We start from the raw sequence: 112246 nt of genomic DNA on the forward strand, positions 1-112246 counted from the left end.
CCGACTTCTTCTCGCGCGGCGGCCGGCGCCCCGAGCCGGCCGCCGCGCCCCCGGAGCCCGCCTGGCGCACGGCGCTGGAGGAGCGGGCGCACTGAGGTTTCGCCGGTCGTCGCGGAGGTACCCGATGCTGCTCGGACGAACCGCAGGACCGCAGTGAGAAGGAGTGCGCCGTGACCGACCACCGCCTCGAGGGACCGGGCGAGAACGGTGCCGCCCCCGTCCCGCGGGACATGCCCGACCAGCAGGCCGGCACCGGCGACGACCCGTGGGAGGCCGCCGCGCCCACGCGCGAGCAGCGCGAGCAGGGCCAGCGTTCCGAGGACGACGAGGACGCCCGGAACGGCGACACCGAGGACACCGACGACGCCCGCGACGGCACGGCGGAACCGGCTGCCCGGCCCGCCACCGATGTTCCGGACACGGACGAGGCGGGGACCGGCCGGCAGGGCGAACCGCAATCGGGTGCCGTACACCCCGAACACCCGGCGCCCGACGAGTCCTCGGGCTGACCGGGTAGTACGGCACCGGAGGCGACGCGAAACGAGGACGGGGGGCGGGCCTGCGCCCGCCCCCCGTCCTCGCGCTCGGCCGACTCAGCCGACCTTGCGCCCCCGCATGGGCTCCGTGGCCGCCCCCGCGCCCTGCCGGAAGCCCAGGAGGAACTCCTCCAGCACCTCCGTGGCCGTGTGCTCCGGGCGCCAGCCCAGCTCCGCCCGCGCCCGCGTGCAGTCCATGAGCGGCAGCCGCAGCACCGCGTCGAACAGGTGCGGAGAGGCGGGCAGCAGGTGCAGCCCCCACGCGGCGGCGATGGCCGAGCGGGCCGCGGTGCGGGGCAGCCGCACCGGACGCGCACCGAACATCTCGCCGAGCAGCCCGGCGTCGACCGTCGGCTCGGCCGCGAGGTTGAAGGGGCCCCTGGCGTCGTCGGAACGTACCGCCAGCCGGTACGCGTCGGCCGCGTCGTCCGTGTGCAACGCCTGCACCCGCAGGCCGGGGATGTCCGGCAGGAAGGGCAGGAGCTCCGGACGCGCCAGCGGCCCCGGCAGGAACTTGCCGCCGAAGATACGGCGCTGCTCGCTCGCCGACTCCCGCTTGAAGAGGAAGGCCGGCCGCATGCGTACCGTCCGGATCCCCGGGTGGTCGCGCTCGAAGGTGTCCAGGGCGCGCTCCAGATAGGCCTTCTCCCGGCAGTAGGCGGCGTCCGGCCAGCCGTGCGTCGGCCAGGACTCGTCGACCGCGTGGTCCTTCGGCCCCGGCGAGTAGGCACCGACCGACGAGGCGTGCACCAGTGCCGGCACCCCGGCCGCGGCCACCGCCTCGAAGACCCGGATGGAGCCGAGCACGTTCGTGCGCCAGGTCGTCGCCGGGTCGTGCGTCGGCTGGAACGCCCAGGCCAGATGCACCACCGCGTCGGCGCCGGCGAAGTGTCCGGTCAGGTCGGCCCGCTCCGAGGCCAGGTCGACCGCGGCCCACTCCGTCTTCGGGGGCGACCAGTCGGGAATCCGCCGGGCCAGCCCCAGCACGGACGCCACCTCCGGATCCTCCGACAGGAGCCGCACCACGCTGGTGCCCACGTTGCCGGTGGCACCCGTGACCACGATCCTGCTGCCCGTTGCGCTGCTCACCTTGCGCTCCTCTCGGCCGCTCGCCCGTAGGAAGCTCACCGGGTACCCGCCCGGTCGCCGAGGCACGCAGGAAGAAGCCCCGATCGCGACGGGGGAATCACGATCGGGGCGGTACGAGGTGGATACGGACGGCGGTCGCCTCTCGGCGAAAGGCTCCACAGGGCTTCAGCCGAACGATCGTCCCTGTGGGCAATAGGTGGGGCCCGGGGACACTGTCCCGTCCGTACCCACGCCCTCTTCAACGGGGGAGCGGCTGCCGGTGTTCCACCGTCTGTCTCGTTTTGCGGTGATGTGTGTCACTGCTGTCGGGGCTTGGGCACGATGTCGGCCCACAGGTTCTCGGCCTGCAGCAGCAGCGTGCCCAGGACCGCGGTCCGGGCGGCCTCCTGTCCGGCGTGCTCCCGCAGTCCTTCCTGCAGCCGCCGGTGCAGTTCCTCCATCGTCGCCTCGGTCGCCTCCTCCGGGCCGGACTCGGCGCTCTCGCCCAGACGAAGGCCGGCCTCGGCGTGACAGGAGTCGCCGATCAGCTTCAGCAACCGCGCGTACAGGTCCAGCACCGCGCCCTGGGGCGGGGCGGGCGTCCGGTGCTCGTCGGCCGCCACCGCCAGCGTCCGGGTCAGTGCCGTGATGTTCCCCGTGACGCGGCTCCACCGCTGGTCTTCCTCCTCGGGCGGGACGGGGGCGGGTGCTCGACGCAGGGCACGCAGCGGGCCGTAGGTGAGGCGCAGGCTCTCCTGGCTCCACGACCGGGCCGACTCCAGGGCTTTCAGCCTGCGCTGCAGCCGCGCTGCGCCGCTCGACCAGCCGGTCGTCGTCTGCGCGTCCCATTCGGCCTGCCGCAGATCGTCGGCCACGGAGTGCAGGACGTCCCCCGCCTCCCGGGCCAGCGCCGCGAGGTTCTCGCGCACGTCCCGCAGGTGGATCGGCGGAAGTACGAAGGCGTTGACCGCGACGCCGATGGCCGCGCCGAGCGCGGCCTGTCCCACCCGGTGCCCGACCGCGGAGGCCGAGACCGCGGTGCCGGAGGCCAGCACGAACACCGCGGTGGTCGCCGTGTAGATGCCCTGCCCGCCGAAGCGGTACCAGTTCCCGATCAGCATCAGCACCGGCAGGGACACCATCAGCGCCCCGGTGTTGTCGTCCGTGAGCGCCTGCGCCGCCGAGGCCACCAGGGCGCCCACACAGATCGCCGCGAACAGCTGCGCCGCCTGCCGGATCGAGCTGTACACGGTGGCCTGTACGAGGACGAGGGCGACCCACGGCGCCATCAGCGCCATCGGATCGTCCAGCCAGACGCCCGCCACGGCCCAGGCGATCAGCGCCGCGCCCGCGGCCTTCAGCGACTGCACCACCAGATCGCGTTCCCGTCCGGGCCCCTGCCAGGCGGCCCGGACGGACCGTCCGACGGCACACGTGCCCTGCCACATCGCGGTCACGGGCCGTCGTCCCCGGAGCGTCTCCCGGAGGGCACTCGTCAAAGCGGTCATACGGTGCCGGGTATCCGTGCGGCGGGCCGACACGCCGTGAGGTGAGCCACGAGACGGCGGCTCACGCGAACGGGCTCCGCTGCAGGGAGGCCAGCAGGTCGGCCGGGTCGGCGTAGACCGCGTCCGCGCCCGCCTCCACCAGGTCGGCGCGGGGCAGACCGCCGCACAGCACCGCCACGCAGCGCACCCCGGCCCGGCTGCCCGCGCGCATGTCCCAGACGGTGTCGCCGACGAAGACCGCCCGCTCGGCCGGCATCCCGGCCAGCTCCAGGGCGTGCTCCACCGGCTCGGCCGACGGCTTGCCCGCGTCGACGTCGTCGGCGCTCGCGGTGGCGGCGATCGCGTCGTCCGCGTCGATCGCCCGCCGCAGCGCGCCCAGCTCCGGGCCGCCCGCCGAGGTGGCGAGGACGACCTTCCAGCCGTCGCCGGCCAGGCGGCGCAGCAGCTCGCCGGCGTCCGGCAGCGCCGGCAGGCGGTCGAAGTACTGTCCGTACAGCGCCTTGTGGGCGGCGCTCAGCCGGGCGTCCTGGTCCGTGTCCCGGTCCTCGCCCAGCAGGTGCCCGATGAGGTCGGTGGAGGCGAGGCCCACCGCACGGTGGATGGCGTGCATCGGCACTCGGTGGCCCGCCTGCCGGAACGCCTCCCACCAGGTCGCCACATGCAGGTGATTGGTGTCGACGAGGGTTCCGTCGACGTCGAACACGGCGGCCCGTTCCATGCACTGTTCCCTTCGTGATCCGTCGTGGTGTGGCCCGGCGGGTACCACGTCAGCGGCCCGCCACTCCGGGCGGTGTCCGGCCCTCCCGCGTCCAGGCCAGCAGTTCGTCCAGGGACCACGTGGTGACGACCCGCTCCGCGGGCACCCCGCACTCCTCCGCCCGCGCGCACCCGTGGATCTGCCAGTCCAGCTGGCCGGGCGCGTGCGCGTCGGTGTCGACGGAGAACAGCACTCCCGCCTCCACCGCCCGGCGCAGCAGCCGACGCGGCGGATCGAGCCGCTCCGGCCGGCTGTTGATCTCCACGGCCGTGCCGGACTCCGCGCAGGCGGCGAACACCTCGTCCGCGTCGAACTCCGACTCCGGCCGTCCCCGCCCGGTCAGCAGCCGCCCGGTGCAGTGGCCCAGGATGTCCGCGTGCGGATCACGTACCGCGGTGACCATGCGGCGGGTCATCGCGCGGGAGTCCATCCGCAACTTGGAGTGCACGGACACCACGACGACGTCGAGCCGCTCCAGCAGTTCCGGTGCCTGGTCCAGCGAACCGTCGTCGAGAATGTCGCACTCGATGCCGGTCAGCAGCCGGAACGGCGCCCAGGTCTCGTTGAGCCCGGCCACCACGTCCAGCTGCTCGCGCAGCCGCTCGGGGGACAGGCCGCGCGCCACCGTCAGCCGCGGCGAGTGGTCGGTCAGCGCCGCCCAGTCGTGTCCGAGTGCCGCGGCGGCCCGGCCCATCTCCTCGATCGGGCTGCCGCCGTCGGACCAGTCGGAGTGCAGATGGCAGTCGCCGCGCAGCCGCTCCCGCAGCCGTTCACCGCCCCGGGCGAGCGGGGCCCGGGCCTCGTCCTCCAGCTTCTCCAGGTAGCCGGGCACCTGACCGGACAGTGCCTCGCGCGCGACCTGGGCCGTCTTGGGACCGACGCCCTTCAGGGACTCCAGCGACCCGGCGCGCTCGCGCAGCTCGCCGGCGGGCAGCTCACCGAGTACCCGGGCCGCGGTGCGGAAGGCGCGGACACGGTACGTCGGCGCCTGGGACCGCTCCAGAAGGAACGCGATCCGCTCCAGCGCCTCGACGGGCTCCATCGCCACCTCCTCCTGCGGCCTGCTCCGGCACGTCCAGGGTTCCCCAGCGCCCCCGTGCCCGCACCACGGGGCGACCGGGCGGGCCCGCCGCCCGGCCCCGCCGCAGGCTCCTCCGCCCGGCCGCCACCGCGGGTTCCGGCCTACCCTCGAGGCATGACCGAAATCGAGAGCCCGCACATCGGCAGTCCGCGGATCCTCGTGCTCCAGGTGCAGCCGGGCACGCCGCCGTTCCGGATCGTGGAGATCGACGGCCAGGTGGTCGGTGAGGCCAAGGCGGTCACCGATGTACTGCTGGCCGCCGCGGCCTTCGGCATCACGGTCCACGACCTGGACGACCCGGACGTGGTCCGCTGGGTGGGCGGGGACAAGTTCACCTGGACGCCTCGTTAGGGCCTGCCGGGCGCCTCAGCCGACCGTCCACTTCTGGTTGGCGCCGCCCGTGCAGGTCCAGATCTGCAGGCGGGTGCCGTTGGCCGAGCTGTTGCCGGTGGCGTCGAGGCACTTGTCGGCCTGCGGGTTGACGATGTCGCGCGCCGCGGTGACGACCCACCGCTGGGCGGCGCTGCCGTTGCAGTCCCACAGCTGGACGACCGTGCCGTCCCCCGTGCCGCCCCCGTCGACGTCCAGGCACTTGCCGAGCGCCCGGATCGTGCCGTCGGAGCCCACCGTCCACCGCTGGGCCGCGGTGCCGTTGCAGTCGTAGAGCTGTACCGGGGTGCCGTTGGCCGAGTTCGCCGCGGCGACGTCCACGCACTTGCCGCCGAGGCCGCTGATCGCGCCGCCGGTGGACGAGTCGCTCGTCGTCACCGAGACGTGGTCCACCACCAGCGACTGCGGGAAGACGGTGGAGCCGTCCGGGTCGCCGGGCCAGTAGCCGCCGACCGCCAGGTTGAGGATCAGGAAGTACGGCCTGTTGAACACCCACTGCTTCCCGCCCAGGTCGGCCGGGGTGCGCCGCTGGTAGACGTTGCCGTCCACCGACCAGGTGATCGAGTCGGGCGCCCAGTCGACGGCGAAGGTGTGGAAGCCGTCCGCGAAGGCCTGGCCGCCCGGCAGGGTGTATCCGGCGCCGATGCCGCCCGCGCCGGAGTAGCCGGGGCCGTGGATGGTGCCGTGCACGGTGGAGGGCTCGAAGCCGACGTTCTCCATGATGTCGATCTCCCCGGAGTCCGGCCAGTCGACCGGGGTGCCGAGCATCCAGAACGCGGGCCACATGCCCTGCCCGCGCGGCACCTTCATCCGCGCCTCGACGTGCCCGTACTGCGCGGTGAACTTCCCGGAGGTGTTGAGCCGGGCGGAGGTGTACTGGCAGGTGCCGTACCAGCACTGGTGGTTGGCCGGGTTCTCCTTGCGGGCCGTGATGACCAGGTTGCCCTGGCCGTCCAGGGCCGCGTTCTTGTTGCCGGAGGTGTAGTACTGCCGTTCGTGGTTGTTGACGTTGTCGCCGGTCTCGATCTGCCACTTCGAGGAGTCGACGGCCGCACCGGCCGGTCCGTCGAAGGTGTCGGAGAACGTCACGGCGGCGGCCGAGGCGTCGGCGGCCCCGACGGTTCCGGATTCCGCCTGGGCGGGGCCGGTCACCAGGGAAGCGGCCAGTCCGGCGGACACGGCGGCGGCGAGGAGACATCTGCGGAGCAGGCGTGGACGGACCACGGCTCTCCCTTCCGTACGGCGTCCCGGGACGGGGCGCCGACCGAGGTGGGGGGTAAGGGTGTCGCCTCTTGATTCAAGTAGTGAATTAAGAGGTGGTCAATACCTTGGTACGGACCACCTGCCGTTCTCTCAGGTACGGCGCCGGCGCGCGTGCACCGCACGGCTCATCCGGCGGCCGAGGAGCAGGTAACCGATCAGCGCTCCCGAGGTGTTGAGGATGACGTCGTCGATGTCGAAGGCGCGCCCCGTGACCAGGGCACCCTGCGCGAATTCCACCAGCAGCATCACGACGGCCGTCAGCAGCAGCACCCGCAGCGGCCCGCGCGTGCGCGGGGCGACGACCGGGACCAGTACGCCGAACGGGACGCCCAGCAGGATGTTGCCGCCGACCTGCTTGACGGCGTCCCGCAGCGCGGGCTGGTCCAGATAGGCCTTCAGCGAGCGGCCGGGATGCATGTTGGTGTGCGTCAGCGCCTCCGACGCGGGGGAGGGGTGCAGGGTCAGCCGCGCCAGCACCACCGCGAACGCCACCATGAAGGCGAACGCGCAGACCATCGCCAGAACGCGCAACGGAAGGGCCAGCGGGCGCCGTTCGCGCCGGTCGGCGTCCTCGTCCTTGGTGGCGCGGGAGTGAAGTAGGGAGCGCGGCCCTGATGAGGCGGCACGAGTCATTCGGTCCTCCAGTCGTCAACGTCCCCGCGTGGTGCGGCGGTCACCCGCCGAACCGTCGAGGATGCCGGGCGAAACCGGAACCGGCCGGTCCCGCCCCCCTTGGCGGGCCGCTCAGGGCCCGTAGGACACCCGCACCTCCTCGAAGCCGAGGGAGTGCAGCAGTCCCCGGAGCATCGCCGTGGTGTTGCTCTCGGCGCGCGCCTTCAGCTCACTGTCCTTCGCCGCGTCGCCGATGTGCCGGGCCGCGAGCTTCTGCACTGCCTGCTCGCCGTTCGGGTTGTCCGAGAACAGGTCGCCGAGGCGGTCGAGGAGCCCCCGCTGCTTGGACACGGCGTAGGAGCGCTCGGGGTCGAGGGCCGGCTCGCCGAGCGCCGCCTGCGGCAGCCGGAGAGTGGCCGACGTGCGGTCGCCGTTGACCTCGACGTCGTCCTCGTCCACCTTGCCGAGGTCGACGAAGGCGTCGACGGTGCCCGCCCCGACGTACAGGGTGCGGGTGCCGCGGATCGCGTCGGGCAGGAGCTTGGCGTCCTTCTCCAGGTCCACGACGACCTGGAAGTTGCCGGAGGCGGCCTCGTAACGGCTGATGTCCTGGACGGACTCCAGGAGCGCGGGGCCCGAGCGGTCCTGGGTCTCGGTGCCGAAGAGATCCTTCAGCCCCGGTACGACGCTCAGCCGGAGCCCCGCGAACAGCACGACGAGGACCAGCACGACCGCGCACAGCACCTTCGCCCAGCCGGGCATGCGCCGGGGGGGCTTCCTGATGGGAGACGTCATGGCGACGGCCCTCCTTCCTACTGTCCTGATGCCCTCCATCTCCCCTGCCAGGCAGAGCAGTTGGCGGACGGTTCAGTGCGCGGGCCTGAGCGGACGGTCCTCCGAGGGCCGGGACGACCACACCGCCTCCCCGTGCGTGAGACCCGGCAGCCGCAGCTCGGCCTCCCGCACCCGCCGGGCCGGCAGCTCGCCGGTGATCAGCCAGGCGGGGTCGCCGCCCGTCGTACCGGTGAAGTCCGCGCCCAGCGAGGCGAGCCGGGCCGTCACCGGCGCCAGCGCGTCCGGCGGAACCTCCGCCTCGAAGGCGTGGTACGGCTCGTACAGCAGCGTCCCCGCCTGCCGCAGGGCACGGCGCAGCACGATCGGTGTCAGCCCGCGGAAATCCGCCGCGGTGCTGACCGGCGAGTTGAATCCGGAGCGGGTCAGTGTGACCCGGTAGTCCGTGACGCGGCGCCGGTCAGACCGGTCAGCAGCGTGGCGTGGACCGTCTCCTCGACGGCCTGGTGGAATGCGCGCGGGAGCGCGCCGAGATCCGTCTCGTAGCCGAACACCGCGCCCGAGCCGCGCGGCCCCGGCTCGACGCGCAGCCCGATCGTCGCCCAGTACCGGGTGCGGTCGAGCCACGGCATCTCTTCCGCGGCCTCGCCGGTGCCCGCCGGGCGCTCACTGGGTGATGTCGAGGAGTCGGCGCATGCGGGGGACCCTGACCTGATGAGGGGCGAACACGGACGGCGTCATCATGGCGCCGCCCCCCCCGGGCCCGGCGCAACCGGATATCCGTAAGCTGAGGTCCCCCGGCCGGTCAGGATCATGCTAGGAGCGGTCCGTGCGAGACATCGCCGTGTTCAGCGGTAGTGCCCATCCCGAGCTGGCCGAGGAGGTCTGCGCACACCTGGGCGTCCCCCTGAGCCCCACCCGGGTCAGCCGGTTCGCCAACGACTGTCTGGAGGTGCAACTCCAGGCCAACTGCCGCGAGCGGGACGTCTTCCTGGTCCAGCCGCTGGTCAAGCCGGTCCAGGAACATCTTGTCGAACTGCTGCTGATGTGTGACGCGGCCCGCGGGGCGTCGGCCGGCCGCATCACCGTGGTCATGCCCCACTACTCCTACGCCCGCTCCGACAAGAAGGACGCGCCCCGCATCTCGCTGGGCGGGCGTCTGGCGGCGGACCTGCTGGTGGCGGCGGGCGCGAGCCGGGTCCTGGCCATGACCCTGCACTCGCCGCAGGTGCACGGGTTCTTCTCGGTGCCGGTCGACCACCTGCACGCGCTGCGCGAACTGGCCGCGCACTTCCGGCAGTACGACCTTTCCCGCACCACGGTCGTCTCACCTGACCTGGGCAACGCCAAGGAGGCGGCGGCGTTCGCCCGGATGCTCGACGCCCGGGTCGCGGCCGGTGCCAAGCAGCGGTACGCCGACGACCGGGTCAGTATCAGCGCCGTGATCGGGGACGTCGCCGGCCGGGACGTCATCGTGCTCGACGACGAGATCGCCAAGGGCAGCACCGTGCTGGAGCTTCTCGACCGGCTGCGGGAGGCGGGGCCGCGCACGATCCGGATCGCCTGCACGCACGGGCTGTTCGCGGCCGGTGCGCTGGGGCGGCTCAGCGAGCAGCCGGACGTGCTGGAGATCGTGTGCACCAACACCGTGCCGGTGCCGGCCGACGACCACACGGAGAAACTGCGGATCCTCTCCATCGCGCCCGCGCTCGCCGAGGCCGTGCGCCGCATCCACAACGGCGAGTCGGTCAGCGCCCTGTTCGACGCCCCGCCGGCCGGCTGACGCCGAGCACCTCCTCCAGGGTCGCCCGCGGCGGCATCAGTCGCGCCAGGCCGGTGATCCGCAGCATGCGCAGGGTCAGCGGGTGGGCGCACACCAGGTGCACCTGCCCGCCCCGGTCGAGCACCTGGCTACGGGCCCGGTACAGCAGCCGCAGTCCGGAGCAGTCGAAAAACTCGATCCCGCTGAGGTCGAGCACGACGAGGGCGTCGGGGCGTTCCGTCTCGCGGTCCAGACGCGGGGCGATCTCCTCGGCCGACGCGATGTCGATCTCGCCCCGGAACTCCAGCACCGTGTGCCCCCGGTCGCGGCGCACACGCAGATGCCGGGTGGGCGACGGGGACTGCTGCCGCACGACGACCTTGCCTCCAGCCTGTTCCGGGGGCTCGAACTACCCACGTTCTACTGCCTGCTCCGCTCAAGAAGTTACCCCGATCGAGCGAGTTTGAGCATGTTCGATTGACATATGTCATCGAAATCTCACACCCGGTCGGTCAGTCGACCACGAGGACCAGCTTGCCCGTGGTGCGGCCGGTCTCGCCGAGCGCGTGTGCCTCCGCCGCCTCCGCCAGCGGGAACGTCCGCGCGATCGTGGCCCGCAGCTCCCCCGACTCGACCAGGCGGGCGATCTCCCGCATGTCGGCCCGGTCGGCGTCCACGAGCATCCGCACCGCACGCACGCCCAGCCGCTCCGCCTCCTCGTAGAACTCGTCCGACCCGACCGGCAGGATGGAGACCACCACCCCGCCCGGGCGCAGTACGCGCAGCGACCGCAGGGACGTGTCTCCGCCGATCGTGTCCAGGACGACGTCGACGTCCTTCACGGCCTCGGCGAAGTCGGTCTCCCGGTAGTCCACCGTCTCGTCCGTCCCGAGGGAGCGCAGGAAATCGTGCTTGCCCGCGCTGGCGGTGCCGATCACGTGGGCGCCGAGGGCCTTGGCGATCTGCACCGCCACGTGGCCGACGCCGCCGGCCGCCGCGTGGATCAGCACCCGCTGTCCCGGCTGTACGTCCGCCCGTTCCACCAGCGCCTGCCACGCCGTCAGCGAGACCAGGGGGAGCGCGCCCGCCTGGACGTGGTCGATCCCGGCCGGCTTGTGCGTGAAGGCGCGCGCGGGCGCGGTGACGTACTCCGCGTGGGAGCCGTGGCCGAACGGGTAGGACAGCATCCCGAAGACCTCGTCGCCGGGCCGGAAGGCGGCGACGCCGATTCCCACCGCCTCCACGACGCCCGAGACGTCCCAGCCCAGCACGAAGGGCGGTTCACCGAGGAAGCCGCCGTTCGCCCGGTGCTTCCAGTCGGTGGGGTTCACTCCGGCGGCACGCACCCGTACCAGTACCTCGTTCGGGCGTGGCTCGGGGCGCTCGGACCGTACTTCCCTCAGGACCTCGGGACCGCCGAGGACGTCCTGGCTGATGGCTCGCATGGTGTTCACGTCGCTCATGGTCGCCCAGCTTGCCTCGCTCCGCCACGTCGGGGAAACAGTGCGTTCATCCGCGGAGCGTGACGGAATCCTCACTTCCGCAGGACCGTGGGATGGATCTTTGCGCTTCCCGACCGGCAAGCTCCCTGACGGCTCTGCGAGTTGACGCGATCGCGACGGGTCGACTCACGGTCACCCGCCCGCAGCGCCGAACAGCGCAAGCACGACACCCTGCACTGCCTGGAACACGACGGGGACGCCTGGGTGGCCACGGCCGACGGCGCGTCCGGCGTGCCGTACCCGGTGCCGCCGTCCTTCCTCTGGAACGGCTCCCACCTGCTGTTCTCCACCCCCGCCGCCAGTCCCACCGGCCGGAACCCGGCGGCGAGCGGGCGGGCGCGCGTCGGCATCGGGCCGACCCGTGACGTGGTGCTGGTCGAGGGCGTCGTCGAGACCGTGGAGCCGTCGAACTGCCCGAACAAGACGCCGAGTTGTTCGCCGTCAAGACCGGCTTCGACCCGCGCGCGCTCGCCACGCCGTACCTGTACTTCCGTATCCACCCGCAGCGGATCCAGGCATGGCGCGAGGCCAACGAGATCGAGGGGCGCGAACTGATGCGCGACGGCCAATGGCTGCCGGCCGACTGAATCGGCCGGGCCGGGATATCCGCAAGGTACGGGGCGCGGGGCACGAACGCCCCACGCCCGTAATCCTTCGGAGGAGACATGGCACTGGTCAACGCGGGCGTCGTGGTGCTCGACTGCGCCGAGCCCGAGAAGCTCGCCGAGTTCTACAAGGGGCTGCTGGGAGCCGAGGAGACCGACGCGACCGCCAACCGGATCGAGATCAGGTCGGCCGACGGCTTCCGTATGGCGTTCCGGCGGGACGTCAACGCCACCCCGCCGAGCTGGCCCCGCCCCGAGAACTCCCTCCAGGCCCATCTGGACTTCTGGGTGGACGACCTGGACGAGGCGGAACGCGGTGTCGTCGCACTCGGTGGGCGTCCGGTGGAGGCGAAGGACGCACTCGGGGTGCACGAGGAGCGCGGCTACTCGGACCCGGCGGGTCACTCCTTCACCCTGCGCCGCACCGCGCAGACGGCACCCAAGCAGGGCTAGCGACCGCCTGCCGGGTGCCGTCGGTGACGGGGGAGGGGGGCGGGGCCCCGTACGGTCAGTCGCGTCCGCCCTTCCCGCCGGCCGGCCAGACACCGGTCGAGCGTTCGATGGCCTTGGCCCCCGTCCGGTCCACGGCGCTGCGCACCGCGGCGAAGATGGCGCCCTGGATCGCGGCGGCGAGCAGGATCTCCCCCCAGGCGCGGTCCGGGTCCAGCGCGTCGGGCGCGTCGTCCTCGTGCCGGATCACCTTCCACGTCTTCTGGAACGCCAGCCCGGCCAGCGTGCCGCCCACCCAGCCCAGCGCGAAGCCGACGGGCTTGTAGGCGAGGGGGAGCTTCTGCTTCTTCTTCTTGGCCACGTGGATCTCCTTGTGCTCGGTGAGTTGATGGTGGCGGGATCGGTCGTACGGTCAGGGCCTGCCCCGCACCGGAACCGTCTCGTCGGCCGGGACCGGCCCCGGCGGTGTGCCGTCGCCGAACGGCCGGCCGCCCAGTTGCTGCCGGTGATGGGGCGTGAGCCAGCCGGACAGGTCCGGGCCCAGGGGCACGACAGCGGTCGGGTTGATGCCGGTGTGCACCTGGTAGTAGTGGCGTTTGATGTGGTCGAAGTCGACGGTGTCGCCGAAGCCGGGCGTCTGGAACAGATCACGGACGTACCCCCACAGCACCGGGTTCTCCGTCAGCTTCCAGCGGTTGCACTTGAAGTGGCCGTGGTAGACGGCGTCGAAGCGGACCAGGGTCGTGAAGAGCCGGATGTCCGCCTCGGTGATCGTGTCGCCGACCAGATAGCGTTGCCGCTCCAGCCGGGGCGTCAGCTGCTCCAGGCGCCGGAACACGCCCGCGCACGCGGCCTCGTACTCCTCCTGGCCCGTCGCGAAGCCCGCCCGGTACACACCGTTGTTGACGTCCTCGTAGACGCCCGCCATCACCTCGTCGATCTCGTCGCGCAGGGCGACGGGGTACAGGTCGGGCGCGCCCGGCCGGTGCAGGGACGTCCACTCGGTCGCGAGGTCCAGGGTGATCTGCTGGTAGTCGTTGGTTACCAGCTTCCCGCTGGGTACGTCCACGACCGCCGGCACGCTCACCCCGCCCGGGTAGCCCGTCTCGCGCCGGTCGTAGGCCTCGCTGAGGTAGCGGATGCCGAGGACCGGGTCGCGGTCGTCCGGGTCCAGGGTGAACCGCCAGCTGCGGTCGTCCTGGATGGGGTCGGTGATCGCGAGGGACAGGGCATCCTCCAGACCGAGCAGCCGCCGCGAGACAAGGGCGCGGCTCGCCCACGGACAGGCACGGCTCACCACCAGCCGGTACCGGCCGGACGCCACCGGCCACCCGTCCCGGCCGTCCGCGGTGATCCGGTCCGCGAAGTGGCTCTTGGACCGCTTGAACGCCTTCCTGCCGTAGCCGCTGTTGCCGGGCGTCCCGTCGTCACCGCTCATGGGTCTGCCTTCCAGTCGTTCGTGTGCCCTGGTGGACGCGTTCCCCGTTTTCGGCCGTCGGCACTGATGGGCCACCCGCAAGGGGGTGTGAGCCGTGTCGGACGGGGGCATTCGGCCCCTCGTGTATGGGACAGCCTCGGAAGAGAAGCAGGACCGGAAGACCGACAACGACGCCGACCGCGGCCCCGACCGTGCGGCCGACGAGAAGGCCGACCGCAGGACGCGCGTCACCGTGCTGGTGGCCCTGGCGGCCAACCTGGTGATCGCCGTCGCCAAGGCGGTGGGCGGCTTCATCGCGGGATCGCCCGCGCTGCTGTCGGAGGCGGCGCACTCGGTGGCGGACAGCATGAACGAGGTCTTCCTCCTCGCCGCCCTGCGCCGCAGCCGCCGCCCCGCCGACCGGCGCCACCCCTTCGGCTACGGCAAGGAACGATTCTTCTGGTCGCTCCTGGCGGCCGTCGGCATCTTCGTCATGGGCGGCTGCTTCTCCTTCTTCCAGGGCATCGAGGCCCTGCGCACGGGCGGCCAGGAGGAGCTGAGCGGCTACGTGGCCGGACTGATCGTGCTCGGTGTCGCCCTGCTCGCCGAGGGCGGCTCCCTGCTGCGTGCCCTGCACCAGGTGCGGGGTCAGGGCGGAATCGCCACCGGGCTGCGTGACCCGGCCCTGCGCACGGTCGTCGCCGAGGACGGCACCGCGGTGCTCGGCGTGACCCTGGCCATGACCGGCATGGTCCTGCACATGGCGACCGGGCAAGTGGTGTGGGAGGCCTGCGCCTCGCTCGCGATCGGCGCGCTGCTCGTGTTCGTGGCCTACCGGCTGGGTCGCGAGGCCCGCGACCAGCTGATCGGTGAGGCCGCCGACCCGGAGGCCAGCGGCCGGATCCGGTCGCTGCTGCGGGCGCAGCCGGAGATCGACAGTGTCGAGGCGCTGTTCACCATGAAGACGGGCCTCGACTCCACCCTGGTGGCCGCTCGCATCGACCTGGTCCCGGGCCTCGACAGCGAGCGGGTGGAGGAGGTCGCCGTACGCATCAAGAGGTCGATCGCGCGCACCGTCCCCGAGGCGAGGCAGATCTTCCTCGACGTCACCGACCGGCCCGCGCAGGAGGCAGCCGAAAGCCCCGCCGCGACGGGGGAACGCGGCGGGGCCTGAACGACGTGTTCCCGGCCGGCGTCGGTCCATGCACCCGGATCCGGGAAACTTCCTTGCGCCGGGTTCAGCTCCCGTCGGCCGCTTCCAGGACGAAGACCGGAATCTCCCGGTCCGTCTTCTTCTGGTAGTCGGCGTACGGCGGATACGCCGCGACGGCACGCTCCCACCACTCGGCCTTCTCCGCGCCGGAGACCTCACGGGCCGTCATGTCCCGCTTCACCGGGCCGTCCTGGAGTTCCACATGGGGATCGGCCTTCACGTTGTGGTACCAGACCGGGTGCTTGGGCGCTCCGCCCAGGGAGGCGACCACGGCGTAACGGCCCTCGTGCTCGACGCGCATCAGCGGGGTCTTGCGGAGTTTGCCGCTCCGCGCGCCCTGCGTGGTCAGCACGATGACGGGCATTCCCGTATCCATCAGGGTCGTGCCCTTCGTGCCGCCCGAGCTCTCGTAGAGCTCCACCTGTTCGCGCACCCACTGCGTCGGGCTGGGTTCGTACTCGCCCTCAAGAGGCATGGCTTCCGTCCCATCATCGTGTCGTACGGCCGGCCGGCACCGTGGTGCACCACCGACCCGTGCAGGATCCATCCGTACCCCGTCCTGCCCGCCGATCTCCAACAGCCGCGCGAATACGCGCCCGGATCGGGCGGATCCCGCCAGTCTGCTCCCGCCACCGATCTGGCCGAACTTGACGTCGCCGTATAGGTGCCTGGGGCATCTAATGAAGATCGGCACGACGCACTCTTCGTCTGCGAGGTCTTTCATGACGGACACGCACACACCGCCGGACACGCACACAGCGCCGGACACGCACACAGCGCCGGACACGGCCACGCCGGGCGGGGGCGCGAGGGAACCCGTCGCCTTCCCGCGGGACCGGACCTGTCCCTCCCGCCCTCCCGCCGCCTACGACCCGCTGCGCGCCACCCGCCCGCTGGCCCGGGTCACCCTCTTCGACGGCCGTCCGGCCTGGCTGGTGACCGGACACGCCGCCGCCCGCAGGCTGCTGGCCGACCAGCGGCTGTCCACCGACCGCACCCGCGACGGCTTCCCCGCCACCTCGGCGCGCCTCGCCGCCGTACGCGACCGCAGGACCGCTCTGCTCGGTGTCGACGACCCGGAACACCGCACCCAGCGCAGGATGGTCCTCCCCGAGTTCACCCTCAAGCGCGCCACCGCCCTGCGCCCGCGGATCCAGCGGATCGTGGACGAACGGCTCGACGCGATGACCGCGCAGGGCCCGCCCGCCGAACTGGTGACGGACTTCGCGCTGCCCGTCCCCTCGATGGTGATCTGCGCGCTGCTCGGCGTCCCCTACGCCGACCACGACTTCTTCGAGGAGCAGTCCCGTCGGCTGCTGCGCGGGCCCCGGCCCGCAGACACCCAGGACGCCCGAGACCGACTGGGGGTGTATCTGGGCGAGTTGATCGACCGCAAGAGCAGGACGCCCGGCGAGGGGCTGCTGGACGACCTGGTGCGGCATCAGCTGAGCGAGGGCGCCGTCGACCGCGAGCAGTTGGTCGCGCTGGCGGTCATCCTGTTGGTCGCGGGCCACGAGACGACCGCCAACATGATCTCGCTCGGCACCTACACCCTGCTGGGCAACCCCCGCCGCCTGGCCGAGCTGCGCGAGGACCCTGCCCTGCTGCCCGGCGCGGTCGAGGAACTGATGCGCGTCCTGTCCATCGCGGACGGGCTCCTGCGGCTGGCCACCGAGGACATCGAGGTGGACGGGCAGACCATCCGGGCCGGCGACGGAGTCGTCTTCTCGACCTCCGTCATCAACCGCGACGAGACCGTCTACCCCGACCCGGACGCCCTCGACTGGCACCGCCCGGCCCGCCACCACGTCGCCTTCGGGTTCGGCATCCACCAGTGCCTCGGCCAGAACCTGGCCCGCGCGGAGCTGGAGATCGCCCTGCACACGCTCTTCGAGAGGCTTCCCTCGCTGCGCCTGGCCGCCCCCGCGGAGGAGATCCCCTTCAAACCCGGGGACACGATCCAGGGGATGCTGGAACTCCCCGTGGCCTGGTAGGAGGCTCCCGGTATGCACATCGGCATCGACAAGGACACCTGCATCGGCGCGGGCCAGTGCGCGCTGACCGCACCCGACGTGTTCACCCAGGACGACGACGGCCACAGCACGGTCCTGCCGGGCCGGGAGGACGGCGGCGGCAGCGCACTGGTACGCGAGGCGGCCCGGGCCTGCCCCGTCGGAGCCGTCACCGTGTCGCAGACGGTGGACTGACACCGCCGGCGTCCGCCGCCGGGGTGTCCGCCCTCGCGGCTCCCAGCAGTACCCGCGCCGCCTCACGTGCCGCCCGGGCCGGTTCCGTGCCGCCCGTGACGCCCGCCGTCACCATGGCGCCCTCGGCCAGCAGGAACAGCTGCCCGCCCATCGCGGCGGGCAGTCCCGCGCCGGCCGCCAGGCCGTCGAGGAACTCCCGGAAAGCTCCCTTGTGCGCCCGCACCCGGTCCGCCACCGGGGCAGAGGTGGCACCCAGCTCGCCGTACGCGTTGATCCACGCGCAGCCGCGGAAGTCCGGTTCGGCGAACCACTGTCCGAGCCAGTCGAAGACGGCCAGGATCCGGGCGCCGGGTTGCTCGTACCGGTCGACGTGTTCCGCAAGCCGTTCCCGCCAGCGCACGTCGCGCCGCTCCAGGTAGGCCACCACGAGCTGCTCCTTGGCCGGGAACAGCTGGTACAGGCGTTTGAGCGAGACACCGGAGTCGCCGCGGACGTCGTCCATGCCGACGGCCTGGACGCCCCGCCCGTAGAAGAGCCGCTCCGCCGCGTCCAGGGCCCGTTCCCGGGCGACCTCGCTGTCCATGGAGACCTCTTCCCCGACGTGTGCCTCGATCGTCCCTTGACCAGAGAACGAGCGTTCTCATACGGTAGCAGCCAGCGCACAGAGAACGATCGTTCTCCCTTCTCCGCACGGAGGTTCGGCCATGACCACCGACCGCCCGCCCCTGCCGCCCTTCACCCGGGAAACCGCCGCCCGCAAGGTACGGGCCGCCGAGGACGCATGGAACACCCGCGGCCCGCACAGGGTCGCGCTCGCCTACTCCGATGACTCGGTCTGGCGCAACCGCGACACTTTTCTCACCGGACGTGCCGCCATCGTCGATTTCCTGACCGCCAAGTGGGCGCGCGAACTCGGGTACGCGCTGCGCAAGGACCTCTGGGCCTTCGACGGCAACCGCATCGCCGTCCGCTTCCGGTACGAGTCCCGCGACGCCGACGGCCAGTGGTGGCGCTCCCACGGCAACGAACTCTGGGAGTTCGACGAGCACGGCCTGATGACCCGGCGGGAGGCGAGCATCAATGACGTGGCCATCACGGAGTCGGACCGCCGCATCCACGGCCCGCGGCCCGTTCAGTAGGGTTTCCGGGTGAGCGAACAGGCCCGGAACGCCGAGGAATCCGAGAAGCAGGCGAAGCCCTTTCTCTATGTCGTCGTCTGCGCCGCGGGCGTGGCCTTTGGCGTCAGCAAGCTGATCACCGCCGCGCAGGAGCGCGACTGGGAGGTCGGCGTCTTCGCGACCCCGGTCGCCATGGACGGCTTCTTCGACACCGCCGCCGTCGAGGCGCAGACCGGCCGCCCCATCCGCTCGGCCTGGCGCCGCCCCGGCGATCCGCGGCCCTTCCCGGCGCCGGACGCCGTCGTGGTAGCGCCGGCCACCTTCAACACGGTCAACAAATGGGCCGCCGGCCTGGCCGACACCCTCGCCGTCGCCACCCTGTGCGAGGCCTGCGGCCTGGGCGTCCCCGTCGCCGTCCTGCCGTGCGTGGCCGACGCGCTGGCCTCCCACCCCGCGTACCGGGAGAGCCTGACCCGGCTGCGCGGGATGGGCGTACGCTTCGGCGACCCGTACGCCGGTGCGACGGGTCAGGACGGCGGTCGACCGGAGTTCGCCTGGGAGCGGGCGCTCGACCTGCTCGAACAGCGCTGACCCGCCCCGGCTTCGAGCCCGCGCGAAGACGTACGCTCGCCCCTGGTACTGATGATCCCGAAGACAGGAGCAGCAACGATGCAGTACGTGAAGCTCGGTTCGACGGGCCTGGACGTGTCGCGGATCTGCCTGGGCTGCATGACCTACGGCGATCCCGGCCGCGGCACGCACGAGTGGACCCTCGACGAGGAGGCCTCGCGTCCGCTGATCCGGCAGGCTCTGGAAGCCGGCATCACCTTCTTCGACACGGCCAACGTCTACTCCGACGGCACCAGCGAGGAGATCGTCGGCAAGGCGCTGCGCGACTTCGCCCGCCGCGACGACATCGTGCTCGCGACAAAGGTGAACGGCCGGATGCGGCCCGGGCCCAACGGCGCCGGACTGTCCCGCAAGGCGGTCATGACCGAGATCGACCACAGCCTGAAGCGCCTGGGCACCGACTACGTCGACCTCTACCAGATCCACCGCTTCGACCCGCACACGCCGGTCGAGGAGACGATGGAGGCCCTGCACGACCTGGTGAAGGCGGGCAAGGTCCGCTACATCGGCGCCAGTTCGATGTACGCCTGGCAGTTCTCCAAGGCCCAGTACACCGCCGAGCGCCACGGCTGGACGAAGTTCGTGTCCATGCAGAACCACTACAACCTCGTCTACCGCGAGGAGGAGCGCGAGATGCTGCCCCTCTGCGCGGACCAGGGCGTCGGCGTGCTGCCCTGGAGCCCGCTCGCCCGCGGCCGGCTCACCCGGGACTGGGACACCGCCACCGGGCGCAGCACCACCGACGACTTCGGCAGCACGCTCTACCAGGAGGGCGACCGTGCCGTGGTCGAGGCGGTCACACGCATCGCCGGTGACCGCGGCGTGCCGCGCGCCCAGGTGGCTCTCGCGTGGCTGCTGCACCAGGACACGGTGACCGCGCCGATCATCGGCGCGTCGAAGCCGGGGCACCTTGAGGACGCCGTGGCGGCGGTCGAACTGACGCTCAGTGAGAAGGAGATCGAGGAGCTGGAGCGGCCCTACGCGCCGCACCCGATCGCCGGTCACTGATACCCGGCCCGACGTGTCAGGGGCCCGCCCCGGGCTCCAGGGCGGTGACGGACACCGACGACTCGTCCCCGCCCACCGGGACCTCGCCGGCCTTCCACTCGACCTTGATCGGGTCCCGCTCGTCCGGCGGGGTGACGAGCAGCGCCGCCGGGGTGGCGGTGCGGGCGCCGCTGATCTGCGGGCTGGAGAACGACAGCCCGGCCCACGCGCTCTTCCCCGCGGTCAGCGTGACCGTCCGGGGGGAAGAGGGCGCGCGCTCGGGGTCCGGGCCCAGCTGCTTGCCGGACGCGTCGACGAAGGCGGCGCCGGGATACCCGTACAGGGCGCAGGTGCGGTCGGAGGTGTTGGTCAGCACGATCGGGAAGTTCCGCTGTCCGGCGCCGGGGTCGACGCGGCCGACGGCGGCGCGCAGCTCGGAGGTGTGGCAGCGGCCGTCGGTGCGGGCGGAGGCGGAGGCCGATCCGGCGGTGTCGCTGGGCGCGGTGGTGACCGCGGGTGTGGTGGACGCACCGGTGTCCGGACCGGTGGTGCGCGGGGCCTCGGTGGGTTGTGGGGCGCTCGACGTGCTGCTCTCGCTGCCGCAGGCGCTCACCAGGGCGAGGAGCGCGACCGCGCTCGCCAGCAGGGCGGTGCGCTGTACGGGCTGGGACATGTTCGCCATCGCTTCTCCACACTCCCGTCGGTCTCGCGCACGGACCGCCGTCTGCGCGGCGGCACCGTACGCCCTGTGCCTTCGAGTGTCCCGCCGCGCGGGCCGGGAAACGACGGGCGCACTCGGAGACGTGGTGCGCTCATCCGGCGCAGTCCTCCGGCGCAGTCCTCCGGCGCAGTCCTACGGCGCAGTCCTACGGCGCGGTCCTCCGGCGTACTCCTACGGCGCGGTCCTCCGGCTCACGTCTCCGGCTCACGTCTCCGGCTCACGTCTCCGGCGGTGCGGGCGGGGGGCCCGGCGGTCCTGCCCAAGGGCCCGCCCGCGGGGGTCGGCTCACGCCTCCGGCTCACGCCTCGTCGAGCAGCCCCAGCTCCGCCCAGATCGTCTTGCCCTCGGTCGTGTGCCGGCTGCCCCAGCGCTGGGTCAGCTGGGCCACCAGCAGCAGCCCCCGGCCGCCCTCGTCCCAGGTCTTGGCCCGGCGCAGATGCGGCGCCGTGTGGCTGGTGTCGGAGACCTCGCAGATCAGCGTGGCCGTGTCGTGGATCAGCCGTAGCCGGATGGGCGGGGAGCCGTACCGGATGGCGTTGGTGACCAACTCGCTCACGACCAGTTCGGCGGTGAAGGACGCCTCCAGCAGGGCCCAGGCGGACAACTGCTCGACGACCTGCTTGCGGACGGGGGCGACCAGCGACGGGTCGGCCGGGATGTCCCACGTCGCGACCTGACCGGCCGGCAGCCCCCGGGTGCGGGCCAGCAGCAGCGCCACGTCGTCGGCGGCGCTGCCCGAGGGGAGCAGGGCGTTCAGCACCCGGTCGCAGGTCGCGTCCAGCGATTCGGCGGGGGCCGCCAGTGCCTCGCGCAGCAGCGCCTGACCGGCGTCGGCGTCCCGTTCCCGGCTCTCGACCAGCCCGTCGGTGTAGAACGACAGCACGCTGCCCTCGCGCAGCTCCAGCTCGGCGGACTCGAACGGCAGCCCGCCCACGCCCAGCGGGGGGCCCGAGGGCAGCTCGACCTGTTGGGGCGGGCCGTCCGGCGGGACGAGGACGGGCGGCGGATGCCCGGCCCGGGCCAGGGAGCAGTGCCGTGACACCGGGTCGTACACCGCGTACAGGCAGGTGGCGCCGACCTCGCCCGCGCTGTCGTCGCCGGACTCCTCGGACAGCCGGACGACCAGGTCGTCGAGGTGGGTGAGCAACTCGTCGGGCGTCAGGTCGATGTCGGCGAGGGTGCGGACGGCGGTGCGCAGCCGGCCCATGGTGGCCGAGGCCTGGATGCCGTGGCCGACGACGTCCCCGACGACCATGGCGACCCGCATCCCGGACAGCGGGATGACGTCGAACCAGTCGCCGCCGACCCCCGAACGGGCCGCCGGGAGGTAGCGGGAGGCCGCATCCACCGCGGCGGTGGGCGGCAGCCACCGCGGGAGCAGACTGCGCTGCAGGGTCAGTGTGGCCTCGCGCTCGCGTGAGTAGCGGCGGGCGTTGTCGATGCAGACGGCGGCGCGGGCGGAAACCTCCTCGGCCAGCAGCACGTCGTCGTGGGTGAACGGGTGGGGCTGCCGGAACCGGGTGAAGACCGCGACGCCGAGGGTGGTGCCGCGGGCCTGGAGCGGCACGGACATCGTGGAGTGGATGCCGTACTCCCTGACCCGCCGCAGGCGGACGGGGTCCCATGCCAGCCACCGTTCGAGGTCGCCGAAGGCATCCGCGGCGACGATCGCCTGCCCCGAGAGCAGAGATTCGGCCTGGGGCGAGCCGGCCGGGTAGGCGTCCAGCTGACCCGGTTCGGCCACCGCCTCCGGGCCGCCCGGGGCGATCGACCGGTGGGCCGTCCTGCGCAGGCCGACCGGCGGCTCGAGCACGGCGGCGGGCTCACCGCCGTGCTCGAGCGGGTCCAGCAGGTCGACGCTCACGAAGTCGGCGAGCGCGGGCACGCACACGTCCGCCAGCTCCTGCGCCGTACGGGTCACGTCGAGCGTGCTGCCGATGCGCACGCTGGCCTCGTTGACCAGCTGCAGCCGCTCCCGGGCGAGGTGCTGCTCCGTGAGGTCGTGGACGCTCACGCACACGCCGAGGACCTGGCCGCCGGCGTCGGTGAGCGGCCCGATACGGGCGTTCCACGCGTGGGCGCGGCTCTCGCCGACGGCCCTGAGATGGGCCTGCATGTCGTACCGGTGGCCGGAGGCCAGTACCCGCCGCATGTGACGTTCGAGTTCCGCGTTCTGCGGCCGGCCGCTCATGTCGGTGGCCCGCAGACCCCGGAGGCGGTCGGGCGGGAGTCCGACGAGCTGCGCCATGGCGTCGTTGACGCCGCGCAGCAGGAGCCGGTCGTCGAAGATCATCATGGCGCAGGGGGCCTGGGTGAGAGCTGCTCTGACCAGCGGGTCGTCCGCCGGGTCGGGGCCGCGCTCCAAGGGGGCGACGGCGAGCCACGTGCGAGGTGCGCCGTCCTGCGACGGTCTGCGGTGGGCGAGCACCCACACGGACACGGTGTGCCCGTCGCGGTGCCGCAGCGCCAGGGTGCCGTTCCAGTGCTCGTCACCGGGCCCGGGGGGCGCGTCGTCGCCGCCGTCGGCCAGCAGGCCGGCGGCGGGGCGCCCCACGACCTCGGCGGCGGGATGGCCCAGCAGCAGGCTGGCGCCCTCGTTCCACTCCAGCAGGGTGCCGGAGTCGTCGACGACTGCTCGGGCCGTGGCGGCATCGTCGAACGGGTTGACCGGACTCATCGTCGCCACTCCATTGCGCACACCTCAGTGAACAGCGCGTCACCTGAGTCCCAGCTTAGTGCGTCCGGGCCCCGCGCGGACCCGAACCACCGGGCCCGCGATCGCCCCGGGGACGCGGAGGCCGCCGAGCGGCCGGGCCGCCCGGGGCAGAAAGAGCTTTCCGTGGTCTTGACGGCCGCGTGTGGCACGACGTCAGAATCTGTTTGTTGGCGATCAGTTGTGAGTACTTCTGGGTCCTGATGAGCTTGATGAGGGAGATCCGCCATGACGGTCACGCGCAGATCGGTTCTGATCGCCTCCGCCGCCGCCCCGGCGGCCGGTGCGGTGCTGGGCGCCCCGTCGGCGCACGCCGCGGACGCCACGGAGAGCGGCGCGGGCCGCGGCACCATCCCCCTGCTCGACGGCTGGCGCTTCCTGCTGGTCGACCCCGACGGTTCCGCCGACGACTCCACCGGCGCCGCGGACCCGGCGTACGACGACTCGGCGTGGCGCGAGGTCGCCGTCCCGCACGACTGGAGCATCGAGCAGACGCCCACCACCGAGCACGGCACCACCAGCGGCACCGGCTTCCTGCCGGGCGGCCTCGGCTGGTACCGCCTCGCGTTCACCCTGCCGCCCGCCCTCGCCGGGAAACGGATATCGGTCGAGTTCGACGGCGTCTACATGGACTCGCGCGTCCACTGCAACGGCCGGGAGGCCGGCCGCCACCCCTACGGCTACACCGGCTTCGCTCTCGATCTCACCGACCTGGTGCACACCGACGGCCGTACCGAGAACGTCCTCGCGGTCCAGGTGCGCAACCAGTTGCCGAGCAGTCGCTGGTACTCCGGCAGCGGCATCTACCGCGAGGTCCGCCTCGTCGTCACCGAACCGGTGCACGTACGGCGCTGGGGCACGTACGTCACCACACCGCAGGTCAGCGAGGAGCGCGCCGTCGTCCGAGTGGAGACGTCCGTCGTGAACGCGTCGGGCACCGCACGCGAGGTCGAGATCCGGTCGGCGGTCAAGGACGCGGACGGACGCACCGTCGCCCGCGCCACCTCCACGGCCCGCGTCGCCGAAGAGGCGGACGAAACCCACGAACTCACCGTCACCCGCCCCCGGATGTGGGACTTCGCGACCCCGCACCGCTACACCCTGCACACCGAACTGCGCGTCGGCGGCCGGACCGTCGACACCTGCCGCACCCCGTTCGGCGTCCGCACCTTCCATGTCGACCCCGAGGAGGGCTTCCACCTCAACGGCCGGTACGCCAAGATCAAGGGCGTCGACCTGCACCACGACCTCGGCGCTCTCGGCGCCGCCGTGAGCATCGACGCGATCCGCCGCCAGATGACCATCATGAAGTCGATGGGCGTCAACGCCTTCCGCACCTCGCACAACCCGCCCGCGCCCGAGACGATCGCGGTCTGCGAGGAGATGGGCATCGTGATGCTGGTGGAGGCCTTCGACTGCTGGCGCACCGGAAAGAACCGCTACGACTACGGCCGGTTCTTCGACGAGTGGTGCGAGAAGGACGCCACCGAGATGGTGCTGGCGGCCCGCAACTCGCCCGCCGTGGTGATGTGGTCCATCGGCAACGAGGTCCCCGACTCCACCTCCACCGCCGGACTCGCCATGGCCGACCGGGTCATCGACGCCATCCGGGCCGCCGACGACACCCGCCCGCTGGTCATCGGCTCCGACAAGTACCGCCGGATGCCCGTCAAGGGCTCCGCGGCCGACCTGATGCTGACCAAGCTGGACGGGCTCGGCCTCAACTACAACACCGCCAAGTCGGTGGACGACCTGCACGCGGCCTACCCGCACCTCTTCCTCTTCGAGTCCGAGTCGTCGTCCGAGACCTCCACGCGCGGCACCTACCAGGAGCCGGAGCACCTCAACACCGGCGAGAACCAGACGCCCGGGAAGCGGGCCACCTCGTCCTACGACAACAACCTCGCCTCCTGGACCATGAGCGGCGAGTACGGCCACAAGAAGGACCGGGACCGGAAGTGGTTCGCCGGCCAGTTCCTGTGGTCCGGCATCGACTACATCGGGGAGCCGACGCCGTACGACGTCTTCCCGGTGAAGGCCTCCTTCTTCGGCGCGGTCGACACCGCCGGCTTCCCGAAGGACATGTACCACCTGTTCCGGAGCCAGTGGACGGACGAGCCGATGGTCCACCTGCTGCCGACGACCTGGAACCACCGCGAGGGCGACACGGTCGAGGTCTGGGCGTACGCCAACGTCGACACCGTCGAACTGTTCCTGAACGGCAGGTCTCTCGGCACCCGCACGTTCGACACGAAGAAGACCGTCGACGGCCGGACGTACCTGGAGACCACCGAGGCCACCGGCGACGACAAGACCTTCACCGAGGGCCCCTACCCCGGCAGTTACACCAGCCCGAACGGCAGCGCGGGCAAGCTCCACCTGACCTGGAAGGTGCCCTTCGAAGCGGGCGAACTGAAGGCCGTCGCCCGGCGGGCCGGCAGGGCGGTCGCCACCGACGTCCTGCGCACCGCGGGGGCGCCGCACGCCGTACGCCTCACCCCCGACCGCGACAGTGTCGCCGCGGACGGCCGCTCCCTGGTCTTCGTGACGGCCGAGGTGGTCGACCGGCGCGGTGTGGTGGTGCCCGGCGCCGAACACCTGCTCTCCTTCGACGTCGCGGGCGGCTCCCTCGCCGGACTCGACAACGGCCGCCAGGAGAGCGCCGAGCGCTACCAGGCCAGTACCCGCACCGCCTTCCACGGCAAGGCCCTCGCCATCGTGCGGTCCGGTACCCGGCCGGGCACGGTACGGGTGACGGCCCGCGCGGACGGGCTGCGTACGGACACGGCGACCGTGCGCGCCCGCCGCGCCGAGTCCCGCGCCACCACACCGGCCGCGGAGTTCCGGCCCGAGCACCCGGCGCCCCCGGACCTCCCGCACGCGGACGCGAGTTACTCCGGCCGCCCCGACACGCTCCCCGCCGCCATGCTCGACGGCGACCCGGCGACCGGCTGGTCCAACGGCTTCCACAAGGCGGCCACCGCGCTGCTGCCCGCATTCGAAGGAGCCCGCGCCGAGGACTGGGTCTCGGTCGACCACGGCCGCGGGCGCACCTACGACCGGATCGAGGTCTCCTTCACCGTGGACGCCACCCACAGCCTGCCCGCCACGGTCGAGGCCGCCGTCTGGGACGGCCGTGCCTGGCGCGCGGCCGAGGGGGCACGGACCGACTGGGCCGCCGCGTCCGACGCGCCCACGCTCATCACCTTCGAGCCGGTGCGCGGCTCCCGGGTCCGCCTCACACTGACCAGCCGCCACCCCGGTGAGCCGAAGGGCGCGATCCGCATCAGCCGCCTGGAGGCGCCCGTCGCCTGAGCCGTCGCTCGGGTCCGGACGGGAACCAGTCCCGTCCGGACCGTTGACGGGGTGTCATGTCTGCCACAAGCATGGCCCCGACCGCTTTTGGGAGCGCTCCCATTCCGGCGCCTCCCTCGACGTGAGCGCCATCCGCACCTCCCCCGAGGAGCCCAGACGTGAGAAAACGCAGAACCGCGCTCGTCTCCCTGACCGCGCTGCTGGCGGCGGCCGTCACCGCGCTGCCCGCCGCCCCGGCCGGAGCCGAGGAGACCGAGCAGGTCAGGAACGGCACCTTCGACAACGGCACCGAATCCTGGTGGACGAGCAGCAACGTCACCGCGGGCGTGTCCGACGGCCGGCTGTGCGCCGACGCCCCCGGCGGCACCGCCAACCGCTGGGACGCGGCCGTCGGCCAGAACGACATCACCCTGGCCGCGGGGGAGTCGTACAGGTTCTCCTTCACCGCGACCGGCACGCCCGCCGACCACGTGGTCCGGGCGATCGTGGGCCTGTCGGTGTCCCCGTACGACACCTACCACGAGGTCAGCCCGCAGCTGAGCGTCTCCGGCAACACCTACTCGTACACCTTCACCTCACCCGTCGACACCACCCAGGGCCAGGTCGGCTTCCAGCTCGGCGGCACCCCCGACCCCTGGCGATTCTGCGTCGACGACGTGTCACTGCTGGGCGGTGTGGCGCCCGAGCCGCACGTGCCCGACACGGGGCCGCGGGTCCGGGTCAACCAGGTCGGCTACCTGCCGTCCGGCCCGAAGAACGCCACGCTGGTCACCGACGCGACCTCGCGCCTGCCCTGGCGGCTGAGGGACGACGGCGGCCGGGTCGTCGCCCACGGCTGGAGCAAGCCGCGCGGCGTCGACGCCTCCTCCGGGCAGAACGTCCACTCGATCGACTTCGGCCGCCACAAGAAGCGCGGCGAGGGCTACACGCTGGTCGCCGACGGGGAGACGAGCCGCCCCTTCGACATCGGCACCGCCGCCTACGAGCGACTGCGCACCGACTCCGCGAAGTACTACTACACCCAGCGCAGCGGCACCCCGATCAGCGGCGACCTGCGCCCCGGCTACGCCCGCCCGGCCGGACACGTGGGCGTGGCACCCAACCAGGGCGACACCGAGGTCCCCTGCCAGCCCGGCGTCTGCGACTACACCCTCGACGTCTCCGGCGGCTGGTACGACGCCGGCGACCACGGCAAGTACGTCGTCAATGGCGGCATCTCCACCTGGGAGCTGCTCAGCACCTACGAGCGCTCGCTGCACGCCCGCACCGGGGAGCCGTCGAAGCTCGGCGACGGCACGCTCGACATCCCGGAGAGCGGGAACAAGGTGCCGGACATCCTCGACGAGGTCCGCTGGGAAATGGACTTCCTGCTGAAGATGCAGGTGCCGGACGGGCAGCCGCTGGCCGGCATGGCCCACCACAAGATCCACGACGAGGCGTGGACCGGACTGCCGCTACTGCCCAGCGACGACCCGCAGAAGCGCGAGCTGCACCCGCCGACCACCGCGGCCACCCTCAACCTGGCGGCGACGGCGGCCCAGGCGGCCCGCCTCTACCGCCCCTACGACCGGGAGTTCGCCGCGAAGGCGCTCGACGCGGCCCGCACGGCATGGGCGGCGGCGCTGGCCCACCCGGACGTGCTCGCCGACGAGAGCGACGGCATCGGCGGTGGGGCCTACCCGGACGGCCAGGTCGAGGACGAGTTCTACTGGGCCGCCGCCGAGCTGTACCTGACGACGGGGGAGCGGGACTTCAAGGAGTACGTGCTCAACTCCCCGGTCCACACCGCCGACATCTTCGGCCCGCTCGGCTTCGACTGGGCCCGCACCGCGGCGGCGGCCCGGCTGGACCTGGCGACCGTGCCCAACCGGCTCCCCGGCCGGGACAAGGTACGCCGCTCCGTCGTCCAGGGCGCCGACCAGTACCTGGCCACGCTCAAGGCGCATCCGTACGGCATGCCCTACGCCCCCGAGGGCAACGTCTACGACTGGGGCTCCAGCCACCAGATCCTCAACAACGCGGTCGTCCTCGCCACCGCCTACGACATCACCGGCGGCTCGAAGTACCGTGACGGCGCCCTCCAGAGCATGGATTACATCCTGGGCCGCAACGCGCTGAACATGTCGTACGTCACCGGCTACGGCGAGGTCAACGCCCACAACCAGCACAGCCGCTGGTACGCCAAGCAGCTCGACCCGGCGCTGCCGGCCCCGCCCGACGGCACCCTGTCCGGCGGGCCGAACTCGAACATCCAGGACCCCTACGCACAGAGCAAACTCCAGGGCTGTGTCGCCCAGTTCTGCTTCATCGACGACATCCAGTCCTGGTCGACCAACGAGCACACCATCAACTGGAACGCCGCACTGGCCCGCATGGCCTCCTTCGTGGCGGACCAGAGCTGACCGCACCACCGCTCCGCCCGCCTCCCGCGGTACCGTCGTGACACCGTTCTGACCTGCGCGTATTTACGGGTCAGTACCCGCGCGGTACCGTGGGAGGCATGCCAGCTCTGAACGTGGAGTTCAGCGACCGCGAGCTCGAGGACCTTCGGCAGATCGCCAAGGAACGCGGTACGTCGATGAAGGCGCTCGTGCGGGAGGCCGCCGCCGCCGACATAGCCCGGCACCGGGCGCTGCAGGAGGGCGCGGAGGCGTTCCGCCAATTCTTCTCTGCCCACGCCGACGAGTTCGCGGCCGCCTTTCCCGACGACGAGCCACCGTCCGTCACGGGCGAGGGGCGGGCCGCCTGACCCATGGCGCCGGTCCTGCACATCGACGTGCCCTGGCTGCTCCAGCGCCATGAGGAAGTGCTGCCGGAGCAGCCCACCGTCAACGACTTCTCCGCGTTGGTCGCCGCCGTCGCCCGGCACCGCGTCGACCCGCCCCGCCTCGGGGTGGACCCCGACCCGGCCTGGCGGGCAGCCGCCCTGCTGCACACGCTCGTCGTGCTCAAGCCCCTGCCCTCGGCCAACGCCCGCTTCGCCTGCGCGACCGCCGTCGCCTACATGTTCGCCAGCGGCGTCGGCATCGACCCGCCCTACGGCGCCCTGGTCGACCTCACGCGTGACCTGATGTCCGGCGGGGCCGACGTCTACGGCGCGGCCGACCGGCTGCGTTCCTGGCAGATCTGAATCCCGGCCGGCCGGCGCGGCCCCTTCTCGCGGCCACCGACCGAGGGCGGGAGGAACGGGGTCGGCGGCCCGCTCGCGCAGGAGAGCCGCCGACCCGCGCGGGGCCTTCCGAGAAGGGCCGCGGCCAGTCCACTACGCCGGGGCGCGCGCCGGGAGCGTGCGCGGCGCACCGGCGCGTGCACGTGTTTCACACGGGGCGCGTGAAGAAAGCCGAAAGCAGGTGCCGGCCACGTGAGTTGCCGCGGAATCTGACCTTCTTTCAAAGGCGGACGCATGTTGCCCGGTCGCCTTGTTGACCATGAGTGGTTTGTGCGAGAGTGAAGCACTCGTGCGGGGGGGTAAAGGCCGGGTCTCGCACGCGTCTTGATGAACCAGGTCCGTTTTCGCCGTGGCGAATTCACGCTCCCCACACCGCGCCCAAAAGGTATACACCAATCTGGGGTTGCTTTTCGGCGATCAGAACTTCTGAGTCACCTGCGCGTGGGAAGGAAACATCTCAGTGCCCACCCCCCACCCCCCTCGACCCGCGTACCCGCCCTCCGGCGGGGACCCCGGGGAGTCCGACGAGTCGCTGGCCGCGCGGCTCAGGGACGGCCCGGAGAGCGAGGCGTCCCGGACCGCCGCGCTACTGATGGCCCGCCACTGGCAGCCCGCCCACGACTACGCGACCATCTGCCTCGCCACCTCCGCCCAGGTGACCGCCATGGTCACCGCCGCCGCCTGGCACCGGGTCCTGGACCGGCTCGCCGGGGGCGAGCCCGCCACGGCCCTGCGGCCGCGACTGCTGGTGGCCGTCCGGGACACGGTCCGGCAGTGGTCCGCCGACGACGGGATATCCGTCGTTCTCCCGCAGTTGCTCAAACCCGCGGGCGGACGTGGTATGCGGGCCGCGAAGTCCCTGACTCCGGAAAACCGAACGCTTGCCGCACGCGCATTCGCTTCCCTTCCGGGACCGGCCCGTTGTTTGCTGTGGCACACGGAGGTCGAGGGTGAGCCCATAAGCGTCCCGGCCGGTCTGCTCGGCATGGATACCGACACCGCGTCGGCCACACTCGAACAAGCGCGTGAGAAATTCCGCGAGGGTTGTCTGCACGCGCATCGGCAACTCGCGCCGACCCAGGACTGCCGCTTCCACAGCCGTCTCCTCGATGTCCCGATCCGCCGGGGCGGCGCCCTGCTGCCGGACGTCCGGAAGCACCTGGCGGACTGCCGCCACTGCCGGCACGCGGCCGAACAACTCAGCCACTTCGAGCGCGAGTTGGGCACGCTGATCGCCGAAGCCGTGCTCGGCTGGGGTGCCCGGCGCTATCTCGACTCCCGTCCGGGACGCGCGACGCTGGGCGCGCTCGCCAAGGGCGCCGCACGGCACCGCGGCGGACGCCCCGGGCTGCTGGCCCGGATCCCCGTGCCCGTGCGCGGAGTGCCGGGCCGGTCGCGTTCCGGCCGGTCGATGCTCAGGCAGCTCGGCGCCGCCTCGGCCGGAGTGCTGGCGATCGTGCTCGTGGTCAGTGTGTGGTCGTACGACGGCGGTGGCGCCGATCCGGCCGCCTCCACCAGCGCCGTCGGCGAGGACGGAAACACGTCCGGGACCAGTCGCCCGAAACCGCCCGGCGCGGCCGGGCTGCCCACGGCGGCGGACCGGACGCGGCTGCGCAGCGTCGCCGCGGACCTGTGCCTCGACGTCCGGGGCGAGCCGAAGGCCGGCGCGGGTGCCCGGCTGGCGACATGCTCCGAGGCGTGGACCCAGCAGTGGGCCTACGAGGACGACGGGCTGCTGCGCAGCGTCGCCGACCCGGGGCTGTGTCTGGACTCGCAGGCGGACGCCGGAGTCGTCATTCTCGGTACCTGCGCCGACGAGGGCACCGAGCGGGGCGACGACGTGCGCTACGACCTGACCGGGCGGGGGGAGCTGGTGCCGCGCCGGCAGAAGCAGCTGGCCCTCGCCGCCACCACGGGTGCCCCGGACGCCGACATCGTCGTCGAGATCCACGACGGCTCCGACGGACAGCGCTGGCGGACCGACCCGGTACCGACGGCGGAGGGTTCCCTGTCGATCGCCGGTACCGGCGCCCCGGACGCCCGTCGCGTGGAGCTGCCGGGCGGCTGAGGCGGGCCGGACGGCGTCGGGTGCGCCGGACGGCGCTCCTGAGGGGTGCGGGGCCGTTTCCGCGCTGGTGGCGGCGAGCCCCGCGCCGCCACCACGGCCGCCGGGCGGGGCGGGGCGAGGCGGTCGCGGGGGCGTCTCCCCGGCGCCGGCGGGTCAGGACGTCTCCCCGGCGGGTCAGGCGGGATCCTCGACGAGGTCGGCGGGGCCGGGCGTGGTGGGAGAGGCGTGCCCGGAAAGGGCCAGGGTGAGGTCGAGTTCGGCGAGCAGGCAGCGGATCACGTGCTCGACGCCCGCCTGTCCGTCGAGGCCGAGACCGTAGACGTAGGGGCGGCCGAGAAGTACCGCTCGGGCGCCGAGCGCCAGCGCCTTGAAGACGTCGTCACCTGTGCGGACACCGCTGTCGAACAGCACGGTGAGCCGGTCGCCGGCCGCCTCCACCACGCGCGGCAGGGCATCGGCCGCCGCGACGGAGCCCGCCACCTGACGGCCGCCGTGGTTGGAAACCACCACGCCGTCCATCCCGGCGTCGGCGGCGAGCCGGGCGTCGTCCGGGTGCAGGACGCCCTTGAGAACGATCGGGCCGTCCCAGTTCTCCCGCAGGAACGCCAGATCCGGCCAGGACTTGGCGGGATCGGAGAACATGCCGACGAAGTGCATCACGGCCGCGTTCGGGTCCTCGTGCACCGGCTTCGCCAATCCCGCGCGGAACGCCGGGTCGGAGAAGTAGTTGGCGGTGCCCACCCCGTGCAGGAACGGCAGGTACGCCTGGTCGAGATCGCGCGGGCGCCAGGACAGCAGCGGCGTGTCCAGCGTGACGAACAGCGAGCTGTATCCCGCCGCCTTCGCCCGGTCCAGGAAACTGCGGGCCACCTCGCGGTCCTTCGGCCAGTACAGCTGGAACCAGCGCTCGGCGTCGCCCATCGCCTCGGCGACCTGCTCCATGGGCGTGCTCGACGCCGAGGACAGGATGTACGGCACGCCCTGCGCGGCGGCGGCCCGGGCGGCGGCCGGCTCCGCCTCCGGATGCATGATCGACAGGACACCGACCGGTGCCAGCGCCAGCGGAGCGGGCAGGGAGCGGCCCAGCACCTCGACCGAGAGATCCCGTTCGTGCACGTCCCGCAGCATGCGCGGGACGATCCGGCGCCGGTCGAGGGCCGCCCGGTTGGCGCGCGCGGTGCTGCCGTCACCCGCGCCGCCCGCGACGTATCCGACGGGGCCGGGACCGAGGCGTCGCTCGGTGAGCTCCTCCAGCCGGGTCAGGTCCGTGGGCAGCCGCGGCACGGCACCCGTCATCCCGTTGAGATAGATCTCGTACTGGAAGTCCGCCCAGTGCTTCGCCATCCCCAGGTACCGCCTCTCGTCGTCGAGCTCGCGCCGTCAGCACCATACCGGCGAGTATGCCGAGGTCGGCCGTCAGGGGGAACAGCCCTGTTTCAGGGATGTTTCAGGCCTATTGGCGAAGGTGTGGATCACGCCATTCGGCCAGTTCAGGTCTCAATAACCGATCAAGACCCGCCTCGTTCCGGACTTGGAACGTTCGAATCTCGTGACTTCACGCCACTGATTCAATACGCAAGGTTACCGAATCCCATGGGGTCGAGATGATTTTCGGCGACGGACTCGGCAGACTCGCGCTCGCCGTTCCGGCACCGACCGAGCTGGGCCGGCGACACCCTCATATCGAGCGGAAGGATGCACACAATGCGGAACACCGCGCGCTGGGCAGCGACTCTGGGCCTGACGGCCACCGCCGTCTGCGGGCCCCTCGCCGGGGCCTCCATCGCCTCCCCGGCCATCGCCCCCGCGTCGCTCTACGCCCCCTCGGCCCTCGTGCTGACCGTGGGGCACGGAGAGAGCGCTGCCACCGCCGCACCGGTACGCGCGGTCACCCTGACCTGCGCCCCGGAGGCTTCCGGAACCCATCCCGCCGTCGAAGCGGCCTGCGCGGAACTGCGCGGCGCGGGCGGCGACTTCGACGCCCTGGCCGCGGACGACGGCGTGCTGTGCACCCGGGAGTACGCCCCCGTGGTCGTCACCGTCGACGGGGTCTGGCGGGGCCGGCACGTCTCCTACGAGCGCACCTTCGCCAACGAGTGCGTGAAGAACGCGGGCAGCGCGAGCGTCTTCACGTTCTGAGGACCGGGACCGCCCGGTCCGTGCGGCGTGACCGGCGGCTCGCTACTGGGGAGTGCGAGCGCCGCCGTACGGAACCAGCGGTCCCGCACCGGGAGCGGCGGACGGAGTGGGGCCGTCCGCCGCTCTCCAGCAGGACGAGAACCGTCAGCCCGCAGCCGCCGGCCCGTCCCCCGTCCCGGACGACCTGGCGCGGTGGCTGGTGTCGCACCAGGGGAAGCGCCGGCTACGGCGACAGGTGCACAGCGCGACCCGGAAGCGGTCGGACGAGACCGTCGTCCCGTCCTCCAGCTCCACCTCCACCGGACCTTCCACCAGCAGCGGCCCCCGGCGCTGGACCTTGATCCGGCGCGCGGCGCCGGACGGGCGAGGGGTGTCAGACGGGCGAGGGGTGTCAGACGGGGAGTTCGGCACGGACGACCACCAGTTCTTCCTCGTTGTCGGACAGGGACAGCAGCCCGCGCTGCCGCAGCCAGCGTGCCCGGCCGCGCACCACGGGCCCGAACGCGATCCGCTGCCGCCGGGTCACCGCGGCCTTCAGTCCCGCCTCACGCAGCAGCCCGACGGTCCGCCCGGGGTCACTGAGCGCCGACTGCACCAGCAGCAGCACACCACCCGGACGCAGGAGGGCGGGCACCTCCCGGCAGATCCGGTCCAGGACCAGCCGCCCGTCGTGGCCCGCGTCCCAGGCCCGCGCCGCACCTCGCGGCGGACGGCCGTCGCCCGGCGCCGGTACGTAGGGCGGATTGGCCAGCACGAGGTCGAACGGCTCACCGCGTACGGGCGTGAAGAGGTTCCCGTGCCGGACGCGGATCCGCAGGCCGGCACGGGCGGCGTTCACCCGGGCCGCCCACACCGCGCGCCACGACACGTCCACCGCGGTCACCCGCGCGCCCCGCCGTGCCGCCGCCAGGGCCAGGGCGCCCGTGCCGGTCCCCACGTCGAGTACGGCCGCGCCGGGTGGGAGCGACTCGTCGGACAGCGCCCCGGCCAGCAGGGCGGTGTCCTCCTGAGGGGCATAGACGCCCGGTAGCACCATGAAATTCACGGAACCCACGTACCCCGGCCGTCACGAAATATGGGAGATACCGGAAGGTTCGCGGCGTGGGTCGGGCAGCGCTGTACGCAGGGACGACCGGCCGGCCCGCCAGTCGGCGAGCAGCCGGGCGCCGAACCGGTCCTCGACGTACCCGGTGGCGTCGATACCGAAGGCGACGTCCGCCGCGAGGTGCGGCTCCTGCTCCAGCAGGCCGCCGATCACCTCGTGCCGCACGATCTGCTCGTGCACCGCGTCGGCCTCGACGTGCTCGTCGTAGAAGTGCTCGGCGGCGGGCCCGGCGCCGGTGCGGCGCATCGCCTCGGCGAGCCGCCGGGAACCGGGCGACGAGGTGATCTCGACCGCCGCGAAATGGCCCACCAGGGCGCCGCGCAGGGCACGGTGCAGGCCGAACAGGGACATCATGTTCACCGTGGCCAGGCACTCGGCGGAGGCCGCGTCGAGATGACGCCCGTACGTGGTGTCCAGGCCCAGGTCCCGCATCAGGCCGGCGAACAGACGGGCGTGCACCCGGTCGGGCCGGCCACCGCCGTACTCGTCGAACTCCACCGCCGCCATCGCCGCCTTCGCGCGCCCCCACAGCCGGGGCAGCACCCAGGCGTGCGGGTCGGCCTCCTTCAGGTGGTACAGGGAGCGCTGGGCCGCATACTCGCGCAGGTGCCACAACTCGCCCTCGTCCCGCAGGAAGTGGCTGACGCCTTGCCCGTCGACCGGTTCGACGAGCAGCGCCCCGACCGCTTCCTCCACGCTGTCGTGGACCTCGGTGTCGGCGCGCAGCGCGGACAGGAAGCGGTGCTCCAGCGCGGCCCGGGTGCGCAGCAGGTCCGGGTCCCACTCGAGGCCGGGCGAGACACCGGCGAAACCCCGGTAATGCAACTCGTAGCACTGGTACAGGGCGAGCTGGAGGTCGTCGCCGTACGCCTGCGCGGCGGCGACGACCTGCGGGCCGGGCAGCGGGCCCGTCCCGAGCAGGTACGCGCCAACGGCCGCGGAGAGCGGGCCCCGGGCCGTCGGCAACTGTGGTCCTTCGCGGTCGTACTCCATGGAGTCGCGAGTACCCGGACACCGCCGTCGCACCCCGACCGCGCTCAGTGACGCGTCACTCGCCCTCGGAGTCCTTCTGGGCCCCGGCGTTGGGCGAGGTGGCGTCGCCCGCCTCGCCCCGGCGCGGGCCCTCGTCGGACTCCGCGTCGCGGGGCCTGGCCTCCTCGATCTCGCGCAGGACCTCCTCGATGGCCGTCTCGGGCTGCTTGTGGTCGCGGTCGTCGTTCTGGGACACGAAGGTCTCCTCTTCGTCGCACTGTTCGTTCGTTTCCGGCCTGTCCTGGCCTGCTACCGGCTCGTTCCCGGCCGGGGGGCGGGACCGGTCGCGTGGTCAGCCGGGCGTGCTCGCCACGCGCAGGGGCGCCGGGGTCGGCAGGTGGGCCTCTTCGTTGCGGCGGATGACCTCCGCCCACCAGGACGGGCCGTCCTCGATGTGGCGCAGCAGGACACCCTCGCGGATCGCCCAGGGACAGAGCGTGACCGTTTCCAGCCCGGTCAGCTTCATCGCCGTGTGCCCGACCACCGCCCCGGCCAGGCTCTGCGCCGCCCGCGGTGCGGAGATGCCGGGCAGCCGGGCCCGCTCGACGGCGGTCAGCGCGGCCAGCCGGCCGATCGCCTCTCCCAGGTCCGAGCAGCGCATCTGCCGCTCCACGAAGGGGCCGTGCCGGCCGGGCAGGGCCCCGCACAGCCGTCCGAGCTGCTGGAAGGTCCGTGAGGTGGCCACCGCGGTACGCGGCCCCTCCCAGCGGATCCGCGCCGCGACGTCCCGCAGCTGATGGCGGACCTTGCGGCGCAGCGTCCGGACCTGCTCCGGCTCCGGCGCGTCCTCGCCGCCGTCGAGGAACTCGTGGGTCAGCCGTGCCGCCCCCAGTGGCAGCGAGGCCACGAAGTCGGGCAGCCGGCCGCGGCCGAAGGCGACCTCCAGCGAGCCGCCTCCTATGTCGAGCAGGGCGAGCGGTCCCGCCCGCCAGCCCATCCAGCGCCGGGCCCCCAGGAACGTCAGCTCCGCCTCCACCTCGCCCGGCAGGGTGCACAGGGCGATGCCCGTACGGGCCCGGACAGTGCGCAGCACCTCGCGGCGGTTGGGCGCGGCGCGTACCACGGCGGTCGCGAAGGCCAGCGGGTCGGCCGCTCCCCAGCGGGCCGCCGTCCGGCTCGCGTCGGTGACCGCCTCCGCGAGCCGCTCCACGGCCTCCTCGGGGACCGGGCCGCCCGGCTTGACCTGCTCGGACAGCCGCAGCCGCCACTTCGCGGTGTGGACCGGCAGCGGTACCCCGCCCTCCGCGTCCGCCACCATGAGCCGGACCGTGTTCGATCCCACATCCACCACGCTGATACGCATGAAGGCGCAGGTACCCATTCTGGCGCCGGTCAGACGGCCACCGGGGCGGTACGGCCGGAAACCGGACGCTCCGGAGCGCGGGCCGCCCACCGGGCCGGGCGCCGCCCAGCCGTACGGCCGGCCCGGTGGGCGGCCCGTCAGGCCAGCTGCCGCCGTACCAGCTCGTGCAACCGGCCGCCGGTGTCCGCGAGCAGCTCGGCGGGCGGGCCCTGCTGGGCGACCTTGCCGTCCTCCATCACGATCACGCGGTCGGCGTCCAGCACCGTGGACAGACGGTGGGCGATGACGATCCGGGTGGCGTTGAGGGCCTTGGTGGACTCGATCACCGTGCGCTGCGTCTCGTTGTCCAGGGCACTGGTCGCCTCGTCGAAGAAGAGGACGCGCGGCCGGCGGATCAGCGCCTGCGCGATCATCAGCCGCTGCCGCTGGCCCCCGGAGACCGCCCCGCTGCCCGAGACGATCGTGTGCAGGCCCATCGGCATCCGCCTGATGTCCTCCGCGAGCCCCGCCATCTCGGCCGCCGCCATCACCTCCTCCGGCGTGTACGGCTCGGTGCCGCAGATGACGTCCAGGATCGAGCCGGTGAACGGCTGCGCGTGCTGGAGCACCACCCCGCACTGCCGGCGCACCGCCGACTGGTCGAGCGCGGCGAGATCCTGGCCGTCGTACAGGACGCTGCCCGACAGCGGCCGGTCGAAGCCGATGAGCAGCCTCAGCAGGGTCGACTTGCCGCAGCCGCTGGGGCCGACGACCGCCACGAACTCACCCGGCCGGATACCGAAGGACACGTCGTCCAGGACCAGCGGCCCGTCGTCGGTGTACCGGAAGGACAGCCGCCGCGCCTCGACCGCCCCGGACAGCGGCCCCGGCCGGGTGCTCCCCGTACGCACCTCGGGCGTGGCGTCCAGCACCGGCCTGATCTCCTCGAACAGCGGCAGCGCGGCCACCGCCGACACGAACGCACCGGTCAGCTGCGTGACCGAGGTCAGCAGCATCGTCACCGCAGCGTTGAAGGTGAGGAACTCGGCCGCCGACATCGAACCGCGCGCCGGACCCGCCAGCAGCATGAACATCAGCAGCGTGCACAACGGCAGGTACACCGCGCCGAGCACCGCGTTCAGGTTCTTGATCCGCCCCGCCTGCTGCTGCAGCTCACGACTGCGCGCGAACTGCTCCGCCCACGCCGCGTACGCGTAGTTCTCGGCCGCCGCGACGCGCAGTTTGGGCAGCCCGCGCAGGGTCTGGAACGCCTGGTTGTTCAGTTTGTTGGTGAGCTTGACCAGCCGCCGCTGCCAGCGCACCTGCCACAGCCCGAGCCCCAGGAACACGGCGGCCACGACCACCAGCATGCCGATCGCCGCGAGCGCCATCGGCACGCTGTACCAGAGCAGCAGCCCCAGGTTCATCGCCCCGACGGTCACCGACTGGGCCACCGTCGGACCGACGCCCGCCAGCAGTCTGCGGATCGCGCTGATGCCCATGGCCGCGCTGGCCAGCTCACCGGTGGAGCGCTCGGTGAAGAACTTCGTCGGCAGCCGCAGCAGCCGGTCCCACACCGCGGGCTGGAGGGTCGCCTCCACACGTCCTTCCAGCCGCAGGATGGTGAGGTTCTGCATCAGCATGAAGGCCGCCGCGACGACGCTGCTCAGCATCACCGCGAGGCAGACCTGCACGATCAACCCGGTCTGCGCCTTCGGCACGAACTCACCGAGCACCTTGCCGGTCGCGATCGGCACCAGCGCGCCGAGCCCCACCGTCACCAGTCCGGCGAGCAGCAGACCGGTCAGATCGCCGCGCGTGCCCCGCATGCAGAACCGCAGCAGCCGCAACGGGCTGAGCCGGTGCTCGGGCAGCGGCCGGTAGAACATCACCGCTCGCGGCTCGAACTCCTCGGCGTTCGCCTTCTCGACCGGCGTCTCGCGGCCGGTCGCGGGGTGGACGGCCGCATAGCCGCCGCGCCGCCACAGCAGCGCCACCGGCGCTCCCGACAGGGCGCGGTGACCGATCAGCGGACCGACGTCGTCCCGCCACCAGCGCCCGTCCAGCCGCACGGTCCGGGTGCGCACGCGCGAGGCGACGGCGACCCGCTCCACCGGGTCGAGCCGGTCGCTCTCCGTGCCGTTCTGCGCGGGCTCGGCGAGCGGGATGCCGGCGGCACGGGCGACCAGCTTGCACGCCGCGTACGTGGCGTCGGCGTCGGCGGCCGTGGCGCGCGGCCCCGACCGTTTGCCGATGGAGGCCAGCAGGGTCCGGTCGGCCTGGGCGCGCACCGCCTCACCGGCCTTGATACCGGCCGCCGTACGGTCCTCGTGGGTGCGCTCCAGCTGCTCGATCCAGCGGTCCAGCGTGGTCAGCAGGCGGTACTGCTGATCGACCAGGCTCTGCCACAGCGCCGGGTCCATCAGCAGGTCGGCGGCCGCCTCGTCGCCGTACAGCGCCCCGTACTGCACGCTGCCGGGCGGCACCTGCATCCAGAACACGTCGTCGTCGGTGGGCGCCGCGGCCCGCTCCGTGGCCATCGGCGCCTGGAAGAGAACGGTCAGGCCGCGGCCCACACCCAGGGCGAGGGCGTACTCCAGCGGGCTCGTCGTCGGCGGTACGTACTGGGGGTTGCCGTACTCGTCGTACGACCAGGTCTGGGTGCTCGCCGGCTGGTACAGCTCGCGCAGTCCGATGCGGTGCACCACGCAGTCCCGCAGCGGACGCGCGACCAGCGTGTGCTGGGGCCCGGCGACCGGCCCGAGCAGCACCGACCCCGCCTCCAGGCGGCCCAGGTGGTGCCAGTGGCCCTGTTCCCCGGCGTCCACCGCGAACAGGTCGACCGCGCCGGACGCCACCAGCCACAGCACCTGCGGACCCTCCAGGTCCAGGCGGTTGAACCCGGCGCAGTCGACGCGGGTGCCCAGCGAGCCGAGCGCCCCGAGGACGAGGTCGCCCTGTCCCTCTTGCACGGCTCTCATCTCACCGCTCCCTGACCAGCGCCGCGTACGCGCCACCGTGCGCGACCAGTTCCTCGTGCCGTCCGCGCTCCACGACGGTGCCGTGCTGGAGTACGACGATCTCGTCGCTGTCCCGCACGGTGCTGAGCCGGTGCGCGATCACCACGCAGGCACAGCCGCGCCGGCGCAGGTTGTCCATGACCACCAGCTCGGTCTCCGCGTCCAGGGCGCTGGTCACCTCGTCGAGGACGAGGATGCTGGGCCGGCGAACCAGGGCCCGCGCGATCTCCAGGCGCTGGCGCTGCCCGCCGGAGAAGTTGCGGCCGTCCTGCTCGACACTGCTGCGGATGCCGCCCGGGCGGCGCATCACCACGTCGTACAGCGCGGCGTCCCGCAGGGCGTCCACCACCGCGTCGTCCGGAACCGACGGGTCCCACAGCGCCACGTTGTCGCGCACGGAACCCTCGAAGAGGAACACGTCCTGGTCGACGAAGGAGACGGAGGACGCCAGCGCCCCGCGCGGGATGTCCTCCAGCCGCTGCCCGTCGATGCGGATCACGCCGTCCCACGGGGCGTACAGCCCCGAGATCAGCCGGGACACGGTGGACTTGCCGCTGCCCGAGCCGCCGACCAGGGCCACCTGCTGCCCCGGTCCGACGGTCAGGTCGAAGCCGGTGAGCAGGGGCTTGTCGAGCGGGTTGTAGCCGAAGGACACGTTCTGCAACTCCACGTGGCCGTGCAGCCGGCGGGTGGAGTCGACACCGCCGGGGCGGTCGTGGAGCGGGTCGGCGCGGAAGTTCTCCACGTCCTTCAGCCGGGCCACGTCGGCGGCGAAGTCCTGAATGCGGCCCGCGACGCCGTTCAGGCGGGTCAGCGGGGCCGTGAAACGGACCACCAGCGCCTGGAAGGCGACCAGCAGGCCGACCGAGATGTGACCCTCGACCGCCCGCATGCCGCCGATCCACAGGATCAGCCCGCTGTTGAGCGTCGCGAGGGTCGGCGCGACCACGCCCAGCCAGGCGCTCGGCACCCCGAGTCGTTGCTGCTCCTCCAGGGTGGTGGCGTGCTGTCCCGCCCACTTGCGGAAGTAGCCGTCCTCGCCACCGGTCGCCTTCATCGTCTCGATCAGCTGGAGGCCGGTGTACGCGGTGTTGGTCAGCCGTGCCGTGTCCGCCCTGAGCTTCGCCGTACGGGTCGCGCGCAGCCGGATGACGATACGCATCGCGAGGATGTTGAGCAGCGCGACACCGATGCCGACGAAGGTCAGCTGGGGGTCGTACGTGTACAGCAGTACGGCGTACAGGACCACGACTATGGCGTCGACGCCCGCCGCGGCGAGGTCGCGGGCCAGCGTCTCGGCGACGGCGTCGTTGGACTGGAGGCGTTGTACGAGGTCGGCCGGGCTGCGCTGGGAGAAGAAGGTCACCGGCAGCCGCAGCAGGTGGCGCAGGAAGCGGGCGCTGGAGAGGGTGGAGGAGATGATGCGGCCGTGCAGCAGGTTCGCCTGCTGGAGCCAGGTCAGCACGATCGTGAGGAGCACGCAGGCGCCCATCGACGCGAACAGCACGCCCAGCAGCGAGGTCTGCCCTCCGATCAGGAACATGTCGATATAGGTGCGGCTGAGCGCGGGCACCGCCGCGCCGACCGCCACCAGCAGCAGGCTCGCCAGCACGGCGGCGGGCAGCGTACCCGCGGTACCGCGCAACCGGGCCGGCATAGCGCCCAGCACGCCCGGTTTGCGGCCGCCCCGGGTGAAGTCGTCGCCGGGCTCCATGGTCAGCACGACCCCGGTGAAGGACCCGTCGAAGTCCTCCAGGGACACGAAGCGGCGGCCCTTGCCGGGGTCGTTGATGAACACCCCGCGGCGGCCGAAGCGGCGCCCCACGCCGTCGTAGACGACGTAGTGGTTGAACTCCCAGAACAGGATCGCCGGTGCGGTCACCTCGGCGAGGGCGGCCAGGTCCATCTGCATGCCCTTGGCGGTGAAGCCGTAGCCGCGCGCCGCCTTCAGCAGGTTGCCGGCGCGCGAGCCGTCCCGGGAGACGCCGCAGGCGATGCGCAGCTCCTCCAGCGGAACGTGCCGGCCGTAGTGGCCGAGCACCATGGCGAGCGAGGCGGCGCCGCACTCCACGGCCTCCATCTGGAGGACGGTGGGAGTACGGACGGTCTTCGCCCGGCTCCTGGGCACCCTGCGCTTTTGCGGGGCGGCGCGGCGTCTGCCCCGGGTCTCCTGTGCGGTGCTCACGGCAGCAGCCAATCGACGGGACGCTGATCGGCCAGCCGGATGGAACCCGTGGCCATGGTCATGGAGGTCAGGCCGAACGGCGGTCCGTCCGCGGACGACCACTCGTAGCCGCTCTTCGTGGACTTCGAGGTGTCCAGCCGGACCGTCACGGCCACCGGCCTGCCCTCCTTGGTGAACTGCTCGCCGAGCTGGCTGTCGCCGAGGAACGCGGAGATCGTCTGCGCCGACTGCACCGAGCGGTCGACCGACTTCACCTCCCCGTGCAGTACGCCGTACTGCTGCGTCGGCACCGACTGGACGGTCAGGTCGACGGACGCGTGCGCGGGAATGGCGGCGGCCTTCTCGGCGGGGACGTAGACGGTGGCGTAGAGCGGGTCGCCCGCGTGGGCGACCTTCTCCACGGAGGCGACGTTCGCGCCGGTCTGGATGATCTGCCCGACGGTGGCGGCGAGCGCGCTGACCCGGCCGGCGTCGACCGTGCGGACCACGGTCTCCCCCTCGCCCGTACGCACTTTCAGCACGGGGGAGTCGGCGGCGAGCCGCTCGCCCTGGCGTGCGAGGACGGCGGTGACCTGGCCGGAGACCGGGCTCTGGAGGAGGTAACTGCCCTGTCCGTGCGTGAGGATGGCCGGCGCGCCGACCGTGGAGGTCACCGAGCCGCTCACCGCCCACACCGACGCGGCGGCCATCGCGACCACGGTCACGGAGAGCACCAGCCAGCCCTGCGGGCGGGCGAAACGCACCGGAAAGTCGAGTTCCTCCGGTGACTGGAGTTTTGCGAGGGCCTGTTGGCGGAACTGCACGTCGGACGTATCCCAGAGTTTCCGGAGAAGCCGCGGAGAAGAAGCCGCAGAGAAGGAGCGGCGCAGGAGAAGCCGCGGAAGAACGGCCGAAAAGTCCCGGAGCCTGGAGGGCTCCGGGACTCAGCGACACATGGGCGCGATCAGAGACCGGCGACCAGGCCCGTGACCGGGGCCGTGTTCAGGCCGGTGACACCCTCGACGGTGCCGACGGCGGTGTTGAGCAGGCCGGAGACCGGGGCGATGCCGTCCACCAGGCCGGTGACGGTGCCGACGGCGTTGACGTTCAGGCCGCCGGAGACGTTGTCGAGGTCGGCGTCCGAGATCTCGACGGTCTCAACCTGGGGGGTGGAGTTCATGATGGAACTTCCCTTCGTATAGCTATTTCACAAGGGGGGAGCGGCCCCCTCTGGGGACAGATGACGGCCGCGACCGCGGGCGCCGGGCGCCCCGTTCCGGAGCCCTCCGCGGCCCCCGCGGTGCGATGGATCAAAGCACGCGGCCGGTCCGCGCTTCCAATCAATCACCCCGCCCCACCAGGGCACTTGCAACGCCCGGGCGTCCAACCGTGCAGGTGCGCGCACGCCTTCGCGGCGACTTCTTCACATGCGCCGCGGCATCGTCCCGTGCGACCCCTTGCCCGTACGGAGGCGAATCCGGCACACCCGTCCCAAAGACGTGCGGAGTGCTTCGGATCTGTGCAGATATCCCAACGAGGATGACCGGGTTGAGCATTCGATGTGCAGATTCGCTGAAGCATGGATTCCGCTCCGTGATCGGAACAGAACGTCGCCGCACGAACGCGGAGTGTGCCGATCCGGCGGGATTGAACGGCCTGTCCGGCCCGTGCGTACCAACAGCCATCCAGGCGCCCCCCAACAGCCGCCCAACCGGCGGCACGGACCCCGTCCCAGGAGGTCGAGAAGGTTGAGTCACAAGCGAATGCCGAAGCGCAGGGCCGCGATGGCGGCAGGCGGTGTGGTGGCGCTCGGCGCGGCCGCCATCCTGCTGCCGAACGCCAACGCCTCGCAGGACGGCGGGTCCTCGGACGACGCCGCGGCGGCGCCGAGGACCCTGAAGGCGGGGGACGCGTCGGATCTCGCCTCGCAGCTCGCCGGCCTGCTCGGCGACGCCTTCGCCGGGTCGTACTACGACGCCGGCGAGCAGCAACTCGTCGTCAACGTCGTACCCGGCGACAACAACCAGGTCATCGTGCAGGCGAAGAAGGCGGGCGCGGACGTCCGCGAGGTCGACAACAGCATGGGCGAGCTGCGGACCGGCGCGCAGACGCTGAAGTCCGAGGCGACCATCCCCGGCACCTCGTGGGCGATCGACCCCCGCACCAACAAGATCCTGGTGACCGCCGACACCACCGTCACCGGCGCCGACTGGGACCGGCTGGAGTCCACGGTCGAGAGCCTCGGCTCCGGCATGGCGTCCATCAAGAAGTCCCAGGGCACCTTCAAGACCTTCGTGTCCGGCGGTGACGCCCTCTTCGGCGGCGGCGCGCGCTGCTCCCTCGGCTTCAACGTCACCGCGGGCGACGGCTCACCCGCCTTCCTGACGGCCGGTCACTGCGGCGTCGCGGACGACCAGTGGTCCGACGCGCAGGACGGGCAGCCGATCGCCACCGTCGACCAGGCGGTCTTCCCCGGCGAGGGCGACTTCGCGCTCGTCACGTACGACGACCCCGCCACCGAGGCGCCGAGCGAGGTCAACCTCGGGGACCAGACCGTCCAGATCAGCCAGGCCTCGGAGGCGACGGTCGGGCAGCAGGTGTTCCGCATGGGCAGTACGACCGGACTGGCCGACGGCCAGGTCCTCGGCCTGGACGCCACCGTCAACTACCCGGAGGGCACCGTCACCGGCCTCATACAGACCGACGTCTGCGCCGAACCGGGCGACAGCGGCGGCTCCCTCTTCACCCAGGACGGCCTCGCGATCGGACTGACCTCCGGCGGCAGCGGCGACTGCGCGGTGGGCGGCGAGACCTTCTTCCAGCCGGTCACCACGGCCCTGGAGGCCGTCGGCGCCACCCTCGGCGGCGAAGCGGCGGGCGGCGCGGGCGAGGAGGCCGGCGGCGCGGGTGACCAGGCGGGCGGCGAGGACGCCGGCGCCGGTGACCAGGCAGGCGGGGAAGAGGCCGGCGGCGACGCCGTCGGCGGCGGCGATGAGGCGGGCGGCGCCGGTGTCGGGGATGCCGGTGATGGTGCCGGTATTGGCGATGCAGGTGACGGTTCCGGTGTCGGGGACGCCGGTGACGGCACGGGCACCGGCAGCGGGGACGGCTCCGGCCTGACCGGCTGATTCGAAGGTCCCGCGCCTTCGTCACAGGCTCGGGAACCACCGACCGGCTCCCCGGGAGCCGGCCGGCGGTGAGCGGCGGTCCGGCCCTCCGGCGGGAGGACCGGACCGCCGCGCTGTCAGCGCCGCGCGCCCGCGCCCGCGCCGTACGCGTCGGGGTGCCGGGTCCGTACCGCGGGTCCGAGCCGGGGCCGTTCGCGTCGGGGTGTCGGGTCCGTACCGCGGGTCCGAGCTCGGGCCGTGTGCGGCGGCCCCGACCCTTCGCGGCGTGCCCCGCGCCGCCCTCCGCGACCGTGCTCGTACGGGTGCCCAGGCGCGACCCGCGACCGTGCTCGTACGGGTGCCCAGGTCCGACCCGCGCCCGTGCCGGTGCCCAGTACCTGACCCGCGCCCGTACCGGTGTCCTGCGCCCGCGCCGGCCCACGAGCCGCCCCGTGCTCGCCCCGCCTCACCTCCGGCCCCCGCCCCGCCGGCCAGGCGCGTCGCCCGCCGGCCAGGCGCCCAATGTCACTCGCGTGCCCGCAGCAGCATCAGCGCGATGTCGTCGGGGCGTTCCTCCGCGCCCGCCTCGTGCCGCACCAGATGGTCGGCGAGTTCGTCCAGCGGCAGGTCCCCGGCCTCGGACAGCCGGTGGGCCAGGTCGGCGAGGGCGTCCTCGAAGTCGACGTCGGGGGACTCCACCAGACCGTCGGTGTAGAGGGCGAGCAGGGAGCCGGGGGCGAGGGCGACCTCCGTGCGGGGGTATTCGGCCGAGGGGTCGATGCCCAGCAGGGGGCCCCCGGGGACTTCCAGCACCCCGACCTGCCCGTCCGGACGGCGCAGCAGCGGCGGTGGGTGACCCGCGCGGGCCAGTACCGCCCGCCCGCGCCCCGGGTCGAGCCGCAGGTACAGAGCGCTGACGAACAGCTCGGTCCCGAGGTCGATCAGCAGCCGGTTGGTGCTGCGCACCACCTCCTCGGGCGCCTGGCCGACGGCCGTGTACGCGCGGACCGCGGTGCGGACCTGTCCCATGAGCCCGGCCGCGGTCACGTTGTGACCCTGGACGTCCCCGATCACCGCCGCCGCCGTGTCCCGGGCCGGCACCAGGTCGTAGAAGTCGCCGCCGATGTCCATGCCCCGGGTGGCCGGCAGATAGCGGGCGGCGGCCTCGATACCGGGCAGCGCGGGCAGCGAGTGCGGCAGCAGCGCCTCCTGCAGCCCGTGAGCCAGCCGGTGTTTCGCGTCGTAGAGCAGGGCCCGGTCCAGGGCCTGCGCCACCAGCCCGGCCAGGCTGGTCAGGATCGCCCGCTCCTCCGTCGTGAAGGAGTGCGGCCGCTCGTAGGCGAGCACACAGGTGCCCACCGGCCGTCCCGAGGCGATCAGCGGCAGGAAGGCCCAGGCCGCGAAGCCGTCGTGCGTACCGCGTCGTGCCGGGTACAGACGCTCCAACTGCTCCCAGGACTCGAAGAACGCGGGCACCCCCGTCCGGAGGACCTGCGCGCCCGGGATCCGCTCGGTGAGCGGCGTACCGTCGAAGCGTTCCGCGGTACGCCGGTCCCGATAGCCGCGGTGCCCCAGAACGTGCAGCCGGCCGGCCCGCGAGCCGAGGACGACCAGGCCCTGGCTGCCCACGGTCGGGGCGATCTCGTCCGCGATCAGCTGCACGACGTCCTGCACACCCACCGCGTCGGACAGCGCGCCGGTCAGACTGACCACCTGGGAGATGGTCACCAGCCGCGACGGGGTGCCCTCGTCCGGCACCGGCTCGGCGGGACCCGGCCGCGACACGCCCCGGGCCCGGCTGATGCGGACGCTGAGCCCGGTCCGGGTCGGATACAGCCGGAACGACAGCCAGTCGCCGGGCGGACGCAGCGCGACGAAGGACGTGGCGTGCTGGCTGAACAGCGCGGCCCGGTACCGGTCCTCGTACACCGGGTCGTTGAGCCACGGCACCGACGTCCACAGCTGGGTGCCCAGCAGACCGGTGACCGGTACGTCCAGGAGCTCGGCCGCCGCCGGGTTGGCGAAGCCGACCCGTCCGTGCAGGTCGAGGGAGCACAGCCCGTACGGCAGGCGCCCCACCATCCGCACGGCCTCCAGCGAGCCGAGCGTGCCCGGCGCGCCCCCGACCACCGGGGCGGCCAGCAGATCGGGCTCGGGGTGCACGGGGACACTCGCCGCGGCAGCCCGCTCCAGCCGCACCGCCAGGCGCTCGCTGGCCGCCGTCAGCTGGTCACGCTCCCGGTCCGACAGCGCCGGGGAACGCGTACCGGGCCAGGTCAGGAAGACCGCGCCGTACACCGTGGACTCGGTCGCGACCGGCAGCGCGACCAGCGCGAACGGATAGGGCAGGACGACCGCGACCCGGGGATACCGCCGCGCCATCTCCTGCTCGTCGCCGACCCAGATCAGCCGCCGCCCACGCACCGCGTCGGCCACCGGGACCCGCGCGTGCAGCGTCACCCGTTCCCAGGGTGCCGCGAACGCCCTCGGCAGCCCCGCCATCACCGCCATCTCCAGCACCGGAGGATCGGCACCGAGCAGGTACACCGCCCCGGAGTGCGCGTGGACGTCCTCCATCATGGCGGCCAGCGCCAGGGACAGCACCGGGTGACCGCCGGATGCCCCCGCGTCCACGGGCACCGGTGACGTCGGCCGGTCGTCGGACACGCCGACCACCTCCTCGCACGGCGGCGCCCGTGGGCCCCCGGGTTCAAATCTCCTCCCCGAGGGCCCGCCGCGCACGGCGAGCGCCATATCGGCACGTTCGGCACTTTCGGCATGTTCGGTGCGCGCGGCGCGCGCCGCGCGGTGTCTCGTGCCCGCGCCGGGGCCAGTCCCGCATCGCGCCCGCGAGCCCTTCCACGCGTCTGCTCGCCGGTTCCCCGTCCGCAGGGGCTGCGCAGATGTCCCATAAGCGCTGTAATGGCGGCGTGGTCAGTGAGGGCGCTGCGGAACGCGGATCGAGAACGCTGCGTGCCGAGGGTGCCCTGAAGGCGATCGCGTCCGGCCCGGACCCGGGCGAGCGGCTGCGCCGCGTCCTCGAACAGGCGCTGGTCTTCGCGGGCGCCTCCTTCGCCGCCCTCTACACGCCCGGCGAGAACCGGGAGCTGCTCTGCCTGGTCGAGTCGGTCGGTGTGCCGCGGATCCTGTACGGCGTGCGCGACAGCTACCCCGCGTCCGGCGGCTCCCCGGTCGCCGACGCCCACCGCGGCGGCAGGCCGGTCTGGCTCGGACCCGAGGAGTTCGCCGGATCGGCCGAGTCGCGGCGCGTGCCGTCGAGCGGCTTCTCCCTCGCCACCCTGCCCGTGCACGGGGACGGCGGCGGGTGCCTCCTCGCCCTGACCGAACGCCCGCAGGGCTTCGACGGCGACGACCGGGCCTGCCTCGAACTGATCGCCGACGCCGTGACCTGCCCCGCCCCGGCCGCGGTCGCCGAGGCAGGGGAACTGCAGCCGGGCGCCTTCACCCTGGCCATGGACAGCGGCCGGGTCGAGATCGGCGACGACGTCCTGTGCCTGTTCGGACTCGCCCCGGGCGAGTTCGACGGCAAGGTCGAGACGCTGCTCGGCCTGACCGTGCCCGAGGACCTGCCCTCGCTGATGTCGGTGACGGAGGCCGACCACATGACCATCGGCGACCGCGAGCTGGAGTTCCGGGTGTTCCAGCCCACCGGCCCGCCCAAGTGGCTCCGGCTGAGCGGACGGCTGCTGCCCGGCGGGGAGGGGCAACCGGCCCGTCTCGTCGGTACCGTCGCCGACGCCTCCACCCTGCGCCCCGACGTGACCGACGTGGCCCGAGTCCAGCGGCTGGCCGCCGCGCTCGCCACCGCCGGCACCGTCCGGGACGTCAGCCAGGCCGTGGTCGCCGCGCTGCGCAGGCCGCTGCGCGCCGACCGGATCGCGCTGGCCGAGCTGGAGAACGACCGGCTCGTCGTCACCGTCCTCGACCCGCCCGAGCCCGAGTCCTGGCCCGGGCTGTGGCGGCTGGAATGGCGCACCGAGTGGCCCGACGCGCCCGTACGGGCCATGCCCACCCTCGCCGCCGCGCTCCGTGAGGGCCGGGCCCGGATCTGGCCCGCCGGCACCGGCGACCTGGAACCCGCCCTCGCCGACGTCGGCCCCGGCGGCCTCGCCGTCCTGCCGCTGCCCGCCGGCGGTCGCATGGCGGGCGCCTGTCTGATCGGCTGGGACACCCCGCACGACTTCGGCCCCGACGAACGCGCCCTGCTCACCGCCTCCGCGGGCCTCGCCGGGCAGGCCCTGATGCGCGCCCACGCCTTCGACGCGGAGCACGAACTCGTCGGCATGCTCCAGCGTCAGCTGCTCCCGCGCCGCCTGCCCAGACTGCCCGGCGCGGTCGCTGTCGCCCGCTACCTGCCCAGCACCGCCGGACTGGAACTGGGCGGCGACTGGTACGACGTGATCCCGCTGCCCGACCACCACGTCGCCCTCATCATCGGCGACGTCCAGGGCCACAGCGCCGGCGCCGCCACCCTCATGGGCCAGATGCGCACGGCCCTGCGCGCCTACGCCGTCGAGGGCCATCCGCCGGACGTGGTCGTCTCCCACGCCAACCGGCTGCTCATGGACATGGAGAGCGACCTCTTCGCCACCTGCGTCTACGTCGACCTCGACATGGAGGAGGGCTCCGCCTGGTGCGTCCGGGCCGGGCATCTGCCGCCGGTACTGCGCCACTGGGACGGTACGACGGAGATCGCGGAGGTGGAGGGCGGCCCGCCGCTGGGCGTGGTGACGCAGGCCGACTTCCCGATGAGTCCGCTGCGGGTGCGGCCCGGCACGCTGATCGGCCTCACCACGGACGGCCTGGTGGAGTCCCACGACGCCGACATCGACGAGGGCATGGACCGGTTCGCGCACGCCCTGGCCGCCTCCGACCCCGCCCACCTCGGGCTCGTCGCCGACGCCCTGCTCGGCGACGCCCGCCGCAGCGACGACGTCGCCCTGCTGCTGGTGCGCTACGACGGCATGGCCCTGCGCCCGCTGCGGGAGAGCTGGTCGGTGTGGCGGCTGCCCGAGGCCGTGCGGCACGCCCGCCGTTTCACCCGCCGGACGCTGCGCTCCTGGGGAGTCCCGGACGACGACATCGACGGCGTCCTCCTGATCGTCTCCGAACTGGTCACCAACGCCCTCGTGCACACCGACGGCAAGGTCCGCCTCGACCTCACCCTGATCGGCGCCCGGCTGCGCGTCGCGGTCGCCGACGCCTCGCCCCGTACGCCCGTCAAGCCGACCAGCATCGGCTGGGAGGCGACGGGCGGGCGCGGCATCCTCCTCGTCGAGGCGATGTCGGCGACGTGGGGGACGCTGCCGGTCAGCGGCGGCAAGCAGGTCTGGAGCGAGATCCCCCTGCGCCCCGCCCCGGAGTAGGTGCCGGTGCCGCTTCGCCGGGTACCCGACGGGCCACACACCACGAGCGAGGGAGCGAGGGATCACGACATGACCCAGTACGTCCGCGACATCATGACCGGCGACCCGGTGACCGTGGAGCCGCAGACCTCCGTCACCGCGGTGGCCCGCATCATGCGCGCCCAGGACCTCGGCGCCGTCCTCGTCACCGACGGCGACGAACTGCGCGGTCTGGTAACCGACCGTGACCTGGTGATCCGGTCCGTCGCGGAGGGCGGCGACCCGGAGCAGAACACCGTGGCCGGGGCGTGCAGCGACGACGTGGTGACCGTGCAGTCCGACGACGAGCTGAACCACGCCGCCGAGCTGATGCGCGAGCACGCCGTACGACGTGTCCCGGTCGTCGACGACGGACGTCCCGTCGGCATCGTCTCCCTCGGAGACCTGGCCATGGAGCGCGACCCGGAGTCGGCGCTGGGCGACATCAGCGTGGCCCGGCCCAACCCGTAAGGGCGCCGGCGCCGGTGTTTCGCGGAGTCCCGCCCGGGGACCCGCACGGCAACGGCACCGGACGCAGAAGGAAGATGATGCATCGTGACCACGGACACCAGCGAGAAACCCGTTGTCCGTCGCCTGGAGACAGGGTGGTCGAAAGCCCGCCGTCTGCGGAGCAGAGGCGCCATGCGCACCTGGATACCGGCGGTCGAGGACGGCAGCGTCGCACGCGCACCGCAATGGGGCCAGGAGTCGAACATCGTCAGGGGCGAGGACTGACCGCCCGGGGGGTGACGGAAGCTGCCCAGCGCGCCGGCCATGTGCCGGCGCGGTGCACGTCCGGGCCGGTCGCGGACCACACGGGGCACGCCGGTAACCTCGGGGGTCCCGTACCGTCCGTTCCCCTCCGACCGCGGCAAGGCACAGCACCGTCAATGAACCTTCTGGTCACCGGCGCCGCCGGATTCATCGGCTCCCGGTACGTCCGGACGCTCCTCGCTCCCGGCCCGCCCGAGCCGCCGCGGATCACGGTCCTGGACGGTCTCACCTACGCCGGCACCCTCGACAACCTCGACCTCGGCAACCCCCGGCTGGAGTTCGTGCACGGTGACATCCGCGACGCCGCACTCGTCGACAAGCTGATGGCCGAGGCCGATCAAGTGGTGCACTTCGCCGCCGAGTCCCACGTGGACCGCTCGATCCACGACGCCGCCGAGTTCGTCCTCACCAACGTCGTCGGCACCCAGACCCTGCTGGACGCGGCCCTGCGCCACGGTGTGGGCCCCTTCGTGCACGTCTCCACCGACGAGGTCTACGGCTCCGTCGACTCCGGCTCGGCCACCGAGGAGCACCCGCTGCGGCCGGGCTCCCCGTACTCCGCCTCGAAGGCGTCGGGGGACCTGCTGGCCCTCTCGTACCACCGCACCCACGGCTTGGACGTACGGGTGACCAGGTGCTCCAACAACTACGGCCCGCACCAGTTCCCCGAGAAGCTCGTGCCGCTCTTCGTCACCCACCTCCTCGACGGCCGACGGGTCCCGCTCTACGGCGACGGGCGCAACGTCCGCGACTGGCTGCACGTCGACGACCACTGCCTGGGCGTCGACCTCGTGCGGACCCGGGGCCGGGCCGGCGAGGTGTACAACATCGGCGGCGGCACCGAGCTGAGCAACCGCGACCTCACCGGCCTGCTCCTCGACGCCTGCGGCGCCGGCTGGGACCGGGTCGTGCGGGTCGAGGACCGCAAGGGCCACGACCTGCGTTACAGCGTCGACTGGAGCAAGGCCCGCGACGAACTGGGCTACCGCCCCCGCCACGACTTCACGGCCGGGCTGGCCGGGACCGTCACCTGGTACCGGGACAACCGTTCCTGGTGGGAGCCGCTCAAACGACGCACGGCCTCATAGACGCCGTTACGCGGAACAGGCCACATCAGCCCCCTTCAGGGCCTGTCGTTTGGATCGTGCCGCCCGAGCGGCGCGGTCTCGCTCAGCCGACCTGATCCAAACGACAGGCCCCTAGGCTGGACCCGTGCGCCTGCTGCTCATGTCCGACACCCACCTGCCGAAGCGGGCCAGGGAACTGCCCGCGCCGCTACTGGCCGAGATCCCCCGGTCCGACGTCGTCCTGCACGCGGGCGACTGGGTCGACACGGCCACCCTCGACCTGCTGGAGAGCCGCAGCCGCAGACTCGTCGCCGTGTACGGCAACAACGACGGGCCCGGGCTGCGCGCCCGGCTGCCCGAGGTGGCGTACGCCGACCTCGGCGGTCTGCGCTTCGGTGTCGTCCACGAGACGGGCGCCGCCCAGGGGCGCGAGAGACGCTGCGCCGACCGCTACCCCGACCTCGACGTCCTGGTCTTCGGACACAGCCACATCCCCTGGGACACCACCACCGACACCGGTCTGCGCCTGCTCAATCCCGGTTCGCCGACCGACCGGCGGCGTCAGCCCCACTGCACCTACATGACGGCCGAGGTCGCCGGCGGCAGGCTCGCCGACGTCGAACTGCACCGGCTGCCGAGGCGGTAGGTCGGCCACCCGGCGAGGGCCTGGGCCGCAGGGGGGAGAAAGAGAGGGGGCAGCGCCCGTGAGGACGCTGCCCGGTGCGGCCCGGGACGCTCCGTGTCGGAGGAAGCGGCCCGGGCGCTTCTGGAGTGCGCTGTCACGGACCTCCTTCCGAGGGAAGTAGTGCCGAGGACATGCATGCCTCATCCGTTGCCGGGCGGTTACCCCTCCCGGGCGGGCTCACACACATGGATTCGGACGACATGTCCGGCGCGGGCCGCGCGGCACCTCAGCCGGCCGACGGCCCCGTCCAGTCCGCCGCCACGTGTCCGATACGTACGCGCTGGGGGTGGTCGCCGACCGGGACGGACACCGACTTCTCACCGGTGGCGAAGTCGATGGCCGTGACCTGGTCGGACCCGCTCTCGGAGACCACGCAGTGGGTGCCGTCACCGCTGACCGTGGCCCAGTACGGCTTGGCGGCGGGGACGAGCGGCCCCTCCTGGAGCGTCGTGCGGTCGACGACCGTCGCGTAGTCGTCCATCGTGCCCGCCACGCACAGCTTGGCGCCGTCCGGGCTCATGGAGATGCCGTGGTGCCGCGAGTCGTTGACCCAGGTGGTGCGGTCCTCGCTGGTGGCCGGGTTCTTCGGCAGGGTCTTCGTCCGGGTGATCCGGTCGGCGGCGATGTCGTACTCGAAGAAGCCGTTGAAGAACGAGACCTGGAAGTACAGCTTGGACTCGTCGGGCGAGAAGACGGCGGGCCGGACGGCGTCGGAGCGGTCGTCGAGACCGATCGCGTCGAGGCGCTCGCGCATGTCGATCACCTTGACCCGCTCGTACGTCGTCGCGTCCACGACCGTGATGCGCCGGTTGCCCTTCGTCCAGTCCAGCCAGGGGGCGTCGAGCGCGGTGTTCACCTCGCCGATGGACATGTTCCAGATGTACTTGCCGTCACTGGTGAAGATGTTCTCGTGCGGCTTGTCACCGGTGCCGAAGGAGCCGAGTTCCTCGCCCGTCCGGATGTCCAGGACGTGCACGGTGTTGGAGGTCGAGGCCGACACCGCGACCCGGGTGCCGTCGGGGGAGACCGCCATGTGGTCGGAGCGGTAACCCGAGACGGGGAAGCGCCAGTCGATGGCGCCGGTGGCGAGGTCGATGGAGACGACGTCGGCGAAGCTCGGCCGGGAGACGACCACCGACCCGCCGTCCGGAGTCGAGTACATGTCGTCGACGAACTGGTCGTGTCCCTCGCCGACGCTGTTCCGGATGGCCTGGAAGTAGATCCACTTGATCGGATCGGCGTTGATCTCGGCCATCCGCTCGTCCCGGTCCGGGATGACGTCGATCCGGCCGATTCTCGCGAAGTCACCGGTGGAGCGGATGACGTCGGCGGTGCCGTCCCAGTTGTTGCCGACGAACATCACCTCGCGCAGGCTGTCCCGGGCGTTCGGGGCCGCCGCGGCGGTGGTCGCGGGGGCGGCGACGGTGAGGGCGAGGGCGGCGGCTACGGCGCAAAGGTGCCTGGTACCGAAGGCAGGCATGCTGCTCTCCTCTGGCAGTGGGCGTGATGGGGGCGGTGGGGCGCGATTTCTGAACACAGCCGCTTTCAGAGTGAACTTACTGCAAAGTAAGGAAGGGGTGCCCTTCTCCACAAGACCGCGGTCACGACAAAATCGGCCGCGGGGTGAGGGGTTGGCGCGGGAGGGGGACCGGGTGGCGGGCAGACTCAGGGCGCCGACGGGCCGCTACGGCGGCAAGTCCGCCGCGCAGCGACAGGCGGAGCGGCGCGACCGCTTCCTCACCGCCGCGCTCCAGATGTTCGGTGACACGCCCGGCTACCGCGCCACGACCGTGGCGGCCCTCAGTGAGGCCGCCGGACTGTCCACCCGCCAGTTCTACGAGGAGTTCCGCACCCTGGAGGACGTGCTCGCCGCCCTCCACCTCCAGGTCAACGCCTGGGCAGCGGAAGCCGTCCTCGCCGCGGCGGCCGACGCGCGCGAACTTCCGCTTGCCGAACGGGCCGCCGCGATTTTCCGGGCCTACGCCGCCGACGTCACCGGCGACCCGCGCCGCGTCCGCATCACCTTCGTCGAGATCATCGGAGTCAGCCCGCGCCTGGAGGAGCAACGGCTGGCCCGCCGCGCCCGCTGGGTCGACCTCATCTGCGCCGAGGCCCACTCGGCCGCCGCGCGCGGGGAGGCGGCGCCCCGCGACTACCGGCTCGCCGCCACGGCGTTCATCGGCGGCGTCAACGGCCTGCTCCACGACTACAGCGCGGGCTGGGTGGACGCGACCCTCGACGAGGTCGTCGACGAACTGGTCCGCCAGCTCCTGGCCGTCCTCCGCCCACCGGGCTGGAGCCCCGCCGCCCCGGCGAGCTGATCACGCACGCGCCATGGCAGGGCGCTGTCCGGTGCCAGGTGCCACGGGCGAGACGCGCTGACCCGGTCGGCCGACGGTGCGCCCGGACACAGACCGGCCACGGCGGCCCGGCACCCGCGGACCGGGCCGCCGCGGACAGGCGCCGCTACTCGTCCCAGGCCTGGATGGTGGTCTGCTCGACGATCCTGCCGTCCCGCAGCGACAGCATCGACTCGGCGAGGACCCGCTCACCGTCCGGATACGTGCACTCCTCGGTGAACGCGGCGTGGTCCCCCTGGACGACGCAGCGGTCCAGCCGGTGCGTCATGTCGCGGCTGTACACGTCGTCGAGCATCTCGGCGATCTCGTCCCGGCCGTGCAGGACCTTGGGACGGCTGGGCTGGTCGTACCTGTCGACGATGCGGACCTCCGCGTCCGGCGCGTAGAGCGACACGAGGGGTGCCGCCGTCCGTCCTTCGATGCCCCGGCGCAGCGTTTCGGTGTCGAAACCGGGGACTGCCGTGGTACCCATGACGACCTCCTTCGAAGGCCGCGGCCCGGGGGAGGGAGGAGCGGGCCGCCGTGGCCCTCTCCTTCGAGCTTCCTCCGTCCCGAGGCCCAAGGCAATCGCGGCCGGGCCACTGGTCCTCACGAGTGAGCGGCGCCGCCCGCCCGTGTCCGGGCCCCGCCCGCGCGCGTTGCTCAGAGCATGATCTCCACACGACGTATCGTCGCCGCCGTCGGGCTCGCCGCCGGTGTCACCGGCCTCGCCGCGCCGACGGCGAGTGCGGCCGAGACAGGCGCGCTGGGCACGGAAAAGCTCAGCGTGACGCAGACGCTGGACTCGCTCGCGGTCAGTGACATGCCCGCCGAGGACCGCGCCCGGATGCCGCGGCCCTCCCAGCAGCTGAACCGGCTCCAGGACCTCCAGCAGCTCCAGCACGTCACCGGCCTGGTCTCGCCGCTGTTCGGTGCCATCCCCGCCCTGGGCTGACCGCCGGACCGACCCGCCGTCGAGGGCCGCCCGGCTCCGGGCGGCCCTCGACGCGCGTCCGCACGCGCCCGGCTCAGCCGCCGGTGGCCAGGAACTGGGTCGCCGCCAGCTCCGCGTACAACGGATCGGCGGTCACCAGCTCCCGGTGCGTGCCGACCGCGCGGACCCGCCCGGCGTCCATCACCACGATCCGGTCGGCCATCGTCACCGTGGACAGCCGGTGGGCGACGACCAGCACCGTCGTCGTCCGGGCCACGTCGGCCACGGTGTCCCGCAACGCCGCCTCGTTGACCGCGTCCAGCTGCGAGGTGGCCTCGTCGAGCAGCAGCAGCCGGGGACGGCGCAGCAGCGCCCGGGCGATGGCCACCCGCTGGCGCTCACCGCCGGACAGCTTGGTGCCGCGGTGCCCGACCAGGGTGTCGAGGCCCTTCGGCATCCCGGCCACCAGACCGTCCAGCCGGGTCGTCTTCAGCACCCCGGTGAGCGTGCCGTCGTCCGCTTCCCCGTTGCCCAGCAACAGGTTGTCCCGCAGCGACCCGGACAGCACCGGGGCGTCCTGCTCCACGTAGCCGATCGCGGCCCGCAGCGAGGTCAGTTCCCAGTCCGCCAGGCTCCGCCCGTCCAGCGTGATCTCCCCCGACTCGGGGTCGTAGAACCGCTCTACGAGCGAGAACACGGTGGTCTTGCCCGCACCGGACGGACCGACGAACGCCGTCATCCCCCGGGCCGGCACATCGAAGGTCACCCCGTGATGGACGTACGGCAGATCGTCCGCGTAGCGGAAGCGGACGTCGTGGAAGACGAGGGAGGCGGGCCGGTCCCCGGCGGAGGGCAGCGGGGCGGCCGACCGCACCGGCGGCTCGGCGGGCAGCCGCAGCGCCTCCTGGATGCGCACCAGTGCCGCCGCACCCGTCTGGTACTGCGCCACGGCGCCGATCACCTCCTGCAGCGGGGATATCAGGAAGAACACGTACAGCAGGAACGCGACCAGCGTGCCCACGTCCACGGCTCCGGTCGCCACCCGTGCCCCGCCCACCGCCAGCACCGTGATGAAGGCGATCTGGATGGCCAGGCCCGCCGTGTTGCCCGCCGCCGCGGACCACTTGGCGGCCCGTACACTCTGCCGCCACGACTCCTCGGCCGCGTCGTGCAGCACCCGCTCCTCCCGGTGCTCGGCACCCGACGCCTTCACCGTGCGCAGGGCGCCCAGCACCCGCTCCAGCGCGGCCCCCATCACACCGACGGCCTTCTGGGCCTCCTTGCTCGCCCGGTTGATGTGCGGCGCGATCAACCCGATCACCGTCCCCGCGCCCGCGATCACCGCCAGCGTCACCCCGAGCAGCACCGGATCGACCAGCCCCATCATCACGATCGTCGCCACCAGCGTGAGCCCGCCGGTGCCGAGGCCGACCAGCGACTCGGAGGTGACCGTGCGCAGCAGCGTCGTGTCGGAGGTGATCCGGGCCATCAGGTCACCGGGCTCGGTGCGGTCCACGGCCGCGACGCGCAGCCGCAGCAGATACGACGACAGGGTGCGCCGCGCGTCGAGCACCACCGACTCGGCGGTGCGCCGCAGCACGTAGGAACCCAGGGCGCCCACCACCGCGTTGGCCACGACCAGACCCGACATGGCGAGCAGCGCGCCGGTGATGGCGCGATCGTGCGACAGGTCGTCGATCAGGCCGCGGGCCACCAGCGGCAGCAGCAGCCCCGTCCCTCCGGTGAGCAGCGAGAGCAGCGCGCCTGCGAACAGCGCGCGGCGGTGCGGCCGGACGTAACCCAGCAGCAGCCGCCAGGCGGGCGGACCGGTCTCCGTCTCTGCGATGCTCACGACGCTCCTTCGATGAACGGACGGCGGCGGACGGGCGGACGGCTCAGGTTATGTCGCCCTGTCGTCGGCCCGTACCGATCAGTTGAGCGTAGGGTCGGAGGGATTCATCGAGTGGCCGAAGAAGGAGTCCAGACCATGGCGCAGGAAGTACGCGGCGTGATCGCACCGGGCAAGGACGAACCCGTGCGGATCGAGACGATCGTCGTGCCCGATCCCGGACCGGGCGAGGCCGTGGTCGCCGTCCAGGCCTGCGGGGTGTGCCACACCGACCTGCACTACAAGCAGGGCGGCATCAGCGACGAGTACCCGTTCCTGCTCGGCCACGAGGCCGCGGGCGTCGTGGAGTCCGTCGGCGCCGGCGTCACCGACGTGGCCCCCGGCGACTTCGTGATCCTCAACTGGCGCGCCGTGTGCGGCAAGTGCCGGGCCTGTCTGCGCGGGCGGCCCTGGTACTGCTTCGACACCCACAACGCCGAGCAGAGGATGACCCTCGCCTCGACCGGCCAGGAGCTCTCCCCGGCCCTCGGTATCGGTGCCTTCGCCGAGAAGACGCTGGTCGCCGCCGGACAGTGCACCAAGGTCGACCCGGCCGTCTCCGCGCAGGTGGCCGGACTGCTGGGCTGCGGGGTGATGGCCGGTATCGGTGCCGCCATCAACACCGGCAACGTCGGCCGCGGCGACACGGTCGCCGTGATCGGCTGCGGCGGCGTCGGCGACGCGGCGATCGCCGGTTCCCACCTGGCCGGGGCGGCGAAGGTCATCGCCGTGGACATCGACGACCGCAAGCTGGAGACCGCCCGGGGCATGGGCGCCACCCACACCGTCAACTCCCGCGAGAACGACCCCGTCGAGGCGATCCGCGAACTGACCGGCGGCTTCGGCGCCGACGTGGTCATCGAGGCGGTCGGCCGTCCGGAGACGTACCAGCAGGCCTTCTACGCCCGGGACCTGGCCGGCACCGTCGTCCTCGTCGGCGTACCGACCCCCGAGATGAAGCTGGAACTGCCGCTCCTCGACGTCTTCGGACGCGGCGGATCCCTGAAGTCGTCCTGGTACGGCGACTGCCTGCCCTCCCGCGACTTCCCGATGCTCATCGACCTCCACGTCCAGGGCCGCCTGGACCTCGGGAAATTCGTCACGGAGACCATCCGGCTCGACGAGGTCGAGAAGGCCTTCGAGCGGATGCACGCCGGTGACGTGCTGCGTTCGGTGGTGGTGCTGTGATGGCCGCCCGCATCGAACGCCTCGTCACCTCCGGACAGTTCAGCCTCGACGGCGGTACCTGGGACGTCGACAACAACGTCTGGCTCGTCGGCGACGACCACGAGGTGATCGTCATCGACGCCGCCCACGACGCCGACGCGATCGCCGAGGCCGTCGGGGACCGCAGGCTGACGGCCATCGTGTGCACCCACGCCCACAACGACCACGTCAACGCCGCGCCGGCCCTCGCCGAGCGCACCGGCGCCGTCATCTGGCTGCACCCCGACGACCTGCCGCTGTGGCACCAGACCCACCCCGACCGCGACCCCGACGCCTGGCTGACCGACGGCCAGGTCATCGAGGCCGCCGGCGCCGACCTCACGGTCCTGCACACCCCCGGGCACGCCCCCGGCGCCGTCTGCCTCCACGACCCGGGTCTCGGCGCCCTCTTCAGCGGCGACACCCTGTTCCAGGGCGGGCCCGGCGCCACCGGACGCTCCTACTCCCACTTCCCGACGATCATCGACTCGATCCGCGACCGGCTGCTGGTCCTCCCGCCCGAGACGAAGGTCCACACCGGCCACGGAGACCCGACCACCATCGGAGCCGAGGCCCCGCAACTGGAAGAGTGGATCAAACGCGGGCACTGACCCTTCGCGGGACCCGCGGAGTGCGGGACCCGCGGAGTGCGGGACCCGCGGAGTGCGGGACCCGCGCAGTGCAGGACACGCGCAGTGCAGGACACGCGTAAAAGGTGACAGAAGATGTCCGGCTTCCCGGGCACTCTCGATCACGACATCGCTCGTGGACGAGAGGAACGGGAGCCGGACATGGCAGCGTCACCGGAAGAGTCACTGGACAAGCCGCTCGCGGGGAGGGTCGCACTCGTCGCCGGTGCGACCCGGGGCGCCGGACGCGGTATCGCCGTCGAACTGGGCGCGGCCGGCGCCACCGTCTACGTCACCGGCCGCAGCACCCGCGCCCGGCGCTCCGAGTACGACCGCCCCGAGACCATCGAGGACACCGCCGACCTGGTCACCGAGGCCGGCGGCCGGGGCATCGCCGTACCGACCGACCACCTGGACCCGGCGCAGGTCGCCGCGCTCGTCGACCGCGTCGCCCGCGAACAGGACCGCCTCGACATCCTGGTCAACGACATCTGGGGCGGTGAGAACCTCTTCGAGTGGGACAACCCCGTCTGGGAGCACGACCTCGACAAGGGACTCAGACTCCTGCGGCTCGCAGTCGAGACCCACGCCGTCACCAGCCACCACGCCCTGCCGCTGCTGCTGCGCCGCCCCGGCGGACTGGTCGTCGAGGTCACCGACGGCACCGACGACTACAACCGCGACCACTACCGCGTCTCCTTCTTCTACGACCTGGCCAAGACGTCGGTCCTGCGCATGGCCTTCGCCCTAGGCCACGAACTCGGCCCGCGCGGCGCGACGGCCGTCGCGCTCACCCCCGGCTGGCTGCGCTCGGAGATCATGCTCGACCACTTCGGCGTGCGCGAGGAGAACTGGCGCGACGCCCTCGACCGAGTCCCGCACTTCGCCATCTCCGAGACGCCCCGCTACGTGGGCCGCGCCGTCACCGCCCTCGCCGCCGACCCGGACGTGGCGCGTTTCAACGGCCGGTCCCTCTCCAGCGGCGGCCTCGCCCAGGAGTACGGCTTCACCGACCTCGACGGCAGCCGCCCGGACGCCTGGCGCTACGTCGTCGAGGTGCAGGACGCGGACAAGCCCGCCGACGTCACCGGTTACCGCTGACGGGCGACAGCGGCCGGCGGGCCGCGTGCCCCGGGGGAGGGCCAGGTCCTCCCGTACGGCCGTGTAGTAGCCCTCGCGTCCGGCGCGCCTCCGCTCCAGCAGGGTCTGCCAGGCGTCCGGGTCACGCGTCCCCTCGCGCAGGAAGCGCTCCATCTCCAGCACCGTCACCACCCACGCCCGTGCCTTCTCCACCACGTCCCTGCTGCCGAGCAGGAGCAGCGCCTCCCCGGCGGGATCCCGGGCGAGGGTGGCCTCGGCCTGGGCCGGCGCGGCCTCCTCGGGGCTCAGCGGGTGCGGGTGCGGGTCGTTGCCGAGGTGGGCGGCGACCCGGTACGTCAGCGTGACGGAGGTCTTGAGGGTCCGCGCGTAGTCGGCGTAGACCGCGAGCCGGCGCTCCTCCCAGCGGGCCGCGGTCTCACTGCGGAACCGGGCCCGGTCACTGCGGACGACGGCGGGATACGAACCGAGCGCTCCGATGACGACACCTATGAGCGCGGGGAGTTGCTGCAAGAACGCGGACATGGGGGCACGCTGTCTGCCTGAGTGATCGTCGCGGCAGTACCGTCGGGCCATGACGGACACAGGGCGATTCACCGACCACGGAGTACTGATCACCGGCGCCGCCCGGGGCATCGGCGCGGCCACCGCACGCCGGTTCGCCACCGAGGGTGCGCGGGTGCTGCTGACCGACGTGGACCTGACCGCGGCGCGGCGCACGGCGGGCGAGCTGACGGAACAGGGCCTCACCGCGGAGGCGTTCGGCTGCGACGTGGCCGACCGGGCGTCCGTCGAGGCGGCCGTCGCCCACGCGGTGGACACCTTCGGCGCCCTCGACGTGCTGGTCAACAACGCCTACGCCTGCTCGCCCGACGCCCCTCTCTTCGAGGACGAACCCGACGAGGTCTGGGCCCGCGACCTCGACGTCACCCTCACCGGCGCCTACCGCTGCTGCCGTGCCGCGCTGCCGCACCTCGCGGCCTCGGGACGAGGCGTGATCGTGAGCGTCGGCTCGGTCAACGGCGTCCAGGACTTCGGCAACCACGCGTACAGCGCCGCCAAGGCGGGCCTCGGTTCCCTGACCCGCACCCTCGCCGGGCACGCGGCCGCGCGCGGCGTCCGCGTCAACCTCGTGACGCCGGGCACCGTGCGCACCACGGCCTGGGAGGGCCGGGAGGACGATCTCGCGGCGGTCCGAAGGCTGTACCCGCTGGGGCGGGTGGGTGAGCCCGAGGACATCGCGGCGGCCGTAGCCTTCCTCGCGTCGCGGGACGCGGCCTGGATCACCGGCACCACGCTGGTCGTCGACGGTGGTCTGACCGCGGTCAACACCGGGTTCCGGCAGGCGGTCCAGGAGTGGGGTGACACGGACTGACGGCCGGGCGGCGGTTCGAGGACGCCCGGTGGCGTTTGTCACCGTTCGGTCGCGATGTGGGCGCGGCAGGCAACCGAAGGCACCGGGCGGCGGTCTGACAGGCGGGGAACACACCCACCGATTCGACGCGAAAGGCTGACCGGCCATGGGGGACATACGCAGACGGGGAGCCGTCGTACTCGGAGTCACCGCACTGGTGGCACCGCTCACGCTCGCGCTCGGCGCCGCACCGGCCCAGGCGGCGAGCTGCACCACGCAGACGGGCCCGTACCAGAAGAAGGTGGAGAAGTTCCTCGGCCGCCCGGCCGATGGCAAGCAGTCCACCGCCGACTGCAAGGCGATCCGCGCCTTCCAGACCAAGCACGGCATCAAGCCGAACATCGGCTACGCGGGCCCTGTCACCTGGGGCGTGATGGACCTGATGGTGAAGCAGAAGGCCGTCGGCAAGAACCCCAACAAGTCGGGCAAGTGCCCGGTCAACAAGGGCCGTATCGCCTGCGTGGACCTCTCCCTCCAGCTGAGCTGGATCCAGGACGGCAAGAAGGTCGTGTACGGTCCCGTGCCGGTCCGCACCGGTCGCAACGGATACGAGACCCGCACCGGCCTGAAGAAGGTCTACTGGCGCAACATCGACCACCACTCGACCATCTACGACGTACCGATGCCCTACAGCCAGTTCTTCGACGGCGGCCAGGCCTTCCACTCGGCCGGCGTCAGCATGTGGAACCCGCCGGGCTCGCACGGCTGCGTCAACATGACGAAGACCGACGCCAAGAAGTACTGGGCGCTGCTGAAGAAGGGCGACGACGTCTACGTGTACGGCCGCAAACCGGGCACCTGACGGTCGTCCTCGGGCACCCGGCTCGCGCGGCCGCGTCACAGCACCGGCGCGTCCCCGAAGTCCGGGATCTCCAGCCTGGCCCCGCCCTGCCGCGCGGACTCGTGCGCGACGATGCCCGGCAGGGTGTAGCGGGCGGCTACCCAAGCGTTCACGGACGGCAGGGTCCGGGAGTTCACCGCCGTCACGAAGTCGTCCACCAGGAAGTGGTGGCTGCCCTCGTGTCCGTTGTGCATCTCGTCGAACGCCCTCGGCAGCCGCGCCCGGTCGTGCACCGGCGCCGAACCCGAGGTGAAGGCGGCCCGCAGCTCCGGCGCGACGTGCTGGAGGGACGGGTCGTCGGGCGACATGGTGGGTTTGGGCTCCAGCAGGTCGCTGATGTCCTCCACCCCGGCTTTGTCCTGCCACAGGGCCACCGTGGCGAGCTGCTCCATGCTCGCCTCGGTGCCGAAGAAGCGGAAACGGGACTCCCGGATGTGCGAGGGATAGCCGACCCGCCGGAACTCGTTCGTACGGAACGACCCGCCGCCGGCCACCTCGAACAACGCCGTCGCGTTGGAGACGTCGTTGTCGAACCGGCTCACCGACCGGTCGAAGACCCCGTCCCCGCGCTCGTCCACCACTCCGAGCGCCGAGACGCTGACCGCGTGCGTCTGCCAGGCGCCCAGCACCCCGCCCACCGAGTGCGTCGGGTACAGCAGCGGCGGATAGCTGGCGGTGGCCTTCCACTCCTCGCCGCCGCTGTACCGGTACGCGTCGTAGAAGCCCAGGTCCATGTCGTGGACGTAGTCGCCCTCGGCGTAGAAGAGCCGCCCGAAGGCGCCCTCGGCGATGCGGTTGCGGGCGTGCACGGTCGCCGGGTTGTACTGGCTGGTCTCGCCCATCATGTACGTCAGTCCGGTCGCCCTGACGGTGTCGATCATCTCCGCGATCTCCCGCGTGCTGATCGCCATGGGGACCGCCGAGTAGACGTGCTTGCCCGCGCCCAGTGCCTGGAGCACGAGCGGGCCGTGGGTCCAGCGCTGCGTGAAGATCGCGACGGCGTCGACCGCCGTCGACTCCAGCATCGCCTCGTAGGCGGGGAAGGTGCCGGCGAGGCCTTCGGCGGCGGCGAGCCGCTCGGCCCGCTCCGGCAGCAGGTCGGTGGCATACACGTCGCTCACACCTGGGTGTGCCTGGAAGAGCCTGGCGAACTGGCCGGAGAACTGGCCGGCACCGACGATGCCGAGGGAGAACGTCATGGATGGCGTGCCCTTCACTGGTCGCTTCACTGGTGGCGTCATTGGTCGCGTCACTGGTCGAGGATGAGATTGATCTGGTCGTTGGTCTCGTCGAGGCGGCTCACCGGCTCGCCGCCGCCGTAGATGTCCTGCATGGCGGGCTGCATGAGCGCGTGCACGTCCGCCGCGTAGTTGGTGACGGGGTACGTGAAGGTCCGGAAGTCCGACGCGTCGTCGACCGGCCGGGTGAAGGCCGATACGTCGATACCCTTCTTCTCGTAGGCCGCGACGGCCGCCTCGGTGCCGTCGGGCGTGGCCGGGAAGACGATGCCGTGGCCGCCCACGGTGCGCTGGCACTCCTGGGAAGCCAGGTACTTCACCCACTTCAGGGCGCCCGGCTTGTTGCGGGCGTTCTTGGTGACGGAGTCCGCGAGACCGTTCATCATCGTGGCCCGCTTGCCGGTCGGGCCCGCCGGGGTGACGGCGGTGGCGACGTCCATGCCCTCGAAACCGGCATACGTCGAGAGCATCCACGCCCCGTCGAAGGCGGTGGCCGCCCTGCCCGCGGCCACCTGCGCATTGGCCTCATTGGACTGGGAGTAGTCGGTGAGAGGGGCCAGGTAACCCTTGTCCGCGAGTCCGAAGTACCACTCGATCACCGGCTGGAAGGTGTCGTCGTCGTACCGGTACTCGGTGCCCCACCGTTCCTTGTCGGTGTAGGTCCAGCCCGCCGACGCGGCGAAGTGGCTCCAGGTGGTCTGACCGTCACCGTCGCCACCGCCGTTGGAGGCGAGGCCGTAGGTCTCGACGTTGTCCTTGTCGAAGCCGGGTTCGTCGCCCCGCCTGCCCTTCTCGTCCACCGTCAGGTGCGCGACGGCCTTCTCGAAGGTGCCGCCGTCCTCGGGGTTCCAGGACAGACCGTTCAGCTCCTCGGCGCTCAGCCCGGCGTCCCGCGTCATCCTCTCGTTGTAGAGGAGGAACGACACCGCCGTCTTCGTGGAGGCCGAGACCTGGTTCGGGGCGGGGCGCGGCCTGGACCGGTTCGTGGTCCTCACCATCGGCGCCGGCGTCGGCTACGGACTCGTGCTCGGCGGCAAGCGGGTGCCGTACTCGGGGGGCGAGGACCGCGGGTTCGGCCGCCACTGGATCCTCGACCCCCACGGCCCGCTCACCCCCGACGGCCGGCGCGGCAGCGCCGTCTCACTGCTGACCATCCCCACCATCCGTTACCAGGTCAGGGCCGCCACCGGCCGGGACTGGAGCTACGAGGAGATTCTCGAGTCCGCCGCCGAAGGTGAGCCCATGCCCGCCCGGGTCGTCGAGGAGGCCGGGCGGGCCCTGGGCACCCTGGTGGCGCAGATCGCCAACTTCGTGATGCCGCAGCGGATCCTGCTCGCCGGGGAGGGGGTCGGCCTGATGGATGTGGCCGGTGATGTGGTGGAGGACACCATCCGCGACAACCGGAATCCGCAGGCCGCGCCGGTCGACCTGGAGACCAGGATGTCCGACTTTCACGACTGGGCGCGCGGTGCCGCAGTGCTGGCGATCCAGGTGCTGGTGCTGGGGGCCGCGCGGGTGTGAAGTGGCGGGCCGTGTGCGGCGGAACACAGTCGCTCTGAACGAACTCACCGGTAGGCCTTGACAGATGGGAAGATCGACGTGATCAGTAACACGGTCCGGTATGTCCGTTTGGCTCGCCATTGCTCACATCGTCTTCACGGTGGGCGCCGTATGCTTCACAGTATGTCCACCACTGTTGAACCCTCCTCCGAGCGATCGGCTGCCGAGGTCAACGAGGAGATCCGGGCCCTGTGGCTCCGGTCGGGCGGGACACTGAGCGTCGAGCAGCGCGCGGAGTACCAGCGGCTGGTCATGGAGTGGGCCACCGCGGCCCCGGAGCCCGTGCAGGCCGCCTGAGCGGCTGAGGCTCCTCAGCGCATCGGAGCCCCGGCCCCGGGCGCCCCCTCGGGACGGGCGCCCTTCTCGCACTGGCCTCGGCCGTCCGCTACGGCGTCGTCGTCCCCAGCTCTCGGCTTCGCTCGAGCCGGGAGGTGCCCCCCACCACCGGCAGCCTGCTGTCCCGGCGCGTCCACTTCGCCGCCGTCACCTTCCTCGGCCGGGTCTGCGGGCTCCTGCTCGCCTGCGTGGCGCCCTCCTCGTGACCACCCCCGACGTCCCCACCGCGGACCTGCTGTGGGGCGCCCTGTCCGGCGTGGGCAGCGGCGTCGCCATGCACTTCCTCAACCGGGGCCTGAGCCGCGGCGCGATGAGCGTGGTGGTGCCGGTGAGCGCCGTCACAGGGGTCGCGCTCTCCGTCCTGTGCGGCGTACTCGTCCTCGGAGGCCGCCTCGGCGCTCGCACGGGTGGGGATCGCCGGCATCGTGCCAGCGCTCTGGCTCGTCTCCGGCGGCGGCACCGGTCCGGGCCACGCCGTCACCGACGGTCTGCTCGCCGGCGCGGCCGTCGCCGTCCAGTACCCCGCCCTCGGGCAGGCCGGCCCCGAAAGCGGCCTGTGGCCTGCGACGGCCGGCCGCGTCGCCGCCGCGTACTCCTGCTGCTCCCCGCCGCCCCCCGGCACCCCGGGCGCCTGCGACTGCCGCCGCGTCGGGCCGCCGAGGCACTGCTGATCGGCGCCGGTGCCGCGCTCGGCCTGATCCTGTACCTCCTCGCCGCCCAGCGGCAACCGCTGTCCGTCGCCGTGGTCCTCGCCTCCCGATACCCGGCACTGCCCGTCGTCCTGGGCCTCGCCCTCCTCCACGAGCGGGTCGACCGGCGGCAGGCCGTGGGCCCGATCGGCGCGGCGGCGGCCACGGTGCTGCTGACGCCGGGCCGAGCGCCGGGACCCCGTGTGTGGCGCACGCCGCCGCCCCACGCCCGGACACGGGCGGCCGGCCGTGGCGGCCGAGGGTGGGCTCCGGTCCGTGTCCGCCCCACAGCTCAGCCCCATGTCGCCGAGTAGTGCCGTCGATAGGCCTTGCGGTCCTGTTCCGCGCGGATCCACCGGGTGGCCACCAGGGCGATCATGCTGCCCGCGACGACGAGCATGCCCGGGCCGACGTTGCGGCGGTCGGTGAGACGGGAGAGCAGGGTCGAGCCGTTGACGCCCGTCACGGGCGCAGCGGCCCCGGGCGTCGCGGCACCCGGCACGGTCCCACCGCCACCGCCACCGCCACCGCCACCGCCACCGCCACCGGTGGCGGCCGGTGAGGAGGGCGCGGCGCCGGACCCCGCCCCGTCCCGCGCGGAGACGATCAGCTCCACACCGAGTGACTTCATGGCCTCCGGCAGCGGCTGGAAGAACGTCGTACCCCCCTTGTCGCAGTCGCCGCTGCCGCCCGACGTCAGTCCGAGCGCGACGCCCTCGGAGAACATCGGCCCCCCGCTGTCCCCGGGTTCGGCGCACACGTCGGTCTCGATGAGGCCGGTGACCGTGCCCTCCGGGTAGTTCACCGTCGCGTCGAGCGCGGACACCTGGCCGTCGCGCAGCCCGCTGGTGCTGCCGCTGCGGAACACCCGCTGCCCTACTGCTGGTTCACCCGCACCCGTGATCCGCACCCCCTTGGCACCACCGACCGCCACCACGTCGGCGCCGTCACCCGCCTTGCCGTTCGCGTACTCCACGAGGGAGAAGTCATCCCCGGGAAAGCTCCCGGCGACCGTCCGGCCGACCTGCCGGCCGCCCCCGTCGTCGCCGAACCAGACGGACCCCGTCGGCCCGCAGTGGCCGGCGGTGAGGATGAAGTCGTTCTGTCCGTCGGTCACGTTGAAGCCCGCCGAGCAGCGCCCCGCCGTGGACAAAATCGGCTCCGCGCCGTTCAGCCGAGTCGTGAACGTGCCCTCGGTCCGCTCCATGCGGACGAAGCCGCCGATGCCCTCCGCGACGCCCGTCAGCCGGGACCAGTCGGACCCGGAGACCGTGCTGTCGCCCCGTACCACCACCTCGTTCGACCGGTAGTCGAGGGCCCACGCCGTACCGGGCACCCGGGGCGCCGAACGCAGCGTCGAGGTGGCCGACTTCAGCTCGGACATGCTGTGCCGCACGAGCTTCGCCTCGGCACCGGCCCGCCGCACCGCCTCGGCCGTGCTCTCGTCGGTGACCGCGACGACCGGACGCCCGTCGGTGCCGACCCAGTGGCCCGCCGTACGGGAGGCGCCCAGCCGTGACACGAGGCCGGCGCCGGTACCGGACGCGGGCTGCGCCGACGTGTGCGGCGCGGCGGACGTGTCGGGGGGCTCGCTCGCCACCGCCCGGGTGACCATCGTCCCCCCGACCAGGAGTCCGCCGACGGCCGCCAGCCGTGCCACTCGCCGGACGATGCGTCGTCGTGCGTGCCTCATGTGTGCGCTCCCGAACCCGGACACACGGCGTCGCCGCCGCGGGGGCCTCCGGACGTCGAGCGCCCTCCTCCCATACGGGGGCGGGCCCGCCCGTGTTCACCGGGTCGGCTCCCGTCGGTGCTCGTCCATGCCGGCGGGCGGCGTCGGCGGCGTCCATGCTCCCCGTTTCCCGGTCGCGCCGCGGGCCCCTATCTTGTGCCACATGACCAGCATCCCGCGGCACCAGCCAGGTGAACCGAACCCCCTGCGCGCACTCACCCTCGACCAGCTGCGCCGCCGTACGAGCATGAAGTGGCGCACCTACCCCGCGGACGTGCTGCCGCTGTGGGTGGCCGAGATGGACGTGCCGCTCGCCGAACCCGTCGCGCGCGCCGTCGTCGACGCCATGGAACTCGGCGACACCGGCTACCCCTTCGGCACCGCCTACGCCGAGGCCCTGGCCGCCTTCGCCGGCAAGCGGTGGGGCTGGGACGACCTCGCGGTGGAACGCACCGCGATCGTGCCCGACGTGATGCTGGGCGTCGTCGAGATGCTCAAGCTGGTCACGGGGCCGGGCGATCCGGTGGTCGTGAACCCGCCGGTGTACCCGCCCTTCTACCAGTTCGTGACGCACATGGACCGGCGCGTCGTCGAGGCGCCGCTCGGCGCGGACCTGCGCATCGACCTCGGGGTACTGGAGGAGGCGTTCCGGCGGGCCGTCGCGGACGGCGGGCGGGCCGCCTACCTGCTGTGCAGCCCGCACAACCCGACCGGCACGGTGCACACCGCCGAGGAGCTGGCCGCCGTCGCCGCCCTCGCCGAGCGGTACGGCGTCCGGGTCGTCGCCGACGAGATCCACGCGCCGGTCGTGACCGCGGGCGCGCGGTTCGTGCCCTACCTGAGCGTGCCCGGCGCCGAGCGCGGCCTCGCCCTGATGTCGGCGTCCAAGGGCTGGAACCTGGCCGGGCTGAAGGCGGCCCTGGCCCTCGCCGGACCCGGCGCCGCCGCCGACCTGGCGCGGATGCCCGAGGAGGTCGGCCACGGGCCGAGCCATGTCGGCGTACTCGCCCACACCGCCGCACTGCACGACGGCGCCGCCTGGCTGGACGCGGTCCTGTCCGGGCTCGACGAGAACCGGCGGCTGCTGACCGACCTGCTGGCCGAGCACCTGCCCGGCGTCGTCCACCACCCCGGGGAGGCGACCTACCTCGCCTGGCTCGACTGCCGCGCGCTCGGCCTCGGCGACGATCCGGCGGACGTCTTCCTCCACCGCGGCCGGGTCGCCCTCAGCTCCGGCATTCCCTTCGGCACCGGCGGGGCGGGACACGTACGGCTCAACCTGGCCGCCTCGCCCGAGGTGATCAGGGAGGCGGTGCGGAGGATGACGGCGGCCCTGGCCTGAGCGAAGGGCGCGATGTCGTCCGGCACCTATACTTCCGGACCATGGACGACGCCTCACTCACCCGGCTGGGCGCCGGCAAGTACCTGCTGGTCACCACGTACCGGAAGAACGGCACGCCGGTCGCCACCCCGGTGTGGGTGGTGCGGGACGAGGACACCCTCGGCGTCTGGACGGCCGCCGACTCCTGGAAGGTCAAGCGCGTGCGCAACCGCGCCGACGTCCTGGTCGGCCCGTGCGACGTGCGCGGGAGGCCGACCGGCGACCAGGTCCCGGCGACCGCGGAGATCTGCGACCCGGCCACCACCGGCCGCTACCGCCGGCTGATCGCCCGCAAATACGGCATCGTCGGCCGTCTCACCCTGTTCGGCAGCCGGCTGCGCCGGGGCCTGGACGGCACCCTGGGGATCCGCATCACGCTCACGTCCTGAACGGCCCGGCGGGAGCGCCCCGGCGCCGGGGACGGAGCGTCCCGCGCTGGACTGACCAGCTCTCAGGTCCAGGCCCGGTACGGCTCGTCGACCAGCTGGAAGACGGGTTCGCCGCGTACCGGGTCCTTGGCCGTGGACAGCCGCACCCGGTCCCCGCTGTGGATGCCGATGAGCGGGCCCATCACCCGGCCGCGCAGCACGAAGCCCTCGGCCATCTCGATGAGGGACACGTTGCGCGCGGCGGGGGTGTTGCGGTGCACCACCGTGGCGTGGCGCACCGTCCCCGTGCCCTCGCTGCGTTCGGTCCGCAGGTCGCTGCCCCGGCAGACCGGGCACAGCACCCGGTGGTACATGGCGGTGCCGCACCAGGTGCAGCGCTGGAAGAAGACGGCCTCGGCGTCCGGGGCCTTGGGGTCGAGCACGCCCGTCGCGGAGCCGACTGCCTGCTGAGCGACGTTTCCTGAGTGGTGGTACACGCTGGTCAACTCCCTGCACTCGGGCCGGAATCCCGCGTGCGCGGTCGCCCGGGCACGCGTGTGCGCGGCTCGCCGTGCCACCGTGCACGCCCCACAGCGTATGGCACTGAGTGTCACCCGTAAAGGCACTGCGTACCCTCGTTTCCGCGCCCGTGACCACTCGGCCGGCGATCGTCAGTCGCGGGCGAACGCGGTCTCGACCTCCCGCACCACCTGCCACAGGGGCGTCCCGCGCCGGGAGACCACGACCACCACGTCCTCGGGCGCCTCGCCGCGGGGCGCGATGGGGGCATCGCCGAACGTGGACTGCGCGTACCCCAGTGCGTGGTCCACCGCGGCGCCCGCGTCGTCCCGCCCGTCCGAACGCAGCCAGGACCGCAGGGCGTTGTTGTGCGCCGCGACCACCGCGGCCGCGATCACGTCGGCCCGCAGGATCCCGTCCGGCCGCCCGCCCAGGCGCCCGCGCAGGTACTCGGCGAGGGCGCGCTCGTAGCGCCAGACCACCGACAGCTCGTACGCGCGCAGTCCGGGGACCTTCTTGGTGAGGTGGTAACGCTGCACCGAGAAGGCCGGGTTCTCGGCGTACATCCGCAGCACGAGCCGGGCCGCGTCGCAGACCCGCACCACCGGGTCGGCGTCCTCGGGGGAGGCGGCCAGGAAGGCCGTCATGTCGGCCAGGCACCGCTCGTGGTCGGGGAAGACCACGTCCTCCTTGGAGGGGAAGTAGCGGAAGAACGACCGCCGTCCGACACCGGCGAGCGCGACGATGTCGTCGACGGTCGTCTGCTCGTAGCCCCGCTCCAGAAACAGCTGAAAGGCCGCCGCGACCAGCGCCTCCCGCATCGGCGGCCGGATACCCGCCGCGTCCGTCCGGTCCCCGCGGCGGGGCGCCGCACTGCTGGAGCTCATGAAGGGGAACGTAGCAGCTCACCGGCGGCCATGACACTCAGTGCAGGGAATGGAGGGAACTGAGTGTCCTCATCGACCGACCGTCTCGCCGCCTCGTCGCGCCGGTCGCATACGATCACTCCCGGTCAGCCCCGAGGAGTTCCGCATGCCGTCCCACCGCCCCCGCATCCTGTACGTCACCGACCTGGCCTATGAGGCGCGCGGGCGGCGCTACTGCGACGAGGACATCTTCCTGGCCTCCCGTCTGCGCGAGGACTTCGACCTGGCCCTGTGCCACCCCCGGGACGCCGCCGCGCTGTTGGACGCCTTCGACGCGGTAGTCGTCCGCAACAGCGGTCCCGTGCTGGGTCACCAGGCCGCCTACGACGCCTTTCGCGAGCGCGCTGCCGAGCGCGGAACCCGCGTCTACAACCAGCTCACCGGCCGGGCGGACATGGTCGGCAAGCAGTACCTCCTCGACCTGACCGACGCGGGACACCCGGTCATCCCCACCGTCGGACGGCCGGAGGACCTGCACCGGCTGCCCCCGGCGGACGAGTACGTCGTCAAGCCCAGGCTCGGCGCGGACTCGGTGGGCCTGCGGTTCGTGCCCGCGGACCGCCTGCGGGAAACGCTGCGCGGCGACGCCGGGGACCTCCTCGTCCAGCCGCGCGTCGACTTCGCCCACGAGATCTCCTTCTACTTCGTCGACCACGACTTCCAATACGCCCTGTACGCGCCGCACCCCGACCGGCGCTGGCGGCTGGAGCCGTACGACGCCTCACCGCAGGACCTCGACTTCGCGCGGCGGTTCATCGAGTGGAACGGCATCGACCACGGCATCCAGCGCGTCGACGCCTGCCGCGCGCCCGGCGGTGAGCTGCTCCTGGTCGAACTGGAGGACCTCAACCCCTACCTGTCGCTGGACGCCCTCGACGAGGCGGGCCGGGACTCCTTCGTCACCGCCCTGCGGGCGGCCCTGCGGCGCCTCCTCGCGGCATGACCCGCCCGGGAGCGGCGCCTAGCATGGCCGGCATGGACGTGTTTCTCGGCCGGCTCGACCCGGACATGTGCGTGGTGACGGCCGCGGCGGACGGGGAACGGGCGGGCTGCCTGGTCGGCTTCGCCTCGCAGTGCTCCCTCGACCCCGTGCGTTTCGTCGTATGGCTTTCCGAGGTCAACCGGACCTTCCGGGTGGCGCGTTCCGCCGACGTCCTGGCGGTCCATCTGCTCGCCCGCGACCAGCGCGGGACGGCCGAGGTCTTCGGCGGGCAGACCGGTGACCGGGTGGACAAGTTCCGGCAGGTCCGCTGGCGTGAGGGGTACGGCGGGGCGCTCGTGCTGGAGGACGCCGAGGCGTGGTTCGTCGGCCGAGTGGTGGAGCGCGCCGCCGGAGGCGATCACGTCGGCTTCGTCCTCGACCCGGTCGAGTGGGGCGGGCGGGAGACGTCCGGCGGACGGCTGCTGCGGCTCGCCGACGCCCACACCGTCCGGCCCGGCCACCCGGTGGACTGACCGGCGCCCACGGTGACTCGGCCGGTCTGTCCGGCACCGGCACGGTCCCGTCCGGCACCGGCACGGTCCCGTGCGGGTCAGCCCGGGTCAGCCCGGGTCAAACGCGAGTCAGCACGGGTCGGCACGGGTCAAGCGCGAGTCAGCGCCCGGCGGCGCCCCGCTCGACCAGCGCCTCGGTGACCGCCCGCACGCTGCGCGCGATGTGCTGCAACTGCAGGACCTCCGCCGCGTACAGCTTGATGGTGTGCTCGATGACCGACTCGGGCAGGCCGAGCCGGGGCAGGTCCGCCCGGGCGGTCTGCAGGGCGGTGCGGGCCACCCGGATCTCGTTCTGGACCTGGATCTGCGCATGGCGGGCGAGCAGCACGGGGTGGCGGATCAGCACCGGGTAGCCCGCGTAACGGGCCGGCACCAGCTCGCGCAGCCACTTGGCCGCCGAGCGTTCCCAGTCGTAGCTGCCGGGAGTCTTGACCTGGCACGGCCAGTCCGGGCTGATGCGCGTGGTCGTCAGGGGCATGATCATCGCTTCCGGGTGTGCGGCGTCGACGGGTGGGGCGACGGTTGGGGCGGTCCCGGTCCAGGGGACGACCGGGACCGCCGCGGGCGCTCGCGCAGGCGATGCCCGACGGAACACCCCGGCTTGCGCCGGAGCGGGTAGGAGCCGGCTGCCAGGGGTGTTCGCGCAGGTGTGGACGCGCTCCGGGGCGGCCGGGTCGCGATCCGTGAGCAGTATTTATATATGCCAATCGCTTTGCAAGGCGTATGAAAACATTCATGCCTGCTTTGACGGGGACGGCCCCCGTCCGCGCCGGCCGAGCGGGGCCGAAACCGGGGCCGGCTCAGTCCCGGAGAAAGAACTGGTGCTGGTCGGCGACCTGCTCGTACTCCTCCAGCCGGGCCTGTGTCCGCTCCGGATCGGCGTCGGTCATGGCCTGGAGCAGCGCGGCGCACATCACGCCCGGCGCCGCGTAGGAGTCGAAGACCAGCCGTGACCCGGTGCCGGTGGCGAAGGTGACGTCGGCCTCGTCCACGACGGGGCCGAGCGCCAGGTCGGTGATCAGTGCCACCTTCAGTCCGGCACCGCGTGCCACCCGGACGGCGCCCAGGGTCTCGTGGGCGTGCCGGGGCATGGAGAAGGCCAGTACCCAGGTGCCGCCCGCCTCCCGGGACTGGAGCAGGGCGTCGTAGGCGACGGTGCCGCCCCGGGTCACCAGGCGTACGTCGGGGTGGACGCGGCGGGCGGCGTAGGCGAAGTACTCGGCGAGCGAGACGGAGATGCGCAGCCCCAGGACGGTCAGCGGCGCGGAGGCGGCCAGCTTGCGTCCGACGTCGATCACCCGGTCGGCGTCGGCGAAGTCGCGCCGCAGGTTCTCCAGGTTCTCGATCTCGGCGTCGACGGCCGCCTGGAGTTCGTTGCCCCTGTTCTCCTCGGCCGGAGCGCCGCCGCGGGTGCCCAGCGCGATCGACTGGAGCTGCTCCCGCAGCGCCGGGTAGCCGCTGAAGCCGACCGCCGAGGCGAACCGCGTCACCGAGGGCTGGCTCACGCCCACCCGGTCGGCGAGGTCGGTGATCGACAGGAACGCCGCCTCGGTGAGGTGCTCGATGAGGTACTGCGCGATGCGCCGCTGGCCCGGGGAGAGACGGGGCCGGTCGAACAGCGTCCTGAGCCGGGAGTTGGGGGAGACCTCCGTCTCCGGCACCGTCCTTCCCGAGGTGATCGCCGACGCCTGCGCGCGTGCCTGCTGCGGCGATGGCACGGATGCGCCTTCTTTGTCTCCCACGGAGGTCAACATAGCTCACCCCCTGTGTCCGGCAGGACGGCGTCACGGGCCGGCCCTGGGCCCGCACGGGCAGGCATCCGCCCCGCGGCGAACCGGCATCCGCCCCGCGGTGAACCGGCATCCGCCCCCGCGCGGAACGGGCATCGGCACCCGCGCGGAACCGGCATCCGCACCCGCGGGGATAGCACGGCCATGGCCGGGAACCCGCCGCCACGGAAGCAGGAAGTACTTACAGCACGGACGAGGAGCCACCGTCATGACCGTCCCGGAAGAGAACCGGCCGAAGACCGACACCACCGACGACGTTCTCGACCAGCGCGACCAGGAGGCGTCCCGCCCGCCGGGTGGCACCGGCCGGACCATGCGCGAGGCCCTGGAGGAGGCGCAGGTCCGCCCCGACGACTACGACGAGGAATGACCGCCCGGTAACCGCGCGCCGCCCGCGCAACACCCGGCAGGTGAATACCGCAAAACTGACACGCCGCGACAGCCGGGTGGGCCAGGTACTCGGCGACAGCCTGGCCCGGCACGCCGAACGGCACGGATACGAGGGGGCGGGCCCGGCGGCCGTGCACATCACGGAGTCGCACGACGTGGCCCAACGGCCGCTACCGCGTGGCGAGCGGTGATGCCCCACGGGAGTGCCGACGGCTTCCCGCACGCGGAGCCCCGGCCCGCGTGACACCAACATCCCGGGACAGCACACCTAGTCGTCCGCGCCCGGCATCGCCCCCGCCGGTACCACGAGGTCGGCGCGGTCCCGGGTCGCGGCGACCAGGTCGGCGTTGCGCTGGTCGGTGCCGAGTACCCAGGCGACCGCGTCCTCGTGGGACTTGCCGAACCGCTCGTGCCGCGCCACCAGCCGGCGGACCCGCTCGGTCTCCGCCTGCTCGCAGAACCACACCTCGTCGAGCCGGGAGCGCACCCGCGCCCACGCGCCGGAACCCAACAGCAGGTAGTTGCCCTCCGTCACGACCAGCCGCGCCGACGCCGGCACCGGCACGGCCCCGGCGATCGGCTGCTCCAGTACGCGCTCGAAGGCGGGCGCGTACACGGTCTCGCCGCCCGCGCCCTCGTCCGGCTCCTCGCGCAGCCGGCGCAGCAGCGCCGCGTACCCGGCCGCGTCGAAGGTGTCGGGCGCGCCCTTGCGGTCCCGGCGGCCGAGACGGTCCAGTTCGGCGTCGGCGAGGTGGAAGCCGTCCATGGGCACGTGCGCGACCCACGGCGCGCCGGTCCCGTTCAGTTCCCGCACCAGACGCTCGGCGAGCGTCGACTTCCCGGCGCCGGGGCTTCCGGCGATGCCGAGGATCGCGCGCCGCCCGCCCTCCGGCAGTGAGCGGGCCCGGGAGAGGAGGTCGTCGAAAGTCAGCGGCACACCGCAGAGTGTGTCACCTGATCGGACCCGCCCCGGCGGGGAACTGTGTCGGTATGACGACGCAGCTAGGACTTCCCGACTCCATCCGCGCCTGCCTCTTCGACCTCGACGGGGTCGTCACCAGGACGGCGGTGGTGCACGCCGCCGCCTGGAAGGAGACGTTCGACGCCTTCTTGCGCGAGCGGGACGGCGCGGACTTCCGGCCCTTCACCGACTCCGACTACGATGAGTACGTCGACGGCCGCCCGCGCGCCGACGGCGTGCGTTCCTTCCTCGCCTCCCGCGGCGTCGAACTGCCCGACGGAGACCCCGACGACCCGCCGGACGCGCAGACCGTCAACGGCGTCGGCAACCGCAAGAACGAGCTGCTCCTCGAGAAGATCCGCACCGACGGCGTAGATCCGTACGAGGGCACGCTGCGCTACATCGAAGCGGTCCGCGCCGCCGGCCTCGCCACCGCGATCGTCTCCTCCAGCGCCAACACCCGGGACGTGCTCCACTCCATCGACGCCGAGCGCCTGTTCGACGTCCGGATCGACGGCGTCGTGGCCCGCGAGCGGAGGCTGCCGGGCAAACCACGCCCGGACACCTTCCTCGCCGCCGCCCGCGACCTCGGAGTCGAGCCGTCCCACGCCGCCGTGTTCGAGGACGCGCTCGCCGGCATGGACGCGGGCCGCTCCGGGCACTTCGGCTACGTCGTCGGCGTCGACCGCGTCGGCCAGACCGACGCCCTCTACGCCCACGGCGCCGACCGCGTAGTCAAGGACCTCGCCGACCTGGGAGGCCAGGCGTGATCACCAACCGGACGTACGCCGTCGAGCCCTGGTCCGTGCGCGAGACGGCCCTCAACCTCGACCTGCTCGCCCAGAGCGAGTCCGTCTTCGCCCTGTCCAACGGGCACATCGGCTGGCGCGGCAACCTCGACGAGGGCGAACCGCACGGCCTGCCCGGCAGCTACCTCAACGGCGTCTACGAACTGCACCCGCTGCCGTACGCCGAAGCGGGCTACGGCTACCCCGAGTCCGGCCAGACCGTCATCAACGTCACCAACGGCAAGCTGCTGCGGCTGCTCGTCGACGACGAACCCTTCGACCTGCGCTACGGGCGGCTCGTCAAGCACGAACGCACCCTGGACCTGCGGCGCGGCGTGCTGGAGCGGATCTGCGAGTGGACCTCCCCGGCCGGTACGACCATCCGGGTGCGCTCCACCCGGCTGGTCTCCCTCACCCAGCGGGCCATCGCCGCCGTGGAGTACGAGGTGGAGCCCGTCGACAGCCGGGCCCGGGTGGTCATCCAGTCGGAACTCGTCACCAACGAGAGCCTGCCCTCCCCGGACGGCGACCCCCGGACGGCCAAGGCGCTGCAGTCCCCGCTGGAGCCGGAGGAGGATCTCGCCATCGGTTCCAGGCTGCGCCTGGTCCACCGGACGCGGCGCAGCGGCCTGCGGGTCGCCGTGGCCGCCGACCACGTCGTCGACACCTCCGGGGAGATCACCACCAGCAGCGAGAGCAACACGGACGTGGCCCGACTGACCATCACCTCAGTGCTGGAGCCGGGACAGCGGCTGCGGGTGCAGAAGACGGTCGCCCACGGCTGGTCGGGCGCCCGCTCCCGGCCCGCGATGAGCGACCAGGTCGAGGCCGCGCTCGCCGCCGCCGCGCACAGCGGCTGGGACGGCCTGGTGGCTGAGCAGCGCGCCTACCTCGACGACTTCTGGGCGCGCGCGGACGTCGAGGTGCACGGCGACGAGGAGATCCAGCAGGCCGTCCGCTTCGCCCTCTTCCACGTCCTGCAGGCCGGAGCCCGCGCCGAACAGCGGGCGATCCCGGCCAAGGGACTGACCGGCTCCGGTTACGACGGACACGCCTTCTGGGACACCGAGATGTTCGTGCTGCCCGTACTGACCTACACCGAGCCCAAGGCCGTCGCCGAGGCGCTGCGCTGGCGCCGGGACACCCTGCCCGCCGCCCGGGACCGCGCCACCCAGCTCGGGCTGCGCGGCGCCGCGTTCCCGTGGCGGACCATCGACGGCTCGGAGGGCTCCGCGTACTGGCCGGCCGGCACGGCCGCCTTCCACGTGGCCGCCGACATCGCGCACGCGGCGGTGCGGTACACGGCGGCGACCGGCGACACCGACTTCGAACGCGACACCGCCCTCGAACTCCTGGTGGAGACGGCCCGGCTGTGGCGCTCGCTGGGCCACCACGACCACCACGGCGTCTTCCACATCGACGGCGTCACCGGTCCGGACGAGTACAGCGCCATCGCCTACGACAACACGTACACCAACCTCATGGCACGGTCGAACCTGCTCGCCGCGGCCGACGTGTGCGAGCGGCACCCGGACGAGGCGGCCCGCCTCGGCGTCGACGACGAGGAGAGCGCCGCCTGGCGGGACGCCGCCGAGTCCGTGCACATCCCCTACAACGAGGAGCTGGGCGTCCACGAGCAGCACTCGGGCTTCACCCGCCACCAGCGCTGGGACTTCGCCGCGACCGCCGCCGACCAGTACCCGCTGATGCTGCACTTCCCCTACTTCGACCTCTACCGCAAGCAGGTCATCAAGCAGTCCGACCTCGTCCTGGCGATGTACACCTGCGGCAGCTGGTTCGACGCCCACTGCGACGAGGACCAGATCGCCCGCAACTTCGCCTACTACGAGCCGCTGACCGTACGGGACTCCTCCCTGTCCGCCTGCTGCCAGGCCGTCGTCGCCGCCCAGACCGGACATCTGCGCCTGGCCTTCGACTACGCCGCCGAGGCCGCCCTGATGGACCTCGCGGACCTGGAGCACAACACCCGCGACGGGCTGCACATCGCCTCGCTCGCCGGTACGTGGATGGCGCTGGTCGCCGGGTTCGGCGGCACCCGCCGGGACGGCGACAGCCTCCGGTTCACGCCGCGCCTGCCCGAGAGGTTCAGCCGCCTCGCCTTCCGGCTCCAGTTCCGCGGCCGGTGCCTGCGCGTGGAGGTCCGCGCCGACAAGGCGACGTACACGCTGCTGGAGGGCGCACCCCTGACCATCCACCACCACGGAGCCGCCCTGACCGTCGACGGGGAGGGCCCCGTCACCCGCGCCGTCCCCGCACCCAAACGGCGCCCCACCCCCGAACAGCCCCCGCACCGCCGCCCCAACGCCCACTGACCGGCCGGACGCGGAGCGCGGAGAGAGAAGGAACGACACAGCGCGACTGGCTGACTTCCGCCCTGCGTATCCGTGGCCCGCGGGTTAGTTTGACCTTGTTTTCCGGGTTTCCGGGCTCCCGCCACCGGCGGCAGGAGGTGAGCAACGAGCGGCCCCGCGACGAGTGGGGGTGAGGGGTGCACGATGGCCGACGGCGCGAAGGCCATGCTCGCCGGCAGACGGCGGGACGAGGCGACGACGGCGTCCGGCACCCCCCGCCGCCTGCGCGGTGACGCCCCCATCGCGGCGGTGGCCACCGCCTTCACCCTGTTGCAACTGGTCTTCGTCCACCCCTGGATGGGCCTCGGCTGGGACGAGACGGTGTACGTCAGCCAGGTCACCTCCCACCATCCCGCCGCCTTCTTCAGCGCACCGCGCTCCCGCGGCGTCTCCCTGCTGGTCGCGCCCGTCGCGTCCTGGTCGTCGTCCACCGAACTGCTGCGGGTCTACCTGGCCCTGCTGTCCGGCCTCGGCCTGTACCTCGCCCTGCGGGCCTGGAAGGGCCTCTTCCCGGCCCCCGTCCTGGCCACGGCCGGCGCGTTCTTCGCCACCCTGTGGGTGACCCTCTTCTACGGTCCGCAGGCCATGCCCAACTACTGGGTCGCCATCGGTGCCCTGATCTGCGTCGGCTGCTTCCTGCGGGCCCGGCAGGGGCTCTCCGGGCGGGCCGCGCTGTGGGGGGTGGCGGCCGGCACGGCGCTGATGGCCTGGATGCGCCCCACGGACGCGGTCTGGGTGACCCTGCCCCTGCTGGTCCTCGTCCTCGTACGCCGCCACTGGCCGTTGCTGTTCGCCCTCGTGGGCGGCCTCGCCGCCGGGGGAGTGGAGTGGGTGATCGAGGCGTACGGCTGGTACGGCGGCCTCGGAAAGCGGCTGTCCAGGGCCTCCGAGATCCAGGGCGGCCTCGGCTGGAACATCGCCGTCGACGACCAGATGCGCAGCCTGGGCGGGCGGGGCCTGTGCCGCCCGTGCACCGGATCGATGCCGCACCCGGTGGTCACCCTGTGGTGGGTCCTCCTCCCGGCCGTCGCCGTCCTCGGGATCGTCGTCGCCGTCCGGGCCCGGCGTGCGGCCCGCACGGTGATTCCGTTCGCCTGTGCGGTGGCGGCCGCGCTGCCCTACCTGCTCATGATCGGCTACGCGGCGCCCCGCTTCCTCCAGCCCGCCTACGCCCTGCTGGCCGTCCCGGTCGCCGTGGCGCTGTGGCACCTGGTCAGGACGGCGGGCGGCCGGTGGCGGCCGGTGGCCGCGTCCCTCGTCGCGCTCGCGCTGGCCGGCCACCTGGCGGTGCAGTTCGCCGTCCTCGCGGGCACCGTGGACCGCAACGTCGAAAGCCGCGAGGACTGGGCCCGCGTCGCCGGCGAGCTGCACCGGCTGGGTGTCCGCCCGCCTTGTCTGATCACCGGGCACGAGTCCATCCCGATCGGCTACTACACGGGCTGCTCCTCCGGCGCCACCAGCGGCAACAACGAGAACATCACGGCCGCCGGGATCCTGGACACCGCCCGCCGCATCCCGGTCGCCGACGTCACCGGCCCGGGCGGCACCGCGCCCGGCTACGCCCGCGACTGGAGCCCGCACCGCATCACCGACCTGAGCATCCGCGTCGCACCCCGGGGGTGAAGATCCCGGGCCGGGAACGGGTTAGAGATCGCGTATCGGGAAACGCGAACCGCACACCAAGACCACCGAGCCGACGCAGCGCGAGAGGGAGGCAGCGATGGGCACGGACCCGATGGCGGACGACGTCTACCAGCCCACCGGAACCAACGAGGAGCAGGAGGACGCCGCGCCCCTCGACCTCCAGGACGCCGTCGACGAGCGGACCTACGACGACACGCTCGACGAGGGCTACTCCCCGCCGGAGAAACCCCTCGGCGTGACCAAGCACGGCACCACGGCCGCCGAGCAGCAGGACGGCGAGACCCTGGACCAGCGGCTGTCCCAGGAGACACCCGACGTGGCCGCGCCGGACGGTGACGGCGTGGGCGACGAACCCGGAGGTGACGGGGAACCGGTCGACCCCGAGGCGGGCACCGAACGCTCCGGCCGACTGGTCGCCCCCGACGAGGGCGTACGCACCGACACGACGAAGGAGACCGTCGCCGAGGACGTCGGCATCGACGGCGGAGCGGCGGGCGCCGAGGAGGCCGCCATGCACGTCGTGGAGGACGAGACGGCGCTGCCGGACCGGGAGAACGGCCGGTAGGGGCTCGGCTCCGCCTCCCCACGCGTCACATGGCCCGGACCGGAGCCTCTCGCTCCGGTCCGGGCCATGTGACGCCCGGTTGCCGCCGCCCGGTCAGGGCAGAAGCTTGTCGAGGGCGGCGGGTCCCTCCTCGTCCAGCTTGCGCCTGGCCCATTCGAGGTTCTTCGGGGTGACGTCCCGGCCGGCCGCGAGGACGAGGTCCTCCGGGGACACCTCGGTGCCGGTACGGGTGTGGAGCAGGTCGTCCGGGGTGGCGCGGTCGTTGCCCGCGCGTGCTTCGGACGGCCGGGAGGCGTCGGGCTGTGGCGTCGACATGATCAGTGCTCCTCGGATCCGGATCGCTGCTTCGGTGCCGTGCTGTTGTCGGTCCCGAATATCCCGATAACACCATTCAATGCGGAAGCGGCCCCCGCATCCGGAGTGCCGGACGATCCGACGTGCCGCACCTGGCGCCCCGGCGTGTAATGAGAGCACGCGACTTCGGACCGATCGAACCTGTCGCCCGGCAGAAGGACCACGGCCATGGCACGAAGGCGCACCAGCGCCGGGGAACGGGGGGCGAACGGCGGGGGAGGGCTGCGGCGATGGGGCGAGTGGTGCGCCCGGCACGGCGTGATCGTCGTCGTCGCCTGGCTGGTCGCACTGGTCGCGCTGACCCTGACGAACCGCTCCTTCGGCGGCGACTACGCCGACGACTTCAACCTGCCCTCCGCCCAGTCCCAGCAGGGCCTGGACGTCCTGGAGCGGCACGATCCCGCGGCCGGCGGCTACACCAGCCAGATCGTCGTGCACGACGACGACAAGGCGCTGACCTCGTTCGGCTCCCAGATGTCCACCACCGTGAGCGATCTGGGGAAGCTCCCGCACGTCCGGTCCGCCCAGAATCCGCTCACCGCCACCCCGCAGTCCGGTTCCTCCCAGCAGAACGTGGGCCCCGTCTCGACGGACGGCCGCACCGGCTACATCACCGTCCGGTTCGACATCCAGCCCGCCCAGCTGGGCGACGGCTACCTCGATGGCGTGGACGACGCCGTCGCGCCGCTGCGCTCGGCGGGCGCCGAGGTCGAGTACGGCGGCTCGCTCGGTGAGTTGGCCCGTCCGGCGGCCGACGACCGGGTGAGTGAACTCATCGGCTTCGGTGTCGCCATCGTCGTCCTGCTGATCGGCTTCGGCAGCGTGCTCGCCGCAGTCGCGCCCCTGGTCACCGCGCTGATCGGGGTGGTCGGCGGGCTGGCCTGCCTCGGCCTGCTCGCGGCGGCGTTCACCTTCGCCACCGTGTCCCCGACCCTGGCTACCATGATCGGCCTGGGCGTCGGCATCGACTACGCCCTGTTCCTGATCACCCGGCACCGTCAGAACCTCATGAACGGCGCCGACCCGGTGCGGGCCGCCGGTCACGCCACCGGCACCAGCGGCCGGGCGGTCCTCGTCTCCGGCTGCACGGTGATCGTCGCCCTGCTGGGCCTGTACGCGTCCGGGGTGTCCTTCATCGGCAAGCTCGGCATCGCCGCCGCGGTGACCGTCGTCTCGGCCGTCCTGGGCGCCCTGACGCTGGTGCCCGCCCTCCTCGGCCTCGTCGGCCGGCGCATCGACCGGTTGCGGGTACGCCGCCCGGTCGCCGAGACCGACGCCGAGCCCGGCACCGAACCCCACGGCACCTGGCACCGCCACGCACGGCGGGTGGAGCGCCGGCCCTGGCACTTCCTGGCCGCGGGTGTGGCGGCGCTCGTCGTGCTGGCCGTCCCCGTGTTCTCGCTCCAGCTCGGCCACATCGACGACGGCGCCGACCCAGTGTCCTTCACCGACCGGCGGGCCTACGACCTGATGTCCGACGCCTTCGGGCCCGGCTCCAACGGCCCGCTGACCGTCGTCGTCGATCAGAGCGGTGTACCCCAGTCGCAGCGCTCGGACCTCTCCTCGCAGGTCGGCAAGAGTCTCGACGGCGTGTCCGGGACGGCCGCGGTGACACCGGTGACTCCGACCCAGGACGGCGACGTGCTGCTCGCCACGGTCTACCCGAAGGAGGCCCCGCAGAGCGCCGCGACCACCGACCTGGCCAACCGCCTGGTCGACAGCACGCTGCCCGACGCCGTGGCCGGCACGGGCGCCGAGGGCTACGTCACCGGGGCCACCGCCTCCCAGGTGGACTTCCGCGACATCGCCGCCGAACGCCTGCCGCTGATCATCGGTGTGGTGGTCGCGCTGGCCTTCCTGATCATCCTGGCGGTCTTCCGCGGCCCGCTGGTCGCCCTCAAGGCAGCCGTCCTCAACGTCCTGTCCATCGCCGCCTCCTACGGCGTCGTGGTGGCTGTCTTCCAGTGGGGGTGGGGCGGGCCCGCACTCGGGGTCTCCGGCACGGTGCCCATCGAGAGCTACGTCCCGATGATGATGTTCGCGATCATCTTCGGACTCAGCATGGACTACGAGATCTTCCTGCTCTCGCGGGTCCACGCGGCCTGGCTGCGCACGGGGAACGCCGAGGACTCGGTGGCCCATGCCCTGGAGATCACCGCGCGGGTCATCACCTGCGCGGCCCTGATCATGGCCAGCGTCTTCGCGGCCTTCGTCATCAGCGACAACATCGTGGTCAAGATGCTCGGCCTCGGCCTCGCGGTGAGCGTGCTCATCGACGCCACGATCGTCCGCCTGCTCCTGGTGCCCGCCGTGATGACGCTGCTCGGACGGCAGGCCTGGTGGACGCCCCGGTGGCTCGACCGGATCCTGCCGCACATCGAGGCGGAGGGCGAGCACGAGGGGGGCGTCACTCCCGGGCCGGCGGGGAAGGGGTGAGGACGAGCATCGTGACGTCGTCCTGCACGGCCGGGCAGAATCGCAGGAGGTCCGCCCAGACCAGCCCGGGGAGCGCGGACGGATCGGCGTCCGCGAGCGCGGCCAGCCGGTCGGCCAGCGGATAGAAGGCGCCGCCGCCGTCGCGGGCCTCCACCACGCCGTCGGAGGCCAGGAAGAGCCGGTCACCGGGGCGCAGGGACACCGTGCACGTCTCGATCGCGCCGGCGTCGGCCAGCCCGAGCCCGAGCGGCGTCCATGGCGAGACCTCCAGCTCCGTGGCCCGCGCGCCCCGCAGCAGTAGCGGCGGCGGGTTGCCGCAGACCACGACGCGGACCTCCAGGGCGTCGGCGGAGAACTCCAGCAGCGCGGCCGTCGCGAACAGCTCGGCGTGCCGCGCGTCCGCCGAGTCCACCAGCAGCCTGCGGTCGAGCCGCCCGGCCACCGACGCGAGATCCGGCTGGTCGAGCACCGCCTCGCGGAACGCTCCCAGCAGCGAGGCGACCGTCGACACCGCCGACAGCCCGTGCCCCTGCACGTCCCCCGTCACGACCCGTACGCCGAAGGGCCCGTCCCGGACATCGAAGAAGTCGCCCCCGACGAGCGTCCCCCGCTGCGCCGCCCGGTACAGCCCCGCACAGCGGACCGCTCCGACCCGCTCGGGCAGCGGGGGCACGACGGCATGCTGCGCGGCCTCGGCGACCGTGCGTTCCAGACCCAGCTGGGCGTCTCGGTGACTGCGTACGAAGGACACGAACACGCTGAGCCCGGCGACGAAGACCACGGTGAGCAGGTCGGTGTCGCCGGGCCGGTCGAGCTGGAAGGCCGGGATGTTCAGCAGGGCGACCACCACGCCGCCCAGCACAGCGGTGGCCAGCGGGCTGTAGGAGAGCACGGCCAGCGGCGGGATGGCGCCCAGCAGGAAGCCGATGTCGAGGGGATCGTGGCTGATGAGCGTCGCCGCGCAGATCGCCACGACGAGGACCGGCGGCAGCGCCCGCACCCAACGGGGTGGCGGAGCCCCGCTCAGCCAGCTCCGCCGGTCCTCGCCCCGGCGCGGTGGCAGGGCCGACACCTTTCGCACACCACCACGCTCCTACGCCGCCCGGCCCACCGCACGCCGGGCGCCTCGGGCGAGTGGACGCTGGCGACGGGGAGTCATGTGAGGATCTCCAGTGTGGTCGGGACATGACAGTGGGGGACGGAAGTCTGAGAGCGCTCTCACAACGTGCGCCGATGGTACGCGCGACGCATGGCCCGGCCAACCGTCTCCGCCTGCCCTCAAACCCGTTGTGCCAGCCGGGACTTGGGGTGACCGGCGCCGCGCAGGGAACGCTTGACCGCCGTTCAAGGCCCGTTCAATCCACGCCGGAAAAGCGGTGGGCGCCTCGCGCGGCTCCCGGTACTGTCCGGCACACGCCCTGAGACCGACGGAAGGAGGGCAGAGCCGTGCGGTTCACATCGCTTCCGCGCTCCCTCCCCGTTGTCCCGGCGTACCTCGACTGACACCGGGAGCGCACCACGCATGACGCATCCCGGAGGAACCCGTGACCGATCTGGTCATCCGCGCGCTCGACACGAGCGACGCCCATCTGTTCGACACCCTGCCCGACCCGCTTGGCGCCCGTGAGGGCCACCGGCTCACCCGCCACCGCCCCGACTGGAAGCGGATCGCCCTGCGCGACGGCGCCGTCGTCGCCCGCGGCGCCTGGTGGGGCGGCCCCGACGACACCGCACCCGTCACCCTCAACTGGTTCGACGTGGCCGAGGGCGAGGAGGAGGCGGGAGCCGAACTCCTGAGCACCGCCCCCTGGCAGGTCGAACTGGAACTCAACCCGCCCGGCACCTGGCGTGCGGACCCCGCCCTGCGCGCCGCCACCGAGGCACGCTTCGCCGCCGCACGGACGGCCGGGTACGACCTCCTGGCCGAACGCTTCCTGTACCGGTGGACGCCGGAGTGCGGGCTCCCCGAGCGGCCCGGCCGTCTGGACTTCCGCCCCGAACCGGACGACGCGGTGTTCTTCGACGCGCTGCGCCGCATCCACTCCGGCACCCTGGACGCCCACGCGATCATGGGCATCGAGAAGGGCGGGCTCGACCAGGCCGCGCAGTCGGAACTCGACTTCTTCCACTGGTGCCCCTCACCGCGGGAGTGGTGGCAGTTGGCGTACACCCCGCGGGGTGGACTCGCGGGCATCCACATCCCCGCGCACAACCCGTCCGGTCCCTGCGTCGGCTTCATCGGCGTACTGCCGGAACACCGCGGACACGGGTACGCCTTCGACCTGCTGGCCGAGTGCACCCACTTCCTGGTGGAGCGGGGCGCGGAGTTCGTCTCCGCCGCGACCGACCGGGGGAACCATCCCATGGCCGCCAACTTCGCCAGGGCCGGCTACCCGATCGTGCGGGAACGGATCAACTTCCATCCGGTAGCGGCCGGCCGGTAGTCGCCGGGTCCGGGCCGGGAGTTCTCCGGCCCGGACCCGGTGCCGGCAGGCCTGCGTCGGGGCCTGCGTCGGTGTCGGTGCCGGGTGGCATGCTGTCCGGCACGGTGGTCAACGGCGTGCGCGGAGGCGATGTGGGGTTCGAGGGCGAGATCTGGCACGTGCGCGGGGCGCCGGACACGGGGGAGGAGAAGGCCGCCGCGGAGGTCGGGGAGATCCTGATCGACGACGCCGACTTCCCCTGGCTGTCGGGCCGGTTCCGCGCCGGCCCGGCGTTCGCCACCGTCCAGGATTTGTTCGCCCGCGAACTCGCCCTCGCCAAGCGGGACGACGAGGGGCACTGGGCCCAGTGGGAGGCGGTCTACGCCGAGATCGAACGACGCGTGCGGCTGGTCTCTCCCGACGGCCCGGTCGCCGAGTTCCTGCTGCACATCCAGGGAGAGAGAGCCTGGTTCCGGTGGAGCGACGAGCCGTTCGAGCAGGAGCGGGCCGACGGCTGACGGCGGCTGACGGCGGTCACCACCGGTCGCTCAGCAGGGCCTCGGCCTCGGCGAGGATCTCGGTGACCCGCAGGCCGAACGCGGCGTCGCACGCGTGCGGGTGTCCGTCCCCGGCGGCGGAAAGAAGCGTGTCCGCGGCTCGCAGCAGAGCGGGCACCGGTCCCTCCGTGCTCTCCGGAAGCAGCGTCACACCGGCCTGCCCACGCAGCTCCACGGTCGCGCCCGCCGCGGCCGGCGGCGCCGTCAGGCTGAGCGTGAGCGTGCTCGACGCGCCGCCGGTGTGGTCGAGGACCAGATGGACGGTGTCGCCGGGGCCCGGTGCCGCCGCCGTCACGCGCCGGGCGTCACCGAGGACCGGCAGCAGCACCGACAGGGCGTGCGGCCCCACGTCCCACAGGGCGCCCTTCTCCCGTCGCCACGGCGAGTGGCCGAACGGGCTGTCGCCGCTGAAGACCGCGCCGAGCCACTGCGCCCGCGCCGTGAACCAGTCGCCCCTGGCGGCCTGTTCGGTGATCCACGCCTCGGTCCCGGGCTGGAACCGGGCGGTGAAGAAGACGACGGAGGCGACGCCCGCCGCACGCACCGCCTCGACCACCGCCCGCCCCTGCGGCACCGTCGCCGCGAGCGGCTTGTCGAGCAGCAGATGGCGCCCGGCCCGCGCCGCCCGCACCGCCAGCTCGGCCTGCACGGCCGGTGGCAGCGCGACGGCGACCGCCTCCACGTCCGCCAGCAGCGCGTCGGCGTCGTCGTAGGCGCGCGTGCCGTGCCGGTCCGCCAGCTCCTTGGCGGCGTCCGGGCGACGCCCCCACACGCCCACGAAGTCCAGGCCGTCGTGCCGGCGCAGGGCGGGGGCATGCGCCATGTCCGCCCAGGGACCGGTGCCGAGCAGTCCGATACGCATGCCGTCGCCTCTCCGCAGTGCCGGACCCGGACCCGGGCCCGCCGAAGTTCCTCCCTGACGGCCGGCGCGCGCCGGCCCGGCCGACGCCGAGCGTGCCACACCGGCCCGGTGCCCGGGCAAGACCGCGGCCTGCGGGACGGCGGCGGCGTCGCCGGCCCGTCCGTCGCGCCACCGCTGCCTCATGGCCCCACCGCCACTCTCTGACCCCTGCGCTCCGCCCCTCTGGTCCTCCCCTGCCCACGCCCGTCGTCTGCGCTCTTTCCTGCCTCTCTCCGCCCTGCCGGCCCCCGCCGTCCCCCGGGCCTCGCGACGCACCCGGCGCAGGAGGCCGGTGATTCTGCCGATCCCCCGCACCGCACCGCCCGCCGACAGTGGCACCGCCAGCACATCGGCGACGCCCGTCCGGCGGATGTTCCGGGACGCGACCCCACGCGTTCCGGACCGTGTGCGATCACCGGCCGGGCCCCTCGCCACGACAGAGAGGACGACCCTCGTGCAGCAGAACCCCCACACCCACGCCGCTTCCCGGGCCGAGCGCCCGGCGTTCCGCGGAACGCGGCGGCGGCTCGCCGGCGTCACGGCGGCCGTGGCCGCCGTCGTCGCGCTCAGCACCCTCACCGGCCCCGGCGCCCACGCCGCCGCCGACAACCCCTACGAGCGCGGTCCGGCGCCCACCCAGTCCAGCATCGAGGCGCTGCGCGGCCCGTACTCCGTGTCGGACACCAACGTCTCCTCGCTCGCGGTGACCGGCTTCGGCGGCGGCACGATCTACTACCCGACCAGCACCAGTGACGGCACGTTCGGCGCCGTCGTGATCTCGCCCGGCTTCACCGCGTACGAGTCCTCCATCGCCTGGCTCGGTCCGCGACTGGCCTCGCAGGGCTTCGTCGTGTTCACCATCGACACCAACACCACCCTGGACCAGCCCGCCTCCCGCGGCCGGCAACTGCTGGCGGCCCTGGACTACCTCACCGAGCGCAGCTCCGTCCGCGGGCGGGTCGACAGCAGCCGACTCGGCGTCATGGGCCACTCGATGGGCGGCGGCGGCTCTCTGGAGGCAGCCAAGTCCCGGCCGTCGCTCCAGGCCGCGATCCCCCTCACCCCCTGGAACACGGACAAGACCTGGCCAGAGGTCAGCACCCCGACGCTGATCGTGGGGGCCGACGGCGACACCGTCGCCCCGGTCTCCTCACACTCCGAGCCGTTCTACTCCAGCCTGCCGTCCCGAACGGACCGCGCCTACCTGGAGCTGAACAACGCGAGCCACTTCACGCCGAACACCTCGGACACCACGATCGCGAAGTACAGCATTTCCTGGCTCAAGCGGTTCATCGACAACGACACCCGCTACGAGCAGTTCCTGTGCCCGCTGCCCCGGCCGAGCCTGACCATCGAGGAGTACCGGGGCAACTGCCCGCACGGCTCCTGACCCGGCTCACGGCACCATCCGGCGGCGGTCGCGGGCACGTTGCGGCCGCCGCCGGCGGTGTCACCCGCGGTTGTGCCGCCGCACGGCCCCGGACCGGGACCGCTGGGCAGCGGCACAGTGCATGCCCCGGCCACCCGGTGCACAACCGCAGGTGACACCACCGATGCCCCGGCGGGCCGCGGCGGACCGATGGCTTCCGCCTCAGGTTACGCGCGCGTAACCTCCCGGGAATGACCGGAGAGACGACCGTACGTGCGGCCGTGCGGATCCACGGCCGGGACGCGCAACTGCATCAGGTGCGCGCCCTGTTGGACGGCCTGCCCACCCACAGCGGCCACCTCGTCGTGACCGGCGAACCCGGGCTCGGCCGGACCACCCTCCTCCACTGGGCCGCCCGCTCCTTCCGGGCCGGTCCCGTACTCCACCTCGGGCCCGGACCGGGTCACAGCGCACGCGTCACCGCCGGGGAACTGCTCGACACGCTGCGGGCGGCGGCCGGCGAGGCACCTCTGCTCGTGTGCGTCGACGACGCGCATCTGTGGGACGCCCCGGCCCGGACCGCCCTGGGCCGCGCTGCCGAACGCCTGGCCCCCACGGTCCGCGTCGGCGTACTCCTCTCCGTCGCCGGCCACCGCGCCGTCGACCCGGAGTACGCCCACCTGCCCGCCGTACGCCTGGACCCGCTCACGCCGCCACAGGCCGACGCCCTGCTCGACGACGTGACCGACGGTGCCGCCGACCCGGCCGTACGCGAGCAGCTGCTCGCGGAGGCGGAGGGCAACCCGGCCCTGCTCCTCGCCCTCGTCCGCCGGCTCTCACCGGCCGAACTGCGCGGGCACCGGCCCCCGCCCAGACCCCTGGCCGACGCCGCGGTCCTGGCGGAGGTGGCGGGGGAGGCCCTGACCGGGCTGTCCGCGGACGCGCACGACCTGCTGCTGACGGTGGCGGCGGCCGTACGCGCCTCGGACGGACCGGACGTCGACGCGAACCTGGTCTTCGACGCCGTACGGAATTCGCGGCCGACGTCCACACCGCTCCCCGCCCCTTTCCCGGGACCGCTTCCCGCGCTCCTCGCCCTGGCCGACGACCGGCTCCGCTTCCACGGCCCCCTGGTCCGTCGTACGGTCCACGCCACCGCCGCACCGGACCGGCGCCGCGCCGCACACCGGGCGCTGGCCGACGTGCTGGAGGCCGGCGGCCGGCGGCTCCCGGCGCTGCTGCACCGCTCCTGGTCCCTGACCGGCCCGTCGCCCGCGCCGTCGCTCGCGGACCGGCTCGCCGCGGTCGCCGCCGACGGCACGGTGCCGGGCTCGTCCCGGCTGCGCGCCACGGTGTACGCCCGAGCCGCCGAGCTGACGGCCGATGATCCCGCCCGCGCGGAGCGGTACACGGCCGCGGCCGAGCAGGCGCTGCTCGCCGGCCGCCCCGACCGGGCACGCCCGCTGCTCGCCGCGGCCCGCGGCTGCGCCGCCCCGCCCCGGGTACGGGGACGGGCCGAGCTGGTGCGTGGCCTGACGGAACTCCGGGACGGCCCCGTGGGCGACGCCCATCAGTCGCTGCTGCTGGCCGCGTCCCTGCTCGCCGCGGACGCCCCCGCCGACGCCGCGACCGCCGCCCTGGCCGCCGCCGACGCGGCCTGGGCGGCGGGCGACCTGACGGCGTGCCTGGCCGCACTCGCGCCCGAACCGCCTGCACAGACCCCGGCTCCCCGGCACGCCGACGCCCGGCGCCCCACGGCGTACGTGGCCGGCGCTGTGCGCGACCACCGTGTGGGGATGCGGGCGCTGCTCGAAGGGCGACTCGACCGGGCCGCCGTGCCGCTCGGACAGGTGGTGGAGCGGGCCAGGACCGGCGACCGGCCGGAGGGGCTGCTGCGGTCGGCGTCGGCCGCGTTGCTGCTCGGGGACGTGGACGCCGCGCGCCTGGCCGGGGCACGGGCCCTGGCCGCCGCCCGGCAGCTCGGATCGGACGCGCTGGTGCCGCAGGCACTGGAGTACCTGGCCTATGCCGAACTGCGCGCCGGCCGTCACCCGCAGGCCCGCGCCCACGCGGAGGAGGGACTGCGCACCGCGCTGCGGGCCGGCCAGCGCAACACGGCTGCCCACCACCGGGCGGTGCTGGCCCTCGCGGCGTCGATCGAGGAGGAACCGGACGTCGTCGCCCGGCATGTGACGGCCGCGCTGACCACCGCCCGGCGGCACGGACTCGCGCAGGCGGCCACCCTCGCGGAGTGGGCGGCGGCCCGGGCCGACCTCGGCCGGGGACGCCCCTTCGACGCCGCCGACCGGCTCGGGCTCCTGGTCCTGCCCGGACCCGGGCGCGGACACTTCGCGGTGTGGCGGCTCACCGTGCCCTGCTTCGTGGAGGCCGCGGTCCTCGCCGGACGCCACGAGGAGACCCGCGCGGTCCTCATAGACTTCGCCGGCTGGGCGGCGTTCGGCGCCGATCCGCAGGCCGCCGCGCAACTGGCCCGCTGTCACGCTCTCCTCGCCCCGCCGGACCGCGCCGACGACCTCTACCGGTGCGCGCTCGCCCGGCACGACGAGGCGGGCGGCGACTTCGAACGGGCCCGCACCGCGCTCCTGTACGGCAAGTGGCTGCGCCGGCGGCGCAGGCCCCGCGAGGCCCGTGGCCTCCTGGGCACCGCGCTGGCCGGCTTCGACCGCTGCGGGGCCGGCGTCTGGGCGGCGCAGGCGCGCGGCGAGCTGCGGGCACTGGGAGCGGCCCCGCACGACTCGGGTGCCGGCGCGCTGTCCCGCCTGACGCCCCAGCAGTTGCGCATCGCCCGGCAGGTCGCCGAGGGCGCCACCAACCGCGAGGTCGCGCTGACCCTCGCGGTGAGCACCCGCACCGTCGACTACCACCTCCGCAAGGTCTTCGCGGCGCTCGGCGTACGGTCCCGCCTGGAGCTGGCCCGCATGGTCGAGCATGCCGGACAGGCCGAACGGGGCGAAAAGACTGGTGCACAACCCTAGGGACCGACCGGACGGTATGCCATCCTTCGGGGCAGGACGAGTCAGGGGGCAGGCCCGGCACGGGCGGACAGCCCGCCGCGGGGCGTCCCCGCAAGCCCTGGCCTGGGGAGGACCGCGATGCAGCACGCCGTACGGTCACGAGCAGCGATCCGCACCGGACTGACGCCCGTACCACGCCCGCGGACACCGAGCGTCGCGTCGTTGATGGACGCCGACGCCCTGCGTGTCCTGCACCGGGCCGCCCGCGCCCTGCTCGACGACCTGCCCGACCTGGCCGACCGGCTGGTGGCCCTGCTGCAGGAGCAGGAGCCGGCCTACCGCGCCGCCATCGCCAAGGATCCCACCGCCACCTGGCAGGAGGCCCACCGCTCGCTGCGGCACAGCGTGGCCTCGCTGCTCGACCCGCGCGGCGCGCGGGAGGCGGCCCGCCGCTGCTCCTGGCGGATCGGCGCCACCCGTGCCGAGCAGGGGCTGCCGCTGGACGCGCTGCTGCACGCCTTCCGTCTCGGCGGCTCCCTGGTGTGGCAGCGGTTGATCGAGGAGACCTCCCGGACGGCACCCGAGGACGTGCGCCTCCTCGTGCACGTGGCCGCCGACGTGTGGAACTTCGTCGACGAGCACTGCACGCTCGTCGCGGACGCCTACCGGCAGACCGAGTGGCAGCTCGCCCGACGCCGCGAGAACCGGGCCCGGCTGCTGGCGGCCGGTCTGCTCGACGGCACCAGCCGCATCGCCGACCTGCCCGAGGCCGCGCAGGCGCTGGGCCTGCCGGAGCGGGGCCGCTACGTCGTCGTCGCCGTCGCCGGCCGGCACCCCGCGCGGTCCGACGCCGCCCGTGCCGCCGCCGTGGCGCACGGTACACGCGTCCACTGGCACGCCGGAGGCGAGGCCGACTACGGCATCGCCCTGGTGGGCACCGGCGACGACGGGCTCCCGAAACCGGAGGACGCCGAGTCCGGGTCGCGTGCCGTGCTTCCCGGCATCCGGATCGGCGTCGGTACCCCGGTCGACGGACTCGCCTCCGTCGGCGACGCCCGCCGGCACGCCGACACGGCCCTGGACATCTGCCCCGCGGCCGGCGGGACGGTCCGGCTCGCCGACCACCTCCCCGCCGCCCTTGTCGTCTCCAGCCCCGAACTCGGCCGGGCCCTCGCCGACAAGGTGCTCGGCCCCCTGCTGCGGCTGGAACCGGCCGACCGCGAGGTACTGCTGGACACCCTCACCACCTGGCTCGACTGCGACGGCTCGGCCCAGCGGGCCGGCGAACGCCTCTACTGCCACCGCAACACGGTCCTCAACCGCCTCCGCCGCTGCGAGCAGCTGACCGGCCGCTCGCTGGCCCGCCCGGCCGACGTCGTCGAGATGACCCTGGCCCTGACCGCCCGACGCCTCCTGCACGACTGACGAACCCGCGACGCCCCCGGCGCCCGGCCTGGCACCCGACACCCGGCCCTGCTCCGGCTTCGCCCTGGCGCGCGGGTCCTGCCCTGCTCCGGAGCCCTGTCCTGCTCCGGTGCCCGGGTCCGGCTCCGCCCCGGCTTCGGGCGTGGGCCCGGGCCTGGCTCCGGCTTGGCTCCGCCCCGGCGCCCGGGCCCAGGCCCTGCTCCGGACTCAGGCCCGGCCCCGCCCCGCCTCCGGGCCCCGGCCTGGCCAAGCCCCGGCGCCGGCCCGGTCCGGCTCCAGGGCCTGGGTCCGGCTCCGCCCCGCTTCCGGGCCCGGGCCTGGCTAAACCCTGGCCCCTGGCCCCACCCTGGCCCCACCCTGGCTCCGCCCCGGCGCCGGGGCGGAGGCCCGCGCTGCCCGGCGAAGCCCCGAGACAACCGCCCGGGTTCCTCCCGCCCGCCCATGGCCCCGCCCGTGGCCCCCGCCGTCCCGGACGCCCCGTACCGGCGGGGGCCCGGAACGCCGCCGCGCGGGCGAAGCCCGGCCCCTGGTCTCCCGGTACGGCGCGGACCCCCGGTGCGCGATGCCCCGGCCCGCGCGAAGGCGCCGACCCCCGGCGTCCCGTGGCCCGCCTCTGGCACGATGCCCGATGTGCGCGAAAGCGCCGTCTCTCCGCCACTGCCCCCCGCCCGCCCCGGCGGCCTCGGCACCCGCGGCGACCCGCTTCCCGGCGTGGTTCCCGTCCGCGGCGACGCCGCGCCCCGGCGTGGCCCCCGCCGCCCGGGTCTGGGCATCCGCACAGACTCTCCGGCCCGGGACTGGGACGCCGCAGCGACCCAGGCCGTGGCTCTGTACCGGCACCGGCGTGCGTGCTGTCGTGAGCTCCCCCTTTCCCGTCACCGTGCCGGCCTCGGCGCGGTCCCAAGGAGCCGCGATGCCCGCAGCACCACCGGACGGCGAGCCCGCCCTGCACGTCGAGAGCCTCGACGTGAAGTACGGGCGCGCACTGTCCGCCCTCCGTTCCGTGTCCCTGACCGTCCCCTACGGCGGCGTGGTCGCGCTGCTCGGGGCCAACGGTGCCGGCAAGACGACGCTGCTGCGGGCCGTGTCGGGCACACTGCGCCTGCACCGCGGCGCGATCACGGCCGGTCGTGTCCGCTACGGCGACACGGCCCTGGACGGCCGGGACCCGGTCGCCGCCGTACGCGCCGGAGTCGTGCAGGTACCCGAGGGCAGGCGGGTGTTCGCCGGACTCAGCGTCGACGAGAACCTGCGGGCCGGCGGGCTCGGCCTGGGCCGGCGTGCCCCGGCCCAGGTCCGTGAGGCCCGGGAACGGGTCTTCACGCTCTTCCCGCGGCTGGCCGAGCGCACCCGCCAGACCGCCGGTCTGCTGTCCGGCGGCGAGCAGCAGATGCTCGCCATCGGCCGCGCCCTGATGGCCGCACCCCGCCTGCTCCTCCTCGACGAACCCTCCCTCGGACTGGCCCCGATGATGGTGGACCGCATCGCCGAGGTCGTCCGTGAGATCAACACCCAGGGCACCGCCGTACTCCTCGTGGAACAGAACGCCGGCATGGCGCTGTCCCTCGCCGAACACGCCTACGTTCTGGACGTCGGCGAGATCGGGCTGTCCGGGGCCGCCGACGAACTCGCGCGGACGGACGCCGTACGTCGCCTCTACCTGGGCGACACCACTGACGGTCAGGGGGCCGCGTGACCACCCGCACCGCCACACCCCCCGCGCTCGAGGTCCGGAACGTCACCGTGCGATTCGCCGGCCTCGTCGCCCTCGACGACATCTCCTTCACCGTCGCCCCGGGCACCGTGCACGCCGTCATCGGCCCCAACGGCGCGGGCAAGTCGACCTGCTTCAACGTCCTGTCGGGGCTGTACCGGCCCACCGCCGGCACCGTCCGGCTCGGTGACGCCGAGCTGACCCGGCTCGCCCCGCACCGGATCGCCGCTCTCGGAGTGGCCCGCACCTTCCAGAACATCGTCACCACCCAGGGCACCGTCGCCGACAACCTGCTGCTCGGCCGCCACGCCCTGTCCCACGCCGGTTTCGCCGCCAGCGCCCTGCGTCTGCCGCGCGCCGTGCGCGAACAGCGTGAACACCTCGCCAAGGCCCGCGAGATCGCCGAACTCACCGGCCTCGGCCCCCACTTCGACGCACCCGTCGCCCTGCTGTCCTACGGCGACCGCAAGCGGGTCGAACTCGCCCGCGCCCTCTGTCTGGAGCCCCGTGTACTGCTGCTCGACGAACCCGTGGCCGGCATGAACGCCGCCGAACGCACCCGCATGACCGAGGTCGTCCGGGAGATCCGCGCCGAACTGGGCCTGTCCGTCGTGCTGGTCGAGCACGACATGGGACTGGTCATGCGGCTCGCCGACGAGGTCACCGTCCTCGACTTCGGCAAGGCCATCGCCCACGGCACCCCGGACCAGGTCCGGCGCGACCCCGAGGTGCTGCGCGCCTACCTCGGAACCGGCACCACCGGGGAGGACGCGGCATGACCGGCTTCCTCGACAACCTCCTCAACGGCCTTGCCCTGGGGTCCGTCTACGCCCTGATCGCCCTCGGCTTCGTCACCATCTTCAAGGCCTCGGGCGTGCTGAGCTTCACCCACGGCTCGCTCCTGCTCCTCGGCGGGTACCTCGTAGCCGTCCTCCACGACGACGTCGGCTTCGCCGGGGCGCTGGCCGTAGCGGTCCTCGTGACGGCCGCCGTCGCCGGGGCGCTGGACCGGCTCGTGCTGCAACGGGTCGGGACCGACCCGCACTCCGCCCACGTCCAGACCATCGTCACCATCGGCATAGACATCGTCCTGGTCACCGACCTGGCGCGACGGATCGGCGGTGACCTGCTGCCGCTCGGCGACCCCTGGGGCAACTCGGTGACCGACCTGGGCCCGGTGACCGTCGCCGACAGCCGCATCGCCGCGATCCTGGTGTCCGCCTTGGCCATCGGCGGCGCCTTCGCCCTGTTCCGCTTCACCCCGTGGGGCCTGTCGCTGCGCGCGGCGGCCGAGGACGGTGAGGCCGCCGCCCTCATGGGCGTACGGCTGACCCGGGTACGTACCGTCGCCTGGTGCCTGGCCGGCGGACTCGCCGCGCTCGCCGCGGTCTTCCTGGTCGCCTTCCCGGCACCGGGCCTGGAGCGCACCACCGGGCAGATCGCCCTGAAAGCGTTCCCGGCGGCCATCCTCGGCGGCATGGCCTCCCCGGTCGGCGCCCTGGTCGGCAGCATGCTGATCGGCCTCACCGAGGCCTTCGTCGCCGGTTACCAGTCCGAACTGCACGTCCTCGGCGAGGGCTTCGGCGATGTCGCCCCGTACGCCGTGATGGTGCTGGTTCTCCTGGTGCGCCCCGCCGGACTCTTCGCGGCGAAGGGAGCGGCACGTGTCTGACCTTCTCAAAAGGAGCACCCTCCTCGAGCGCGGCGGACTCCTCAAGCAGGGCCGGCTTCTGCTGCCCGCCCTCCTCCTGTGCGCGCTGCCCTTCTACCTGGACGCCTTCTGGCTGCGCATCGGCCTCTTCTCCATGGCCGCGGCCATCGGCGCCGTCGGGCTCGGCCTGCTCAGCGGCACCGCGGGACAGCTCTCCCTCGGGCACGCCTTCTTCCTCGCCGTCGGCGCCTACGGGTACGTATGGCTGGCGGGCGAGCCCGGGCCGGGGCTGCCGCCGGCCGTCGCCGCCGTCCTCGCCGTGGTGCTCGCCGGAGCCGCGGGCGGCCTGTTCAGTCCCGTCGCCGGCCGCGTGAAGGGCATCTACCTCGGTGTGGCCACCCTCGCCCTGGTCTTCCTCGGCCACCACGTCCTGCTCACCGCCGACTCCGTCACCGGCGGCTTCAACGGACGCTCGGTGCCGCCCCTGGAGATCGGCGGGTTCACCTTCGCCGAGACCGACCCGGAACTGACGGTCCTGGGCGTGCCGTTCGGCGCCGAGGAACGGCTCTGGTACCTGGGGCTCGTCCTGTTCGCGCTGACCTGGTTCACCGCGCGCGGACTGCTGCGCGGGCGCCCCGGACGCGCCCTGGTGGCGCTGCGCGACAGCGAGACCGCGGCTTCCGTGATGGGCGTGCACGTGGCCCGGTACCGCTCGGCCGCGTTCGTCGTCTCCTCGATGTACGCGGGCCTGGCCGGAGTCCTCCTCGCGCTCTCCTTCCGCCGCGTCGTGCCCGACTACTTCTCCCTCCTCCTCTCCGTCGACTACCTCGCCATGATCGTCATCGGCGGCCTCGGGTCGGTGGCCGGCGCCACCGCCGGCGCCGTCTTCGTCACCGCGCTGCCCCTGCTGATGACCCGCTACGCCGACCAGTTGCCGCTGGTGACGACCCCGGGCTCCGGCGGCGGCTCGATCGGCCCGACCGAGGCCTCCCGCTACCTCTACGGCGCGGCGATCGTCGTGATCCTGCTCTACGCCCCGGACGGCCTGCACGGCCTGGCCCGCCGGACCCGCGCCCGCCTGCGCCGCAAGTCACCCGACACCGGTCCTCCCGACGCCGGGCCCACGTCCCGGCCCCCTGCCACCACCGCCAACGCCGCACGAACCAAGGAGCACACCCCGTGAACGTCACGCACTCCAGGCCCCGCACCACCCGGACCGCCGCCCTGGCCGCGGCACTGGCCGCCGTGCTGCTCGCGGGCACCGCATGCAGCACGAAGGCGGACGGCGGGTCCACCGACGACGCCGCCGACGGCGTCAAGGCCGGCCCCGGAGTCAGCGACAAGGCCATCAAGCTGGGCGCGCTGACCGACCTCACCGGCCCCTACGCCACCCTCGGCAAGAGCATCGTGCAGGCTCAGCAGATGTGGGCCGACGAGACCAACTCCGCGGGCGGCATCTGCGGCCGCAAGGTCGAGATCGTCGTCAAGGACCACGGCTACGACGTGCAGAAGGCGGTCACCGCCTACGCCGACATCTCCCGGGACGTCGTCGCCCTGCCCCAGGTCATCGGCTCGCCGGTGGTCGCGGCCCTGCTCGACGACATCGAGCGGGACCACATGCTGACCTTCCCGCAGGCCTGGGCCGCCTCCCTGCTCGGGATGGACCCGGTCCAGGTCCTCGGCACCACCTACGACGTCGACATGATCGCCGCCGTCGACTTCCTCACCCGCACCAAGAAGATCGCCAAGGGCGACACGATCGGCCACGTGTACTTCGAGGGCGACTACGGCGCCAACGCGCTGGAGGGCTCCGAGTGGGCCGCGGAGCAGGCGGGGACGAAGGTGGTGGGTCAGAAGATCAAGGCCACGGACACCGATCTGACCGCGCAGGTGTCGGCGCTGAGCAAGGCCGGGGTGAAGGCGATCCTGATCAGCGCGGGTCCCGCCCAGACCGCCTCCCTCGCCGGCGTGGCCGCCGCCCGGGGCCTGAAGGTGCCGATCGTCAGCAGCGCTCCCGGATACTCCCCGCAGCTGATGAAGACGCCCGCGGCGCCGGCGCTGGAGGCCATGGTCCACGTGGTCAGCGCCGCACCGGCGGTCAGCTCCGACCTGCCGGGCGTCCAGAAGATGGTCGCCTCCTACACCAAGAAGTACCCGGGCGAGCCGGTCGACTCCGGCGTGCTCTCGGGCTACAACGCCGCCCAACTGATGGGCGCCGACCTGAAGAAGGCGTGCGAGGGCGGCAGCCTCACCCGTCAGGACGTGGTCAAGGCGCACCGCTCGCAGAAGAACGCCGACACCGGCCTCGGCACCCCCCAGAACTTCACCCTGGTGACCGAGCCGGCCAGCCGGTCCACCTACGTGCTGAAGCCCGACGCCGAGGCGGCCGGCGGCCTGGTGGGCGTGGAGGAGGCCCACAAGGCACCCGGCGTCGACGCGTACCTGGCCGGACGCGGCTGACCTAGGTGGGTGGCCGCCAACTCGACTGCCCAGCAGTCACCTTGGCGGCCACCCGGTTCGCGTGCTGGTTTCCCTGACCGCCGGGTCCCTAGGATGTACTCTCGGTCATGCCAGTGCAGTTGGCGCGGTACGGAGCTGGGAGAACGATGCAAGCCGACAAGCGGTTGTCCACGGAGATCGACGCCAACGTGCCAACGGCAGCACGTATGTACGACTACTACCTCGGCGGCAAGGACAACTACGCGGCCGACCGGGCGGCGGTCGGGGATCTCGACAAGGTCGTCCCCAGTACCCGTCGGCTCGCACTGAACAACCGGCGCTTCCTGCAGCGGGTCGTCAGGAGCCTCGCGGAGGACTACGGCATCCGCCAGTTCCTGGACCACGGCTCCGGCCTGCCCACGCAGGACAACGTCCACCAGGTCGCGCAGCGGATCGCCCCCGAGTCCCGTGTCGTCTACGTCGACAACGACCCGATGGTGCTGGTCCACGGCCGTGCGCTGCTCGACCAGAACGACCGGACCGCCGTCATCCACGCCGACATGCGTTCGACGGAGGAGATCTTCTCCCACCCGGACACCCAGCGCCTGATCGACTTCTCGCAGCCGGTGGCCGTGCTGTTCAACTCGGTGTTCCACTGCATCCCGGACAGCGACACCGACGGCCCGACGGCCGTGATCCGCCGCGTCACCGAGCGACTGGTGCCCGGGAGCTACGCCGTGATGTGCCAGCTGGTCAGTGACGACGCCGAGGTGCGGGAGTCCGTCACGGCCTTCATGGACCAGGCAACGCAGGGGCACTGGGGCCGGGTCCGCGAACCCAAGGACGTCGAGGCCTACTTCGAGGGCATGGACATCCTGGAGCCGGGCCTGGTGGAGGTCTCCACCTGGCGTCCGGACAGTGAGGTGGCTCCGCGCCAGCTCACCGACGAGTGGATCGAGTTCGGCGGTCTGGGCCGCATCCGCTAGCGGGGAGAGCATCCGGGCCGCGCGCTACGCGTGCGGCCCCTCTCTTTCGCGCCTGGCGCCGCTATTTCCTTCTCCCGCTACTTCCTCTGTCGCGCCGCTACTTCTGGGCGTAGCGCTGCGCCATCGTCTCGCGCAGCAGTTCCAGTGACTCGCGCGGAGTGAGCGCCTCGTCGGCCAGGCGGTCCAGCGCGACCCGGTACTCCTCGGTCTCGTCGCGGTCCTCGAGGAAGTTGGCGCTCTTGATGTGCTCCAGGTAGACCACGTCGGGCAGGTCGATGCCGCCGAAACGCAGATAGGTGACCGGGATCGCGGGTGCCGACGCGTTCGTCACGTCCAGCGGCACGATCTGCAGCGTCACGTGGGGCTGCCCGGCCATCTCGACGAGGTGTGCGAGCTGCTCACGCATGACTTCGCGGCTGCCCAGTACCCGCAGCAGCACGGACTCGTCGATGATCGCCCACAACTGAGGCGCGTCACCGCGGCGCAGCAACTCCGCACGGCGCATCCGCAGTTCGACACGTCGCTGGATCTCACCGGCAGGCGCGTTCGGCAGGCCCCGCTCGACCACGGCCCGGGTGTAGTCCGCGGTCTGGAGCAAGCCGGGGACGTACTGGATCTCGAAGGTGCGGATGGTCGCCGCGGCCTCCTGCAGTCCGACCAGACGGTCGAACCACTCGGGCATGAGGCGCTTGTCGTACCGCTGCCACCAGCCCGGTTCGCCGGCCCGCTGCAACAGCTTGACCAGTACCGAGACCTCGTAGGCGTCGGTGCCGTACCGCTCCAGGATCGCGCGGACGTCCGTCTCCGTCGGAGGTTTGCGGCCCTTGCCCGACTCGATGCGGGAGAGCTTCGCCGGGCTGAACCCGATGTCGCGTGCCGCCTGTTCCTGGGACAGACCGGCGTCCTCGCGGAAGCCCGCCAGCTGAACGCCGACGAGCATCTTCAGTAGAGTCGGAGCCGGCTCGGCCCTGTCCAGATAGGGTTCGAGACGGGAGAGGCGATGCGATGCGGCGGACATCCTGACTCCCAGCAGACCGGCAGACTTGAGAAACCACACTATCTCATCCCGCATGTGCCCGCCGCATCAGCCAGCGGGAAACGGGTAGTTGGCCTCCGCTCCGTGATGGCCGCCCGCCTCGCCGCCCGCTCCCGGCCCCCGCTTCACAGCAGGTGGTCGAACTCGCCCTCCTTCGCCCCGGCCAGGAAGGCGGCCACCTCCGCGGAGGTGTAGACGAGCGCGGGGCCGTCCGGATCACGGGAGTTGCGCACCGCGATGCCTCCGTCCACGAGCGCCACCTCGACACAGTTGCCCTCGGCGTTGCTGTGCCGACTCTTCTTCCAGCAGGCGTCCAACAGACTGGCCTGCACTCCGTTGCGCACTGGTGGCACCGCGGTCTCCTTGCCGTTCGGGGGAGCGGACCGAGTCCCGTCGGTCCCCGTGCGCTCCCGTCCGATTTTTCTCGCGCAATTTCTCGTGCAATTGCACGCGAGCGCTGTCAGCGTGGATAATAGCCGTGGCGTCAACCCCCCGGTCGGCGCCCCGTTCTGACGTCGCATCAGGGAGATGCCGTGTCGTCACCTGCGCATCCAACGCTTCGGTCGCCCGGCGAACCCGTGTCGGAGGCAAGCGCGGCGAGCCGGCTCGGAGAGCTCCCGCGACCGGCCGCCGGCCGGGGCGAGTGGCCGTTCCCCGCTTCCCGCGCGAAGCACCACGCCCCAGGCGGCCCACCCGCTTCCGCGGTGCTGCGCGTCGCGTGTAGCGGGGAGGGGTTCGCCCGGGCCCGGGTCTTCACGCGGGACACGTTGAGCGCCTGGTCGCTGGACGGGCACGCCGACGACGCGGTCCTCGTGATCACCGAGCTCGTCTCCAACGCCGTGCGGCACGCGGTGCCGTCGGCGGCGGCCGCACCCGAGGTCAGGCTGGGGCTCGTCCTGGACTCCGACCACCTGACGCTGACCGTCTCAGACCCCGGGGACAACGCGCCCGTGTTCACCCCGTCCGGAATCTCCGCCCTCCAAGAGCACGGACGCGGCCTGTGCATCGTCGACGCCCTCGCCGAGGAATGGGGCTGGACCCCGAGGCCTCCGGCGGGCAAGACCGTCTGGGTCAAGTTGTCGACCCGCCCCCTCACCTGACCCGACTGCCGCGGAAGGGCCCCACACCATGCGCAGCACTCCGAAACCCGACCCGAGTACCTGGCGCACCGACCGTCGGACGCAGCCGCCCGGTTCGCCCCGGGCCGCCGGTCCCCTCGCGGGGCTGGACGGCGTGCCCTGGAGCGAGATCCAGGACTCCAGTGGTTCCGCCGCGGCCATTCCCCGGCTGCTGCGCAAGGTCGCCTTGGGGGACGCCGAGACCGCCGGTGCCGCCCTCGGTGAGCTGCGGAAACGCATCTGCCAGTACGGGTTTGTCGTCGAGCAGGCCACCGCCGCGACCGTCCCCTTCCTGTGGGAACTTGCGCAGCGGCCCCAGGTGAGCTGCCGGGCACAGATCATCCAGCTGCTCAAGAACATCGCCGACGCCCGCCAGTGGGAGACGACCGCCACCGCCTACCCCAAGCTGCTCAACCACCGGGAGAACCCCGTGGCATGGGAGCGCGCGGCGCGGCAGGCCGTCCGCGCCCGGCGGGACGGGCTGGAGCGGCTGCTGGCCGAGGGGGACAGCGAGATCGCGCGGGCCACGACCGAACTGGCCCGCACGCTCGGAGACTGAGACCCGCGCCCTCCACGGGGGAGAAGGCGCGGGTCTCCCTCCGACGCACCGGCACACGGGTGTGCGGGTGTACGGGTGCAGAGGCGTTCCGGCCTTCGGAACGGTGTGGCGTACTCCTCGGCGACGGGGTAGGAAAGCGCGGGATGAAAGCGCTTGCCCCACTCGGTCACCAGGAGGATCACGCCGATGGCGTCGCCGCCCGAAAAGCCACTCGATCACCGCTACCGGGGCGAACACCCGATACGCACGCTCGTCTACCTGTTCCGCGCCGACCGCCGCCGTCTGGCGGGGGCGGTCGCGGTCTTCACCGTCAAGCACAGTCCGGTCTGGCTGCTGCCCCTCATCACCGCGTCGATCATCGACACCGTCGTCCAGCACGGACCGATCGGCGACCTGTGGACCAGTACCGGGATCATCATGTTCATCCTGGTGGTCAACTACCCGCTGCACCTGCTGTACGTCCGTCTCCTGTACGGCAGTGTGCGCCGCATGGGCACCGCCCTGCGCTCCGCGCTGTGCACCCGCATGCAGCAGCTCTCCATCGGCTACCATTCGCGCGTCAGCGCCGGCGTCCTGCAGGCCAAGGTCGTCCGGGACGTGGAGACGGTGGAGCAGATGGTGCAGCAGACCGCTGAGACGGGGCTGGGCGCGTTCACCGTCCTCACCGGCGGCCTGGTCATCATCGCCGTGCGCACGCCGGAGTTCCTGCCCGTCTTCCTCGTCGTCGTACCCGCCGCCTCCCTTCTCGTGGCCCGGCTCCGGGCCCGGCTGCGCAGCCACAACGAGCACTTCCGCCACGAGGTCGAGACCCTGTCCTCCAGGGTCACGGAGATGACCCGGCTCATCCCGGTCACCCGCGCCCACGGCCTGGAGGGCAAGGCGCTGCGCCGTATGGACGGCACCCTGGACCGCCTGCTGACCTCCGGCAACCGCCTCGACCTGGTCAACGGCCGCTTCGGCTCGCTGTCCTGGGTCGTGCTCAACGTGGTCGGCGTACTGGTCCTCGCGGGCGCCGCGCTGGTCTCGTACCACGGCGTCTGGGGCGTCACCGCCGGCGACGTCGTCATGCTCAGCGCCTTCCTGACCACCCTCACCAGCTCCACGACAACGTTGGCAGGGCTGGCGCCGGTCATCACCAAGGGCCTGGAGTCCGTCCGTTCGGTCGGCGAGGTGCTCCAGGCCCCCGAACTGGAGGACAACGAGGGGAAGGCGGAGCTCACCTCGCTGCGCGGCGCCGTCACCTTCGAGGGCGTCGGGCACCTCTACGAGAGCGACGGGCGGCCCGCGGTCAGCGACTTCACGCTCGCGGTCCGGCCCGGCGAGACCATCGCGCTGGTGGGCGCGTCCGGCGCCGGCAAGTCCACCGTCCTCAACCTGGTCATCGGCTTCCTGCGGCCGACCGCGGGCCGGCTGCTGCTCGACGGCACCGACATGAACACCCTCGACCTGCGCACGTACCGGCGCTTCGTCTCGGTGGTGCCGCAGGAGTCCATCCTCTTCGATGGCACGATCCGGGAGAACGTCGCCTACGGCATGGACGACGCCGACGAGGAGGCGGTGCGCGCGGCCCTGCGGGACGCCAACGCGCTGGAGTTCGTCGACCGGCTGCCGCAGGGACTCGACACCCTGGTCGGGGAGCACGGCGCACGGCTCTCCGGTGGTCAGCGCCAGCGTCTGGCCATCGCCCGCGCGCTGATCCGGGATCCCAGGGTGCTCATCCTGGACGAAGCCACCTCGGCGCTGGACACCCGCTCGGAGGCGCTCGTCCAGCAGGCGCTGGCCAGGCTCCTGCGCGGGCGCACCACGTTCGTCGTCGCGCACCGGCTGTCCACCGTGCGGGGTGCGGACCGGATCGTGGTGATGGGCGAAGGCCGGATCCAGGAGACCGGAACCCACGAGGAACTGCTGGGCAGGGGAGGGGCGTACGCCGCACTGCACAGCGGCCAGGCCGCCTGAGCGGGGCGGGCGGCCCGTGCCCCGGACGTCAGGATCCGGCCGGGGCGGCACCCAGTACCCGGCCGGTGAAGTCCGCCAGTTGGGCCCGCATCCTCTCGGGCGGCACGCCCTCCGGGCCGGCCAGGTGCTCGACCAGGTCGGCCCGGACTGCGGCGAGCAGCGCGTGGGCGGCGAAGTCGCCGTCCGCGAGACCGGGAATCTGCTCCAGCATGGTGCGCAGCAGGGTGTGCCAGCGGCCGTAGTGCGCCGCCCCGTAGGGGCTGTCGCCTCCGGCCCCCTCCAGGGCGAGTGCGAGGCGGCGGTTGTCGAGTTTGAAGCACAGGAGCGCGTCGAGCACGGCGGGGACGCGCTGCGGCGGGGGAGCGCCGGGGCCCAGTAGTGGCGGACCCGTCGTGACGGCCTCCTCGATCGGTTCCAGCCGTGCCTCGTACAGCGCCTTGATCAGCCCGGTCCGGTCGCCGAAGGCCCGGAAGAGCGTCCCCTTGCCGACACCGGCCGCCGCCGCGACGTCCGCCATGGTCACGTCGTCCGGGCGCTCGCAGCGGTCGAAGAGGGTGTCGGCGGCCGCGAGAACGGCCGCCCGGTTGCGGGCCGCGTCCTTGCGGGGCTTGCGCTCGGTCACAGGGGGCTCCTCCGTCGCGGGCTCGCCGCGTGTTGCAAAGCGGACCGCCGGTCCGTATCGTTCGAAGCGGACTTACGGTCCGTATTCTATGCGACGGAGGAGCACCCACCCATGCCCACGCCCACCCCGCCCACCGTGCCCGCCCCGGCGGCGGACCTGTACCGCCGCAGCCTCCGGCTCCTGCTGGACAAGGACATCGACGCCTGGGCCGGCCTGTGGGCCGACGACGGAGTCATGGAATTCCCCTTCGCCCCCGAGGGCCGGCCCCGGCGGCTGGAGGGCCGGGAGGCCGTCGCCGCCTACATGCGCCCCTATCCCGACCACATCGACCTGCACGACTTCCCCGACCTGCGGATCCACGAGACCACCGACCCGCGGACCGTCGTGGTGGAGATGCGTGGCGTGGGCCGGGTGGTGAAGACCGGCGCGCCCTTCGACATGACGTACATCGCCGTCGTGACCGTCGAGGACGGGCGGTTCACCTCCTACCGCGACTACTGGAACCCGCTCGTCCTCCAGGAGCCCGGCACCGACTTCACCGGGAGCGGACGATGACCGGCACCGGGACCACGCTGGTCGTCGGAGCCACCGGCACGACGGGCGGCCGTACCGCCGGTCAACTGATCGCCGAGGGTCACCGGGTGAAGGCCGCGAGCCGGCGCGCGACCCCGCTGCCGGGCGCGGAACCGGTCCGTTTCGACTGGCACGACGCCGCCACGCACGGCGCGGCGCTCGACGGAGCCGACCGCGTCTACCTCGTTCCGCCGCCGGGTGACTCGGAGCCGGCCGCGGTCATGCTGCCGTTCCTGCGAAGGGCCCGTGCCGCGGGCGTGCGGCGTGCGGTGCTGCTCAGCTCCTCGGCCGTCCCCGAGGACGGCCCGGCGGTGGGTGCGGTGCACCGCGCCCTCCCCGGCCTGTTCGAGGAGTGGGCGGTGCTGCGGCCCTCCTGGTTCATGCAGAACTTCACCGGTACCCACGCCCACGCCGTCAGCGTCCGGGAGGACGGCGTCATCCTGACCGCCGCCGGGAGCGGCCGCGTGGGCTTCGTCGACGCCGACGACATCGCCGCCGTCGCGGTGCGCGCCCTCACCGGCGACGAGGCCCCCTGTGAGGACCTGATCCTCACCGGTCCCGAGACCCTCGACCACGACGAGATCGCCGCGATCCTCACCCGGGCCGGCGGCCGGCCCGTGGTCCACCGGCACCTGACCCGCGAGCAGTTGCGCGACCGCCTCGCGCGACTGGTGCCGCCGGATTTCGCCGCGATGCTGGCCGACATGGACCGCGCCATCGCTCTGGGGGCCGAGGACCGCACCACCGACACCGTTCGGCGGGTCACCGGCCGTTTGCCGCACGGGTTCCGGGAGGTGCTGGAACGGGAGCTCGGTGCGCGGTGAGTGACGTGCGGACGGGCGGGGCACCCAAGCCCGTTCAGTCCCCTTTCAACCAAGTCGTCGCCCGCTCACGATGACGGTCGGACACGAAGCGAAGGATTCTCGTCAAATGCGAGCAGGGGCACGCACGGTGTGATTGCTTCGGCCGGGCACGGGCATACGCAGCGAAACTCGAGAGAGGGGAGCTTCGTGCTCGAACCGGACCCGAAGGTCGTCAGGGAGTTGCTGACGCGGTACGCGGCACTGCGGATCGCTCAGGCGGAGAGGGCAAGGCCGGCGACGGCGCGGGAGCTGGCGGACGTCAGCTACACGCTGTGCGTGATGACGGCGACGACCAGCATTCACGACGCGGTGGCCAAGGCGGACGCGCTGCTGCTCGCCAAGGGACGGACTCCGGACGCCGTCCGCGCGGCGGGCCCCGATGGGGAGAGCGGCCTGTCGCTGGCCGTGTGACACCGTCACGTCAGGGGCCCGCCTCGGACCGGGAGAGCCGGGACGATCCGCGAGGCGGGCCCTGCGCGGGGCCCGCCGACGCGGCCGGCTTCCCGTGGAACGCCGCGCGATAGGCGTGCGGAGTGGTGCCGACCACCCGGCGGAACCGCTCGCGGAAGGCGGTGGGGGAGCCGAACCCGGCCTGCCGCGCGATCCGTTCGATCGAGTGGTCGCCGTTCTCCAGCAGGTACTGGGCACGCCGCACCCGCGCCCGCAGCAGCCACTGCAGCGGAGTGGTGCCCGTCTGTTCCCGGAACCGTCGGCTGAAGGTGCGCTCGCTCATGCCCGAGCGCGCCGCCATCGCCCCGAGGGTGACCTCCCCCGCCAGGTTGTCCTCGATCCACTCCAGCAGCGGCTCCAGGTCCGAGCCCCGCGGCACGGGCGGGCGCTCGTGCACGATGAACTGGGCCTGGCCGCCCTCCCGTTCCAGCGGCACGACGCACATCCGGGCGGCGTGCGCGGCGACGGCCGATCCCAGATCCCGGCGGATCATGTGCAGGCACATGTCCAGACCGGCGGCGGCGCCCGCGGAGGTGAGGATCTGCCCGTTGTCGACGTAGAGCACGTCCGGCTGCACCTCCACGCGCGGGTAGCGGCGGGCCAGTTCCGCCGCGGCCATCCAGTGGGTGGTGGCCCGCAGCCCGTCCAGCAACCCGGACTCCGCGAGGACGAAGGCGCCCACGCACACCGACGCGATCCGCGTCCCCGCACCGGCCGCCCGCCGCAGTGCCGCGAGGACGCGTTCCGAGGGCGGGCCGTGCTCCTCGGAGCGGCCCGGCACGATGATCGTGTCGGCGGTCTCCAGCGCCTCCAGGCCCAGGTCGATACGGAGGGTCAGCCCGTCCGTGCGCACCTCGGGCGACTCCGCGCACAGCCGGACCCGGTACGGGCTGCGCCCGTCGGGCAGCCGCGTCCAGTCGAACGCCTGCATGGGCGCCGCCATGTCGAACGGCACCACGTCGTCGAGGACCAGGATCGCCACCGAGTGCATGACCGCCACGATAGGCGGATTCCCGCCGTGGGCAGAACCCCCGCGCACATCCCTCGCTCCACCTTGTCCTGCCGGATCCCTCCTGGTGAAGGCGTTGGCGAGAATCCGTTGGAAGCTGTCGTTTCAGCCCCTGTGCGATCACCCGCCGTCTTTCTAGCGTGGCCCCGACCGCATCGACCGAACTGTCTCCCGGAGCCCCGACCGATGACGAAGATCCTGCTGTCCCTCCACGTCCTGGCCGCCATCATCGCCATCGGGCCCGTCACCGTCGCGGCCAGCATGTTCCCTCCTGCCGCCCGACGTGCGGTGGTGCCGGTGCCCGCGGGTGCCGGGGGCGGAACGGACGCCGGGGACGTGGGCACCGTCCGGCTGCTGCACCGCATCTGCCGGGTCTACGCCGGTCTCGGCATCGCGGTGCCGGTCCTCGGCTTCGCCACCGCCGCGGCGATGGGTGTCCTGGGGGACGCATGGCTCATCACGTCCATCGCGCTGACCGCGGCCGCCGCCGGCCTCCTGACCGCCTTCGTCCTGCCCCGTCAGGAGGAGCTCCTGGAGCAGCTGACCGACCGGCGGCCCGTCGAGCGCGCCCGTACCGCCCGGCTCGCCATGTTCACCGGCCTGTTCAACCTGCTGTGGGCCGCGGTCACGGTCCTCATGATCGTCCGGCCCGGCTCCACGACCGGCGCATGAGCCGCCGTCACCTTGTGGGTGGATTGCGCACCACCGGGTGAACGGGCGCCTAGACTGCTCAGTCGCGTCTCCGTACGGAGGCGGACGACACGAAAGGCACGTTGACGGGTGTTCCAGGATTCCCCCATCTACGACCGACTCGTCGCCGAACGCGGTGACGTCCCCGAGCAGGTGCGGCGGGACGCCGAGCGTGTGAGCAGGGAGCTGGAGGTTGTCATGCGCCCGCTGCGCTCGCCCGGCCACCTGCCCGGCGCCGAACGGCAGCCGTCCCCGGGCGCCGGCTGGCAGCGCACCGCCCTGCTGCCCGGCCCACGCCCGCACTAAAACCGGTGACGCGGTCGCACCGCGCCTCACCCGGCGACCGCCGTGCCGGGGCCGCCCGCGCCCACCGGGTCCTCCGGCCCGGGCCGGGCCAGCCACTCGGCGATGGTGCGGGCGATCGGCTGGCCCGTGTCCACCTCGACGAAGCCGAACTGCCCCGACTGGTTGCACTCCAGGAACCACCAGGTTCCGTCGCCGTCCTCGGCGAAGTCGAGGGCACCGTAGGCCAGTCCCGCCGCGCGCAGGTAGGTGCGGACGGACTCGGCGACGCGCGGCGGCACCTCGGCGGGCCGCCACGGCTCGGCGGACGCCGTGAAGCGGACGTCCACCTCGTCGGGGTCCGAGCCCGCGAGGGTTGTCTTCCGCGCGGCCAGCAACTCGTCGCCGACGACGGTGAGGCGGACGTCGGCGCGCTTGGCGACCCGGCGCTGCAGCAGGGTCGGGCCGTGGGCGACGGCGGAGAAGTCGGCCTCGGGCGGAACCCTGCTGGTCGGCACCGCCAGGGGCGGGTCCTGCGGATGGGCGCCCGACACGGGTTTGACCACCAGGTCCGGGTAGCGCTCGGCGAACTCGCGTGCCGCCCGTGGGAACGTCGTGATCAGCGTGGCCGGCACAGGCAGCCCGCACTGCTGGGCGAGACGCAGCTGCCAGGGCTTGTACCGGGCCCGGTGCGCCGCGTCGGGCTGGTTCATCCAGCGCGCCCCGCAGCCGCGGAGCATGCCGTAGAGCGCCTGCCCGGACTCCTCGGTCAGCCACGCGGAGGGCTCGGCGGCCCGCGTGGCCGCGCCGCCCGGCCTGCGCACCCATACGGACCGCAGTCCGCCGATACTCACCAGGCGGCCCCCCGAGGACAGATGACCCCGGAAGGAGCCGTGCACGAACTCGCCGGAGAGCGCGACGGAGTCGGTCAGATCGGCGGGGTCCAGGCGGACCACCGGGACTCCCGACGCGTTCAGGTGCACGACCACCATGTCCGCGGTGACGTCTTCTTCACAGGTCAGGATCAAGACGGTCATTCTCGACGGCCCGCGTTCAGTCGTCGAAGTGAGTCTTCGACCCCGCGGTGGAGGT

General features: G+C 72.8%; 107 protein-coding genes and 5 pseudogenes (2 of these 112 running past the window's edge). 65 read left to right on the top strand and 47 right to left on the bottom strand.

All coding sequences use genetic code 11. From position 1 onward, the window contains the following. Together ACIQ1J_RS08440 and ACIQ1J_RS08445 are read left to right on the top strand one after the other, a co-directional pair. Positions 1 to 95, top strand: the end of a protein-coding gene (locus ACIQ1J_RS08440) for an ROK family protein (protein ID WP_403555253.1). It extends 1192 nt beyond the left edge of the window; the window shows 95 of its 1287 coding nt (coding positions 1193-1287); its start codon lies beyond the left edge, outside the window; the stop codon is at positions 93 to 95. A gap of 75 nt (positions 96 to 170) precedes the next feature. Further along, entirely contained in the window at positions 171 to 509 is a 339-nt protein-coding gene (locus ACIQ1J_RS08445) for a hypothetical protein (RefSeq protein WP_403555255.1), read from the top strand. Positions 510 to 593: 84 nt separating this feature from the next. On the opposite strand, the gene ACIQ1J_RS08450 is transcribed toward ACIQ1J_RS08445, so the two are convergent. From ACIQ1J_RS08450 to ACIQ1J_RS08465, 4 genes are all read right to left on the bottom strand, one after another. After that, positions 594 to 1625, bottom strand: coding sequence for an SDR family oxidoreductase (locus ACIQ1J_RS08450; protein ID WP_403555257.1), 1032 nt, complete (start codon positions 1623 to 1625; stop codon positions 594 to 596). Between the two features lie 296 nt (positions 1626 to 1921). Continuing rightward, complete coding sequence (locus ACIQ1J_RS08455) at positions 1922 to 3052, bottom strand: aromatic acid exporter family protein (RefSeq protein WP_403555809.1); 1131 nt, start codon at positions 3050 to 3052, stop codon at positions 1922 to 1924. Between the two features lie 121 nt (positions 3053 to 3173). Continuing rightward, positions 3174 to 3830 (bottom strand): HAD family hydrolase, encoded by a 657-nt coding sequence (locus ACIQ1J_RS08460; RefSeq protein ID WP_403555259.1) that lies wholly within the window; start codon positions 3828 to 3830, stop codon positions 3174 to 3176. Between the two features lie 49 nt (positions 3831 to 3879). Next, positions 3880 to 4911, bottom strand: coding sequence for a PHP domain-containing protein (locus ACIQ1J_RS08465; RefSeq protein ID WP_210958170.1), 1032 nt, complete (start codon positions 4909 to 4911; stop codon positions 3880 to 3882). A 153-nt stretch (positions 4912 to 5064) separates the two neighbouring features. On the opposite strand from ACIQ1J_RS08465, the gene ACIQ1J_RS08470 reads away from it, so the two are divergent. Next, positions 5065 to 5301 (top strand): hypothetical protein, encoded by a 237-nt coding sequence (locus tag ACIQ1J_RS08470; protein WP_403555262.1) that lies wholly within the window; start codon positions 5065 to 5067, stop codon positions 5299 to 5301. 15 nt (positions 5302 to 5316) lie between these two features. On the opposite strand, the gene ACIQ1J_RS08475 is transcribed toward ACIQ1J_RS08470, so the two are convergent. From ACIQ1J_RS08475 to ACIQ1J_RS08490, 4 genes and pseudogenes are all read right to left on the bottom strand, one after another. Continuing rightward, the gene (locus tag ACIQ1J_RS08475) at positions 5317 to 6564 is read right to left on the bottom strand and encodes a ricin-type beta-trefoil lectin domain protein (RefSeq protein WP_403555264.1); all 1248 of its coding nucleotides are present in this window, start codon (positions 6562 to 6564) and stop codon (positions 5317 to 5319) included. Between the two features lie 129 nt (positions 6565 to 6693). Further along, positions 6694 to 7236 carry a VanZ family protein gene (locus ACIQ1J_RS08480; RefSeq protein WP_403555266.1) on the bottom strand — a complete coding sequence of 181 codons (543 nt, stop codon included), beginning with the start codon at positions 7234 to 7236 and terminating at the stop codon, positions 6694 to 6696. 111 nt (positions 7237 to 7347) lie between these two features. Then, a complete protein-coding gene (locus ACIQ1J_RS08485) occupies positions 7348 to 8010 on the bottom strand; it encodes a DUF4230 domain-containing protein (RefSeq protein WP_403555268.1) in 663 nt (220 codons plus the stop codon). A gap of 72 nt (positions 8011 to 8082) precedes the next feature. Continuing rightward, positions 8083 to 8675 (bottom strand): annotated as a pseudogene (locus ACIQ1J_RS08490) (GTP-binding protein); the annotation flags it as partial. A gap of 161 nt (positions 8676 to 8836) precedes the next feature. On the opposite strand from ACIQ1J_RS08490, the gene ACIQ1J_RS08495 reads away from it, so the two are divergent. Beyond that, positions 8837 to 9790 carry a ribose-phosphate diphosphokinase gene (locus ACIQ1J_RS08495; protein ID WP_403555270.1) on the top strand — a complete coding sequence of 318 codons (954 nt, stop codon included), beginning with the start codon at positions 8837 to 8839 and terminating at the stop codon, positions 9788 to 9790. On the opposite strand, the gene ACIQ1J_RS08500 is transcribed toward ACIQ1J_RS08495, so the two are convergent. Further along, positions 9756 to 10142: an anti-sigma factor antagonist gene (locus ACIQ1J_RS08500; RefSeq protein WP_403555272.1), complete on the bottom strand. Its 387-nt coding sequence runs from the start codon at positions 10140 to 10142 to the stop codon at positions 9756 to 9758. The genes ACIQ1J_RS08495 and ACIQ1J_RS08500 overlap by 35 nt on opposite strands. 139 nt (positions 10143 to 10281) lie before the next feature. Continuing rightward, the gene (locus ACIQ1J_RS08505; RefSeq protein ID WP_403555275.1) at positions 10282 to 11232 is read right to left on the bottom strand and encodes an NADP-dependent oxidoreductase; all 951 of its coding nucleotides are present in this window, start codon (positions 11230 to 11232) and stop codon (positions 10282 to 10284) included. A 141-nt stretch (positions 11233 to 11373) separates the two neighbouring features. Between ACIQ1J_RS08505 and ACIQ1J_RS08510 the strand changes: the two are divergent. Both ACIQ1J_RS08510 and ACIQ1J_RS08515 read left to right on the top strand, forming a co-directional pair. Next, positions 11374 to 11858, top strand: a pseudogene (locus tag ACIQ1J_RS08510) (pyridoxamine 5'-phosphate oxidase family protein). Between the two features lie 78 nt (positions 11859 to 11936). Beyond that, positions 11937 to 12329 carry a VOC family protein gene (locus tag ACIQ1J_RS08515; RefSeq protein ID WP_403555277.1) on the top strand — a complete coding sequence of 131 codons (393 nt, stop codon included), beginning with the start codon at positions 11937 to 11939 and terminating at the stop codon, positions 12327 to 12329. A gap of 55 nt (positions 12330 to 12384) precedes the next feature. Here ACIQ1J_RS08515 and ACIQ1J_RS08520 read toward each other — a convergent pair whose 3' ends face one another. Together ACIQ1J_RS08520 and ACIQ1J_RS08525 are read right to left on the bottom strand one after the other, a co-directional pair. After that, positions 12385 to 12687 carry a DUF4235 domain-containing protein gene (locus tag ACIQ1J_RS08520; protein WP_403555279.1) on the bottom strand — a complete coding sequence of 101 codons (303 nt, stop codon included), beginning with the start codon at positions 12685 to 12687 and terminating at the stop codon, positions 12385 to 12387. 51 nt (positions 12688 to 12738) lie between these two features. Further along, positions 12739 to 13764, bottom strand: coding sequence for a glutathione S-transferase family protein (locus tag ACIQ1J_RS08525; RefSeq protein ID WP_403555281.1), 1026 nt, complete (start codon positions 13762 to 13764; stop codon positions 12739 to 12741). 121 nt (positions 13765 to 13885) lie between these two features. Here ACIQ1J_RS08525 and ACIQ1J_RS08530 point away from each other — a divergent pair, with 121 nt between their 5' ends. Continuing rightward, positions 13886 to 14917, top strand: coding sequence for a cation diffusion facilitator family transporter (locus tag ACIQ1J_RS08530; RefSeq protein ID WP_374196369.1), 1032 nt, complete (start codon positions 13886 to 13888; stop codon positions 14915 to 14917). A 64-nt stretch (positions 14918 to 14981) separates the two neighbouring features. On the opposite strand, the gene ACIQ1J_RS08535 is transcribed toward ACIQ1J_RS08530, so the two are convergent. After that, positions 14982 to 15431: a nitroreductase family deazaflavin-dependent oxidoreductase gene (locus ACIQ1J_RS08535; protein ID WP_403555283.1), complete on the bottom strand. Its 450-nt coding sequence runs from the start codon at positions 15429 to 15431 to the stop codon at positions 14982 to 14984. Between the two features lie 247 nt (positions 15432 to 15678). On the opposite strand from ACIQ1J_RS08535, the gene ACIQ1J_RS08540 reads away from it, so the two are divergent. Together ACIQ1J_RS08540 and ACIQ1J_RS08545 are read left to right on the top strand one after the other, a co-directional pair. Next, positions 15679 to 16950, top strand: coding sequence for a cytochrome P450 (locus ACIQ1J_RS08540; RefSeq protein ID WP_403555285.1), 1272 nt, complete (start codon positions 15679 to 15681; stop codon positions 16948 to 16950). 12 nt (positions 16951 to 16962) lie between these two features. Then, the gene (locus ACIQ1J_RS08545; RefSeq protein WP_403555287.1) at positions 16963 to 17163 is read left to right on the top strand and encodes a ferredoxin; all 201 of its coding nucleotides are present in this window, start codon (positions 16963 to 16965) and stop codon (positions 17161 to 17163) included. On the opposite strand, the gene ACIQ1J_RS08550 is transcribed toward ACIQ1J_RS08545, so the two are convergent. After that, complete coding sequence (locus ACIQ1J_RS08550; RefSeq protein WP_403555289.1) at positions 17138 to 17746, bottom strand: TetR/AcrR family transcriptional regulator; 609 nt, start codon at positions 17744 to 17746, stop codon at positions 17138 to 17140. The two genes, ACIQ1J_RS08545 and ACIQ1J_RS08550, sit on opposite strands and share 26 nt — an antisense overlap. Before the next feature lie 121 nt (positions 17747 to 17867). On the opposite strand from ACIQ1J_RS08550, the gene ACIQ1J_RS08555 reads away from it, so the two are divergent. The 3 genes from ACIQ1J_RS08555 (at position 17868) to ACIQ1J_RS08565 (ending at position 19919) form a co-directional block, all read left to right on the top strand. Further along, positions 17868 to 18302 carry a nuclear transport factor 2 family protein gene (locus ACIQ1J_RS08555; RefSeq protein ID WP_403555291.1) on the top strand — a complete coding sequence of 145 codons (435 nt, stop codon included), beginning with the start codon at positions 17868 to 17870 and terminating at the stop codon, positions 18300 to 18302. 9 nt (positions 18303 to 18311) lie between these two features. Beyond that, a complete protein-coding gene (locus ACIQ1J_RS08560; RefSeq protein WP_403555293.1) occupies positions 18312 to 18872 on the top strand; it encodes a flavoprotein in 561 nt (186 codons plus the stop codon). Positions 18873 to 18950: 78 nt separating this feature from the next. Then, positions 18951 to 19919 (top strand): aldo/keto reductase, encoded by a 969-nt coding sequence (locus ACIQ1J_RS08565; RefSeq protein WP_403555295.1) that lies wholly within the window; start codon positions 18951 to 18953, stop codon positions 19917 to 19919. A gap of 16 nt (positions 19920 to 19935) precedes the next feature. Here ACIQ1J_RS08565 and ACIQ1J_RS08570 read toward each other — a convergent pair whose 3' ends face one another. Further along, on the bottom strand, positions 19936 to 20580 hold the full coding sequence (locus tag ACIQ1J_RS08570) for a DUF4232 domain-containing protein (protein WP_403555297.1): 645 nt from the start codon (positions 20578 to 20580) through the stop codon (positions 19936 to 19938). Positions 20581 to 20917: 337 nt separating this feature from the next. Further along, on the bottom strand, positions 20918 to 23296 hold the full coding sequence (locus tag ACIQ1J_RS08575) for a SpoIIE family protein phosphatase (protein WP_403555299.1): 2379 nt from the start codon (positions 23294 to 23296) through the stop codon (positions 20918 to 20920). Between the two features lie 264 nt (positions 23297 to 23560). On the opposite strand from ACIQ1J_RS08575, the gene ACIQ1J_RS08580 reads away from it, so the two are divergent. From ACIQ1J_RS08580 to ACIQ1J_RS08600, 5 genes are all read left to right on the top strand, one after another. Next, positions 23561 to 26647 (top strand): glycoside hydrolase family 2 TIM barrel-domain containing protein, encoded by a 3087-nt coding sequence (locus ACIQ1J_RS08580; RefSeq protein ID WP_403555301.1) that lies wholly within the window; start codon positions 23561 to 23563, stop codon positions 26645 to 26647. Positions 26648 to 26805: 158 nt separating this feature from the next. Continuing rightward, positions 26806 to 29049, top strand: a complete 2244-nt coding sequence (locus ACIQ1J_RS08585) for a glycoside hydrolase family 9 protein (protein ID WP_403555304.1) — start codon at positions 26806 to 26808, stop codon at positions 29047 to 29049. Between the two features lie 98 nt (positions 29050 to 29147). Beyond that, positions 29148 to 29396: a hypothetical protein gene (locus tag ACIQ1J_RS08590; RefSeq protein WP_210958190.1), complete on the top strand. Its 249-nt coding sequence runs from the start codon at positions 29148 to 29150 to the stop codon at positions 29394 to 29396. A gap of 3 nt (positions 29397 to 29399) precedes the next feature. Next, on the top strand, positions 29400 to 29777 hold the full coding sequence (locus ACIQ1J_RS08595; protein ID WP_210958191.1) for a toxin Doc: 378 nt from the start codon (positions 29400 to 29402) through the stop codon (positions 29775 to 29777). A gap of 499 nt (positions 29778 to 30276) precedes the next feature. Next, positions 30277 to 31884: an RICIN domain-containing protein gene (locus ACIQ1J_RS08600; RefSeq protein WP_403555307.1), complete on the top strand. Its 1608-nt coding sequence runs from the start codon at positions 30277 to 30279 to the stop codon at positions 31882 to 31884. A gap of 174 nt (positions 31885 to 32058) precedes the next feature. Here ACIQ1J_RS08600 and ACIQ1J_RS08605 read toward each other — a convergent pair whose 3' ends face one another. Beyond that, positions 32059 to 33228 carry a lactate 2-monooxygenase gene (locus ACIQ1J_RS08605; protein ID WP_403555309.1) on the bottom strand — a complete coding sequence of 390 codons (1170 nt, stop codon included), beginning with the start codon at positions 33226 to 33228 and terminating at the stop codon, positions 32059 to 32061. A gap of 360 nt (positions 33229 to 33588) precedes the next feature. Here ACIQ1J_RS08605 and ACIQ1J_RS08610 point away from each other — a divergent pair, with 360 nt between their 5' ends. Beyond that, the gene (locus ACIQ1J_RS08610; RefSeq protein ID WP_403555311.1) at positions 33589 to 34023 is read left to right on the top strand and encodes a protease inhibitor; all 435 of its coding nucleotides are present in this window, start codon (positions 33589 to 33591) and stop codon (positions 34021 to 34023) included. A 144-nt stretch (positions 34024 to 34167) separates the two neighbouring features. Here the strand turns inward: ACIQ1J_RS08610 and ACIQ1J_RS08615 are convergent, their stop codons facing one another. The 9 genes from ACIQ1J_RS08615 to ACIQ1J_RS08655 all read right to left on the bottom strand — a co-directional run bounded on the left by ACIQ1J_RS08615 (position 34168) and on the right by ACIQ1J_RS08655 (position 43806). Continuing rightward, positions 34168 to 34434, bottom strand: coding sequence for a CDGSH iron-sulfur domain-containing protein (locus ACIQ1J_RS08615; protein ID WP_403555313.1), 267 nt, complete (start codon positions 34432 to 34434; stop codon positions 34168 to 34170). Beyond that, complete coding sequence (locus tag ACIQ1J_RS08620) at positions 34415 to 35059, bottom strand: HemK2/MTQ2 family protein methyltransferase (RefSeq protein WP_210958196.1); 645 nt, start codon at positions 35057 to 35059, stop codon at positions 34415 to 34417. The genes ACIQ1J_RS08615 and ACIQ1J_RS08620 overlap by 20 nt, the downstream gene beginning before the upstream one ends. A 30-nt stretch (positions 35060 to 35089) precedes the next feature. Beyond that, complete coding sequence (locus ACIQ1J_RS08625; protein WP_210958197.1) at positions 35090 to 36121, bottom strand: iron-containing redox enzyme family protein; 1032 nt, start codon at positions 36119 to 36121, stop codon at positions 35090 to 35092. 55 nt (positions 36122 to 36176) lie between these two features. Next, positions 36177 to 36356: a hypothetical protein gene (locus tag ACIQ1J_RS08630; protein WP_210958198.1), complete on the bottom strand. Its 180-nt coding sequence runs from the start codon at positions 36354 to 36356 to the stop codon at positions 36177 to 36179. 96 nt (positions 36357 to 36452) lie between these two features. Further along, entirely contained in the window at positions 36453 to 37463 is a 1011-nt protein-coding gene (locus ACIQ1J_RS08635) for a Ppx/GppA family phosphatase (protein ID WP_403555316.1), read from the bottom strand. A gap of 137 nt (positions 37464 to 37600) precedes the next feature. Beyond that, the gene (locus tag ACIQ1J_RS08640; RefSeq protein ID WP_403555318.1) at positions 37601 to 40423 is read right to left on the bottom strand and encodes an NHLP bacteriocin export ABC transporter permease/ATPase subunit; all 2823 of its coding nucleotides are present in this window, start codon (positions 40421 to 40423) and stop codon (positions 37601 to 37603) included. 1 nt (position 40424) lies between these two features. Further along, complete coding sequence (locus ACIQ1J_RS08645; protein ID WP_403555320.1) at positions 40425 to 42647, bottom strand: NHLP family bacteriocin export ABC transporter peptidase/permease/ATPase subunit; 2223 nt, start codon at positions 42645 to 42647, stop codon at positions 40425 to 40427. After that, positions 42644 to 43450, bottom strand: coding sequence for an HlyD family efflux transporter periplasmic adaptor subunit (locus ACIQ1J_RS08650; protein ID WP_403555322.1), 807 nt, complete (start codon positions 43448 to 43450; stop codon positions 42644 to 42646). Before ACIQ1J_RS08650 ends, ACIQ1J_RS08645 begins: the two co-directional genes overlap by 4 nt. A 140-nt stretch (positions 43451 to 43590) precedes the next feature. Beyond that, on the bottom strand, positions 43591 to 43806 hold the full coding sequence (locus ACIQ1J_RS08655; RefSeq protein ID WP_003978108.1) for a hypothetical protein: 216 nt from the start codon (positions 43804 to 43806) through the stop codon (positions 43591 to 43593). A gap of 568 nt (positions 43807 to 44374) precedes the next feature. On the opposite strand from ACIQ1J_RS08655, the gene ACIQ1J_RS08660 reads away from it, so the two are divergent. Beyond that, complete coding sequence (locus ACIQ1J_RS08660) at positions 44375 to 45754, top strand: S1 family peptidase (protein WP_403555324.1); 1380 nt, start codon at positions 44375 to 44377, stop codon at positions 45752 to 45754. Between the two features lie 504 nt (positions 45755 to 46258). Here the strand turns inward: ACIQ1J_RS08660 and ACIQ1J_RS08665 are convergent. Further along, positions 46259 to 48409: a SpoIIE family protein phosphatase gene (locus tag ACIQ1J_RS08665; protein ID WP_403555326.1), complete on the bottom strand. Its 2151-nt coding sequence runs from the start codon at positions 48407 to 48409 to the stop codon at positions 46259 to 46261. A gap of 227 nt (positions 48410 to 48636) precedes the next feature. Between ACIQ1J_RS08665 and ACIQ1J_RS08670 the strand changes: the two genes are divergently transcribed. The 5 genes from ACIQ1J_RS08670 (at position 48637) to ACIQ1J_RS08690 (ending at position 53625) form a co-directional block, all read left to right on the top strand. Beyond that, on the top strand, positions 48637 to 51120 hold the full coding sequence (locus tag ACIQ1J_RS08670; RefSeq protein WP_403555328.1) for a SpoIIE family protein phosphatase: 2484 nt from the start codon (positions 48637 to 48639) through the stop codon (positions 51118 to 51120). A 69-nt stretch (positions 51121 to 51189) separates the two neighbouring features. Beyond that, on the top strand, positions 51190 to 51609 hold the full coding sequence (locus tag ACIQ1J_RS08675) for a CBS domain-containing protein (protein ID WP_403555330.1): 420 nt from the start codon (positions 51190 to 51192) through the stop codon (positions 51607 to 51609). An 84-nt stretch (positions 51610 to 51693) separates the two neighbouring features. Beyond that, a complete protein-coding gene (locus ACIQ1J_RS08680) occupies positions 51694 to 51873 on the top strand; it encodes a hypothetical protein (protein ID WP_403555332.1) in 180 nt (59 codons plus the stop codon). A 155-nt stretch (positions 51874 to 52028) separates the two neighbouring features. Continuing rightward, positions 52029 to 53000 carry a dTDP-glucose 4,6-dehydratase gene (gene rfbB, locus ACIQ1J_RS08685; protein WP_403555334.1) on the top strand — a complete coding sequence of 324 codons (972 nt, stop codon included), beginning with the start codon at positions 52029 to 52031 and terminating at the stop codon, positions 52998 to 53000. 124 nt (positions 53001 to 53124) lie between these two features. Then, positions 53125 to 53625: a metallophosphoesterase family protein gene (locus ACIQ1J_RS08690; RefSeq protein ID WP_403555336.1), complete on the top strand. Its 501-nt coding sequence runs from the start codon at positions 53125 to 53127 to the stop codon at positions 53623 to 53625. Between the two features lie 265 nt (positions 53626 to 53890). Here the strand turns inward: ACIQ1J_RS08690 and ACIQ1J_RS08695 are convergent, their stop codons facing one another. Then, positions 53891 to 55144 carry a YncE family protein gene (locus ACIQ1J_RS08695; RefSeq protein WP_210958210.1) on the bottom strand — a complete coding sequence of 418 codons (1254 nt, stop codon included), beginning with the start codon at positions 55142 to 55144 and terminating at the stop codon, positions 53891 to 53893. Positions 55145 to 55316: 172 nt separating this feature from the next. Between ACIQ1J_RS08695 and ACIQ1J_RS08700 the strand changes: the two genes are divergently transcribed. Next, positions 55317 to 55985 carry a TetR/AcrR family transcriptional regulator gene (locus tag ACIQ1J_RS08700; protein ID WP_403555338.1) on the top strand — a complete coding sequence of 223 codons (669 nt, stop codon included), beginning with the start codon at positions 55317 to 55319 and terminating at the stop codon, positions 55983 to 55985. A 145-nt stretch (positions 55986 to 56130) separates the two neighbouring features. On the opposite strand, the gene ACIQ1J_RS08705 is transcribed toward ACIQ1J_RS08700, so the two are convergent. Beyond that, complete coding sequence (locus ACIQ1J_RS08705) at positions 56131 to 56496, bottom strand: nuclear transport factor 2 family protein (RefSeq protein ID WP_403555340.1); 366 nt, start codon at positions 56494 to 56496, stop codon at positions 56131 to 56133. Positions 56497 to 56673: 177 nt separating this feature from the next. On the opposite strand from ACIQ1J_RS08705, the gene ACIQ1J_RS08710 reads away from it, so the two are divergent. Beyond that, entirely contained in the window at positions 56674 to 56958 is a 285-nt protein-coding gene (locus tag ACIQ1J_RS08710) for a hypothetical protein (RefSeq protein WP_403555342.1), read from the top strand. Positions 56959 to 57031: 73 nt separating this feature from the next. Here the strand turns inward: ACIQ1J_RS08710 and ACIQ1J_RS08715 are convergent, their stop codons facing one another. Continuing rightward, complete coding sequence (locus ACIQ1J_RS08715) at positions 57032 to 58789, bottom strand: ABC transporter ATP-binding protein (RefSeq protein WP_403555344.1); 1758 nt, start codon at positions 58787 to 58789, stop codon at positions 57032 to 57034. Positions 58790 to 58924: 135 nt separating this feature from the next. On the opposite strand from ACIQ1J_RS08715, the gene ACIQ1J_RS08720 reads away from it, so the two are divergent. The 5 genes from ACIQ1J_RS08720 to ACIQ1J_RS08740 all read left to right on the top strand — a co-directional run bounded on the left by ACIQ1J_RS08720 (position 58925) and on the right by ACIQ1J_RS08740 (position 63974). Next, positions 58925 to 60013 (top strand): S-(hydroxymethyl)mycothiol dehydrogenase, encoded by a 1089-nt coding sequence (locus ACIQ1J_RS08720; protein WP_403555346.1) that lies wholly within the window; start codon positions 58925 to 58927, stop codon positions 60011 to 60013. Next, positions 60013 to 60642, top strand: coding sequence for an MBL fold metallo-hydrolase (locus ACIQ1J_RS08725; protein WP_403555348.1), 630 nt, complete (start codon positions 60013 to 60015; stop codon positions 60640 to 60642). The genes ACIQ1J_RS08720 and ACIQ1J_RS08725 overlap by 1 nt, the downstream gene beginning before the upstream one ends. Positions 60643 to 60822: 180 nt before the next feature. Further along, a complete protein-coding gene (locus ACIQ1J_RS08730) occupies positions 60823 to 61761 on the top strand; it encodes an SDR family oxidoreductase (RefSeq protein ID WP_403555350.1) in 939 nt (312 codons plus the stop codon). 571 nt (positions 61762 to 62332) lie between these two features. Further along, positions 62333 to 63133: an SDR family NAD(P)-dependent oxidoreductase gene (locus tag ACIQ1J_RS08735; RefSeq protein ID WP_403555352.1), complete on the top strand. Its 801-nt coding sequence runs from the start codon at positions 62333 to 62335 to the stop codon at positions 63131 to 63133. A 145-nt stretch (positions 63134 to 63278) separates the two neighbouring features. Continuing rightward, a complete protein-coding gene (locus ACIQ1J_RS08740; RefSeq protein ID WP_403555354.1) occupies positions 63279 to 63974 on the top strand; it encodes a L,D-transpeptidase family protein in 696 nt (231 codons plus the stop codon). A 35-nt stretch (positions 63975 to 64009) separates the two neighbouring features. Here the strand turns inward: ACIQ1J_RS08740 and ACIQ1J_RS08745 are convergent, their stop codons facing one another. Then, complete coding sequence (locus tag ACIQ1J_RS08745; RefSeq protein WP_403555356.1) at positions 64010 to 65212, bottom strand: Gfo/Idh/MocA family protein; 1203 nt, start codon at positions 65210 to 65212, stop codon at positions 64010 to 64012. A 50-nt stretch (positions 65213 to 65262) separates the two neighbouring features. Continuing rightward, positions 65263 to 66168: pseudogene (locus ACIQ1J_RS08750) on the bottom strand (extracellular solute-binding protein); the annotation flags it as partial. Between the two features lies 1 nt (position 66169). On the opposite strand from ACIQ1J_RS08750, the pseudogene ACIQ1J_RS08755 reads away from it, so the two are divergent. The 3 genes and pseudogenes from ACIQ1J_RS08755 to ACIQ1J_RS08765 form a co-directional block, all read left to right on the top strand. Next, positions 66170 to 66772: pseudogene (locus ACIQ1J_RS08755) on the top strand (ROK family protein); the annotation flags it as partial. A 150-nt stretch (positions 66773 to 66922) separates the two neighbouring features. Continuing rightward, on the top strand, positions 66923 to 67108 hold the full coding sequence (locus ACIQ1J_RS08760; protein ID WP_121745465.1) for a hypothetical protein: 186 nt from the start codon (positions 66923 to 66925) through the stop codon (positions 67106 to 67108). Positions 67109 to 67703: 595 nt separating this feature from the next. Continuing rightward, positions 67704 to 68150, top strand: coding sequence for an EamA family transporter (locus ACIQ1J_RS08765; RefSeq protein WP_403555358.1), 447 nt, complete (start codon positions 67704 to 67706; stop codon positions 68148 to 68150). Here the strand turns inward: ACIQ1J_RS08765 and ACIQ1J_RS08770 are convergent. Beyond that, positions 68129 to 69529 carry a S1 family peptidase gene (locus tag ACIQ1J_RS08770; protein WP_403555360.1) on the bottom strand — a complete coding sequence of 467 codons (1401 nt, stop codon included), beginning with the start codon at positions 69527 to 69529 and terminating at the stop codon, positions 68129 to 68131. The two genes, ACIQ1J_RS08765 and ACIQ1J_RS08770, sit on opposite strands and share 22 nt — an antisense overlap. Positions 69530 to 69731: 202 nt before the next feature. Here ACIQ1J_RS08770 and ACIQ1J_RS08775 point away from each other — a divergent pair, with 202 nt between their 5' ends. Together ACIQ1J_RS08775 and ACIQ1J_RS08780 are read left to right on the top strand one after the other, a co-directional pair. Then, positions 69732 to 70910: a MalY/PatB family protein gene (locus tag ACIQ1J_RS08775; RefSeq protein WP_403555362.1), complete on the top strand. Its 1179-nt coding sequence runs from the start codon at positions 69732 to 69734 to the stop codon at positions 70908 to 70910. 41 nt (positions 70911 to 70951) lie between these two features. Further along, positions 70952 to 71338 (top strand): PPOX class F420-dependent oxidoreductase, encoded by a 387-nt coding sequence (locus ACIQ1J_RS08780; protein ID WP_210958228.1) that lies wholly within the window; start codon positions 70952 to 70954, stop codon positions 71336 to 71338. 62 nt (positions 71339 to 71400) lie between these two features. On the opposite strand, the gene ACIQ1J_RS08785 is transcribed toward ACIQ1J_RS08780, so the two are convergent. Both ACIQ1J_RS08785 and ACIQ1J_RS08790 read right to left on the bottom strand, forming a co-directional pair. Then, positions 71401 to 71814, bottom strand: a complete 414-nt coding sequence (locus ACIQ1J_RS08785; RefSeq protein ID WP_210958229.1) for a Zn-ribbon domain-containing OB-fold protein — start codon at positions 71812 to 71814, stop codon at positions 71401 to 71403. Positions 71815 to 71988: 174 nt separating this feature from the next. After that, positions 71989 to 72723 (bottom strand): TetR family transcriptional regulator, encoded by a 735-nt coding sequence (locus tag ACIQ1J_RS08790; RefSeq protein ID WP_210958230.1) that lies wholly within the window; start codon positions 72721 to 72723, stop codon positions 71989 to 71991. Positions 72724 to 72868: 145 nt separating this feature from the next. On the opposite strand from ACIQ1J_RS08790, the gene ACIQ1J_RS08795 reads away from it, so the two are divergent. Both ACIQ1J_RS08795 and ACIQ1J_RS08800 read left to right on the top strand, forming a co-directional pair. Next, positions 72869 to 73705 carry a hypothetical protein gene (locus ACIQ1J_RS08795; RefSeq protein ID WP_210958231.1) on the top strand — a complete coding sequence of 279 codons (837 nt, stop codon included), beginning with the start codon at positions 72869 to 72871 and terminating at the stop codon, positions 73703 to 73705. A gap of 23 nt (positions 73706 to 73728) precedes the next feature. Beyond that, positions 73729 to 74217 (top strand): flavin reductase family protein, encoded by a 489-nt coding sequence (locus tag ACIQ1J_RS08800; protein ID WP_403555366.1) that lies wholly within the window; start codon positions 73729 to 73731, stop codon positions 74215 to 74217. A 139-nt stretch (positions 74218 to 74356) separates the two neighbouring features. Here ACIQ1J_RS08800 and ACIQ1J_RS08805 read toward each other — a convergent pair whose 3' ends face one another. Both ACIQ1J_RS08805 and ACIQ1J_RS08810 read right to left on the bottom strand, forming a co-directional pair. Next, the gene (locus tag ACIQ1J_RS08805; protein ID WP_403555368.1) at positions 74357 to 74740 is read right to left on the bottom strand and encodes a hypothetical protein; all 384 of its coding nucleotides are present in this window, start codon (positions 74738 to 74740) and stop codon (positions 74357 to 74359) included. A gap of 316 nt (positions 74741 to 75056) precedes the next feature. Continuing rightward, the gene (locus ACIQ1J_RS08810) at positions 75057 to 75974 is read right to left on the bottom strand and encodes a MurR/RpiR family transcriptional regulator (RefSeq protein ID WP_403555370.1); all 918 of its coding nucleotides are present in this window, start codon (positions 75972 to 75974) and stop codon (positions 75057 to 75059) included. Positions 75975 to 76254: 280 nt separating this feature from the next. Between ACIQ1J_RS08810 and ACIQ1J_RS08815 the strand changes: the two genes are divergently transcribed. Together ACIQ1J_RS08815 and ACIQ1J_RS08820 are read left to right on the top strand one after the other, a co-directional pair. Continuing rightward, entirely contained in the window at positions 76255 to 76416 is a 162-nt protein-coding gene (locus ACIQ1J_RS08815; RefSeq protein WP_403555372.1) for a hypothetical protein, read from the top strand. 40 nt (positions 76417 to 76456) lie between these two features. Beyond that, positions 76457 to 76627 (top strand): hypothetical protein, encoded by a 171-nt coding sequence (locus ACIQ1J_RS08820; protein WP_403555374.1) that lies wholly within the window; start codon positions 76457 to 76459, stop codon positions 76625 to 76627. 77 nt (positions 76628 to 76704) lie between these two features. Here the strand turns inward: ACIQ1J_RS08820 and ACIQ1J_RS08825 are convergent, their stop codons facing one another. After that, complete coding sequence (locus tag ACIQ1J_RS08825; protein ID WP_403555376.1) at positions 76705 to 77373, bottom strand: nucleoside/nucleotide kinase family protein; 669 nt, start codon at positions 77371 to 77373, stop codon at positions 76705 to 76707. A gap of 53 nt (positions 77374 to 77426) precedes the next feature. Here ACIQ1J_RS08825 and ACIQ1J_RS08830 point away from each other — a divergent pair, with 53 nt between their 5' ends. From ACIQ1J_RS08830 to ACIQ1J_RS08845, 4 genes are all read left to right on the top strand, one after another. Then, on the top strand, positions 77427 to 78167 hold the full coding sequence (locus ACIQ1J_RS08830; RefSeq protein WP_403555378.1) for a beta-phosphoglucomutase family hydrolase: 741 nt from the start codon (positions 77427 to 77429) through the stop codon (positions 78165 to 78167). Next, on the top strand, positions 78164 to 80518 hold the full coding sequence (locus ACIQ1J_RS08835) for a glycoside hydrolase family 65 protein (protein WP_403555380.1): 2355 nt from the start codon (positions 78164 to 78166) through the stop codon (positions 80516 to 80518). Before ACIQ1J_RS08830 ends, ACIQ1J_RS08835 begins: the two co-directional genes overlap by 4 nt. Positions 80519 to 80701: 183 nt before the next feature. Next, positions 80702 to 82180, top strand: coding sequence for a hypothetical protein (locus ACIQ1J_RS08840; RefSeq protein ID WP_403555382.1), 1479 nt, complete (start codon positions 80702 to 80704; stop codon positions 82178 to 82180). 97 nt (positions 82181 to 82277) lie between these two features. Further along, the gene (locus ACIQ1J_RS08845; RefSeq protein WP_210958240.1) at positions 82278 to 82766 is read left to right on the top strand and encodes a DUF5709 domain-containing protein; all 489 of its coding nucleotides are present in this window, start codon (positions 82278 to 82280) and stop codon (positions 82764 to 82766) included. A 93-nt stretch (positions 82767 to 82859) separates the two neighbouring features. On the opposite strand, the gene ACIQ1J_RS08850 is transcribed toward ACIQ1J_RS08845, so the two are convergent. After that, positions 82860 to 83081, bottom strand: coding sequence for a hypothetical protein (locus ACIQ1J_RS08850; protein WP_210958241.1), 222 nt, complete (start codon positions 83079 to 83081; stop codon positions 82860 to 82862). Between the two features lie 207 nt (positions 83082 to 83288). On the opposite strand from ACIQ1J_RS08850, the pseudogene ACIQ1J_RS08855 reads away from it, so the two are divergent. Then, a pseudogene (locus ACIQ1J_RS08855) lies at positions 83289 to 84401 on the top strand (MMPL family transporter); the annotation flags it as partial. A 189-nt stretch (positions 84402 to 84590) separates the two neighbouring features. Beyond that, positions 84591 to 85556 carry an MMPL family transporter gene (locus ACIQ1J_RS08860; RefSeq protein WP_403555811.1) on the top strand — a complete coding sequence of 322 codons (966 nt, stop codon included), beginning with the start codon at positions 84591 to 84593 and terminating at the stop codon, positions 85554 to 85556. On the opposite strand, the gene ACIQ1J_RS08865 is transcribed toward ACIQ1J_RS08860, so the two are convergent. Beyond that, a complete protein-coding gene (locus ACIQ1J_RS08865; RefSeq protein ID WP_403555384.1) occupies positions 85528 to 86637 on the bottom strand; it encodes a PP2C family protein-serine/threonine phosphatase in 1110 nt (369 codons plus the stop codon). The genes ACIQ1J_RS08860 and ACIQ1J_RS08865 overlap by 29 nt on opposite strands. Positions 86638 to 87100: 463 nt before the next feature. On the opposite strand from ACIQ1J_RS08865, the gene ACIQ1J_RS08870 reads away from it, so the two are divergent. Together ACIQ1J_RS08870 and ACIQ1J_RS08875 are read left to right on the top strand one after the other, a co-directional pair. After that, positions 87101 to 88000 carry a GNAT family N-acetyltransferase gene (locus tag ACIQ1J_RS08870; protein ID WP_403555386.1) on the top strand — a complete coding sequence of 300 codons (900 nt, stop codon included), beginning with the start codon at positions 87101 to 87103 and terminating at the stop codon, positions 87998 to 88000. Positions 88001 to 88131: 131 nt separating this feature from the next. Beyond that, positions 88132 to 88497 (top strand): hypothetical protein, encoded by a 366-nt coding sequence (locus ACIQ1J_RS08875; protein ID WP_210958539.1) that lies wholly within the window; start codon positions 88132 to 88134, stop codon positions 88495 to 88497. Positions 88498 to 88513: 16 nt separating this feature from the next. Here ACIQ1J_RS08875 and ACIQ1J_RS08880 read toward each other — a convergent pair whose 3' ends face one another. Further along, positions 88514 to 89398, bottom strand: coding sequence for a Gfo/Idh/MocA family protein (locus tag ACIQ1J_RS08880; RefSeq protein WP_403555388.1), 885 nt, complete (start codon positions 89396 to 89398; stop codon positions 88514 to 88516). Positions 89399 to 89891: 493 nt separating this feature from the next. Between ACIQ1J_RS08880 and ACIQ1J_RS08885 the strand changes: the two genes are divergently transcribed. The 9 genes from ACIQ1J_RS08885 (at position 89892) to ACIQ1J_RS08925 (ending at position 101996) form a co-directional block, all read left to right on the top strand. Next, a complete protein-coding gene (locus tag ACIQ1J_RS08885; RefSeq protein ID WP_403555390.1) occupies positions 89892 to 90827 on the top strand; it encodes a dienelactone hydrolase family protein in 936 nt (311 codons plus the stop codon). Positions 90828 to 91057: 230 nt separating this feature from the next. Continuing rightward, the gene (locus ACIQ1J_RS08890) at positions 91058 to 93802 is read left to right on the top strand and encodes a LuxR C-terminal-related transcriptional regulator (RefSeq protein ID WP_403555392.1); all 2745 of its coding nucleotides are present in this window, start codon (positions 91058 to 91060) and stop codon (positions 93800 to 93802) included. Positions 93803 to 93919: 117 nt separating this feature from the next. After that, positions 93920 to 95206 carry a PucR family transcriptional regulator gene (locus ACIQ1J_RS08895; protein WP_403555394.1) on the top strand — a complete coding sequence of 429 codons (1287 nt, stop codon included), beginning with the start codon at positions 93920 to 93922 and terminating at the stop codon, positions 95204 to 95206. Positions 95207 to 96119: 913 nt separating this feature from the next. Next, positions 96120 to 96902, top strand: coding sequence for an ABC transporter ATP-binding protein (locus ACIQ1J_RS08900; RefSeq protein WP_403555396.1), 783 nt, complete (start codon positions 96120 to 96122; stop codon positions 96900 to 96902). Next, positions 96899 to 97699, top strand: a complete 801-nt coding sequence (locus ACIQ1J_RS08905; protein WP_403555398.1) for an ABC transporter ATP-binding protein — start codon at positions 96899 to 96901, stop codon at positions 97697 to 97699. Before ACIQ1J_RS08900 ends, ACIQ1J_RS08905 begins: the two co-directional genes overlap by 4 nt. Next, positions 97696 to 98592: a branched-chain amino acid ABC transporter permease gene (locus ACIQ1J_RS08910; RefSeq protein ID WP_210958252.1), complete on the top strand. Its 897-nt coding sequence runs from the start codon at positions 97696 to 97698 to the stop codon at positions 98590 to 98592. Before ACIQ1J_RS08905 ends, ACIQ1J_RS08910 begins: the two co-directional genes overlap by 4 nt. 58 nt (positions 98593 to 98650) lie before the next feature. Continuing rightward, a complete protein-coding gene (locus ACIQ1J_RS08915; RefSeq protein WP_403555813.1) occupies positions 98651 to 99754 on the top strand; it encodes a branched-chain amino acid ABC transporter permease in 1104 nt (367 codons plus the stop codon). Beyond that, entirely contained in the window at positions 99751 to 101031 is a 1281-nt protein-coding gene (locus ACIQ1J_RS08920; protein ID WP_403555400.1) for an ABC transporter substrate-binding protein, read from the top strand. The genes ACIQ1J_RS08915 and ACIQ1J_RS08920 overlap by 4 nt, the downstream gene beginning before the upstream one ends. Positions 101032 to 101177: 146 nt before the next feature. After that, positions 101178 to 101996: an SAM-dependent methyltransferase gene (locus ACIQ1J_RS08925; RefSeq protein WP_403555402.1), complete on the top strand. Its 819-nt coding sequence runs from the start codon at positions 101178 to 101180 to the stop codon at positions 101994 to 101996. A 97-nt stretch (positions 101997 to 102093) separates the two neighbouring features. Here ACIQ1J_RS08925 and ACIQ1J_RS08930 read toward each other — a convergent pair whose 3' ends face one another. Together ACIQ1J_RS08930 and ACIQ1J_RS08935 are read right to left on the bottom strand one after the other, a co-directional pair. Further along, the gene (locus ACIQ1J_RS08930) at positions 102094 to 103014 is read right to left on the bottom strand and encodes a helix-turn-helix domain-containing protein (protein ID WP_403555404.1); all 921 of its coding nucleotides are present in this window, start codon (positions 103012 to 103014) and stop codon (positions 102094 to 102096) included. 143 nt (positions 103015 to 103157) lie between these two features. Then, positions 103158 to 103385, bottom strand: coding sequence for a DUF397 domain-containing protein (locus ACIQ1J_RS08935; protein WP_210958256.1), 228 nt, complete (start codon positions 103383 to 103385; stop codon positions 103158 to 103160). 180 nt (positions 103386 to 103565) lie between these two features. On the opposite strand from ACIQ1J_RS08935, the gene ACIQ1J_RS08940 reads away from it, so the two are divergent. The 3 genes from ACIQ1J_RS08940 (at position 103566) to ACIQ1J_RS08950 (ending at position 106665) form a co-directional block, all read left to right on the top strand. Next, on the top strand, positions 103566 to 104132 hold the full coding sequence (locus tag ACIQ1J_RS08940; RefSeq protein ID WP_403555407.1) for an ATP-binding protein: 567 nt from the start codon (positions 103566 to 103568) through the stop codon (positions 104130 to 104132). Between the two features lie 28 nt (positions 104133 to 104160). Further along, positions 104161 to 104709, top strand: a complete 549-nt coding sequence (locus tag ACIQ1J_RS08945) for a hypothetical protein (protein WP_210958258.1) — start codon at positions 104161 to 104163, stop codon at positions 104707 to 104709. Positions 104710 to 104895: 186 nt separating this feature from the next. Beyond that, a complete protein-coding gene (locus ACIQ1J_RS08950) occupies positions 104896 to 106665 on the top strand; it encodes an ABC transporter ATP-binding protein (RefSeq protein ID WP_403555409.1) in 1770 nt (589 codons plus the stop codon). A 28-nt stretch (positions 106666 to 106693) separates the two neighbouring features. On the opposite strand, the gene ACIQ1J_RS08955 is transcribed toward ACIQ1J_RS08950, so the two are convergent. Beyond that, positions 106694 to 107287 carry a TetR/AcrR family transcriptional regulator gene (locus tag ACIQ1J_RS08955; RefSeq protein ID WP_403555411.1) on the bottom strand — a complete coding sequence of 198 codons (594 nt, stop codon included), beginning with the start codon at positions 107285 to 107287 and terminating at the stop codon, positions 106694 to 106696. 111 nt (positions 107288 to 107398) lie between these two features. On the opposite strand from ACIQ1J_RS08955, the gene ACIQ1J_RS08960 reads away from it, so the two are divergent. The 3 genes from ACIQ1J_RS08960 (at position 107399) to ACIQ1J_RS08970 (ending at position 109134) form a co-directional block, all read left to right on the top strand. Then, positions 107399 to 107842, top strand: coding sequence for a nuclear transport factor 2 family protein (locus tag ACIQ1J_RS08960; RefSeq protein WP_403555413.1), 444 nt, complete (start codon positions 107399 to 107401; stop codon positions 107840 to 107842). Beyond that, a complete protein-coding gene (locus tag ACIQ1J_RS08965) occupies positions 107839 to 108684 on the top strand; it encodes an NAD(P)H-binding protein (RefSeq protein ID WP_403555415.1) in 846 nt (281 codons plus the stop codon). The genes ACIQ1J_RS08960 and ACIQ1J_RS08965 overlap by 4 nt, the downstream gene beginning before the upstream one ends. Positions 108685 to 108870: 186 nt before the next feature. After that, on the top strand, positions 108871 to 109134 hold the full coding sequence (locus tag ACIQ1J_RS08970; RefSeq protein ID WP_403555416.1) for a DUF5133 domain-containing protein: 264 nt from the start codon (positions 108871 to 108873) through the stop codon (positions 109132 to 109134). A 10-nt stretch (positions 109135 to 109144) separates the two neighbouring features. On the opposite strand, the gene ACIQ1J_RS08975 is transcribed toward ACIQ1J_RS08970, so the two are convergent. Further along, complete coding sequence (locus ACIQ1J_RS08975; RefSeq protein ID WP_403555418.1) at positions 109145 to 110164, bottom strand: GlxA family transcriptional regulator; 1020 nt, start codon at positions 110162 to 110164, stop codon at positions 109145 to 109147. Positions 110165 to 110368: 204 nt separating this feature from the next. On the opposite strand from ACIQ1J_RS08975, the gene ACIQ1J_RS08980 reads away from it, so the two are divergent. Both ACIQ1J_RS08980 and ACIQ1J_RS08985 read left to right on the top strand, forming a co-directional pair. Continuing rightward, positions 110369 to 110854, top strand: a complete 486-nt coding sequence (locus ACIQ1J_RS08980) for a hypothetical protein (protein WP_403555420.1) — start codon at positions 110369 to 110371, stop codon at positions 110852 to 110854. Between the two features lie 108 nt (positions 110855 to 110962). Continuing rightward, entirely contained in the window at positions 110963 to 111178 is a 216-nt protein-coding gene (locus tag ACIQ1J_RS08985; RefSeq protein ID WP_210958264.1) for a hypothetical protein, read from the top strand. A gap of 26 nt (positions 111179 to 111204) precedes the next feature. Here ACIQ1J_RS08985 and tgmB read toward each other — a convergent pair whose 3' ends face one another. Continuing rightward, complete coding sequence (gene tgmB, locus ACIQ1J_RS08990) at positions 111205 to 112191, bottom strand: ATP-grasp ribosomal peptide maturase (RefSeq protein ID WP_403555422.1); 987 nt, start codon at positions 112189 to 112191, stop codon at positions 111205 to 111207. A gap of 16 nt (positions 112192 to 112207) precedes the next feature. Next, positions 112208 to 112246 carry the end of a putative ATP-grasp-modified RiPP gene (tgmA, locus tag ACIQ1J_RS08995; protein WP_210958266.1) on the bottom strand. It continues 153 nt past the right edge of the window, so only the last 39 of its 192 coding nucleotides appear in the window; the start codon falls outside the window, past its right edge; it ends in the stop codon at positions 112208 to 112210.

The sequence above is a fragment of the Streptomyces sp. NPDC097107 genome (assembly GCF_044762405.1).
Taxonomy (GTDB): Bacteria; Actinomycetota; Actinomycetes; order Streptomycetales; family Streptomycetaceae; genus Streptomyces; species Streptomyces thinghirensis.

Bases quoted from the DNA above. Each gene is read 5' to 3' on its own strand.
- ACIQ1J_RS08455 (WP_403555809.1), bottom strand. From the start codon at position 3,052: ATGTGGCAGGGCACGTGTGCCGTCGGACGGTCCGTCCGGGCCGCCTGG.
- ACIQ1J_RS08460 (WP_403555259.1), bottom strand. From the start codon at position 3,830: ATGGAACGGGCCGCCGTGTTCGACGTCGACGGAACCCTCGTCGACACC.
- ACIQ1J_RS08465 (WP_210958170.1), bottom strand. From the start codon at position 4,911: ATGGAGCCCGTCGAGGCGCTGGAGCGGATCGCGTTCCTTCTGGAGCGG.
- ACIQ1J_RS08470 (WP_403555262.1), top strand. From the start codon at position 5,065: ATGACCGAAATCGAGAGCCCGCACATCGGCAGTCCGCGGATCCTCGTG.
- ACIQ1J_RS08480 (WP_403555266.1), bottom strand. From the start codon at position 7,236: ATGACTCGTGCCGCCTCATCAGGGCCGCGCTCCCTACTTCACTCCCGC.
- ACIQ1J_RS08485 (WP_403555268.1), bottom strand. From the start codon at position 8,010: ATGACGTCTCCCATCAGGAAGCCCCCCCGGCGCATGCCCGGCTGGGCG.
- ACIQ1J_RS08505 (WP_403555275.1), bottom strand. From the start codon at position 11,232: ATGAGCGACGTGAACACCATGCGAGCCATCAGCCAGGACGTCCTCGGC.
- ACIQ1J_RS08515 (WP_403555277.1), top strand. From the start codon at position 11,937: ATGGCACTGGTCAACGCGGGCGTCGTGGTGCTCGACTGCGCCGAGCCC.
- ACIQ1J_RS08525 (WP_403555281.1), bottom strand. From the start codon at position 13,764: ATGAGCGGTGACGACGGGACGCCCGGCAACAGCGGCTACGGCAGGAAG.
- ACIQ1J_RS08535 (WP_403555283.1), bottom strand. From the start codon at position 15,431: ATGCCTCTTGAGGGCGAGTACGAACCCAGCCCGACGCAGTGGGTGCGC.
- ACIQ1J_RS08540 (WP_403555285.1), top strand. From the start codon at position 15,679: ATGACGGACACGCACACACCGCCGGACACGCACACAGCGCCGGACACG.
- ACIQ1J_RS08545 (WP_403555287.1), top strand. From the start codon at position 16,963: ATGCACATCGGCATCGACAAGGACACCTGCATCGGCGCGGGCCAGTGC.
- ACIQ1J_RS08550 (WP_403555289.1), bottom strand. From the start codon at position 17,746: ATGGACAGCGAGGTCGCCCGGGAACGGGCCCTGGACGCGGCGGAGCGG.
- ACIQ1J_RS08555 (WP_403555291.1), top strand. From the start codon at position 17,868: ATGACCACCGACCGCCCGCCCCTGCCGCCCTTCACCCGGGAAACCGCC.
- ACIQ1J_RS08565 (WP_403555295.1), top strand. From the start codon at position 18,951: ATGCAGTACGTGAAGCTCGGTTCGACGGGCCTGGACGTGTCGCGGATC.
- ACIQ1J_RS08570 (WP_403555297.1), bottom strand. From the start codon at position 20,580: ATGGCGAACATGTCCCAGCCCGTACAGCGCACCGCCCTGCTGGCGAGC.
- ACIQ1J_RS08575 (WP_403555299.1), bottom strand. From the start codon at position 23,296: ATGAGTCCGGTCAACCCGTTCGACGATGCCGCCACGGCCCGAGCAGTC.
- ACIQ1J_RS08580 (WP_403555301.1), top strand. From the start codon at position 23,561: ATGACGGTCACGCGCAGATCGGTTCTGATCGCCTCCGCCGCCGCCCCG.
- ACIQ1J_RS08590 (WP_210958190.1), top strand. From the start codon at position 29,148: ATGCCAGCTCTGAACGTGGAGTTCAGCGACCGCGAGCTCGAGGACCTT.
- ACIQ1J_RS08595 (WP_210958191.1), top strand. From the start codon at position 29,400: ATGGCGCCGGTCCTGCACATCGACGTGCCCTGGCTGCTCCAGCGCCAT.
- ACIQ1J_RS08605 (WP_403555309.1), bottom strand. From the start codon at position 33,228: ATGGCGAAGCACTGGGCGGACTTCCAGTACGAGATCTATCTCAACGGG.
- ACIQ1J_RS08610 (WP_403555311.1), top strand. From the start codon at position 33,589: ATGCGGAACACCGCGCGCTGGGCAGCGACTCTGGGCCTGACGGCCACC.
- ACIQ1J_RS08620 (WP_210958196.1), bottom strand. From the start codon at position 35,059: ATGGTGCTACCGGGCGTCTATGCCCCTCAGGAGGACACCGCCCTGCTG.
- ACIQ1J_RS08625 (WP_210958197.1), bottom strand. From the start codon at position 36,121: ATGGAGTACGACCGCGAAGGACCACAGTTGCCGACGGCCCGGGGCCCG.
- ACIQ1J_RS08635 (WP_403555316.1), bottom strand. From the start codon at position 37,463: ATGCGTATCAGCGTGGTGGATGTGGGATCGAACACGGTCCGGCTCATG.
- ACIQ1J_RS08640 (WP_403555318.1), bottom strand. From the start codon at position 40,423: ATGAGAGCCGTGCAAGAGGGACAGGGCGACCTCGTCCTCGGGGCGCTC.
- ACIQ1J_RS08655 (WP_003978108.1), bottom strand. From the start codon at position 43,806: ATGAACTCCACCCCCCAGGTTGAGACCGTCGAGATCTCGGACGCCGAC.
- ACIQ1J_RS08670 (WP_403555328.1), top strand. From the start codon at position 48,637: ATGTCCCATAAGCGCTGTAATGGCGGCGTGGTCAGTGAGGGCGCTGCG.
- ACIQ1J_RS08675 (WP_403555330.1), top strand. From the start codon at position 51,190: ATGACCCAGTACGTCCGCGACATCATGACCGGCGACCCGGTGACCGTG.
- rfbB (WP_403555334.1), top strand. From the start codon at position 52,029: ATGAACCTTCTGGTCACCGGCGCCGCCGGATTCATCGGCTCCCGGTAC.
- ACIQ1J_RS08695 (WP_210958210.1), bottom strand. From the start codon at position 55,144: ATGCCTGCCTTCGGTACCAGGCACCTTTGCGCCGTAGCCGCCGCCCTC.
- ACIQ1J_RS08705 (WP_403555340.1), bottom strand. From the start codon at position 56,496: ATGGGTACCACGGCAGTCCCCGGTTTCGACACCGAAACGCTGCGCCGG.
- ACIQ1J_RS08710 (WP_403555342.1), top strand. From the start codon at position 56,674: ATGATCTCCACACGACGTATCGTCGCCGCCGTCGGGCTCGCCGCCGGT.
- ACIQ1J_RS08720 (WP_403555346.1), top strand. From the start codon at position 58,925: ATGGCGCAGGAAGTACGCGGCGTGATCGCACCGGGCAAGGACGAACCC.
- ACIQ1J_RS08725 (WP_403555348.1), top strand. From the start codon at position 60,013: ATGGCCGCCCGCATCGAACGCCTCGTCACCTCCGGACAGTTCAGCCTC.
- ACIQ1J_RS08730 (WP_403555350.1), top strand. From the start codon at position 60,823: ATGGCAGCGTCACCGGAAGAGTCACTGGACAAGCCGCTCGCGGGGAGG.
- ACIQ1J_RS08735 (WP_403555352.1), top strand. From the start codon at position 62,333: ATGACGGACACAGGGCGATTCACCGACCACGGAGTACTGATCACCGGC.
- ACIQ1J_RS08740 (WP_403555354.1), top strand. From the start codon at position 63,279: ATGGGGGACATACGCAGACGGGGAGCCGTCGTACTCGGAGTCACCGCA.
- ACIQ1J_RS08745 (WP_403555356.1), bottom strand. From the start codon at position 65,212: ATGACGTTCTCCCTCGGCATCGTCGGTGCCGGCCAGTTCTCCGGCCAG.
- ACIQ1J_RS08760 (WP_121745465.1), top strand. From the start codon at position 66,923: ATGCTTCACAGTATGTCCACCACTGTTGAACCCTCCTCCGAGCGATCG.
- ACIQ1J_RS08770 (WP_403555360.1), bottom strand. From the start codon at position 69,529: ATGAGGCACGCACGACGACGCATCGTCCGGCGAGTGGCACGGCTGGCG.
- ACIQ1J_RS08775 (WP_403555362.1), top strand. From the start codon at position 69,732: ATGACCAGCATCCCGCGGCACCAGCCAGGTGAACCGAACCCCCTGCGC.
- ACIQ1J_RS08780 (WP_210958228.1), top strand. From the start codon at position 70,952: ATGGACGACGCCTCACTCACCCGGCTGGGCGCCGGCAAGTACCTGCTG.
- ACIQ1J_RS08790 (WP_210958230.1), bottom strand. From the start codon at position 72,723: ATGAGCTCCAGCAGTGCGGCGCCCCGCCGCGGGGACCGGACGGACGCG.
- ACIQ1J_RS08795 (WP_210958231.1), top strand. From the start codon at position 72,869: ATGCCGTCCCACCGCCCCCGCATCCTGTACGTCACCGACCTGGCCTAT.
- ACIQ1J_RS08800 (WP_403555366.1), top strand. From the start codon at position 73,729: ATGGCCGGCATGGACGTGTTTCTCGGCCGGCTCGACCCGGACATGTGC.
- ACIQ1J_RS08805 (WP_403555368.1), bottom strand. From the start codon at position 74,740: ATGATCATGCCCCTGACGACCACGCGCATCAGCCCGGACTGGCCGTGC.
- ACIQ1J_RS08815 (WP_403555372.1), top strand. From the start codon at position 76,255: ATGACCGTCCCGGAAGAGAACCGGCCGAAGACCGACACCACCGACGAC.
- ACIQ1J_RS08830 (WP_403555378.1), top strand. From the start codon at position 77,427: ATGACGACGCAGCTAGGACTTCCCGACTCCATCCGCGCCTGCCTCTTC.
- ACIQ1J_RS08840 (WP_403555382.1), top strand. From the start codon at position 80,702: ATGGCCGACGGCGCGAAGGCCATGCTCGCCGGCAGACGGCGGGACGAG.
- ACIQ1J_RS08845 (WP_210958240.1), top strand. From the start codon at position 82,278: ATGGGCACGGACCCGATGGCGGACGACGTCTACCAGCCCACCGGAACC.
- ACIQ1J_RS08850 (WP_210958241.1), bottom strand. From the start codon at position 83,081: ATGTCGACGCCACAGCCCGACGCCTCCCGGCCGTCCGAAGCACGCGCG.
- ACIQ1J_RS08860 (WP_403555811.1), top strand. From the start codon at position 84,591: ATGTCCGACGCCTTCGGGCCCGGCTCCAACGGCCCGCTGACCGTCGTC.
- ACIQ1J_RS08880 (WP_403555388.1), bottom strand. From the start codon at position 89,398: ATGCGTATCGGACTGCTCGGCACCGGTCCCTGGGCGGACATGGCGCAT.
- ACIQ1J_RS08890 (WP_403555392.1), top strand. From the start codon at position 91,058: ATGACCGGAGAGACGACCGTACGTGCGGCCGTGCGGATCCACGGCCGG.
- ACIQ1J_RS08895 (WP_403555394.1), top strand. From the start codon at position 93,920: ATGCAGCACGCCGTACGGTCACGAGCAGCGATCCGCACCGGACTGACG.
- ACIQ1J_RS08900 (WP_403555396.1), top strand. From the start codon at position 96,120: ATGCCCGCAGCACCACCGGACGGCGAGCCCGCCCTGCACGTCGAGAGC.
- ACIQ1J_RS08910 (WP_210958252.1), top strand. From the start codon at position 97,696: ATGACCGGCTTCCTCGACAACCTCCTCAACGGCCTTGCCCTGGGGTCC.
- ACIQ1J_RS08925 (WP_403555402.1), top strand. From the start codon at position 101,178: ATGCAAGCCGACAAGCGGTTGTCCACGGAGATCGACGCCAACGTGCCA.
- ACIQ1J_RS08930 (WP_403555404.1), bottom strand. From the start codon at position 103,014: ATGTCCGCCGCATCGCATCGCCTCTCCCGTCTCGAACCCTATCTGGAC.
- ACIQ1J_RS08945 (WP_210958258.1), top strand. From the start codon at position 104,161: ATGCGCAGCACTCCGAAACCCGACCCGAGTACCTGGCGCACCGACCGT.
- ACIQ1J_RS08950 (WP_403555409.1), top strand. From the start codon at position 104,896: ATGGCGTCGCCGCCCGAAAAGCCACTCGATCACCGCTACCGGGGCGAA.
- ACIQ1J_RS08960 (WP_403555413.1), top strand. From the start codon at position 107,399: ATGCCCACGCCCACCCCGCCCACCGTGCCCGCCCCGGCGGCGGACCTG.
- ACIQ1J_RS08965 (WP_403555415.1), top strand. From the start codon at position 107,839: ATGACCGGCACCGGGACCACGCTGGTCGTCGGAGCCACCGGCACGACG.
- ACIQ1J_RS08975 (WP_403555418.1), bottom strand. From the start codon at position 110,164: ATGCACTCGGTGGCGATCCTGGTCCTCGACGACGTGGTGCCGTTCGAC.
- ACIQ1J_RS08980 (WP_403555420.1), top strand. From the start codon at position 110,369: ATGACGAAGATCCTGCTGTCCCTCCACGTCCTGGCCGCCATCATCGCC.
- tgmB (WP_403555422.1), bottom strand. From the start codon at position 112,191: ATGACCGTCTTGATCCTGACCTGTGAAGAAGACGTCACCGCGGACATG.